Annotated in this window: 81 protein-coding genes, 2 tRNA genes and 1 other RNA gene; 37 read left to right on the top strand and 47 right to left on the bottom strand. The window is 69.8% G+C overall.

Going from position 1 to position 86,345, the window contains the following annotated elements:
* Positions 1 to 349 precede the first annotated feature (349 nt).
* Positions 350 to 1,603 (top strand): Na+/H+ antiporter NhaA, encoded by a 1,254-nt coding sequence (gene nhaA / locus KBO27_RS31865; RefSeq protein ID WP_307870733.1) that lies wholly within the window; start codon positions 350 to 352, stop codon positions 1,601 to 1,603.
* 44 nt (positions 1,604 to 1,647) lie between these two features.
* Entirely contained in the window at positions 1,648 to 2,148 is a 501-nt protein-coding gene (locus tag KBO27_RS31860; protein ID WP_210973561.1) for a phage holin family protein, read from the top strand.
* Between the two features lie 164 nt (positions 2,149 to 2,312).
* Here KBO27_RS31860 and KBO27_RS31855 read toward each other — a convergent pair whose 3' ends face one another.
* The 4 genes from KBO27_RS31855 to nth form a co-directional block, all read right to left on the bottom strand.
* Positions 2,313 to 3,497 carry a MarP family serine protease gene (locus tag KBO27_RS31855; RefSeq protein ID WP_210973560.1) on the bottom strand — a complete coding sequence of 395 codons (1,185 nt, stop codon included), beginning with the start codon at positions 3,495 to 3,497 and terminating at the stop codon, positions 2,313 to 2,315.
* Positions 3,498 to 3,595: 98 nt separating this feature from the next.
* A complete protein-coding gene (locus KBO27_RS31850; RefSeq protein WP_210973570.1) occupies positions 3,596 to 4,252 on the bottom strand; it encodes an NUDIX hydrolase in 657 nt (218 codons plus the stop codon).
* A gap of 44 nt (positions 4,253 to 4,296) precedes the next feature.
* Positions 4,297 to 4,923, bottom strand: coding sequence for a TlpA family protein disulfide reductase (locus KBO27_RS31845; RefSeq protein WP_210973559.1), 627 nt, complete (start codon positions 4,921 to 4,923; stop codon positions 4,297 to 4,299).
* Positions 4,920 to 5,657, bottom strand: coding sequence for an endonuclease III (gene nth, locus KBO27_RS31840; protein ID WP_210973569.1), 738 nt, complete (start codon positions 5,655 to 5,657; stop codon positions 4,920 to 4,922). Before nth ends, KBO27_RS31845 begins: the two co-directional genes overlap by 4 nt.
* Positions 5,658 to 5,891: 234 nt before the next feature.
* On the opposite strand from nth, the gene KBO27_RS31835 reads away from it, so the two are divergent.
* From KBO27_RS31835 to KBO27_RS31820, 4 genes are all read left to right on the top strand, one after another.
* Entirely contained in the window at positions 5,892 to 6,146 is a 255-nt protein-coding gene (locus KBO27_RS31835) for a hypothetical protein (protein ID WP_029535541.1), read from the top strand.
* Positions 6,147 to 6,239: 93 nt separating this feature from the next.
* Positions 6,240 to 6,914, top strand: a complete 675-nt coding sequence (locus tag KBO27_RS31830) for a Crp/Fnr family transcriptional regulator (protein WP_093422841.1) — start codon at positions 6,240 to 6,242, stop codon at positions 6,912 to 6,914.
* 196 nt (positions 6,915 to 7,110) lie between these two features.
* Positions 7,111 to 7,362 (top strand): hypothetical protein, encoded by a 252-nt coding sequence (locus tag KBO27_RS31825; RefSeq protein ID WP_210973558.1) that lies wholly within the window; start codon positions 7,111 to 7,113, stop codon positions 7,360 to 7,362.
* 364 nt (positions 7,363 to 7,726) lie between these two features.
* Positions 7,727 to 8,956 (top strand): MFS transporter, encoded by a 1,230-nt coding sequence (locus KBO27_RS31820; protein WP_210973557.1) that lies wholly within the window; start codon positions 7,727 to 7,729, stop codon positions 8,954 to 8,956.
* Positions 8,957 to 8,969: 13 nt separating this feature from the next.
* On the opposite strand, the gene KBO27_RS31815 is transcribed toward KBO27_RS31820, so the two are convergent.
* From KBO27_RS31815 to sp36, 6 genes are all read right to left on the bottom strand, one after another.
* Complete coding sequence (locus KBO27_RS31815; RefSeq protein WP_210973556.1) at positions 8,970 to 9,761, bottom strand: MBL fold metallo-hydrolase; 792 nt, start codon at positions 9,759 to 9,761, stop codon at positions 8,970 to 8,972.
* Positions 9,761 to 10,573 (bottom strand): NUDIX hydrolase, encoded by an 813-nt coding sequence (locus tag KBO27_RS31810; protein WP_210973555.1) that lies wholly within the window; start codon positions 10,571 to 10,573, stop codon positions 9,761 to 9,763. Before KBO27_RS31810 ends, KBO27_RS31815 begins: the two co-directional genes overlap by 1 nt.
* A 48-nt stretch (positions 10,574 to 10,621) precedes the next feature.
* On the bottom strand, positions 10,622 to 11,680 hold the full coding sequence (locus tag KBO27_RS31805; RefSeq protein ID WP_307870731.1) for a hypothetical protein: 1,059 nt from the start codon (positions 11,678 to 11,680) through the stop codon (positions 10,622 to 10,624).
* Between the two features lie 26 nt (positions 11,681 to 11,706).
* Entirely contained in the window at positions 11,707 to 12,321 is a 615-nt protein-coding gene (locus tag KBO27_RS31800; RefSeq protein WP_210973554.1) for a hypothetical protein, read from the bottom strand.
* Between the two features lie 344 nt (positions 12,322 to 12,665).
* On the bottom strand, positions 12,666 to 13,124 hold the full coding sequence (locus KBO27_RS31795; RefSeq protein ID WP_132678161.1) for a RidA family protein: 459 nt from the start codon (positions 13,122 to 13,124) through the stop codon (positions 12,666 to 12,668).
* A gap of 1 nt (position 13,125) precedes the next feature.
* Positions 13,126 to 13,284 carry a Sp36 family protein gene (gene sp36 / locus KBO27_RS31790; RefSeq protein WP_179717060.1) on the bottom strand — a complete coding sequence of 53 codons (159 nt, stop codon included), beginning with the start codon at positions 13,282 to 13,284 and terminating at the stop codon, positions 13,126 to 13,128.
* Positions 13,285 to 13,659: 375 nt separating this feature from the next.
* On the opposite strand from sp36, the gene bagA reads away from it, so the two are divergent.
* Together bagA and bagB are read left to right on the top strand one after the other, a co-directional pair.
* On the top strand, positions 13,660 to 14,661 hold the full coding sequence (bagA, locus tag KBO27_RS31785) for an ATPase BagA (RefSeq protein WP_210973553.1): 1,002 nt from the start codon (positions 13,660 to 13,662) through the stop codon (positions 14,659 to 14,661).
* Positions 14,658 to 15,797: an ATPase BagB gene (gene bagB / locus KBO27_RS31780; RefSeq protein ID WP_210973552.1), complete on the top strand. Its 1,140-nt coding sequence runs from the start codon at positions 14,658 to 14,660 to the stop codon at positions 15,795 to 15,797. Before bagA ends, bagB begins: the two co-directional genes overlap by 4 nt.
* A gap of 65 nt (positions 15,798 to 15,862) precedes the next feature.
* Here bagB and KBO27_RS31775 read toward each other — a convergent pair whose 3' ends face one another.
* Positions 15,863 to 16,162 carry a WhiB family transcriptional regulator gene (locus tag KBO27_RS31775; RefSeq protein ID WP_145740121.1) on the bottom strand — a complete coding sequence of 100 codons (300 nt, stop codon included), beginning with the start codon at positions 16,160 to 16,162 and terminating at the stop codon, positions 15,863 to 15,865.
* 253 nt (positions 16,163 to 16,415) lie between these two features.
* Here KBO27_RS31775 and KBO27_RS31770 point away from each other — a divergent pair, with 253 nt between their 5' ends.
* A complete protein-coding gene (locus tag KBO27_RS31770) occupies positions 16,416 to 18,836 on the top strand; it encodes a penicillin-binding protein (protein WP_210973551.1) in 2,421 nt (806 codons plus the stop codon).
* Between the two features lie 33 nt (positions 18,837 to 18,869).
* Entirely contained in the window at positions 18,870 to 19,655 is a 786-nt protein-coding gene (locus tag KBO27_RS31765) for a siderophore-interacting protein (protein WP_210973550.1), read from the top strand.
* Positions 19,656 to 19,664: 9 nt separating this feature from the next.
* On the opposite strand, the gene KBO27_RS31760 is transcribed toward KBO27_RS31765, so the two are convergent.
* The gene (locus tag KBO27_RS31760; protein ID WP_210973549.1) at positions 19,665 to 20,135 is read right to left on the bottom strand and encodes a GatB/YqeY domain-containing protein; all 471 of its coding nucleotides are present in this window, start codon (positions 20,133 to 20,135) and stop codon (positions 19,665 to 19,667) included.
* 69 nt (positions 20,136 to 20,204) lie between these two features.
* Between KBO27_RS31760 and KBO27_RS31755 the strand changes: the two genes are divergently transcribed.
* The gene (locus KBO27_RS31755) at positions 20,205 to 21,167 is read left to right on the top strand and encodes a metallophosphoesterase (protein WP_210973548.1); all 963 of its coding nucleotides are present in this window, start codon (positions 20,205 to 20,207) and stop codon (positions 21,165 to 21,167) included.
* Between the two features lie 50 nt (positions 21,168 to 21,217).
* Positions 21,218 to 21,291 (top strand) — tRNA-Pro (locus tag KBO27_RS31750).
* Between the two features lie 123 nt (positions 21,292 to 21,414).
* Here the strand turns inward: KBO27_RS31750 and KBO27_RS31745 are convergent.
* From KBO27_RS31745 to KBO27_RS31710, 8 genes are all read right to left on the bottom strand, one after another.
* A complete protein-coding gene (locus tag KBO27_RS31745; RefSeq protein WP_210973547.1) occupies positions 21,415 to 22,923 on the bottom strand; it encodes a tyrosine-type recombinase/integrase in 1,509 nt (502 codons plus the stop codon).
* Positions 22,924 to 23,643: 720 nt separating this feature from the next.
* A complete protein-coding gene (locus tag KBO27_RS31740) occupies positions 23,644 to 25,029 on the bottom strand; it encodes a YfjI family protein (RefSeq protein ID WP_210973546.1) in 1,386 nt (461 codons plus the stop codon).
* Complete coding sequence (locus KBO27_RS31735; protein WP_210973545.1) at positions 25,026 to 25,598, bottom strand: hypothetical protein; 573 nt, start codon at positions 25,596 to 25,598, stop codon at positions 25,026 to 25,028. Before KBO27_RS31735 ends, KBO27_RS31740 begins: the two co-directional genes overlap by 4 nt.
* Before the next feature lie 412 nt (positions 25,599 to 26,010).
* A complete protein-coding gene (locus KBO27_RS31730; protein WP_210973544.1) occupies positions 26,011 to 28,215 on the bottom strand; it encodes an FtsK/SpoIIIE domain-containing protein in 2,205 nt (734 codons plus the stop codon).
* A complete protein-coding gene (locus tag KBO27_RS31725; RefSeq protein WP_210973543.1) occupies positions 28,212 to 29,069 on the bottom strand; it encodes an ABC transporter permease in 858 nt (285 codons plus the stop codon). Before KBO27_RS31725 ends, KBO27_RS31730 begins: the two co-directional genes overlap by 4 nt.
* Entirely contained in the window at positions 29,066 to 29,350 is a 285-nt protein-coding gene (locus KBO27_RS31720; protein ID WP_210973542.1) for a hypothetical protein, read from the bottom strand. Before KBO27_RS31720 ends, KBO27_RS31725 begins: the two co-directional genes overlap by 4 nt.
* A 126-nt stretch (positions 29,351 to 29,476) precedes the next feature.
* A complete protein-coding gene (locus KBO27_RS31715) occupies positions 29,477 to 30,007 on the bottom strand; it encodes a hypothetical protein (RefSeq protein WP_210973541.1) in 531 nt (176 codons plus the stop codon).
* Positions 30,004 to 30,264 carry a hypothetical protein gene (locus KBO27_RS31710; protein WP_210973540.1) on the bottom strand — a complete coding sequence of 87 codons (261 nt, stop codon included), beginning with the start codon at positions 30,262 to 30,264 and terminating at the stop codon, positions 30,004 to 30,006. The genes KBO27_RS31715 and KBO27_RS31710 overlap by 4 nt, the downstream gene beginning before the upstream one ends.
* A gap of 103 nt (positions 30,265 to 30,367) precedes the next feature.
* Between KBO27_RS31710 and KBO27_RS31705 the strand changes: the two genes are divergently transcribed.
* Positions 30,368 to 30,754 (top strand): winged helix-turn-helix domain-containing protein, encoded by a 387-nt coding sequence (locus KBO27_RS31705; protein WP_210973539.1) that lies wholly within the window; start codon positions 30,368 to 30,370, stop codon positions 30,752 to 30,754.
* A gap of 23 nt (positions 30,755 to 30,777) precedes the next feature.
* On the opposite strand, the gene KBO27_RS31700 is transcribed toward KBO27_RS31705, so the two are convergent.
* Positions 30,778 to 30,978 (bottom strand): hypothetical protein, encoded by a 201-nt coding sequence (locus KBO27_RS31700; RefSeq protein WP_210973538.1) that lies wholly within the window; start codon positions 30,976 to 30,978, stop codon positions 30,778 to 30,780.
* A 210-nt stretch (positions 30,979 to 31,188) separates the two neighbouring features.
* Here KBO27_RS31700 and KBO27_RS31695 point away from each other — a divergent pair, with 210 nt between their 5' ends.
* Positions 31,189 to 32,556: an NsdA family TPR-like regulatory protein gene (locus KBO27_RS31695; protein ID WP_246538656.1), complete on the top strand. Its 1,368-nt coding sequence runs from the start codon at positions 31,189 to 31,191 to the stop codon at positions 32,554 to 32,556.
* A 255-nt stretch (positions 32,557 to 32,811) separates the two neighbouring features.
* Positions 32,812 to 33,075, top strand: coding sequence for a hypothetical protein (locus tag KBO27_RS31690; RefSeq protein ID WP_210973537.1), 264 nt, complete (start codon positions 32,812 to 32,814; stop codon positions 33,073 to 33,075).
* A gap of 303 nt (positions 33,076 to 33,378) precedes the next feature.
* Here the strand turns inward: KBO27_RS31690 and KBO27_RS31685 are convergent, their stop codons facing one another.
* Positions 33,379 to 34,272, bottom strand: a complete 894-nt coding sequence (locus KBO27_RS31685; protein WP_210973536.1) for a phosphotransferase enzyme family protein — start codon at positions 34,270 to 34,272, stop codon at positions 33,379 to 33,381.
* Between the two features lie 584 nt (positions 34,273 to 34,856).
* Here KBO27_RS31685 and KBO27_RS31680 point away from each other — a divergent pair.
* The 4 genes from KBO27_RS31680 to KBO27_RS31665 all read left to right on the top strand — a co-directional run bounded on the left by KBO27_RS31680 (position 34,857) and on the right by KBO27_RS31665 (position 37,507).
* The gene (locus KBO27_RS31680; protein WP_307870730.1) at positions 34,857 to 35,039 is read left to right on the top strand and encodes a MerR family DNA-binding transcriptional regulator; all 183 of its coding nucleotides are present in this window, start codon (positions 34,857 to 34,859) and stop codon (positions 35,037 to 35,039) included.
* Positions 35,040 to 35,140: 101 nt separating this feature from the next.
* Positions 35,141 to 35,917 (top strand): hypothetical protein, encoded by a 777-nt coding sequence (locus KBO27_RS31675; RefSeq protein WP_210973534.1) that lies wholly within the window; start codon positions 35,141 to 35,143, stop codon positions 35,915 to 35,917.
* A 593-nt stretch (positions 35,918 to 36,510) separates the two neighbouring features.
* Positions 36,511 to 36,969 (top strand): TspO/MBR family protein, encoded by a 459-nt coding sequence (locus KBO27_RS31670; protein WP_210973533.1) that lies wholly within the window; start codon positions 36,511 to 36,513, stop codon positions 36,967 to 36,969.
* A 58-nt stretch (positions 36,970 to 37,027) separates the two neighbouring features.
* Positions 37,028 to 37,507: a DUF1203 domain-containing protein gene (locus KBO27_RS31665; protein ID WP_210973532.1), complete on the top strand. Its 480-nt coding sequence runs from the start codon at positions 37,028 to 37,030 to the stop codon at positions 37,505 to 37,507.
* Here the strand turns inward: KBO27_RS31665 and KBO27_RS31660 are convergent, their stop codons facing one another.
* Positions 37,508 to 38,455: an EamA family transporter gene (locus KBO27_RS31660; RefSeq protein WP_210973531.1), complete on the bottom strand. Its 948-nt coding sequence runs from the start codon at positions 38,453 to 38,455 to the stop codon at positions 37,508 to 37,510.
* A gap of 38 nt (positions 38,456 to 38,493) precedes the next feature.
* Between KBO27_RS31660 and KBO27_RS31655 the strand changes: the two genes are divergently transcribed.
* From KBO27_RS31655 to KBO27_RS31645, 3 genes are all read left to right on the top strand, one after another.
* Positions 38,494 to 39,030 carry a CGNR zinc finger domain-containing protein gene (locus tag KBO27_RS31655; protein ID WP_210973530.1) on the top strand — a complete coding sequence of 179 codons (537 nt, stop codon included), beginning with the start codon at positions 38,494 to 38,496 and terminating at the stop codon, positions 39,028 to 39,030.
* Between the two features lie 46 nt (positions 39,031 to 39,076).
* On the top strand, positions 39,077 to 40,912 hold the full coding sequence (locus KBO27_RS31650; protein WP_210973529.1) for a S9 family peptidase: 1,836 nt from the start codon (positions 39,077 to 39,079) through the stop codon (positions 40,910 to 40,912).
* 159 nt (positions 40,913 to 41,071) lie between these two features.
* Positions 41,072 to 42,139, top strand: a complete 1,068-nt coding sequence (locus tag KBO27_RS31645; protein ID WP_210973528.1) for an NADH:flavin oxidoreductase/NADH oxidase — start codon at positions 41,072 to 41,074, stop codon at positions 42,137 to 42,139.
* Positions 42,140 to 42,184: 45 nt separating this feature from the next.
* On the opposite strand, the gene KBO27_RS31640 is transcribed toward KBO27_RS31645, so the two are convergent.
* Positions 42,185 to 42,724 carry a Dps family protein gene (locus KBO27_RS31640; protein ID WP_210973527.1) on the bottom strand — a complete coding sequence of 180 codons (540 nt, stop codon included), beginning with the start codon at positions 42,722 to 42,724 and terminating at the stop codon, positions 42,185 to 42,187.
* An 81-nt stretch (positions 42,725 to 42,805) separates the two neighbouring features.
* Positions 42,806 to 43,363, bottom strand: a complete 558-nt coding sequence (locus tag KBO27_RS31635; protein WP_210973526.1) for an NADPH-dependent FMN reductase — start codon at positions 43,361 to 43,363, stop codon at positions 42,806 to 42,808.
* Between the two features lie 171 nt (positions 43,364 to 43,534).
* Between KBO27_RS31635 and KBO27_RS31630 the strand changes: the two genes are divergently transcribed.
* Positions 43,535 to 44,602, top strand: a complete 1,068-nt coding sequence (locus KBO27_RS31630) for an alpha/beta hydrolase (protein WP_210973525.1) — start codon at positions 43,535 to 43,537, stop codon at positions 44,600 to 44,602.
* Positions 44,603 to 44,731: 129 nt separating this feature from the next.
* Here the strand turns inward: KBO27_RS31630 and KBO27_RS31625 are convergent, their stop codons facing one another.
* Both KBO27_RS31625 and KBO27_RS31620 read right to left on the bottom strand, forming a co-directional pair.
* Positions 44,732 to 47,191 (bottom strand): helix-turn-helix transcriptional regulator, encoded by a 2,460-nt coding sequence (locus KBO27_RS31625; protein ID WP_210973524.1) that lies wholly within the window; start codon positions 47,189 to 47,191, stop codon positions 44,732 to 44,734.
* Between the two features lie 121 nt (positions 47,192 to 47,312).
* Complete coding sequence (locus tag KBO27_RS31620; protein WP_210973523.1) at positions 47,313 to 48,668, bottom strand: Hsp70 family protein; 1,356 nt, start codon at positions 48,666 to 48,668, stop codon at positions 47,313 to 47,315.
* Between the two features lie 300 nt (positions 48,669 to 48,968).
* On the opposite strand from KBO27_RS31620, the gene KBO27_RS31615 reads away from it, so the two are divergent.
* From KBO27_RS31615 to KBO27_RS31605, 3 genes are all read left to right on the top strand, one after another.
* Complete coding sequence (locus tag KBO27_RS31615; protein ID WP_210973522.1) at positions 48,969 to 50,627, top strand: IniB N-terminal domain-containing protein; 1,659 nt, start codon at positions 48,969 to 48,971, stop codon at positions 50,625 to 50,627.
* Positions 50,628 to 50,801: 174 nt separating this feature from the next.
* Complete coding sequence (locus KBO27_RS31610) at positions 50,802 to 52,613, top strand: dynamin family protein (RefSeq protein ID WP_132673347.1); 1,812 nt, start codon at positions 50,802 to 50,804, stop codon at positions 52,611 to 52,613.
* Positions 52,610 to 54,706: a dynamin family protein gene (locus KBO27_RS31605; RefSeq protein ID WP_210973521.1), complete on the top strand. Its 2,097-nt coding sequence runs from the start codon at positions 52,610 to 52,612 to the stop codon at positions 54,704 to 54,706. Before KBO27_RS31610 ends, KBO27_RS31605 begins: the two co-directional genes overlap by 4 nt.
* A gap of 23 nt (positions 54,707 to 54,729) precedes the next feature.
* Here the strand turns inward: KBO27_RS31605 and KBO27_RS31600 are convergent, their stop codons facing one another.
* From KBO27_RS31600 to KBO27_RS31585, 4 genes are all read right to left on the bottom strand, one after another.
* Complete coding sequence (locus tag KBO27_RS31600) at positions 54,730 to 56,202, bottom strand: gluconokinase (protein ID WP_210973520.1); 1,473 nt, start codon at positions 56,200 to 56,202, stop codon at positions 54,730 to 54,732.
* Positions 56,203 to 56,258: 56 nt separating this feature from the next.
* On the bottom strand, positions 56,259 to 56,828 hold the full coding sequence (locus tag KBO27_RS31595) for a Uma2 family endonuclease (RefSeq protein ID WP_246538654.1): 570 nt from the start codon (positions 56,826 to 56,828) through the stop codon (positions 56,259 to 56,261).
* Positions 56,829 to 56,990: 162 nt separating this feature from the next.
* The gene (locus tag KBO27_RS31590; RefSeq protein WP_210973519.1) at positions 56,991 to 58,043 is read right to left on the bottom strand and encodes an aspartate-semialdehyde dehydrogenase; all 1,053 of its coding nucleotides are present in this window, start codon (positions 58,041 to 58,043) and stop codon (positions 56,991 to 56,993) included.
* Entirely contained in the window at positions 58,043 to 59,308 is a 1,266-nt protein-coding gene (locus KBO27_RS31585; protein ID WP_132673341.1) for an aspartate kinase, read from the bottom strand. The genes KBO27_RS31590 and KBO27_RS31585 overlap by 1 nt, the downstream gene beginning before the upstream one ends.
* A 405-nt stretch (positions 59,309 to 59,713) precedes the next feature.
* On the opposite strand from KBO27_RS31585, the gene KBO27_RS31580 reads away from it, so the two are divergent.
* The gene (locus KBO27_RS31580) at positions 59,714 to 60,826 is read left to right on the top strand and encodes a putative hexosyltransferase (protein ID WP_246538650.1); all 1,113 of its coding nucleotides are present in this window, start codon (positions 59,714 to 59,716) and stop codon (positions 60,824 to 60,826) included.
* Positions 60,827 to 60,935: 109 nt separating this feature from the next.
* Positions 60,936 to 61,526, top strand: a complete 591-nt coding sequence (locus KBO27_RS31575; RefSeq protein WP_210973565.1) for a nitroreductase family protein — start codon at positions 60,936 to 60,938, stop codon at positions 61,524 to 61,526.
* Positions 61,527 to 61,613: 87 nt separating this feature from the next.
* Here the strand turns inward: KBO27_RS31575 and KBO27_RS31570 are convergent, their stop codons facing one another.
* Both KBO27_RS31570 and KBO27_RS31565 read right to left on the bottom strand, forming a co-directional pair.
* The gene (locus KBO27_RS31570; protein WP_210973517.1) at positions 61,614 to 61,850 is read right to left on the bottom strand and encodes a hypothetical protein; all 237 of its coding nucleotides are present in this window, start codon (positions 61,848 to 61,850) and stop codon (positions 61,614 to 61,616) included.
* 3 nt (positions 61,851 to 61,853) lie between these two features.
* Positions 61,854 to 62,279, bottom strand: coding sequence for a DUF2269 family protein (locus KBO27_RS31565; protein ID WP_210973516.1), 426 nt, complete (start codon positions 62,277 to 62,279; stop codon positions 61,854 to 61,856).
* Between the two features lie 85 nt (positions 62,280 to 62,364).
* Here KBO27_RS31565 and KBO27_RS31560 point away from each other — a divergent pair, with 85 nt between their 5' ends.
* The 3 genes from KBO27_RS31560 (at position 62,365) to KBO27_RS31550 (ending at position 64,633) form a co-directional block, all read left to right on the top strand.
* Positions 62,365 to 62,694, top strand: a complete 330-nt coding sequence (locus KBO27_RS31560; RefSeq protein WP_210973515.1) for a PadR family transcriptional regulator — start codon at positions 62,365 to 62,367, stop codon at positions 62,692 to 62,694.
* Positions 62,691 to 63,314, top strand: coding sequence for a permease prefix domain 1-containing protein (locus tag KBO27_RS31555; RefSeq protein WP_210973514.1), 624 nt, complete (start codon positions 62,691 to 62,693; stop codon positions 63,312 to 63,314). Before KBO27_RS31560 ends, KBO27_RS31555 begins: the two co-directional genes overlap by 4 nt.
* Before the next feature lie 224 nt (positions 63,315 to 63,538).
* A complete protein-coding gene (locus KBO27_RS31550) occupies positions 63,539 to 64,633 on the top strand; it encodes an aminotransferase class V-fold PLP-dependent enzyme (protein ID WP_307870729.1) in 1,095 nt (364 codons plus the stop codon).
* A gap of 6 nt (positions 64,634 to 64,639) precedes the next feature.
* Here the strand turns inward: KBO27_RS31550 and KBO27_RS31545 are convergent, their stop codons facing one another.
* Positions 64,640 to 66,499, bottom strand: a complete 1,860-nt coding sequence (locus KBO27_RS31545; protein WP_307870728.1) for an FUSC family protein — start codon at positions 66,497 to 66,499, stop codon at positions 64,640 to 64,642.
* An 85-nt stretch (positions 66,500 to 66,584) separates the two neighbouring features.
* Positions 66,585 to 66,935 carry a hypothetical protein gene (locus tag KBO27_RS31540; RefSeq protein ID WP_210973513.1) on the bottom strand — a complete coding sequence of 117 codons (351 nt, stop codon included), beginning with the start codon at positions 66,933 to 66,935 and terminating at the stop codon, positions 66,585 to 66,587.
* A gap of 251 nt (positions 66,936 to 67,186) precedes the next feature.
* On the opposite strand from KBO27_RS31540, the gene leuA reads away from it, so the two are divergent.
* Entirely contained in the window at positions 67,187 to 68,980 is a 1,794-nt protein-coding gene (gene leuA, locus KBO27_RS31535; protein ID WP_210973512.1) for a 2-isopropylmalate synthase, read from the top strand.
* Positions 68,981 to 69,188: 208 nt separating this feature from the next.
* Here leuA and KBO27_RS31530 read toward each other — a convergent pair whose 3' ends face one another.
* On the bottom strand, positions 69,189 to 69,818 hold the full coding sequence (locus KBO27_RS31530) for a DedA family protein (protein ID WP_210973511.1): 630 nt from the start codon (positions 69,816 to 69,818) through the stop codon (positions 69,189 to 69,191).
* A gap of 439 nt (positions 69,819 to 70,257) precedes the next feature.
* Between KBO27_RS31530 and KBO27_RS31525 the strand changes: the two genes are divergently transcribed.
* Together KBO27_RS31525 and KBO27_RS31520 are read left to right on the top strand one after the other, a co-directional pair.
* The gene (locus KBO27_RS31525) at positions 70,258 to 70,470 is read left to right on the top strand and encodes a hypothetical protein (protein ID WP_246538646.1); all 213 of its coding nucleotides are present in this window, start codon (positions 70,258 to 70,260) and stop codon (positions 70,468 to 70,470) included.
* Positions 70,467 to 72,083, top strand: a complete 1,617-nt coding sequence (locus KBO27_RS31520) for an alpha-amylase family protein (protein WP_210973510.1) — start codon at positions 70,467 to 70,469, stop codon at positions 72,081 to 72,083. The genes KBO27_RS31525 and KBO27_RS31520 overlap by 4 nt, the downstream gene beginning before the upstream one ends.
* Here KBO27_RS31520 and KBO27_RS31515 read toward each other — a convergent pair.
* On the bottom strand, positions 72,072 to 72,983 hold the full coding sequence (locus KBO27_RS31515) for a LysR family transcriptional regulator (RefSeq protein ID WP_210973509.1): 912 nt from the start codon (positions 72,981 to 72,983) through the stop codon (positions 72,072 to 72,074). The genes KBO27_RS31520 and KBO27_RS31515 overlap by 12 nt on opposite strands.
* Before the next feature lie 72 nt (positions 72,984 to 73,055).
* On the opposite strand from KBO27_RS31515, the gene KBO27_RS31510 reads away from it, so the two are divergent.
* Entirely contained in the window at positions 73,056 to 73,955 is a 900-nt protein-coding gene (locus KBO27_RS31510; protein WP_210973508.1) for an EamA family transporter, read from the top strand.
* 55 nt (positions 73,956 to 74,010) lie between these two features.
* Here the strand turns inward: KBO27_RS31510 and KBO27_RS31505 are convergent, their stop codons facing one another.
* The 8 genes from KBO27_RS31505 to KBO27_RS31470 all read right to left on the bottom strand — a co-directional run bounded on the left by KBO27_RS31505 (position 74,011) and on the right by KBO27_RS31470 (position 81,714).
* Positions 74,011 to 74,187: a hypothetical protein gene (locus KBO27_RS31505; protein WP_210973507.1), complete on the bottom strand. Its 177-nt coding sequence runs from the start codon at positions 74,185 to 74,187 to the stop codon at positions 74,011 to 74,013.
* 79 nt (positions 74,188 to 74,266) lie between these two features.
* Positions 74,267 to 75,352 carry an ABC transporter ATP-binding protein gene (locus KBO27_RS31500; protein WP_210973506.1) on the bottom strand — a complete coding sequence of 362 codons (1,086 nt, stop codon included), beginning with the start codon at positions 75,350 to 75,352 and terminating at the stop codon, positions 74,267 to 74,269.
* A 144-nt stretch (positions 75,353 to 75,496) separates the two neighbouring features.
* Positions 75,497 to 76,495, bottom strand: a complete 999-nt coding sequence (locus KBO27_RS31495; protein ID WP_210973505.1) for an ABC transporter ATP-binding protein — start codon at positions 76,493 to 76,495, stop codon at positions 75,497 to 75,499.
* A 12-nt stretch (positions 76,496 to 76,507) separates the two neighbouring features.
* Positions 76,508 to 77,440: an ABC transporter permease gene (locus tag KBO27_RS31490; RefSeq protein ID WP_210973504.1), complete on the bottom strand. Its 933-nt coding sequence runs from the start codon at positions 77,438 to 77,440 to the stop codon at positions 76,508 to 76,510.
* A 6-nt stretch (positions 77,441 to 77,446) separates the two neighbouring features.
* Positions 77,447 to 78,460, bottom strand: coding sequence for an ABC transporter permease (locus KBO27_RS31485; protein WP_210973503.1), 1,014 nt, complete (start codon positions 78,458 to 78,460; stop codon positions 77,447 to 77,449).
* Between the two features lie 84 nt (positions 78,461 to 78,544).
* The gene (locus KBO27_RS31480; RefSeq protein ID WP_210973502.1) at positions 78,545 to 80,239 is read right to left on the bottom strand and encodes an ABC transporter substrate-binding protein; all 1,695 of its coding nucleotides are present in this window, start codon (positions 80,237 to 80,239) and stop codon (positions 78,545 to 78,547) included.
* Between the two features lie 327 nt (positions 80,240 to 80,566).
* Positions 80,567 to 81,163, bottom strand: a complete 597-nt coding sequence (gene recR, locus KBO27_RS31475) for a recombination mediator RecR (protein ID WP_132673322.1) — start codon at positions 81,161 to 81,163, stop codon at positions 80,567 to 80,569.
* A 230-nt stretch (positions 81,164 to 81,393) separates the two neighbouring features.
* Positions 81,394 to 81,714 carry a YbaB/EbfC family nucleoid-associated protein gene (locus KBO27_RS31470; RefSeq protein ID WP_235877941.1) on the bottom strand — a complete coding sequence of 107 codons (321 nt, stop codon included), beginning with the start codon at positions 81,712 to 81,714 and terminating at the stop codon, positions 81,394 to 81,396.
* A gap of 160 nt (positions 81,715 to 81,874) precedes the next feature.
* On the opposite strand from KBO27_RS31470, the gene KBO27_RS31465 reads away from it, so the two are divergent.
* Positions 81,875 to 83,677 carry a S9 family peptidase gene (locus KBO27_RS31465; protein ID WP_210973501.1) on the top strand — a complete coding sequence of 601 codons (1,803 nt, stop codon included), beginning with the start codon at positions 81,875 to 81,877 and terminating at the stop codon, positions 83,675 to 83,677.
* Positions 83,678 to 83,683: 6 nt separating this feature from the next.
* On the opposite strand, the gene KBO27_RS31460 is transcribed toward KBO27_RS31465, so the two are convergent.
* Together KBO27_RS31460 and ffs are read right to left on the bottom strand one after the other, a co-directional pair.
* A complete protein-coding gene (locus KBO27_RS31460) occupies positions 83,684 to 85,912 on the bottom strand; it encodes a DNA polymerase III subunit gamma and tau (RefSeq protein ID WP_210973500.1) in 2,229 nt (742 codons plus the stop codon).
* 58 nt (positions 85,913 to 85,970) lie between these two features.
* Positions 85,971 to 86,065: signal recognition particle sRNA small type (ffs, locus tag KBO27_RS31455), an RNA gene on the bottom strand.
* A gap of 122 nt (positions 86,066 to 86,187) precedes the next feature.
* Between ffs and KBO27_RS31450 the strand changes: the two genes are divergently transcribed.
* Positions 86,188 to 86,273 (top strand) — tRNA-Ser (locus KBO27_RS31450).
* The last annotated feature ends 72 nt before the right edge of the window (positions 86,274 to 86,345 follow it).

Here is an 86,345-nt window from a genome sequence, read left to right as displayed (position 1 = left end):
AACCCCGGCAGATCATGGTCGTGCCCGAACTCCCCAAGACCCGCTCCGGCAAGATCATGCGCCGCCTCCTGCGCGACGTCGCCGAAAACCGCGAAGTCGGCGACGTCTCCACACTCGCCGACTCCTCGGTCATGGACCTCATCTCCAAGGGTCTCAAGTCCGGCGAAGACTGATCGCCAACGCAGTTCACGGGAGGGCGTCCGCATCGCGCGGGCGCCCTCCCATTTTTTTGCGCACCCGCTCTGAGCTGCACGAACAGCACCCCGACGATGCTTGAGCGGGCAAATGATCCGCCAGACGGATGTTAGGGTCGACTACAGGTGTGCCGGGAAGTCTGGTCGGCGACGAAATCGTGCTGTCCACGAACGGAGCCGCTGTGTCCGACGCCCGCAACCGCGCCCGCGCCTTCGACTTCGGGGCCTACCTGCGCACCGAGACCGTCGGCGGCATGGTGCTGCTCGCCGCCGCGGCCCTCGCGCTGCTGCTGGCCAACTCCCCCGCGAGCGCCTTCTACACCGCGATCCGCGACTTCGAGGTCGGACCGCACCTGCTGCACCTCGACCTCAGCATCGGCGAGTGGGCCAAGGACGGCCTGCTCGCGATCTTCTTCTTCGTCGCCGGCCTGGAGCTCAAGCGCGAGCTGGTGATCGGCGAGCTGTCCAACATCCGCAGCGCGCTGCTGCCGGTGATCGCCGCGGTCGGCGGGATGGTCGTGCCCGCCGGGTTGGCGTTCGCGGTGAGCGTCGGCGCCCCCGGTCACGAGACCGCGTGGGCGATCCCGGTGGCCACCGACATCGCCTTCGCGCTCGGCGTCCTCGCGCTGACCGGCTCCTGGATGCCGACCGCCGCCCGGGTGTTCCTGCTCAGCCTCGCCGTGGTCGACGACCTCGGCGGCATCATCGTGATCGCGGTCGTGTTCACCTCCGGCCTCAACCTGCTGGCGCTGCTGGCCGCCGTCGCGCTGTGCGCGCTGTACTGGTTCCTGCAGCACAAGCGCATCCGCTCGCCGTGGATCTACGTCCCGCTGGCCATCGCCACTTGGATCGCGGTGCACAGCTGCGGCATCCACGCCACGATCGCCGGCGTCGCGCTGGGCCTGCTCACCCGCGTCCGCACCGACCCCGACGAGGGCGCGTCCCCGGCGATGCGGCTGGAGCACCGGTTGCAGCCGTGGTCGGCGGGACTGGTGGTGCCGGTGTTCGCGTTCTTCGCGGCCGGTGTCCCCGTCGACGGCGAAGCGCTGACCTCGATGTTCGAGGACCGGGTGGCGATCGGCGTGATGGTCGGCCTGGTGGTCGGCAAGTTCGTCGGCATCTTCGTCACGTCGTTCATCGCGGTGAAGCTGCGCATCGGCGACAAACCGAGCTCGGTGTCCTGGGTGGACATGGGCGCGCTGGCGATGCTCGGCGGCGTCGGGTTCACGGTCAGCCTCCTCATCACCGAACTAGCGCTGGAGGGCGCGGCCGCCGAGCGCGCCAAGGCCGCGGTGCTCATCGCCTCCGCGATCGCCTCGCTGCTGGCCGCTGCGGTACTGCTCCGCAGGGGGCGCAAACTCAACGGCGAAGCCGCTGATGAGCCCGGTGGGAATGTCACTCACGGGTAACGCATCGCGAGTCGCTGGGCGAGGGTGTGATCTCCCGTGGCACGATGGTTCGCGTGAACAGCGCCCAGAAGAGCACCAACGGCAGCCGCGAAGGTGCGGAGTGGAGTTCGGTCAACTCCATCCCGTTGTCCGAGGAGGGCACAGCTCCCGACGGGCAGTCCATCGGCGCGTTGGTCAAAGACGCAACGACGCACCTGTCCACGCTGGTCCGCTCCGAGGTGGAGCTCGCCAAGTCCGAGATCGCCGGTGAGGTCAAGAAGGCCCTCAAGGGCAGCGTCTTCTTCATCCTGGCGCTGTGCGTGCTGGGCTTCAGCCTGTTCTTCCTGTTCTTCACCGCCGCGGAGGGCCTGCACGCGCTCGGCCTGTGGCGCTGGGCCGCGTTCGGCATCGTCTTCCTGGCGATGCTGCTGGTCGCCGGCCTCTTCGGGCTGCTCGGCTACCTGAAGGTCCGCAAGCTCAGCGCGCCGAAGCGCACGATGGCCTCCCTCAAGGAGACCAAGAACATCACCAAGCGCCGCCAGTCCGAGGAGCCTGCACAAGGCTGACGGATCGGGCGCTCACACCCACGTCGAGAACCGCGGCGGACCCCAGGTCCGCCGCGGTTTTCGCGCCTCAGGGCCGTGATCGGGAGTGCGGGAACCTCGCCGGCGGGCGGCTTTGGTCCGAATTGTCCGGACTAAGAGGACATCGATCGTGGACGGACCCGGGATCAGTTCGTGCAGTTGCCCGTGGAGACCGGGGTGCTCAGCTGCGGAGCCGCCTCCACCTCGTCGGCGACCTCGTCGGCCGTGAGGGCGAAGCCCGTCTCCGGGTCGTCGACGGCGGCGCCGAAGACGACACCGACCACGTCCCCCTCGGGGTTGATCAGCGGTCCGCCGGAGTTGCCGCTCTGCACCCGCCCGCGGACCGTGTAGACATCGCGGACCACGGTCGCGTTGTCGTAGATGTCCGGACCGCGCAACCGGATGCGCTCCCGGATGCGACCGGCCGACGCCGTGTAGGGCCCGTCGAGCGGGTAGCCGAGGGCGATCGTGTCGTCACCGGGGTGAGCCGACTGCGACGCGAACGTCATCGCCTCGGCGTCGAGGTCCGGGACCTCCAGGATCGCCAGGTCGACGTCCGGCTTGTACATCACGACCTCGGCGTCGAAGTCGCCGCGACCGATCTCGATGACCACCCGGTCGGTGCCCGCCACGACGTGCGCGTTGGTCATCACCCGGTTCGGCGCCACGACGAAGCCGGTGCCCTCCAGCGCGCGGGCGCACGAAGTCGCCCTGCCGCGGATCTTGACCACGCTGAGCTGCGCGTTGCGCACGACGTCGCTGCCGGCCAACGCCGGGTCGGGCGGTGCGATCTCGGCGACCGGGGTCTCCGAGAAGGGCTCCAGGGCCTCTGGGAATCCGGACATGCCGAGCATCTTGCGCAGGTCGTTGGGCAGCGCCCTGGCCTGCGGGGGCATCACCGAGTTGACCGCGCCGAGCACCTGCGAACGGCTCAGCGCCGCCGCCAGACCGGGCAGCGCGGTCGCCGAGGTGAACGGCAGCGCCACCAACCAGGCCACCACCAGCACCGCGATGAACTGCAGCACCGAGCCCAGCGCGTTGTCGACCCCTGCGATCCGGGGCGAGGTGATCCGGTCCCGCAGCTCGCGGCCGGCCCACATCCCGAAGGTCTCACCGAAGGCGACCAGCAGGACCACGATGCCGACGCCGAAGGCCAGCCGGGCGACCGGGCTGTCCAGGGTGTCCAGCAGCAGCGGCGCCACCTTCAGCCCCACCACGGCTCCGACGAACACGCCCACGAAGGACAGCAACGCGGTGACCAGACCGCTCCGAGCCCCGGAGACCGCGGCGAGCAGTGCCAGCAGCACCACCAGCAGGTCGACCCAGTTCACCCACTCACCCCTCGCGATGGACGATCAGCCGCACCACCGTCTCATGGTTCGACAACAGAACGGCCAAGCCGGGCTTCCAAGGAGGTCTTCGCCACCCCTCAGGAACGCCCCAGCCCGATGTCGTCGGCCTCCTCCGCCGCCCGCCAGGCTTCGTCCAGCTCGCGCACGTCCGCCCGGTTCCAGCTGCGCGACCAACCGGCCAGTTCCAGCAGACCGGCCAGCAGCCCGCCGGTGAAGCCCCAGACGAGCATGCCGGGAACCAGGAACGCCGGACCGGCCATTCCGCTGGTCAGCCGCACCCTCACCCGGTTCTCCGGGTCGGTGAGCCAGGAGATCGGCACCCGGGCCACAGCCGCTGTCTCACCCGGGTCGACCGCCGCGACCGGCGACGGCTCGACCCAGTGCGCGAGCACCGGGGTCACCCGGAAACCGCTGTGCGGAACGTGCAGTTCCGGCAAGGTCGCGACGGGCCGGACGCCCTCGACCCGCACCCCCACCTCCTCGACGGCCTCACGCAGCGCGGCGTCCACCGGGCCGGAATCGACATCGTCGAGCGCGCCTCCCGGGAAGGCAACCTGACCGGGGTGCGAGTTGAGCCCGTCGGCGCGGCGCAGCAGCAGCACCTCGGGCCCCTGCTCGCCTTCGCCGAGCAGGATCAGCACCGCGGCGGCGCGGGCGGAGGACGGCGGCGCGCCCTTCGGCCAGCCGAAGTGCCCGGGGTCGAGGTCGGCGGTGCGCTTGACCAGCGTCCGCATCCATTCGGGCAGGTCAGCAGGATCGACCAGCGGTCCGTTGTCGCTCACTGACCCCCCAGGGTTCGTTCGACGGCGGCCCGAACCTCGTGCGGGGATTCGAACGCGACCGGTGGATCGATGCGCCGGACCTCGCCGGAGGCGGTCACCACGTAGCTGACCGGCAGCACGTTGGGAGCTCGCAGCGCGGCCCGCGCGCGGTTGTCGCCGTCATGCACGTTCGGGAAGTGAACGCCGAGCGCGCGCAGTAGGTCAAGACCTTCCGAGGCGCCGCTGTCGACCTGCACTCCCAGCACCCGGACGGCTCCGGGCTCGGTGCTGTAGGCCTGCAGCGCGGGCAGCTCGGTGCGGCACGGAACGCACCAGGTGGCCCAGAGGTTGATCAGAGTCGGTCCACCCGAGGCGGCCCCGGCCAGGTCGACGGGCTGCCCGTCGGCCAGGCACTGCAGCGTCGTGCCCGCCAGCTCGGCGGGTCCGCCGGCTCCGGCCGGGCACGGCTGCAGCGCGGCGGCCGCGCGCTGCTGCGGATCGATCCGCTCCGCCGGTGGTGGCGCCGCGGTGGGCCCTCGCTGCTGCTCGTGGTCGCGCGGCCAGAGCGCGACCGCTGCGAGGACCGCGAGCACGACGACCACGACGGTCCACTGGATCTCGGACCGGTAGGCACGGAGGTTCACGCCACCGGCTCCTTGGCCGCCTGGCTCTCGATGGTCTTGTCCGGGACCTCGTCGACGATGCCCGCCAGTTCCAGCAGTCGCGGCGTCTCCGGACCCCTGACCAGCTTCGCGGCCTCCACGTGATCGGTCGGCCCGGCGCCGTAGGAGGGGCAGTCCTTGGCCAGCAGGCACGCGCCGCAGGCCGGTTTGCGGGAGTGGCAGACCCGGCGGCCGTGGAAGATCACCCGGTGCGACAGCATCGTCCACTCCTTGCGGGGGATCAGCTCGCCGATCGCGTGCTCGACCTTGACCGCGTCCTCCAGCTCGGTCCAGCCCCACCGGCGCACGAGGCGTCCGAAGTGGGTGTCCACCGTGATGCCCGGGACGTCGAAGGCGTTGCCGAGGATCACGTTGGCCGTCTTGCGGCCGATGCCGGGCAGCTTGACCAGCTGGTCGAGCTTCCCGGGAACCTCACCGCCGTGCTTGTCCACCAGCGCGGCGCCCAACCCCATCAGCGACGCCGCCTTGTTCCGGTAGAAGCCGGTGGACCGGATCATCTCCTCCAGCTCGGTCCGCTCGGCCCCGGCGTAGGCCTCGGCCGTCGGGTACCGGCGGAACAGCGCGGGCGTGACCTCGTTGACCCGCTTGTCGGTGCACTGGGCGGACAGGATGGTCGCGACCGCCAGCTCCAGGGGCGTGTTGAAATCGAGCTCGCAATGCGCGTCCGGATAGGCTTCGTCGAGGGCGCGCAGCATGCGCCTCGCTCGCCGGACGAGCCCCAACCGGGTCTCCTCCTTCTTCCTGGACCGGGATACGACCTGGTCAGAAGACGGTCCAGCGGACTTGGCGCGGGTGTTTCGGGAAGGCTCCGGCACCCCACCAGACTACGGAGGAGCACGGACACGGAAAGTGGCGGTACTGTCACCGGCCCTGCGAATCGACCCCCGGTTGAACCGGCGTCGAAGGTATGAGCGAGGATTCACACCATGATGGCTGCCTGGTTCGTCATCGTCGTACCGCTCGTGATCATGTTCTTCACGCTCTTCATGGAGCGCGTGGAAGCCCGCCTGCGGCATGTGGCGGTGCAAGAGAACGAGGTGGAGGAGTTGCTGGAGAACGCCCGGCCTGATGAGGTGCGGGCGCTGTTCCGGCAAGGTATTGGACGTGCGCTGGAGCTTTTCCAGCTACGCAGGGTGGGACGCGCCGGTAGGCTGCGTACTCGCCGTTCGCGCGACCAGTCTTAGAATCACTGGTAGTGATCGGCGGCACATCGCCAGACACGCTGACGCGGGTCCGGCACCACAGACAGCCGCCGCGTCTCAACATGGAGGGACGAGGTGGACGAGACCCTGGCCCGAGCCGGCATCTTCCAAGGCGTGGAGCCGGCCGCGGCGGAGGCACTGGCACAGTCGCTGGAACCGATCGAGTTCCCGCGCGGACACGTGATTTTCGCCGAGGGCGAGCCGGGTGACCGGCTCTACATCATTCAGTCCGGCAAGGTGAAGCTCGGACGCAAATCCCCGGACGGCAGGGAGAACCTGCTGGCGATCATGGGGCCGTCGGACATGTTCGGCGAGCTGTCCATCTTCGACCCCGGGCCGCGGACTTCGACCGCGACCACGGTCACCGAGGTGCGCGCGTTGAGCATGGACCGCGGCGCTCTGCGGCAGTGGATCGCCACTCGCCCGGAGATCGCCGAGCAGCTGCTGCGCGTGGTGGCTCGCCGCCTGCGCCGCACGAACGGCATGCTCGCCGACCTGATCTTCACCGACGTCCCGGGACGCGTCGCCAAGGCGCTGCTGCAGCTCGCTCAGCGCTTCGGCAGCCAGGAAGCGGGTCTGCTGCGGGTCACCCACGACCTGACGCAGGAAGAGATCGCGCAGTACGTCGGCGCCTCGCGGGAGACCGTGAACAAGGCGCTCGCGGACTTCGCGCACCGCGGCTGGCTGCGTCTCGAGGGCAAGAGCGTGCTGATCCTGGATCCGGAGCGCTTGGCCCGCCGCGCTCGCTGAGCGGCGACGTCACACATATCGCGGAGCTGACGCGCGTCGGCCGAAGAGTCCGGGGCTCATTCCCGGGTTCTTCAGCCGACGCGCGTCCTTTGCGTGCGCGCGGCCGGTCCGTGAATTTCACGTTGGGCCTCGAACGCAACGCACGTCACCCCCGCCACGTCCCACGGCCGGACGCAGCGGCGAAAGGGGTCTGTGGATGAATTCCGCGATGGTGATCGTGGCGGTGCTCGCGGTGATCGTTTTCCTGGTGGCGGTTCGGACGGGGATGAGCCAGTCCAAGCGGACCGACGGTCGTCGCCGCAAGCGGGCCGGCAGCTCGTTCGTCGGCACCAGCGGGGCCGGCAGCAACCACGACGGCGGCTGGAGCGGCTTCGACGGCGGCGGCTTCGGGGGCGACGGCGGCGGAGGCTCCGGAGGGGGCGACGGCGGAGGCGGCGGAGGCTGCTGACCGCTCCTGCGCACCGCGCGACGAGCTGGTGCATGTGAAGGGGCTGGGCGCCACCCCCGACGTGGCGCTCCAGCCCCTTCACATTCGCGTGGTTCGTCCCCCGACGACTAACCACGCTTCCCCGGTCCTCCGATGCTTCGGCCCCGAATCCTCGGCACCGGAGGCGTCTGTGTGGAGTTGCCTCCCCTTCGAAGATGCTGGAAGTCCGTGCCGTCCAGCAACCCCCTTTCACCAACCAAGACGTCCGTCCCGAGGGGACGGTTGCACACATCACCCGTTCTGAGTAACGAACGTCACTCACCCAGCTCCTAGCGCGTGAAAAACACCTTGGTACCGGCGTACCACAATCGGCATACTGGTACGCGTGTCCACATCCACGTCGCTGGCCGACTACCGCGCCGCCCTGACCACCCCCGGAGCCCGCACCCCCGTCGTCACCTCGCTGCTGGGCCGACTGCCGATCGCGATGATCGGCATGGCCCTGCTGCTGTACATGCAGCGGGAGAGCTCGTCGTTCGCGGTCGCCGGAGCGGTCTCGGCCGCCGAGCTGATCGGCGTGGCGATGGGCTCGGTCGTGCAGGGCAGGATCGTCGACCGCATCGGCCCGTCGAAGCCGCTGTACATCACCTCAGCGCTGTTCACGGCCTCCGTGGTGGCGACGCTGGCCGCGATCGAGCTGGACGCCTCGACACCGCTGGTGGTGGCGGGCGCGTTCGCGATGGGCCTGCTCCAGCCCAACATCGGTTCGGCCTCGCGCGCCCTGTGGGGGCACCTGCTGCCGGCCGGCCGCGTCCGCGAGGCGGCGTTCTCCTACGAGGCGATCAGCCTCGAGGTCTTCTTCATCCTCGGACCGGGCCTGGCGGGCCTGCTCGTGGCGATGCCGTGGGCGGGCACCGGCGTCGTGGTCGGCTCGGCCTGCATGGTGGTGGGCAGCGTCGGCTTCGCCTCGACGCGCGCGGCCCGCACGCAGCGCCCGGACCCGGGCGAGCACGCGGGCGCCATGCTGGGAGCGATCGCGGCCCCGGGCATGCGCACGGTCGCGCTGGCCGCGCTGGGCTTCGGCGTGGTGATCGGCTTCATCGAGGTCGCGGTCCCGGCCGCCGCCGTCGACGCGGGCCGGCCCACGATGGGAGGGCTGCTGATGAGCCTGGCCTCGGTCAGTTCCGTCGCGGTCGGCGTGGTCTACGGCGTGCACCCCTGGCCACGTCCGATGCACCTGCGGCTGCCCGCGCTGCTGCTGGGCTTCGCGGGCCTGGTCGCGCTGCTCGCGCTCCCGACGACGCTGCTGGGCCTGGCGCTGATGCTGCTGGTCGCGGGCTGCCTGATCACACCGCAGTCGACGGCCCACTCGGTCGCGGTCGAGTTCGCGGCCCCGCCCGGCACGGCAGCGGAGGCGTTCGGCTGGGTGGTCACGTCGGTGACGCTGGGCTCGGCCATCGGCCAGTCCGTCAGCGGTCAGCTCGTCGAACTCGCCGGACCCCCGACGGCGTTCCTGGTCGCCGGAGCAGCAGGGGCCTCCCTCGCCGCCGTCCTCTACCTCCGCCGCAACACCCTCCTGCCCACCCGGACCAACCTCACCCTCGCCGGCAGCTGATCGGGCGAGGCCTTCAGAGGTCGTCGTGGTCGCGGAGGTAGGTGAGTTGGGCTTGGACCGTGAGGTCCGCTGCGGGCCAGACGGCGGGGTCGACGTCGGCGTAGACGAGTTCGACCACCTGGCGCGGGGTGGCTCCGGGACCGAGGTCGCCGAGGGCCTGGCGAACTTGGGCGAGGCGTTGCCTGCGGTGATCGAGGTAGTGCTCGGCCGCCGCGCGGGCATCGTCGAGTTCCGGGCCGTGGCCCGGCAGCGCGCGGACGCCTGGCGGCAGGGACGCGATCTTGCGCAGCGAGTCCAGGTAGGAGCCCAGGTGGCCGTCGGGGTGGGCGACGACCGTGGTGCCTCGGCCGAGGATGCTGTCGCCGGTGAACACCGCCGGTTCGTCGTGCTCGGCGACGAAGCAGACCGAGTCGGCCGTGTGGCCCGCCGTGGTCAGCACCCGCAGTCGCAGGCCTGCCGCGTCGATCGGCTCGCCGTCGGCGATCGGCTCCGCGTCGTGGCACAGCTTCGGGTCGAGCGCGCGCACGGTAGCCCCGGTGCGCTGCACGAAATCCGCCACACCGGCGGTGTGGTCCTCGTGGTGGTGGGTGAGCAGCACCAGCGACACCGGCCCGTGGCCGGCGACCCGGCTCAGGTGCACGGCGTCGTCCGGACCCGGGTCGATGACCACGCACTCGCGCGAATCCGGGTCGCGCAGCACCCACGTGTTCGTGCCGTCGAGCGTCATCGGGTTCGGGTTGTCGGCCAGCAGCACCGACGCGTAGGAGGTGACCGGGCGGAGCTCGCCGTAGGCGGGGTGCTGCATCACGCCTCCTCGAATCCGGGCTCGCCGGGCAGCACCGCGTGCCAGCGACCGTTCCGCTCGATCAGCTTCGGCATGATCTTGTTCAGCGTCCGCTCCGCGTTCAGCGCGGACGCGAGGTCGTCTGCCTCGGCGAGCTCGGTCAGCGTGACCTCGGTCGGCGGGAGCAGGTGGCAGCGGCCCTCGCGGAAGTCGGTCAGCGCCTGCTGCGGAGTCGCCCAGTAGGCCTCGGCGGCCTCGGTGGTGATGGCGTCCGCGCGCTGTCCGGCCGGCATCGCGGCCAGGAAGAACCTGGTGTCGTAGCGGCGCGGCTCCTGCTCGGGCGTCAGCCAGTTGGCCCACGGGCGCAGCAGATCGGCGCGCAGCGCCAGGCCTTCCTCGGCGAGGAAGCCTGCGAGCGAGACGTCCCTGGTCACCAGGGCCTGGCGGGCTGCGGAATAGCCGCCGGTGTCCTCGACGACCGTCGACGAATCGGGTCCGGCCAGCAGCACGCCCGACTCCTCGAACGTCTCCCGGACCGCCGCGCACACCAGCGCGCGGGCCACCTCCGGCGTGCAGCCGAAGCGCTGCGCCCACCACTCGGGTCCCGGTCCGCTCCAGCCGACCGAGGCGTCCGCGTCGCGCTGGTCGACACCGCCTCCGGGGAACACCGTCATCCCGCCCGCGAAGGCCATGCCCTTCACCCTGCGCTGCAGGAACACCTCGGGCCCCGAGGGGCCGTCGCGCAGCAGCATCACGGTTGCCGCGTCCTTGGGGCGCACGGGCTTGTCCGGCCGGTCCTCTGGCACGAATCCCGTTGGCAGCGAACGATCCATGCCCGCCACCCTATGTCGGCGACCGGCGGTCGAACACCGTCTGAGGGATCAGCGCTGCTGCTGCGAGGTGTACACCTGCTGGTTCGCCGAGATCGGCGGGAACCCGCCGGTGCCGCCGGGCATCGTGGAGGTCCGGCCGTCCTCGGCCTTGGGCTGGCGCTTGGCCGGCCCGTCCTGCTCGCGGTGCGCGAGCTCCTCGTGCAGCTTGCGCAGCAGGTTGCGCTCCCGATCGGTCAACTTGGCGTCGACCGCGGCGGGGACGCGCATCATCACACCCGTCTGCTCGGCCGCTGTCTCGGGGTGTGCGTCCTCGGGTGGCTCACCGGGAAACTCGTGCTGCGGCTCGGCCACAGCGTGCGACACCCCCTCCGGCCGGGGTTCTTCCACCGGGGCCGGCTGCGCGGGCGGTGGTGGAGCCGGAGGCTCTTCGGCTTGTCTGCGCTCGACGACCTGCTCGGGGCGCGGAACAGCCGGAGGAGCCGCCCTCTCCACGGGCGCTACCTCTAACCGCACCCGCCGGGCCGTCGACAGCGCGTCGCGGTGGTACTCGGGCAGGTCGGCGCCGGTGGCGAAGACGTCGACCGCGTAGCGCAGACCGGCTCGGCGCAGGGCCGAGACGAGCTGGAAGGCGACAGCGGGACCGGAACCGTCGGGACCGACCTCGGCCAGCAGCACGCCCTGCGGCACCGCGCCGTAGCTGGTGCCCGCGGGCGTGGTCCGGCTGGTGATCCACATGCCGCGCAGACCCGCGAGACGTCCGCCGATCTGCTTGAGCGCCAGCTCGAGATCGGTGTCGTCGGTGTGCGGGGCGCTGAACTTGTGGTTCTCCGGCAGCAGCGACTCGACCACCTTGAGCCGGTCGGCGAGCTGGCGGTTGGACCGCGTCTCGTCGAGCACCCGGCGCAGGTGGTACTGCTCCGCAGCGGTCACCTCGATCTGCCCGGCCAGCAGGCACCCGGCCAGGTACTCCGCCCCGGCATCGGGCAAGCCCATGCCGAGCAGCTCGCGAGCGCCGTCGATGCCGTCGTCATCGACGCGCCCGGTCATGGCCAGCAAGAGGCTGTGCAGCCGGTCGACCGGTCCGGCGGCCTCTGCAACGTCCACCACGAATGCCTCCTTCAGATGCCGCCCGCTCAGCCGCGGCGACCGGCGAATTCTTCAGCTCCCACGCACACCAGCGCCGACTCCTCAATCGCCATCCGGTGGTACGGGGTGGGTTCCAGGTCCTTGGGCACGACCTCGACGCAGGGCGCGGAGTCGCCCAGCGCCCGCAGCACCCGCTGGATCTCCCCTGCGAGCTCGACGCAGTCGTCCGACGCGGACACCAGCACGACGAGCTTCGGGGAACCCGAGTCGCGGCGCCGCCAGGTGTTGCGCACCTCGCGCACACCGGCGCGACCGCGCAGCGTCGCGCCGAGCACCAGCACCGCCGAGTCGCCGACGTTCTCGGCCGGACGTTCGGTGGTGAACGAGTAGTGCGGCGTGGTGTCCACGACCGCAGGGAGGATCGCGTTGACCATCGCCGGGTCGGCACCCAGCGGCAGCAGCGCGTCCGACAGCAGCCGGTGCTCGTCGTCGTCGAGCGCGATGCGCTCGCGGACCAGCGTTCCCGGCAGAAGCCTCGCCACGACCTCGGCGGCACCCCCGGCCAGCCAGTCGCGGTATCGCCACAGGTGCCGGTCGGGCAACCTGCCGGCCAACCGAAGCAACAGTTCGTGGCACAGCAGATCGGTTTCACGCACTGCCACGGCGCCCCTCCATGCCTAGTACTCCGGTTCCGGACGCAGCCGCCGCTCCCCCGAACGCAGCTGCACCCTTCCAGGTGAACTTTGGTGCTACTGACCGGGTCGAACAATCCCCTGAACGACCCAAACGCAACGCGTTGGAATCAACATCCCCCATCTGGGCTACACCGAATCTGGCGAACGAAGATCGGGGATGGTCGCAGCGTACTTGCCGTAGTCGGCCTCCGGATGCCCACCACCGAAAAAATCACGACTCCGCTCCGGGCGAACACGTCGCGCTCACGGAACGAGAACGCGGCGTCACCCCGAGTAGGGCGACGCCGCGCATCAGGTCCGAAATGCCGATTTCACTCGACCTCGACGACCAGCTCGACCTCAACCGGCACGCCGAGCGGCAGCTCCGCGACACCCACGGCCGAGCGAGCGTGCTGCCCCGCCTCGCCGAAGACCTCGCCCAGCAGCTCCGAAGCACCGTTGACCACACCCGGCTGCCCCGTGAAGCCCTCGGCCGAGGCCACGAAACCGACGACCTTGACCACGCGGACGATCGAGTCCAGGCCGACCAGAGAATCGACCGCGGCCAGCGCGTTCAGCGCGCAGATCCGGGCGTGCTGCTGCGCCTCCTCGGCGCTGACCTCAGCACCGACCTTGCCCAGGCCCGCCGGCGAACCGGCCACCATCGGGATCTGGCCGGCGGTGAACACCAGCGAACCCGTCCGCACCGCAGGCACGTAAGCCGCCACGGGCTTGACGACCTCGGGCAGCGGAATGCCCAGCTCCGCCAGGCGATCCGTCCACCGACCCATGTCAGGCCTCCTTCGGCCGCTTCATGTAAGCCACCATCTGCTCACCGGTGGGACCCGGCAGCACGGCGACGAGCTCCCAGCCGTCCTCGCCCCACTGGTCGAGGATTTGCTTGGTCGCGTGACTCAACAACGGAACGGTGGCGTACTCCCACTTCTGCATGGGGTTGAGCCTAATTCCTTTGGTGGTGGTCGTCTTGGGTGGCAGTCGTGTCCGCCTGGGTCGTAGTGACAAGGATCTGCGGTCAGCCTGCTCGGCGGTGCGGGTGGCGGAACCTGAGCGGCGCTGTGGACTCCGCGCGCCCCGACTGATGTACGTCCACTAGTTCCTGAACGGCGTAGCCGTGGCCCACCTGCGCACCTCGCACCGCCGGGGGTCTGAGGAGCTTCGTGGCGAGGACGCCGCGACGCCGTGTATTGGCATACATCAGGAGTGGCGCCCGGAGTCCACGGAGCTCCTCAGGTCCCTACCCGCACCGCTACGCAGAACGACCACCGTCACTCTCCAATTCTGGAAACGGGGACTTACGCTGATCGCGTGACCTCATGGGACGGGGAGCTGAACCAGGCGCGGTTGCACGTGGTCAGCGGCAAGGGCGGGACCGGGAAGACGACGGTCGCCGCCGCGCTCGCGCTGGCCCTGGCCACCGGCGGCAAGAAGGTGCTGCTCATCGAGGTCGAGGGGCGGCAGGGCATCGCGCAGCTCTTCGACAGCGCGCCGCTGCCCTACTCCGAGGAGTGGATCGCCGCGGCTCCCGGGGGCGGTGAGCTGCGGGCGCTGGCCATCGACGCCGAGCCGGCGCTGCTGGAGTACCTGTCGATGTTCTACAACCTCGGGTTCGCCGGCCGGACGCTGCGCAAGATGGGCGCCATCGAGTTCGCCACCACGCTCGCGCCCGGGCTCCGGGACGTGCTGTTCACCGGCAAGATCAAGGAGTGCGTCGGACGCACCGACGAGCGCGGTCGCTACGTCTACGACGCCGTCGTGGTGGACGCCCCGCCGACCGGGCGGGTGGTGAAGTTCCTCGACGTCACCCGCGCCATGGCCGACCTCGCCAAGGTCGGGCCCATCCGCGACCACAGCGACGGCGTGGTGCGCCTGGTGCACTCCGCCGACACCGTGGTCCACGTCGTCACGCTGCTCGAAGAGCTCCCGGTGCGCGAAACCCTCGAAGCCGTCGAAGAGCTCGACGCCGCCGACCTGCGGCCCGGAGCGGTCGTGCTCAACCGGGTCCGCCCGGGCAGGCTGCCCGCGCGATCGGTGTCGGCCGCCGCCGACGGCCGCGTCGACGCCGACCGGGTGCGCGCCGGCCTCGAATCCGCCGGCCTGAAGGTCGACGACGACACCCTCGACGGGCTGGTCCACGAGACGATCGAGCACGCCATCCGGCACCGGGCCGAGGACGCCGCGCGCGACCAGCTCGCCGCCACCGACCTGCCCACCGTCTCGCTGCCGGACCTCACCGCAGGGATCGACGTCGCCGAGCTGTACGAGCTCGCCGAGATATTCACCGAACACGGCATCCGGAGCCACCGATGAGCGAACCGCTGCGGCCGTCCCAGGTCGACGTCGACGCGCTGCTGGACGACCCAGACACCCACGTCGTCGTCTGCTGCGGCTCCGGCGGCGTCGGCAAGACGACCACTGCGGCGGCGCTGGCCGTGCGGGCCGCCGAGCGCGGGCGCAAGACGGTCGTGCTCACCATCGACCCCGCCCGGCGACTCGCCCAGGCACTGGGCCTGCGGGAACTCGGCAACACGCCCAAGCAGGTGTCGCTGGAGGGCTTCGAGCCCGCGGGCGACCTGAACGCGATGATGCTGGACATGCGCCGCACCTTCGACGACATGGTGCAGATGCACGCCGGCCCCGAACGGGCCGAGCAGATCCTGAACAACCCCTTCTACCAGACCATTTCGACCTCGTTCTCCGGAACGCAGGAGTACATGGCGATGGAGAAGCTCGGGCAGCTCGCCGCCTCCGGCGAATGGGACCTCATCGTCGTCGACACCCCGCCCAGTCGCTCCGCGCTGGACTTCCTGGATGCGCCGCAGCGGCTGTCGACCGTGCTGGACGGGCGGCTCATCAAGATGCTGTCCAGTCCCGCGCGCGCGGGCGGGCGCGGGCTGCGCAAGATCGTCGGGGCCTCGTTCAGCGTGTTCGCCAAGGCCGTGTCGACGATCATCGGCGGGCAGCTGCTCAACGACGCCGCGAACTTCGTGCAGGCCTTCGACTCGACCTTCGGCGGGTTCCGGCAGCGCGCCGAGCAGACCTACCGGCTGCTGCGCTCGCCGGGAACGGCGTTCCTGGTGGTCGCCGCGCCGGAGCCGGACGCGCTGCGGGAGGCGTCCTACTTCGTGGAGCGGTTGGCCGGGGAATCGATGCCGCTGGTCGGGCTGGTCGCCAACCGGACGCACCCGGTGGTCGCCGAGCTGGCGGGCAACCGCGCCGCGGCGGTGGCCGACGAGATCGAGGCCGCCGGTTCGGCTCCGCTGGCGGCGGCGGTGCTGCGGGTCCACGCGGACCGGGTGGCGATCGCCGACCGGGAGAAGCGGATGCTCGCACGGTTCACCCGAGCGCACCCGGAGGTGTCACTCGTCGGTGTACCGGCCTTGCCGTCCGATGTGCACGATCTGGCCGGTTTGCGGGAGATCGGCCGGCGGCTCGCCGGGGAATAATCCAAAAATCAGGCCGGGCATTAACGTTTTCAACGTTCACGCCCGGCCTGATCATTTCTCGGGGATCAGCTCACCTGAAACTCGGCGATATCGGAGTAATCCTGACGCGCTGCCTCGAGCAATTCGCGCCAGTTACGAACATCCGGACGACGGCGCAGCAGCGCCCGGCGTTCGCGTTCGGTCATTCCACCCCACACACCGAATTCGATCTTGTTGTCTAGCGCCTCGCTGAGGCACTCCGTCCGCACTGGGCAGCCAAAACAAACCATTCGTGCTTTGCGCTGCTCAGCCCCGCGGACGAACAATTGATCCGGGTTCTGGTCTCGACATGCGGCGGTTACCCGCCAGTCCCCCTGCTCGAACATAGAGTTCCCCCAGCTCCTCACTGGATCGTCGGCGACTGTATTTCGTCCGGAGCCCCCCGGCACCGGATGCCGTGGTTCGGAAGTCGGGAGCCGAACCACAACAGTGCTGTCGCTGGACGTAGACGGACTGTAGAGCCCAGCGGTTCCACAACCAACCGACGGTTGTCGTCCCGTTATCTTTCACACTCACTACATCGGATGGACTTCGGGCGTAACGCTCCGTCACGGCGCGTGCGCGATTTACGGTGGGTGCGTGCGTGCCCGAGACGGCTTGTTGAAGCTTTTCGGTCTGTGTGTGCTGGCTGGCGTGTTGGTCGCGGGGTTGCTCTTCCCGGCTGCGGGGTCACTCGGAGTGGTCTCCAACCGTGCTGGAGACGCCGTCAACAGCATTTCCACGGACATGATGACCAAGGAACCGCCACTTGTGACGACGATCACAGACAAGGATCGGAGGCCGATCGCCTACCTGTTCAACCAAGATCGGACGCCGGCCGCTCCTGACCAGATCGCCGACACCATGAAGGCGGCGATCGTGGCCATCGAGGACCGGCGGTTCTTCGACCACCACGGGGTGGACTGGGCCGGTACCGCGCGCGCCGCGGTCACCAACCAGATGTCCGGCGAGATCGCGCAGGGCGGTTCCACCCTCACCCAGCAGTACGTGAAGAACTACCTGGTGCACGTGGTGGCCGCCGACGACCCGGTCAAGCAGGCCAAGGCGATCGAGCAGACCCCCGGCCGCAAGCTGCGGGAGATCCGCATCGCGCTGCAGGTGGAGAAGCAGATCAGCAAGGAGCAGATCCTCGCCCGCTACCTCAACGTCGTGCCCTACGGCAACCAGGCGCACGGGATCGCCGCCGCGGCGCGCACCTACTTCGGCACCACGCCGGACAAGCTGACGATCGCCCAGTCGGCGCTGCTGGCGGGCATGGTCAACAGCCCCAGCGCGCTGAACCCGGAGAGCAACCCCGAGGAGGCGCTCAACCGGCGCAACCTGGTGATCAAGGCGATGGAGGACCAGCGCCGGATCACCCCGGAAGCCGCCGACGAGGCCCGCAACGCGCCGCTCGGCCTGGTCACGCCGCTGCAGAACATCCCCAACGGCTGCGTCGGAGCCGGCCCGTCCGACGGGTTCTTCTGCCGCTACGTCATCGACTACCTGGAGCGCGCCGGGTTCACCGAGGAGCAGCTCAAGACCGGCGGTTACACGATCCACACGTCGATGGACAAGCGCGCCACCGACGCCGCCAAGGCCGCGGCCGAGCGCGGCGTGCCGAAGACGACCAAGGGCATCGCGAACGTGATGAGCGTCGTCGAACCCGGCAAGGAGAAGCACAAGGTGCGCGCGCTGGTCGCCAACCGCGACTTCGGCATCGACGCGTCGAAGGGCCAGACCTCCTACGCGCTGCCCAGCGGCGTGGCGAAGTTCGGCGCCGGGTCGATCTACAAGGTGTTCACCGCGGCGGCGGCGCTGGAGAAGGGGATGGGGATCTACAACACCATCCAGTCGCCCGGGTCCTACACCTCGCAGGTCTACAAGAACGGTTCCCGGCCCTACACGGTCGGCAACGCCGAAGGCGTCGCGCCAGGCCCTCGCACGCTGCAGATGGCGCTGGCGACCTCGCCGAACACCGCGTTCGTCGCGCTGCAGGAGCGGGTCGGGCTGGAGCCCACGGTGGACATGGCGGTCCGGCTGGGCATGCGGCAGACGCTGCTGCACAACACCTCGGCGGGAAACCCGGTCACGCCCAACGGCTCCGGGGGTCTGTCGCAGGCCGAGGACGTCAAGCAGAAGAACATCGGCGCGTTCACGCTCGGGTTCGCCCCGACGAGTCCGCTGGAGCTCAGCAACGTCGGCGCGACGATCATGAGCGGCGGCACCTGGTGCCCGCCGACGCCCATCGAGCAGATCCAGGATCGCAACGGCAACCCGGTGTCGATCACCGAGGACCCGTGCGAGCAGGCCGTCGACGAGAAGATGGCCAACGCGTTGGCCGTCGGCATGAGCAAGGACGACACCGGCGGCGGCACGGCCGCAGCGGCCGCCAGCGGCGCGGGCTGGACCCGTCCGGTGGCGTCCAAGACCGGTACCACCGAGGCCCACCAGTCGGCCGGGTTCCTCGGCGCGACACCGCAGTACGCGGGTTCGGTGCTGACCTTCAGCGACGGCACCTCGCCGCAGGGCATCTGCGACAGCGATCCGCCGCGGCTCTGCGGCGCCAACGGCGGCAACATCTACGGCGGCAAGGTTCCGGCTCGGACCTGGTTCGACGCGATGAAGGTGGTCCACGAAGGGCTGCCGGTGGCCCCGCTGCCGCCGACCACCGATCGCTACGAGAACGGCGGCGACGAGTTCCACGTGCCCAACGTGGTCGGCCTGACCGATGAGCGCGCCAAGGAAAACCTGGAGAAGGCCGGTTACAAGGTCTCGGAGCGCTCGGTGAACAGCCAGCGCAAGAAGGGCACGGTGACCAGCCAGACGCCGCGCGGCTTCGCGCTGCCCGGCGAGACGGTGACGTTGTCGGTGAGCACCGGTTACGTGCCGCCGCCGTCGACGGAGCGGCCGGCGCCGCCGGAGGCCCCGCCGCCGGTGGCGGGTCAGCCACCGGCGCCACCGGTGCTCCCGCCGGGGCAGCGGCCGGGTGGCCCACCGGGTTCACCGCCGGGCCGGTGACCGGGTGAATCGGGTTTTCGTAAACTCGCCTGCGTGACGAGAGAGCAGGCGAGCACCCGACGTGCCCGGTCCCGCTACCGCCTGGTGGAGGTGCGGTCGACCGAGCGGATCACGCCGCGCGTGGTGCGGCTGGTCCTCGGCGGGGACGAGCTGGCCGACTTCGTCAGCAACGGCAGCGACCAGCGGATCAAGCTCTGCCTGCCGCAGCCGGGCAAGCCGATGCCGCTGGGCCGCACCCGCGAGGAGGTCTTCGCCCTCCCCCGCGACGAGCAGCCCCGGCAGCGCACCTACACGGTCCGCAGCTTCGACGCCGAGCGCTTGGAGCTGGCGATCGACTTCGTGATCCACGACCACGACGGCCCGGGCAGCAAGTGGGCGTCCGAGGCCGAACCGGGCGACCAGATCGTCACGGTCGGCCCCAGCCCGGCCTACCAGCCGAATCCCGATGCGGATCCGCTGGTGCTGATCGGCGACGAGACGGCGCTGCCGGCCATCGCCGCGATCCTCGAAGAACTCCCCGCCGGAGCCCGCGCGCGGGTCTTCGCCGAGGTCGCCGACGAATCCGAGGAGCAGCGGATCGACTCGGCGGCCGAGGTCACCTGGCGCTGGCTCCACCGCGACGGCACCCCGGCGGGCGAGGGCACCCTGCTCCTCGACGCCGTCCGCGACACCGACCTGGGCGCGGACCCCTACGTGTGGATCGGCGCGGAGGCCGAGGCGGTCCACCAGCTGCGCGAGCACTGCCAGCGCGAGCTCGGCCTGGACCGCCGCCACCTCTACGCCCTCGCCTACTGGCGCCAGAACACCTCCGACGACTGAGCCGGTGGCTCAGCCCTGGAGCTGGGCCTTGACGATCCCGGCGACCTTGCCGCCCTCGGCGCGTCCCGCGGCCTTGGCGTTGGCGGCCTTCATGACCTGGCCCATCTGCTTCATGCCCGGGCGCTCGCCCAACTCGGCCTCGACCTCGGCGATGGCCTCGGTGACCAGCGAGGACAGCTCGTCGTCGGAGAGCTGCTGGGGCAGGTAGCGGCGCAGGACCTCGGCCTCGGAGGCTTCGGAGTCGGCCTGCTCGGCACGACCGGCCGAGCGGAACGCCTCCGACGCCTCGTCGCGCTTCTTGGCCTCCTTCGACAGCACCTTGAGCACCTCGTCGTCGGAGAGCTCCCGCTGCTGCTTGCCGGACACCTCCTCCTTGCCCACGGCGGCCAGCGCCATGCGCAGGACTCCGGTGACGGCGGTGTCGCGTTGCTTCATCGCGGCGGACAGGTCCGCGCGCAGCTTTTCCTTGAGCTCTGCCATGCGCCGATTATCGCGCCAGGCACGCGGGCGGCGGGCCGCCGACCCCTGTCGAGACGTAGGCTTGTGAGGGTGAACAAGTTCGGGCGGATTCTGCTCAGCGCGGGCGCGGTCGGCGCCGCGACGCTCACCTACTCGGCGGCCATCGAACGGCGGCACTGGACGTTGCGCCAGGCCACGGTTCCGGTCCTGACCGAGGGCACACCCCCGCTGCGGGTGCTGCACATCTCTGACCTGCACATGACGCCGAACCAGCGGTCGAAGCAGCGCTGGGTCGCCGAGCTCGCCGACCTCGACCCCGACTTCGTGGTCAACACCGGCGACAACCTCGCGCATCCGCAGGCCGTTCCGGCGGCGCTGCGCGCGATGGGGCCGCTGCTGTCCAAGCCCGGGGTGTTCATCTTCGGCAGCAACGACTACTACGGCCCGAAGCCGAAGAACCCGGCCCGCTACCTGCTCCCGTCGGCGAAGACCAAGCGCATCCACGGCGAGCCGCTGCCGTGGCGGGACCTGCGCGCGGCGATGACCGAGCACGGCTGGCTCGACGCCACCCACCGCCGCCACGACATCGACGTCAACGGCACGAAGATCCACGTCGCCGGCCTGGACGACCCGCACCTGCATTTGGACCGCTACGAGGAGATCGCGGGCCGGCCCCCGGCCGACGCGGGCCTCAAGCTCGGCATCACCCACTCGCCCGAGCCCCGGGTGCTCGACAGCTTCGCCGAGGACGGCTACGACCTGGTGATGGCCGGGCACACCCACGGCGGCCAGCTCCGCGTGCCGGGCTACGGCGCCCTGACGACCAACTGCGACATCGACCGCACCCGCGCCCGCGGCGCCTCCACGTGGGGCGAGCGGATGCACCTGCACGTCTCGGCCGGCCTGGGCACGTCGCCGTACGCCCCGGTCCGCTTCGCGTGCCCGCCGGAGGCGACGCTGCTGACCTTGTTGCCTCGCACCGAAAACCCGGCCGCGACCAGGGAGAACGCCGAAAGCAGGACCCCGTACGGAGCGGGCGAGAGCATCCGCTAAGCTATATCCAGCGCTGAGGCGAGCACCCGAGATGCCTCAGAGCTGGAGATCGGGGTGTGGCGCAGCTTGGGAGCGCGCTTCGTTCGGGTCGAAGAGGTCGTGGGTTCAAATCCCGCCACCCCGACAGGGCAAAGGGCCTGGTCAGGACTCCACAAGGAGTTCCAGCCAGGCCCTTTTTCTATGCCCCAAACCCCGTTTGGGAGTCATTCTGGGAGTCAAGCTCGTGTTCGTCGTCCTCGGAAGCCGGCTACCGGTCCTTCAGCAGCCGGTCCAAGGCAGCGACCGGCGAGCCCTGGGACATCGCGTGGCGGGCGTCCAGCGCTTGCTCCCAAGAGGCTGTCAGAGCGTCCACTAGGCCCTTCCTCATTTCCGCCGTCACGTGCGTGTAGCGCCGCTGGACCGATGTGTCCGTGTGGCCCATCCGCTCGTCAGCGAGCACGGCTGGCACCCCGAGTTGTTCCATGAGCGTGCGGTGGGAATGGCGCAGACCGTGCGGAGACAACCCAGGAGCAACAGCCACCCAGCTCGCATCGGCCCGCGCCCGCGCACCGCGACCACGCGCCGGCACCCCCGGCCAAGGCTCGGCCATGACCGGTACCGGGCGGGCCGGTTGCGGGCTCTTCTTCGGATACCAACCGGTAGCAGCAGGCTGGAACAACCACGTCGCGAAGCCGTTGCGCCGCCAATGATCAGCTGCCCCCACCGGGCCACCTGTCCCTCGAACGTATCCGAGTGCGGCGATCGCCTTCTCGACACGCGTGCGCGTCTTCTCTGCGACCCCATCAGGCCGATTGAGCACGTTCGACACCGTCCCGGTCGACACCTCCGCGCGCCGGGCTACATCCGTCAAACGGGCACCAGACCGGCTTCCGACTGTCGTCGTCCTCAAGCCCCGGAACACATAGGTCCGCCCGTGACACTCACACGGCGCGGGTGCGGTCCTAGCGATGTGCTCCGTCAGCATTCGCGACAGCCAGTCGGGAAGGTCGATCGTTCGATATGAGTCGTCCTTCGGCGGGCACCGGAACAGCTCCCCGGTATCCAACTCGTAGAGCTGCCATTCGACCCTGACCTCGCCTCGCCGTACGAACTTCGTTTCCAGGCCGACGAGTTCGCCCCACCGGAGACCGGTGAAGCCCGCGAGCACGATGGCGACGAACTCGTCATCCCTCCCCGACAACAGGGATGCCCGTTCCGCGATCATGAGGATTCCGAGCGGGTCTGTGATGACCTTCTCCGGGCCCCTCCCATGCGAACGCCCCGCACGCTTTCCCCTCCCCCGGCGCTTGGCCGCTGGATTCCCGCCGATCAAGCCTTCCTCGACCGCGTCGGCCAGTACCAGGTGGAGAGTCCCCCGCCACGTTGCGATGCTGGAGTCCGCGTAACCACGTTCCCGTTCCTTGCGCGCCCACGAGTCCACGTCGGCAGCTGTCAGGTCGGCAAGAGGAGAGTTCTCGAACTCAGGAAGCAGGTGCTCCTCAAGATGCCTGCGGTAGTTCTGCATCGTCGATGCGGCGAGATCCTGTGCCGCGTACCAACTTGATGCGTAGGTACCGAACAGCATCCGCCCACGCTGAGGGTCATGCCAAGTGCCGGCGCGAGCCTTTGTCTCTTCGGCCCTCGCAGCCCTCTCCGCCTCGCGCTTGGTGCGGAACTTGGCTACACGGCCGTTCGAGTCACACACGCTGCGCAAGCGCCGACCCTCGATATAGAACCTGCCACGGAAGTAGTTCCCGCGCTTCTCCGCGAAACCCACTGCGATTCTTCCTTTCCTAGGACCGTGCTTGCTCAGGCCGCATGTCTTGCGGCATCGCTTGATGAGGCGGGGCGGGGCTTGCGCGGTGGACGAGCCCGAAGCTGGGAGGAGGGAGCCTGATCTCGCGCGGTAGGCCTACTGCTGGTCCGACGCGCGGTTCGACCAGACGTCGTCGCCACCACATCCGGCCGGCGTTCAAGGATTCGAAGCAGCTCCTCAAACTGTTGATGGGTGAATCGGATCGCTCCCCCGGCCCGTGTGTGGGGGAAGCGATCGCGTCGACACTGTTCGCGAACCCACCAACCGGACCGCCCGAGCTGCTTCGCAATTTCTTCCGGCGTGAACAGAACAGGCAGAGCGGCGGAGCCATCATTTGCGGTCATGCGATCCCCCTGTGGTCCGTGTGTGGGGCAGTCGTCTCGATACGGGTCGTCAGCGGCGGTCATGGCTGCGCGGGGCGTATCCATGTCCTGGGTTCCTCCCCTGGTCGGGCACATGCGTGCCCCGCCCGCGCTATGCGGGCTGCTGGATGTGGTGGGTCTACGGAAGAAACGGAAGACCGGAAGAAGTCCGTGGATTCGGTGTGTGACCTGCGGTTTTGGCGGGTCGACTTCTTCCGGGGTGGCTACGGAAGAACTACGGAAGAAGTCGGGTGCGGGGACTTTTTCCGTACTTCTTCCGTACGGGGCGCGGAAGAACTCGCGGGTTTGTCTGTGCTGGTCAGGGGGGTTCGGCTGGGGGTTGTTCCGTTTTTCCGTTTGTTCCGTAGGACTGGCGGGCCTGGGGGCGGAGGGTGAAGCGGGTTCCGGGTCGGCCTCGGCCGCTGGCGGTGCGGATTTCTTGGGTGACGATGCCGTCGCGGATGAGCAGTGCGAGGGTGTCGAAGGTCTGATCGGCGGTCTTCTTGTTGCGTTTGGCGAAGAGGTTGTAGACGTCGGACTTGCTGCGGCCGGTCTCTCCGGCTTCGGCGAGCCAGGCCATGAGGCGTTCGACTTCTTCCTGGTCGTCGAGTTGGCCGTAGAGCCAGTGGATGGATTCCTCGGTGTAGGCCCACAACGCCCGCGCGGCTTGCAGGTGCTCGGCGTCCACGGCCTGGCTGCCGTCGATGAGGGCGTAGACCAGTGCCAGGCGCGGGATCATGGGCCGCCCACGGGCCAGTAGTGCGGTGACCGGGCCGTCGGGGCGTGGGCGGGCGAGTTCGCGGTAGATCGGTTCCCACGCCTCGATCGCGGCCGGGGTGAACGGCACCTCGCCGAGCCCGGAAAGCTTCCGCAGACGGTCGGCGAGTTGGCCGGCGATGTCGGTGACCATGCCGTCGGGGAGGTTGCCGCCTTCTGGGAGCAGCTGGGTGCGGCGGCTGGCCACGATGAGCATCCGGTTGAGCCCACCGCCGAACACCTCGGCGCTGGTCATCCGCTCGCGCAGTTCGCGCGGGGTGACGTGGCCGATGACGGTGATGCTGGGGTCGGTGGCGGTGACGGGGTTGGAGCGGGTGACGCTCTGGAGGCTCTTGCCGTCCCAGGCTTCCCGCAGGGTCATCGACAGTGTGTTGCCCGAGCGCTCGAACTGGGCCAGCACCTTCGCGTACTCCTCCTCCACGACCAGTAGCCGGCGGTCGGCGCGCGGGGTGATGTCTCCGGTGTCGTCGTCCTTCTCGTCGGCGACCTGCTCGATCAGCCCTTCACCCGAGGACAGGCCCCGGACTGTCTTGAGCGGCCACTCGGAGGTTTTGGCGACCTCGCGGAACAACCGCTCGATGACCGCCTGCGCGGTGCCCTTCGCTCCGTCCGAGGTGCGGCCGGTGATCAGCGGCCACACCCGTCCGGGATGGACGCTGTTGGCGCGGTAGAGGTAGGAGCCGGTGCCTACCCACGCGCCGAAGCTGGACAGCAGGATCGCCAGCAGCGCCGCCGGGTGGGCCTCGGTCGTCGGGGCGACCTCGCGGACGATGCGGCCCGCGGTTCCCTGCAACGCCGCAGGCGCGAGGTTGGGAAACCCGACCACCTGCAGCGGTGTTTCGTCCTCACCGGCCGGGGTCGGGAACGGCACCACCCGGCCACCCTCATCCGCTCCGGCCTCCTGGTGGAGGTGTTCTGCGTGTGTCATGCGGCCCTCCGGTGCTCAATCACGTCCGAGCTGACGTCGCGCTGCCAGCGGGCCAGGTCGGCGGCCAAGCGCTGCCACAGGTCCACCAGCTCATCGCTGGGCTCGACCAGACCGGGCAGTTGTTCGACCGGGGCGGTTGCGGCAGCGTGGACCACGCGCTGGGCGTGCTCGCCGACCGCACGGCGATAGGCGGCTTCGAGGACGGCGGTGCGCAGGAACCAGCCGGCCTCGGGCCACGGCGCACGCTGGTAGGTCTCAAACACCCACATCGCCACGCTCTGCGCCCTGTCCGCCGTGGCCAGCAGGCCACGACGGCGAGCCTCGGCAACCAACACCTGTGGATCCGGCGCGATCCCCGCTGCGGTGACCCGCACGGCCAGCTCGAACACAACCTCCCGCACGCCATGACCGGCATCCGTGGGGCGCATCCCGGCCAGCAACTCACGAGCACGCTCGGCGGAGCAGCACATCAGGCATCCCAGAAACGCCCGCACCGGGTCGAACTCGGTGTCGCCGTATGGGTTCTCCAGCTTCGGCACGATCGCTCCTCCTTCGCTCGGGTTCGTCATGTCGGGCACCTCGTCAGTTGCGGTGGTGGTTGGCGCGGTGGATACGGCGCGCGGCGTTGATGACGCGGCGGCCAGCACGGAGGCGGAGGCCGGTGCCACCGCAGGGCCGGCAGAGGCGGATGGCTCGCAGGAACGGGGAGCGCAACTTGCCGGTGCCTCGGCAGGTACGGCAGGCCTTGAAGGGCCAGAACCAGCACGTCACGCCGTAACCGAATGTGACCAACACGATGGAGAGGAGTAGGGCGGTGCTAGCGGGGTCGGTGGGGGTCACAGATGGCCTCCAGGGCTGATTTTGGGCGCACTGGCCCACGCGCCTCTAGGCGCTAGGTCGCTGGTGAGGACAGGAGTGGGGTTCTAGCGGGGTCTCTAGACCTAGAAGGGCTGTCGTCTAGGTCTAGAGACCCGCAGGGGGCTAGCCAGACCCCTCGCGGCGATTACGCTGCGCGACTTCGTCGGCGATGTCGGTGCGGGTGATGCCGATGCGGCTGGCTCCCTTGCCTTCGCTGGTGCCCCACACCTGAGCCGTCCGGACGCCGTGCCGCTTGAGCGCAGCGGTCAGATCGGCCGACTCCCGGTAGGTGCCGTACACCTCCGGCTTGAGCTCGTAGAGCCGAGCGATGACGCGTTCGTTCCAGACCTTCTTCTCGGTCTCGCCCACGACGGCGAGGATGTCTTCGAGCAATGTGTCCTTCTTGGACGCCGTCTCGTCGACCTCGGGGGTTTCGCCGATGGCGTGGCCGGTGAGGGTGCCGGCTTGCTCGCGGAGGGTGCGGGCGTAGGCGGCGACCTTCTCCGATGCCGGACCATCCAGGCCGGCGACGGTGCGCACGATCTGAGCATCCGAGCCTTCGCCAACGAGGTAGCCGATGCCCTTGTCCGCCCAGGCGAACGTCGTCGCGCGCACGCCCTGCTTGTACTTGCTGGTGCCCAGGACCATGTCGTTTTCGGTCTGGCCCTGCACCTTCAGGCAAAACCGCGTGGACACGTTCGCGGAGATGCCGGTGGGCAGGCTCTTGGCGTCCGGGCGCTGGGTGGCCAGCATGATGATGATCCCGAGCGCCGGGCCTCGTTTGACGAGGTCGGTGCAGATGGCTTCGAACTCCTCGCCGACCTCGGGGTGCTCGAACCACACCTGGCACTCATCCACCCCGATCACGATCGGATGCAGACCCAAGCTCTTCTTGCCCGCCAGCTCCGGGGTGACCTTGTTCTCCGGCGCCAGGCCCTGCTTCGCGAGATCCCGGATGAGCTTGGCTCGGCGGCGGAGCTCGTCGCGGAGTTTGCGCAGGTCACTAATAGCCTTTTCGATCTCTTCGTCGTCGTCTCCGACGCCGTGGGCGTGGGTGACCTTTTCCAGGGGGTCGAGGTCACCGGTGCCCTTGAGGTCGTAGGTGTGCAACTCCGCACGCGGGTCCAACGCCGCGATTAGCAGCAACTCGCGCAGGGCGAAGGTCTTACCCATACGCGGGATCGCACCGATCGCCACCGAGGTGAACATCAGTCGCAGGTCGACCCAGCGGCCGCGCTGGTCGGTGCCGAAGGGCTGGGGCTGGAACAGGTCCACGCGCACGCCCTTGCGCAGTGCCCAGGCGGGTTGCTTGGCCTTGCGCATGTCCTGATCCCCCACCCAGAGGATCAACCGGCCGGCGTGCTCGCCGTTGTCGGCCTCGGGCCACACGCACCCGAGTGGCCGGCGGAGACCGGAGGCGAGCTTTTCGCGGCGGTCCATGATGTCCCCGACCGTCACCCCATGCGGGAGGTCGACGTCGGCCCGCCACCCCTTGCCATCACGCGAGATCGGCTTGGGGAACCCGATCCCCTCGCCGCCCTTGCCCATGGCCTGGTTGATCCCCGAGATGCCCAGGGCGTTCAACGCGATTTCGACGGCGTTGCTGGTCAGCTTCGGCACCTTCGTCGCCTCCACCGCACGGGAAGCGATCGGCTGATCCGCCGGCGCACCCAACCAACCCACGCCACCGAGAGCGCCGGCCACGATCGCGTACTGGACCAGCTCCGGGAGGAACGCCCGTCCGAGGAAGAACGCCGCCAACGCGGCCGCGCCCAGACCCACTGTCGTGTAGACCCGTCCCCGGACCCGGCTATCACGCTGGCTCGACAACCGGAGGTATTCCGCTGCGTCGGCGCGGTCAGCGGCAGCATGGCGAACAGTCCGGCCCTCGGCGTCGGTCACCCACCGCAGAAACCCAGCCAGCAGCCGCAGCGTCCCTTGTGGAACCCGGATCAGAATGCGGCCCAGATAGACCGGGCAGCGCACAGCGTGGAAGGCGAAGGTGTGGCCCGCATACCCGACCGCCCACCTCGCGGCCTCCCGAAACTCCTCCACGCTGCTCGCCCAGCCAGGCAGGACCGGTTCCCGCTTCTCGCGCCGGACCAAGCTCGACCCCGCCTCGGCGGCCTGGGACTGGTCGACCTGCTGCGCCTGGTCCTCGTCGACCAGCTCGCCATCGATGACCTGGTTCTCCGACTCGCCCTCATCGCGGGTCTGGTCGGGGTTGAGGCGTTCGGAGGGGAAGCGCAGCACCCGCGCCTGCTCGCCGTCCTCGTGCGCCTGGTGCTCGTTGCCCTCGGGCCTGTGGTTCTGGGGCTGTTCGGTCATTGCTGCACCTCCCGGTGGTTGTCGGTGTCTTTGATCAGGTGGGCCAGGCCCGCGCCCATGCCGAGCACGGCGACGGGCAGACAGGCCACAGCGGCGGTGATCAGCCAAGGCGCCGAGGTCATGCCGGCGGCCTTCATCAGGTGGAAAGCGATCTGGCCCAGTGCTCCGAGAGCGAGCGAGCCGAGCGCGGAGTACTTCGCGAACCGGCGCGCGCGGGATGGGACTTGGCCGGAGAGCCAGACCCGCAGGGCGTAGGCGGCGTAGGTCTCCACCCCGATCGGGAGCGTGATCGCGGTGTTGATCGCGAACCCATCCGCGATCCCCGGAAGCGGGTGCACGATCCCGAACCCGGTCAGTTGACCGAGTCCGACCCACCCGGACCAGATGGCCACAAAGGCAGGCAGGGCCAGCAGCATCACCGGCCACACCGCCACCGGCTTCACCGGCTGCTCGTCGGTGGGTTTGGCCGGGTCTGCGACGGGTGTGATCGGCTCAGACGGGTCCTTGCGCTCGGGCTCCGGCTGCTCCGCCGAGACCCGCTCGGGCTCGGCGACCGGTTCCACCTCGGTGGACTCGCTTTCGGTCGTGGTGGGTTCGGCGTCGTAGGTCTCGGTGGGTTCGTCGGTGGTCGGGGTGGGTTCGGTGACGACGTGCAAGTGCGCCGAGTTGGCAGTCTTGCCGTGGGTCTCCTCGGCAAGGCGAGACAGGATCTCGCGGGCCTTCGGGGCCCCGATCCGCATCTCGGCCATGAGCTGGTTGCGGCTCGGCGTCTGGCCCAGGTCTTGGACCATCTGGCGGGCCTGCGGCAGCAGCTCGGCAACGGGCACGGGGTAGGAGCTTTTCGCGGTGGTCATCGGGCCACCCCCAGCGGAAGCCGCGGAGCAGGCACCCGAGCACCCAGCCCCTCAACAGCGGCCATGACCAGCCGCAGCACCACACCGAGGCCGAACAGTCCGAGACCAACGGTGCGGGCGATCCCGGAGGCCACCGCCAGGGCGAAAAGCACGACCAGCGGCAGGACGGTCACGACGGTCAACCGCAGCAGCCCGGCGGCCGCCAGCAGCGCCAGCGGCAAGACCACGAGGACGGTGAGCTCGATCAGCAGATACAGCAGTCCGAGGATCAGGGTCTTCATCGCACACCCCCAGCGGGGTTGGTGGCGATCCGTAGCATCAGAGATCTCCTAACGGTTTCGTGATCGGTGGGAGACCCCGGCCCAGCAGGTGGTTCTTGGCGGAATTTGGCTGCTGGGTCGGGTGCCTCAAAAAGGCCAACTGGTGTTGCCGTCGTCGGCGCGCTCGGCAGCCCTGAACAGGGCTTCGGCCAACCAGAGGTCGTGACGGTGATCCGCCCGCTCGCCCTCATCTCGCACCGCATACGGCCCGAACCGCTCGACGTACTCCTCGGCCCGCCGGGCGTACATCCGCTCGCACGGCGCCGTAGCTCCCGGCTCGGCCGTCTCGGCGGCCGGTGCGGTGCGGTTGACGGGCAGGGGCTTGCCGGTGATCTGGGAACGCCACGGACCCTTCTGCCCGCGAAGGCCCCGGCGTTCCATCTCCAGATAGGCCGCCGTCGGAACCTCGTGAACGAGCGGCTCAGGTGCGTCGATCTCGAAGCGGAACGCACCGCACTCGCAGGTCCACCGAACCGAGATCGCCGAGACCTGCTCACCACTACTGGGCTTGTGCTCCGGGCAGGTCAACTCACGCCGCCTCCGAGCACCCCGAGAGCCGTCCTCGATCGACCACGACATCCGCCGCTTGGACAACAGCCAATTCATCAGCCCGTTCACGCCGCCTCCCCGGAATCCGCCTCGGTCGTGATCAGCCGCAGCGCGGCGCCGGCCTCGCGACGCTCGTAGCGACGCAGCCGCGTGCGCTCCCCGGCGCCCAGCTCCGACCACGCGAACGGCGTGACCGGCAGCTCACCCAGCTCCTCGGCGATGACCTGATCCCAGTAGCTCTTCACCGCCTGCTGCCCAACCTCGTCGAGCTCTGCCTCGCAGAACGCGAGCTCACGCCCGAGCGAGTTGACGTTGGGGTAGTTCATCTCGACCTCCAGATGTTCTATAACTTCGCTGATGTTCTGTAACGTAAGGGCTGAGCGTTCCACTGTCAACCGGATGTGTCAGAACATCGAGTACGCTGACCGCATGCCTGCCAACGACGCTCGCGAGGACAAGCGCCCAGCTAGCCGGCGCGTCGCTGACGCCCTACGAGGGCGGATCGACGCCGGCGAATTCGCCCCGAAGGAGCAGCTGCCGCCCTACCGAACCCTGGCGGCGGAATACAGCGTCGCCCTGGGCACTGCCATCAATGCGGTGAAGCTCCTCCGCGACGCCGGCATTGTGAAGATCCGCCCTAATGCCGGCGCCTACGTCCCGGACGCTTCGGAACAGATGGACGTCGTTGCGGAGCTCAAGCGGACTCGTTCGCAGCTGGCGAGTCTCGGTGAGGCTGCGCAGGAGATGAGCTCGACGATCAGGACCCTCGAAGCGCGCCTGGCGGACATCACCGATCAGCTGGACGAGGCTCAGTAGCCGCCGGCGCCTGCGCTCGCCAGTCATGCCATCAGCCCCTGGAAGAACTGAGCCAGGCCGTTGACCAGGGCCAAGAAGAGTTCGAACGCGCCCTTTACCCAGACCGCCGAATCAGCCGGGTGCTTCACGATCAGGACCAGCACCGCGAACGTGATCGCAGCACCGATGAGCTTCGGCATGAAGCCGCCGCCGGCCTGGACTCCGGGGATCGTCTGCTTAGCCATGACTTCCTCCTACGTGGAACCGGCATTCAGAGAACTCTGCTGTTCCCTGCCGCCGTTTGCGTTGTCATGACTCAAGAATCGCCGCCCCGAAGCTGACACATCAGTGCACAAGTACGGGCGCATTTGCGCACTGGGGGCACATGCTGTGTGCCTCGTGTGCCCCCTACCTGCCCGCTCGCATGTTTTACTACCTGGCGGGGAGGCATGATCATGGCCGCGAAGGAACCAAACCGTCGACTAGCTGCGCTGATGCGCGAGTCTGGCCTGACCAACAAGGGCCTGGCCAAGCGCATGACCGACCTCAGCAGCATCGATGGCGGCGACCCGATTGCGCCTACGCACACGAACGTCGACAAGTGGCTGCGTGGCGAGACGCGTCGCCCGAAGGCCCGCACGTGTCACGTGCTGGTCAGAGTGCTCTCCAACGCGCTCGGACGGCCGGTCACCGTGGACGACGTCGGGTACGGGGAAGTGCCGGCGGAAAACGTCGACGACACGCTTGAGTACCCGGAAACCCTGTCCGACTCGGTGACCACGCTGACGCGTCTTGCGGAGTTCGACCTCCGGCCGAACGGGCAGGCGGACAAGCTGCTCGTCGTCCCGGCAGCCTGGAGCAATCTCCTGGTCAAGTGGATGTTCGGCAGCGATGGCGAGAAGTCAAAGCCTGTAGAACCGCGCCCCATCAGCGAGTTCGACGTCCAGGCCGTCAAGGACGCGACCGCGATGTTCGCTAACTACGACTACCGCTACGGAGGCGGCCGTCCCAAGCCCCTGGTCGCGCAGTACCTGGAAAGCGAAGTGCTCCCGTTGCTGCCGCACGTCCAACCGGACACTGAGCTGGGACGACGGTACTTCCAGGAAGTCGCAGCGCTTACCCGGTTGGCGGGATGGACCTGCTACGACACCGGTCAGCACGCCCTCGCGCAGCGGTACCTTCACCAAGCTTTCCGCCTTGCCAAGGCTGCCGGTGACCGAGCCTTGGCCGGCCGCATTCTCGCGGGCATGAGCCACCAAGCCAACTTCCTCGGCTACTACGAACAGGCGGTACACCTCGCTCGCGGTGCAGCTCAGGGCGCACGCGGGCAGGCCACCCCTACGGCGATGGCGCTCTTCCATTCGATGGAGGCTCGCGCGCTCTCTTCACAGGGCAACGAGCAAGAAGCGACCGCAGCGATGCTGGAAGCCGAGAAGTGGCTCAGCTCCAGCAACCCCGACGATGACCCGGAGTGGATCAAGTACTTCGACCTCGCCGAACTCAACGCCGAGTTTGCTCATTGCTTCCGCGACCTCGACAAACCCGACCTCGCAACCGAGCACGCGGCCAAGTCCATTGAAGTCTCCGAAAGCTTGTACGTACGCAGCCTGTCCTTCTGCCGCACCGTGCTCGCCACGTCATACCTCCAGGCCAACGAGGTCGAGCAGGCCGTCACCGTCGCCCGCGAAGTCGTCAACACCGCCGCCGGCCTGAAGTCCTACCGCGTCAACTCCTACCTCGACGAATTCCGCCAGCGCCTACGCCAGCACTCCGACGCACCGGTCGTCGCGGATTTCGAGTCGTACGCCAACACACAGGGGTAATGGTCCGGATGGTGAAACGGTTTCGTGATCAGCGGCAAAATCAGTCAGGCACGGGACGTGAGACAGGCCATACTCACCATGACGTGGTGTTGCTGCTGGTGTTCGGCTGGGTGCTCTTGGTGACCGTGGCGGTGGTGGACTTCAGGGACACGACGGCGTCGACGCCGTTGAGTTGCTTGGCGGAAAGTGGTGGCGGTGGGCAGCCGTTATCGCAGGTCAGCGGCGCATGTCGCGGCGTGCGCCTAGGCTCCAGCCATGACGCGGGGAGAGACCAAGCGGGACCGCCGGTTGCGTGAGGCGGGCAAGCTTATGAACGAGGCTGCCGCGTCGCTGCGGCGCCGCACGGGCCAGGCCATCGCCGCCGGGGGCGAGACGGTGCCACCCATGAGCCGCTACACGATGGCGTCGCTGCTAGAAGCGCTGGCGCATGAGGTGGCCCGGGGCAAGGTCTCGGACTGGACGATCACCGAGGCGGTCAAGCTGGCCCGATCGATCGTGGTGGAAGACCAGGGAGAGTGACTGCGCACCTGGCTTGCATGGGCTAGCCCCGGCTCGGCTGCCAGCTGGTCACCAGCGAAAAGGCAACGGGCTCACCGAGTCCGGGAGCTAGCTATTACTGCGCGCACGTGCTGCCTGCAAGAGCACCCGCAGCGCAGGTATCCGACGGTACGTATTCACACTGCGTGATCACAAGTAACGTTACGTGTCCATAAGCTTACGGGTGAGGGGAGGTGCCGTGATGGCCGGTCCCGGTATGGCACCGAAGGCCCGGAGGGCGGACCCGTCCGCCGACCGGAAGCGGCAGGCCGAGTTCCGGAGAAACTAGAAGGTCCGCCACTGTCGTGGACGTTCAATGTCACGGAGATCTGCGATCCGTTTGTGTACCTCGTCATCGACTTCGGGAGACTGGCCGAGCTGTTGGGCGAGCCAGGTCGTCATGTTGAGCTCTCTGATCGCCCGAATTACCGGAAACCCTTCCCACTCCAGCGGGTCGAAGCCGTACGCCTTGACGTATGCGGCGTATTCGTCGTCGCTGACCCAACCCAGAGCGCGATAGCGGACGGCCTCCACGCTCGCGTCCCACTCGCGCGGACCCCAGCAGAAGTCCTCGAAGTCGATGACCTTGACGGTGCCGCTTCGGTCGCGCATCAGGTTGGCCTTGTGGAAGTCGCCGTGCACCGGCCCGAACCCGAGTCGGAAGTTCAGGCCGGCGAACTGCTCGTCGAGCTCGTCCTTCCGACCGCTGAGAAAGGCCCGCTCGTCCTCAGAGAGAGCGCCACCGATTGCCTTGAGGCGGGTGCCGACCTTGGGCATGGGCTCGAAGAATGGCAATGCAAGGTCGGAGGGCTCAGGTATGGAGTGCAAGCGCCGCAGCACCTCCCCCAGCTCGCCGGAGCTGACCGGCTCGTCGCTCTCTTCGATGAACTCCCAGAAGGTCACGACCAGATCCCCGACGGTCACGAACTCGCGGCTGGTCGGGGCAAGTTGAGCTGCGGGGAACTGGTGAGAGGCGAGCCAGGTAGCGATGCGCGCCTCTTTGCGGCCAGCCGTGATCGACCGGCCCACACGCGCAATGATCGGCGCGGAGGCGAGGCGGAACATCGCGTTCTCGCCCATCCGCACGAGCTCAGCGCCAGTGCAGTCGACGCCGGCGTCTTCGCAGGCGGTCTCCAGAACTTGGCGGGTGGTCTGCGGCGTGAACGTCGCGTTCTCCATCAAGCGCTGCTCCTCCTCGGCTCGCCCAGCAGGCTACGGGCCGGTCGTGTGGCTGCCTAGGCGACATACGAGGCTTCCACATGCCAGGAAGCCATCGTGCTCTTACAAGCGTTCTCATGGACGGCTGAGAGCTTCGTGGACGGCTTAGAACCAGCTTCGCCGCATTGGGCTCCGCTTTCACGTGAGGCGATGCAGTTCGGCGGAACCCCCGAAGTAGATCCTCGGCTACCCGCTCGCAACCTTCTCGCTTGCGGCCAGGGCCGACGGCTTAGCCCCCTCCGCGCAGGCCGATGCCTGGTGTATCGGGAGCGCCAGACGGTGCGCGCTGCGCACGTGCCAATCGAGCGCGTCCAAGCCCATCGAACCGAGACTCACCAAGACTCGTCCACACCGCTCCCCTCTGACTGGGCAGACGTACCACTCCCGCTGGTCGATCAGAACGACTTCGAGCTCCACCTCGTCCACCTCAAATCGGACAACTGTGGCAATCGCGTTATTCGTGGTGAACGCGAGTATAGAGCTTGATCCCTGCATACATGGCAGATGGCGAGCGTTCACTCGAAGGGACGCATACGGTCCGATTCGTGGCGGACGAGCTACTCACGTCAGGTCAGGTCGCGAAGCGTCTCGGAATCAACCCGAGCACGCTCGCCCGCTATGTCCGCGAAGGAAAGCTCAAACCGGCCGTGACGCTGCCGAGCGGTCACCACCGTTGGACCTGGGATGACGTGCTCGAACAGCTGAGATCCCAGCAAGGCGAGAGCTAACGCCTGATCAGCCGAGCAATCGAGGGCTCACGGCCTGCGTCGGCACCCACCACAAGTGCCACAAGCCGCGTAGGCTTGCGGTCTGCGTTACTTAGTCCCTGTTGCGCATTCGTGCATACGATCAACAGCGTGGGGACGGCAAGAACGCGATGGCTGGTCTGAAGAGGGGCAGCGAGGACAGGATGTCGCTCGTCGAAGTCCTCAGCGCGATCGCTGCGGCAGGACATCACGATGCCCCTTTGCGGGTTTGTCAGGCCGCTGTGCATGCGTTGCCCTTCGACGGCGCGTCCATCACGGTCATGTCAGATGCTGATCATCAGGAACCACTCTGTGCCACCAACCAGGCGGCCCGCCGCATCGATGAGCTGCAATTCGAGCTCGGGGAGGGGCCTGGCATCGAGGCGCACGCATCCGGACGATCAGTGCTTGTCTACGACCTCGCCGAGCCGGTCGAGGACCAGTGGCCCGTGTTCGCGCGCGCTGTCAGTGGCTCGCTGGCACGGAGGATGTACGCGATCCCGCTGGAAGCGGGGCGGGCGAGGATCGGGACGCTGTGTTTTCACGGCCTCACGCTGGAACGTATGGGGGTTAATGACGCTGCCAACGCGTTGCTTTCCGCGGACGTCGCGGCCTGGGCGGTAGTCGGTGTCATGACAAGAGGGACAGCGCAGGACGCGAATGACTGGCTGGAAGGTTCTTCCCTGCGCTGGGCGGACGTTCATCACGCGACCGGGATCATCGGGTGCCAGATGCAAGTGCCAGTAGGGACGGCGCTGACATGCCTGCGGGCGCATGCGTTCGCCCATGACCGGTCACTCAGCGACGTGGCGCACGACGTGGTCAAAGGAACGCTGCGATTCGACCAGGGTAGGCGTTGACACGCGACAAGATCACGGCGCTGGGCTGGCGTCGTCGGCTCGCGCTCTCATGAGACGTCAATCAGCAGCAGCAGGCGGAACTCTGCGCCAAGGGTCGGGAGTCAGTTTGGGAGTCAACCTCGCGAGCGGGAGCAAATGACACCTATGGATACCAACGCAGCCCGAAGTGCTGACCTGCACCTTTCTTAGAATTCGCTGGTACAGATCATCGCGAACCTTCATTCGGGTCGAAGAGGTCGTGGGTTCAAATCCCGCCACCCCGACAAGGCAAAGGGCCTGGTCAGGACTCCGCAAGGAGTTCAGACCAGGCCCTTTCCCTATGCCCGGAAGCGCCGCTGGGAGAGATTGGGGAGAAGATCTCACCCTCCGCCTGACGTTCAAAAGTCCACGGCGCCGCAGCGATTTCGGCCTACAGGAGCCGGTGGCTGCGCTTGTCGCACTTGCCCCCGCCGGTGGCCACGACGCACCGGCGGTTGTTGCTGGTGATCGCCTGACATTGCACCGCCGGGTCGTGGTCTCACTGCGGCGCCCGCCCCAGACCGGTGGCCGGTTGTGGCGAAGCGGGTTTGTGGTTGTTGGGTGAGGATTGTTGGATGCGGTGGCGTGTGCTGGCGGGGAGCGGGGTTGCGGTCCTGGCGACGGCGGTCGTCGGGGCGAGTGCTGTGGATGCCGATGGGGTGTGGTTCCGGGAGTTGCGGAAGCCTCCGTGGCAGCCGCCCCCTCAGGTGTTCGGGCCGGTGTGGACCGCGTTGTACGCCGACATCGCCGTGTCCTCGGCCGTCGCGCTGTCCGAGCTCCCGCGGCGTTCTGGTTTCGTGCCCGCCCTGACCGCGAACCTGCTGCTCAACGCCGGGTGGACCTGGGTCTTCTGGGGCGCGCGGCGTCCCTCCTGGGCGGCGGTGGAGGCCGCTGCGCTGACCGCGAGCTCGGTCGACCTGCTCGCGCGGGCAGCGCGGGCCGATGCGCGGGCCGGAGCCGCCCTGGCGCCCTACGTGGCGTGGTGCGCCTTCGCCACCGCGCTGTCGACGGCGATCGCCCGCCGCAACCCCTGAACGGCGCGATGGCCGATTCCCGCCGGATTCGGATGCCTCCGGCGACGACGATCGGAGCATGGATCTTCGAGTGCTGCCGATCGCCGAGGGAGTCCTGGCGGAGCTGCGAACGGTCGACGACGCCGGTCGTGGGATCGAGCCGTTCGTCGATGAGGCCGGAGGCGCGCCGCTGCGGTGCTGCCTGCGGCGGGTGCGCGCGGGCGAGCGGGTGGCTCTGGTGAGCTACGCGCCGCTGCGGCGGTGGGCCGCCGAGAGCGGGGTCGCGCCCGGGGCTTACGACGAGGTCGGGCCGGTGTTCATCCACGCGGACACCTGCGCCGGGCCGGACGATCCGGGCTGGCCGGAGGAGATCCGCGGGTCGCGGCGGGTTCTGCGCGCCTACTCCGCCGAGGGCCGGATCCTCGGTGGCTGCCTGCTCGACGGTAGGACCGGGCTCTCCGAGCAGACCGCTTCCGACCTGCTGATGGATCCGGCCGTGGCGTTCGTGCACGTCCGAGCGGTGGAGTTCGGGTGCTTCCTGTTCGAGGTGCGGCGGTGATCAGGCCGCGTCTCGGTCTCCGAGGCGGACTAGGACGACTCCGGTGATGATCAGCAGGCCGCCGACGATCACCGCTGGGCCCGGTCGCTGGTCGAGGAGCAGCCAGGCGAACAGGGCGCTGGCGACGACCTCGATGAGGGCGACGAAGGAGGCCAGGCGGGAACCGAGACGTCGGGTGGCCGCCGTTCCCGTCGTGTAGGCGATGGCGGCGGCGATCACACCGAGCGCCACGAGCGGTGCCCACCAGGGGGTTTCGCCGATCGCGTAGACGGCCGGGTCGAAGTTCGCGCGCATGGGCAGGATCCCGATGACGCCGAGGACCGCGAGGATGACCGCGGACAGGACCAGGCCCGCGCCGGCGAGGGCGATCGGCGGGAGGACGCCGTCGGTCTCGCCCGAGACCAGGAAGTACGCGGCGTTGCCGATCATCGCCGCGAACGCCCACGCCGCGCCCGTCCACGCGATGTCCGCGCCCGAGGCCAGGTCCAGCGCGAACACCAGTCCGGCGATGGCCGAGCACGCGCCCAGGACCGTCAGCCGTCGCGGACGCTGGCCTCGCCGCAGCCACAACCAGCCCACGATCGCCACCGGTGCCGCGAACTCGATGAGCAGCGCGGGAGCCACGTCCATCGTGCTCACCGCGGAGAAGTAGCAGAACTGCGTGCCCGCCATGCCGAGCGCGCCGTAGATCAGCACCGGTCGGACCTGCGCGCGCAGCAGCCACCACCTGCCGCGCAGCGCGATCAGCGCGAACGGGGCCAGCGCGAGCGCGCCGACGCTCAGCCGCGCCAGCACCACCGCGCCCGGGCTCCACCCGGCTTCGAGCAGACCGCGCGCCAGCGCACCCGCCATGCCGAACGAGGCCGCCGAGAGCAGTGCGAGCAGCAGCCCGCTGCCGAGCCTAGAAGGAGCGCGCACACCAGCGCTGTCATCTGCTAACCGGGTCATGGCAAATGACGTTATGGACGAGGGTGTAATATGTCAACATGATTTTTGGCCATGACACGGAGGCGGCTCTGCAGGCTGCGGTCTCACTGGTCAACAGCGCCGAGGAGCCCGACTCGCTGACCACCGTGCAGGCCGTCGACGCCTGGTTCGCCGAACACCGCTACACCGGGCGCCACGACCGCGACGAGGCCGAGCTCGACGAGCTCCGCGCGCTGCGACCGGTCCTGCGCGACCTGCTCACCACCGACCGCGACCGGGCGGCGGAGCTGGTCAACGGCATGCTCGCCGAGGCGGGAGCGCTCCCCCAGCTCGTGCGGCACGGCGACGAGGACTGGCACCTGCACGCGATCGACACCGACGCCCCGCTGTCCCGCCGGGTGATCGTGGAGGTCGCGATGGCGATGGTCGACGTCGTGCGGCTCGACGAGCTGTCCCGGCTGTCGCTGTGCGCCGACCAGAACTGCCGGGGCGTGGTCATCGACCTCACCCGCAACCGCTCCCGCCGCTTCTGCACCACCGCCTGCGCCAACCGCAACGCCGTCGCCGCCTACCGGGCCCGGAGCAAGAACCGCTGAGACCGGGTGCACGCACCCGCGGAGCCGATCGGGCAGTATCGGGGACGTGAGCACCTATCCCGAGGCGAAGATCCCCAGCGCGCTGTTCGACGACCCGGAGCGCGAGGCCAGGTGGCGGACGCGGTTCACCGCTCCGCGCGTGTCCCTGCCCGACTGGGCCCGGGACGCGCCGCAGCGCAGCCTGTACGTGTCGAACTTCAGCGGCACCTGGGAGATCTACGCCTGGGACCGCGACTCCGACGAGCACCGCCAGGTCACCGACCGTCCACAAGGGACGTTCCACGGGACGCTGTCGGTCGACGGTGGCGAGATCTGGTGGTTCGACGACACCGACGGCGACGAGTTCGGAACCTGGAAGGTCCAGCCGTTCGAGACCGGTGACCCCGAGCCCGCCGTTCCCGGAACCCACCCCGGCTACCCGGCCGGGCTGGAGCTGGGCAGCTCGGTGACCGGGCTCGGCATGTCCACCGATGACGGCGTCACCGTGTGGGTGGTGCGCGACGGCGGCGCGCCCGAGGTGCTCTACGAGCACGAGCAGGACGGCGGCCTGTCGGCGATGTCCTGGGACGAGACCATGCTCGTCATCTCGCACTCCGAGCACGGCGACTCCCGGCACCCCGCGCTGCGGGTGCTGCGCACCGACGGCTCCGAGGTCGCCGAGAAGTGGGACGGACCGGGCAAGTCGCTGGACGCGCTGGAGTTCGCGCCGGTCACCGGCGACCCGAGGCTGCTGGTGCTGCACGAGCGCCGCGGCAAGGAAGAGCTGCTGATCTGGGACGTCGTCACCGACACCGAGACCGAGATCGAGCTGGACCTGCCCGGCGAGGTCTCCGCCGACTGGTACCCCGACGGCAAGGCGCTGCTGATCGCGCACACCCAGCACGCGCGCACCACCATGCACCGCTACGACCTGGACTCCGGTGAGCTCACCGAGCTCGCCACTCCCCCCGGCACCGTCGCGGGCGCTTCGGTGCGGCCCGACCACGCCGTGGAGTACGTGTGGTCCTCGGCGGCGACCCCGTCGCTGGTGCGCACGGTGTCGTCCACCGGCGACGACCGGGTGCTGCTGACGCCGCCCGGCGAGCGGCCGCCGGGCACCGCACCCGTGACCGACGTGTTCGTCGAGGTCCCGCACGGCCCGAACGACGCGGTGCACGCGCTGGTCGCGCGGCCGGAGGGCGCCGGGGACGGACCCATCCCGACGGTGTTCAGCCTGCACGGTGGCCCGCACGCGGCCGACGAGGACCGGTTCTCCGCCTACCGCGCGGCCTGGCTGGACGCCGGGTTCGCCGTCGTGGAGATCAACTACCGGGGCTCCACCGGCTACGGCTCCGCCTGGCGGGACGCCATCGAGGGCAGGCCCGGCACGACCGAGCTCGAAGACGTGGCGCTGGTGCACGACTGGGCGATCAAGTCCGGGCTGACCACGCCGGCGCTGAGCGTCGTCGCGGGTGCCTCGTGGGGCGGTTACCTCACGCTGCTGGCCCTGGGCACCCAGCCGGAGCGCTGGGCGGGCGGTGTCGCGGGCGTGCCGGTGGCCGACTACGTCTCGGCGTTCGCCGACGAGATGGAGCCGCTGCGCGCCTACGACCGCGCCCTGTTCGGCGGTTCCCCGGAGGAGATCCCGGAGGTCTACGAGACGGCCTCGCCGATCACCTACATCGACCAGGTGCGCGCGCCGGTCCTGGTGCTGGCCGGCGACAACGACCCGCGCTGCCCGATCCAGCAGATCCTCAACTACTTGGACCGGCTGGGCGAGCGGGAGATCCCGTTCGAGTTCTACCGCTACGACGCCGGGCACGGCTCGCTGGTCGTCGCGGAGACGTTGCGGCAGGTCGCGACCGAGATCCACTTCGCCCAGCGGGCGGTCGGCCTCGCCTGAGGCCCGCGACCGTTCGAATTTCGCGCGAAATTCGAGTGCCGAAGTTCGGGCTCGAATTTCGCGCGAAATTCGAATCCCCCTGCCTGGGGGCGCGGTGTCGGGTCGGGTTGTGAGGTAGGCCCTCGTCCGGGCCGGAATATCTCGTTCCGCGCGGTCGTCATGCTCGGTGTGAGCCATCTGTTTGAACCGATCAAGCTGCGTGATCTGACCGTCCGCAACCGCGCGTGGGTCTCGCCCATGTGCCAGTACTCGGCCACCGACGGCGTCCCCAACGACTGGCACCTGGTCCACTTGGGCCAGTTCGCCATCGGCGGCGCCGGCCTGGTCATCGCCGAAGCCTCGGGCGTCGTGCCGGAAGGCCGCATCACCCCGCACGACACCGGCATCTACAACGACGAGCAGGTCGCGGCGTGGCGCCGGATCAACGACTTCGTGCACGCGCAGGGCGCCGCCACCGGCATCCAGCTCGCGCACGCGGGCCGCAAGGCGTCCACCGGTCAGCCGTGGGCCGGCGGCGCCACCGTCGACGAGTCCGAGGGCGGCTGGCAGACGGTCAGCTCCACCGGCAACGCCTTCGGCGACCTGGCCGCTCCGCGAGCCCTGACCGCGCAGGAGGTCGCCGAGCTGCCGGAGAAGTTCGCCGCGGCCGCGCGTCGCGCCGACGAGGCCGACTTCGACGTCGTCGAGCTGCACTTCGCGCACGGCTACCTGGCGCACCAGTTCTACTCGCCGCTGGTCAACGACCGCACCGATTCCTACGGCGGCAGCTTCGAGAACCGGGTCCGGGTGCTGCTGGAGATCACCGACGCGGTGCGCGCGGCCTGGCCGGAGGGCAAGCCGCTGTTCGCCCGCCTGTCGGCGACCGACTGGGCCGAGGGCGGCTGGACCGGCGACGACTCGGTGCGCCTGTCCAAGCTGCTCGCCGAGCGCGGGGTCGACCTGATCGACGCCTCGACCGGCGGTGCGATCCCGGACGCGACGATCCCGGTGCGCTCCGGCTACCAGGTCCCGTTCGCCCGGCAGATCAAGCTGGAGGCCGAGGTCCCGACCGCCTCGGTCGGCCTGATCACCGCTGCCGAGCAGGCGGAGGAGATCGTCGCCTCGGGTTCGGCCGACGCGGTGCTGCTCGGCCGCGAGCTGCTGCGCGACCCGCACTGGCCGCTGCACGCGGCGGACCGGCTGCGCGCCGACAACATCTGGCCCGTCCAGTACGAACGCGCCCGCTGACGCAGGCGGGTGGGGAAGCTCCGCCGAACTTCCCCACCCGCTCGTTCAGGCGAGCTGGGCCTGCCACATCCAGTGCGACTTCTCCAGGTCGCTGGAGATGGCGATCAGCAGGTCCTGGCTGACCAGGTCGGTCTTGTCGGTTTCGTCGATGCGCTTGCGCAAGCGCGCCACGACCTCGCTCAGGGTGTCCACGATCGCCTCGATCACCTGCCCGTCGGTGCGCCAGTCCGCGGGGAAGTCCGGCAGCCCGGAGCCCTTGGCGACGGTCGAGGCGCGACCGTCCGGGGAGACGCCGATGGTCACCGCGCGCTCGGCGACGTCGTCGGCGAACCCCCGCGCCGAGGTGACCAGCTCGTCGAGCTGGAGGTGCACGTCGCGGAAGAACTTGCCGACGACGTTCCAGTGAGCCTGCTTGGCGACCAGGTGCAGGTCGATCAGGTCCAGCAGCGTGTCCTGCAGCACCCGACCGGTGATGTCGCGGTCGGAGTTGCTGAGCGGACTGGTGATCGGCGCCGCGCTCTTCGCGGAGCTCTTCTTCGGCGCGCTCTTCTTCGGAGCGGCCTTGGGTGCACTCTTCTGAGCCATGGGTTCGCACAACCTCCTCGACGAGAACGTGCAGACCGGAATCAGGGTGCTGCCCAGGAGGTACCCGCGCACTTCGGGCGACTACACCCGCTGCTCGGCGAACTCCACCACTTGTCGCCCGATGGTGCGCAACGTGGCGCCGACCTTCTCGTCGTCGCACGCGCCGCCCGGGCCGAAGCGGGTCTCGGCCGAGTTCACCGCGCCGCCCAACGGGGTCGGCCAGCCGCGCAGCGCGTGCACGACCGAGCGCAGCGCCTGCAGCGTGGTGACGGTGGCCTGCCAGCCGTAGGCGACGCCGATGCAGCCGACGGCTCGTCCGTCGAAGTAGGGGCGGAAGTCGCCGCGCAGGTCCTCTACGTAGTCGAGGGCGTTCTTGACCAGGCCCGACACCGTTCCGTGGTAGCCGGGCGAGGAGATCAGCACCCCGTCGGCGCCGCGCAGCGCTTCGACCAGCTCGGTGGCCAGCGGCGAGCGGTCGGTCACGTGCGGGTCGTAGAACGGCAGGGCCAGGTCGGCACCGGTGATCGCCCGGACCTTCGCCCCCGACTCCCTGGCGCCCTCCAGCGCGGCGTGCAGCACGCGCTCGGACTGCGAGTCGGGGCGGACCGAGCCACCGATCCCCACCACGGTCACCGTCATGTGCCGATCCTTTCACCCGAACCTGGGAACTGTCGCCCCCGATGTGCCTGTGCGGGTCACGCTAGAACCTCCAGTCCGCTGGAGGTCAAGATCGGCGAACTGACGCCGAGATCTTGGCTACTTGCGGGTAACCTACTAGCCGTCCACCACCTTCGCGGGAAGGTCACGCCCATGCCCAACGTCATCGAAGCGCTGCAACCGACGCTCGAAGGCGCCGCGATGCGCGCCGTTTTCGCACTGCCCCAGCCCCTTCGCCGCCTCATCGCAGGCGCGCCGATCCGGATCGACGGACAGGAACTCGCGCTCGACGCGCAGCTGCTGCTGAAGCTGCAGAAGCTGACCGGCCAGACCGGTCTGGCCGCCTCGACGGCGGAGAAGGCCCGCGCCGGCATGGCGCACGCGACGAAGCTCACCTCGGTGGCTCCGCTGGGCGGCGTGGTCGTCGCCGAACGGACCATCCCGACCGACAACGGCGACCTGCCCGCGCGGCTCTACCGGCCCCAGGACCTCACCGAAACGGGTCCGCTGCTGGTCTACTACCACGGCGGCGGCTGGGTGATCGGCGACCTCGACAGCCACGACGACCTGTGCCGATTCCTCGCCAAGCACGCCGGGATCCGCGTGCTGTCGGTGGACTACCGGCTGGCACCGGAGTACCCGTTCCCCGCCGCTCTGGACGACGCGCTGGCGGCCTACTCCTACGCCGTGAACAACGCCGCGGACCTCGGCTCCTCCAGCGACGCGATCGCCGTCGGCGGCGACTCGGCAGGCGGCAACCTCGCCGCCGCGGTCGCTCTGCAGACGACCCGATCGGGTGAGCAGAATCCGGTGATGCAGCTGCTGCTCTACCCGGCGGTGGACGCGACCCGGCGCCGCCGCTCGCGGGAGCTGTTCGGCAACGGGTTCCTGCTCACCGATCACGACATGACCTGGTTCATGGACCAGTACTCGCCCGTCGAGTCCGAGCGCGGCGACCCGAGGCTGTCGGTGCTGCTGGCCGACGACCTCACCGAGCTGCCCACGGCCTACGTCGTGACCTGCGGGTTCGACCCGCTGCGCGATGAAGGCGAGGCGTACGCCAAGGCGCTGTCCGACGCGGGCGTGCCTGTGGTGGCGCGGCGCTTCCCGGACCTCATCCACGGGTTCGCCAACATCCGCCCGGTGGGTCACCGCTTCGAGGAAGCGCTCTTCGAGATCGTCGGCACGGTCCGGGCGGCCCTGGACCTCCGCAAGGTCTGATCCGGGGAGCGCCTCGTCACCGCGGGGCGGTTCTGGTCCGAACCGTCCATGATCGACGTCTGCTGCGTCCGGTCAGTTCGGACCAGAACCGCTGGTGAACGCTCCACCCCACTGGGACCCCCGAACGGGTCATTCAGGTTTGCCGAGGAGCTCTCGGAGGCGGGTGAGGAGCTCTTCGCGGTTCGCCGAGCCGAGCCGCTGCTTGATCCGGCTGATGTGGTGCTCGACCGTCTTCGCCGAGATGAACAGGCGCTTGCCCACCTGCTTGTAGGTCAGGCCCGCGACCACCAGCTCGGCCACTTCCTTCTCCCGCTCGGAGAGCAGTTCCGAATCCGCGCCTCCGGCGTTCACGGCCCGGGGGCGCGGCGGCTTGCCCTGCAGCGCCCGGGCGCACTCCAGGAGCGCGAGCATCGCGCGGCGGTCGTGCGTCCGGATGGCGGCCTGCCCGGCGAGGCGGGCGCCGTCCCAGGCCAGACCCGCGCCGTGCAGGCCGCGAGCGATGCGCTCGACCTCGTCCTGATCGACCTCACCGCCGAGGACCCGCAGCCACATCCGGGCGGCCTCGGCCATCGCGGCCGCCAGCGCGTTGTGGTGGGCGAGGGCGTCGAGCTGGTCGGCGAAGCGGGCCGCGGAGTCGTTCTCCTCCAGGACGATGGCCGCCTGCAAGCGCTTCCACAGCAGCATCGACGTCCACAGCGGAGGGTTGCCGAGCCGCTCCAGCAGCGCCTTCGCCTCGTTCAGGTACGGGGCGATCCACTCCTGGTCGCGCAACCGGGCCGCGGCCACCACCAGCTCGCCCAGCGGTAACAGCGAGAACAGGTCCACCGAGTGCTCCGCGGCGACCTGCCTGGCCTGCGCGCGAGCCGTGGCCAGGGCGGTCATGTCGTTGTCCCGGCTGGCGATCCCGGCTTCGATCGCGGTGGCCATCAGCCGGTCGCGGGCCGCCATCTCGCTCGCCTCGGGCAGTTTCGCGCGTGCGGTAACGGTGTCGCCCTTGACCAGCGGCAACCAGGCGGCGAGCAGCCGGTGCCGGTTGTGCAGCAGGGCGCCGCCCGCGCCGGTCTCCACCGCGCGGTCCAACGTGGACTGCGCGACGTCGAGCTCACCGCAGTGCAGCGCGACCAGCGCGGCCACCGCCGCCGGGGTGTCGGGCACGAACACGCCGCGCCCCAGCGGTTCCGACAGCGAGGCGGCGCGCACCAGCGTGGACAGCGCGGTCGTGGCCGATCCGACGACGGATTCGCGCACACCGGCGGCCATCTGGGCCGCCGCACCGGTCATCGAGGTCGGCGGTCCCGCGTCGTCACCGGTCTTGAGCAGCTCTTCGGCATCGGCCAGCCGGCCGGCTCCGATCAGACCGACGGCCGCGAACGCCCTGTCCCCCGGCCAGCGCAGCTTCGCCGCCGACCAGCGGCACAGCTCCGCCGAGCGCTCCAGCAGTCCGCGGTGCGCCAGCACGCCCGCCGCGACCTGGACGCCGAGTTCGCGATCCGGCGCGTTCTCGTCGACGATCACCCGGTCGGCCAGCCGCAGCGCCTCGTCGAGGTTCCCGGCCACCGCGGCCGCCCGGGCTTGGCGCGCGATCACCGAGCCCGCGGGCACGCCGGCCGACACCGCTGCGGCGAGCATCCGCCCGGCCAGGTGCGGGGCGACCTGCACGGCCTCCTCACCGGCGCGCTCGAAGGCCGTGGCCAGCGTCGCTTCCGGCAGCAGCGCCATCGGCGCCTCCAGCAGCGGCGCGACCAGCGGCAGCACCGGGCCGCCGCGGGAGAGCTGGAGTTCCACCAGTTTTCGCGTGATGCGCAGCCGGAGTTCCCACGACGTCAACCTCAGGACCGCGGCGCGCACGATCGGCAGCAGCACGTCCTCGGAGCCGAGCATCGCGCCGGAGCGCATGGCCGCCAGCACGGCGCCGACCGCCGACCTGTCGGTGCCGACGACGACGGCGAGCAGGTCCGGGTGCGGGGTGGCGCCGATGGCCATCGCCGTCGCGCACCCCCAGCCGATCTCGCCTAGCTGGTCCAGGTCGTGCTGGAAGTGGTCGAGCGCGCGGGCGGGCAGCTCGGCGCGTCCGGGAACGGCCTCGGCCAGCAACCGGGAGACGTAGCGCGGGACCCCGCCGGTCTGGGTCTGCACCCAGCCGACCCAGTCCAGCGCGCTGCCCTCGGTCCGCTCGGCGATCTCGTCCAGCCCGAGCGCCGCGAGCAGCACGGGAGCGCCGAGTTCGGCGATCAGCTCGCCGAGCGCCGCGCTGCGCGGGCCGGGCCGGTAGGCGACCAGCAGCCGGATGCCCGGGCGGCGGGCGATCTCGCTGAGCCGGACCAGCAGTTCGTCGTCGAGCCGGTGCGCGTCGTCGACCAGCAGCGCTCCGTGCTCGGCGCGGTCGAGGTCCCGGACGCCGAGCACCGGCACGTCGGCCTCGCGGTAGGCGGTGGCGATGGCGTCGAGCAGCGTGGTCTTGCCGAACCCGCCTGCGCCCTGGATGCCGGCCACGATCGGCGAGCCCGGGGAGGCCTCGACGGCCGACCGCAATCCGGCCGCGTGCCCGTCCGTGACCAGGGCGGCGCGGGATGTCGTCGGGTGATTCACGCCTGCCTTCCTTGTCGTCCGGTCACCTGGGTCGAGCGGTCCTGATCAGTTGGCTGACGGTGGTGGGGGCGGATCCAGTTGCGCGGTATGCCGTTCCGTTAACGAAATCGCGATCGCGGAGCTACTTGAGGAGGTCCATCACACCCGTGATCGAGTGGTCCTTGGTCATGAAGGTGATCACGATGCCCACGGCGATCAGCAGTGCCGCGACCACGAGCTTGATGATCTTCATGCGCTTCGCCCGCGCTTCGTCGGGGGGCTCGATCGGCATCGGCTCGACGTCGATCGGCGGGCGCTCGACGGGTTCGGGCTCGTCGTCGACGTCGTCGTCGGTGTCGAAGCCCTCGACGCGCATCAGCACGCTGGTCTCGGCGACCGAACCCCGGTCGGTGTCGGTGGACAGCACCTTCTGCGCCGCCAGCGCGGCTCCGCTGGCCGCGGTGAGCTCGGGTGCCACGTCGACCAACGGCGGCGTCTGCAACCGCTCGGAGACCAGCTGCTTGAGCATCGGGGTGCGCGCGGTCCCGCCCGCCAACACCACGGTCTCGACGTCGTCGGGGCGCAGCGACGCCGACTGCACGGCCTGCGAGATCAGGTCGGGCACCCGCTCCAGGTGCGGGCGCGCCAACTGCTCGTAGCGGGCGCGGGAGATGCCGAACTCGGTGCGCACGCCGGGCAGGTCGACCCACATCGACACACCGGCCTGGTGCGACAGCGCCTCCTTGGCCCGCACGCACTCGCCGCGCAGCTTGGCCAGCGCCGCCCGGTGGTTGACGTCGGAGGGGTCGAGCTCGCCGATCTGCGCCGGGAACTGCTCGCCGATCAGCCCGAACAGCGCGTCGTCGAGGTCCTGGCCGGAGGGGTGGTCGGTGCTCAGCGGCGAGCCGACGACGTCGAAGGTGGGGTGGCGGCGGCGCAGCACGGTGGCGTCGAAGCCGCTGCCGCCGACGTTGGCGACCACAAGCGGATGCTGTTCCTCCACCCGCTGCTTGCTCGCGTAGTCGAGGGCGACGGCGGTCGGCTCGGGGATCAGGGTGACCTCGCTGATCCCGAGCTGGGCCAGCGCCTGCTGGACCAGGTGCACCCGGTGCGGGCCCCAGCTGGAGCTGTGGGCCACGGCGATGTGCTCGGGTGGGTGCCCCTGCCGCTGGGTGACCGCGTCGGAGACCCACTCGATCATCGCGGCGACCAGGCGCTGCGCCGGGACGAACTCGCTGCCGACCACCAGCGGCAGGTCGTCGCCGAGCCTGCTGGTGAAGCCGCGAGCGACCCACTCGTGGTGGCTGATCTCCTGGCGGGCGGCGGCCTCCCCGGCCACGAAAGATCCGTCCTGGACCTTGCACAGCACCGTCGGCACCACCGGGCCGTTGGTCGCCAAGGGCACGGGAACGGTCGCCGTCCAGCGGCCACCGTCGCGCCTGGCCGTGGCGGCGGTCGTCACCGTCGCGCCCAGGTGAACGCCCAGGACGTAAGGCATGCAATCCCTTCGTGTCACCGACTCGCGTGTGCCTGCCAGGTTCCCCGATCGAGGGTCTTGCGCGCGGCCGGGGTGCCCACAATTTAGCGGCATTCGATTACGGAGCGGTTCCGGACTCCCCTAGCTACCCCCCAACGGCCTACCTAACCGATCCCCTAATAGAGATCTCGATAACTAGGAGTCGTACCCGATGGCTGGGGGGTGCCCCATCCCTACTGTGATCAACACAGGAGTGAGGGAACGGCACGACCTCACTCGGTCCACCTAGCCGAGTACCGCTGAGCATCGGGAGGTCCGACGATGGCGAACCCTCAGCACCCCTCTGGTCAGGCCGAGTCCCCCATCTCCGACCCCGGGACGAACTCCAACTCCGGCCTGTCCGCGGAACCGACGCTGCACGAGTTCCTCACGCGCCTCGTCAGCGATCCGGCCGCACGGTCGGCCTTCGACGCTGATCCGCAAGCCACGCTGGATCAGGTCGGACTCGGGGAAATGAGCGCGACAGACGTGCTGCAAGCCACGTCGCTGGTCCTCGACTACGCGCCGGTCGAGGTGGTCAACGCGTACGACCGCTCGCTTTCGAGCAGCGTCGAGAAGTACGCCGCGAGCAACCAGCATGTCGCGATCAGCGAACTGCATCCCGCACATCCACACGAGCAGGAAGAACTCAGCATGCTGCAGAACACCCCCTCTGACGACTTCGGCCCCGGCGGCGACGTCGACGCTCAGCTGCCCACCCCGGCTCCTGCCCCGAGCGGCGACACCAACGTCGACATCGAGCACAACGACGTCGACTCGCACAACGTCGTCAACGTGCACGACGTGTTCTCGGGCAACCAGATCCTGTCGGGCAACACCGTCAACATCGGTGACAACCTCGACCTGTCCTCCACCGTCGGTTCGGTCACCAGCACCGCCACCCACGTGTTCGACAGCTCGCTGAACGTCGCGTCGGCCGCCGGTTCGCTGGTGCACGGCGACGTCACCAACGTGGTCGGCGACGTGGCCTCGGGCAACGTCACCGACGTGGTCACCAACGCCCCGGTCGTGGGCGACGTGGCCGCCAACGTCACCCAGGTCGTGGGCGACGCCCCGGTCGTGGGCGACGTCGTCGGCGACGTGACCTCGGGCGACGTGACCGGCATCGCCGGTGACCTGACCGCCAAGGTCTCCGAGGCCCCGGTCGTCGGCGACATCGCCGGCACCGTTGCCGGTGGCGACGTGACCGGCATCGCCGGTGACCTCACCTCCACCGTCTCCGGCGGAGACGCGCTGGGCGTCGTGGCCGGCCTCCCGGTCGTGGGCGACATCGCCTCCACCGCCACCAGCACCATCGGCTCCGTGCCGGTCGTGGGCGACGTGGCCGCCAGCGTGACCTCGGGCGACGTGACCGGTGTGGCCGGCACGCTGACCGACGCCGGCGCGAACGTGCCGGTCGTGGGCGACGCCCTGGGCGACGTGACCTCGGGTGACGTCACCGGCGCCGTCTCCAACGTCCCGGTCGTCGGCGAGGTCGCCGACACCGCCACCGGCGCGCTGAGCAACGTCCCGGTCGTGGGCGACGTGACCGCGGGTGCCGCTGGCGGCGACCTGGTCAACAACGTCCCGGTCGGCACCGAGGCCCTCGGCGACGTCACCGGCACGGTCACCGACGCCGTTGCCAACGTCCCGGTCGCCGGCGACCTCGCCAGCTCCGTGACCGACACCGTTGCCGGTGGCGACGTCACCGCGCTGCCGGTCGACGACCTGTCCTCCGCGCTGCCCACCGACGCGCTGCCGGTCGAGGACGTCACCTCGGCGCTGCCGCTGGACGCCGCTCCGCTGGCCCCGGTCGGCGACGTGGCCTCGCACCTGCCGGCCCCGAGCGACCTGCCGGTCGCGGGCCCGATCGTCGGCGAGCCGCTGGAGGACCTGACCAGCACCGCCACGGACGCGCTGCCGCTGGACGGCCTGCTCTGATCGCTCTCCGCGACTGAGCTTTGAAGGTGCCGGGATCCGCCCCTGAGCGGATCCCGGCATTTTTCACATTCCGGAAAATTTCACGCGCCTCATCAACACAGCGAGTGCGCGCCAGCGATGTGAGTTCAACCGATTGGGTTTCTCTAACCGCCGCGGCACGACACAATGGCCGCCGTGATCGAGACGGCGTTGGTGGAACTGATCGATCGCGCTACTGCCGAGTGCGCCGAGCAGCAGCGCGCCGATCTGCATGGCCGCCTGCGCCAGATCAGGACCAGAGTCCTCGACCCGACCCAGCTCGTGCTGGTCGTCGGGGAGTCGAAGCAGGGAAAGTCCGCCCTGGTCAACGCCATCGTGAACGCTCCCGTGTGCCCGTCCGGCGACGACGTCACCACGACCGTGCCGACCCTCGTGCGCTACGCCGACGAGCCCACCGCGCTGCTGATCGAGCAGGAACCCGCGCGCGGGCCGATCGCGCTGGACCGCACTCCGGTGCCGATCGACCAGGTCCGCGAGCACATGGAGCGCGCCGTCGCCAACGGCCGTCCGGTGACCCGGGGTGAGATCGGCATCCCCCGAGCGGTGCTGCAGAACGGTCTGGCTCTCATGGACACCCCCGGTGTGGGAAGCGTCTCATCTTTCCTCACCAGCACGACACTCTCCGTGGTCGCCGAAGCCGACGCGCTGCTGATGGTGTCCGATTCGACCCAGGAACTGACCACCAACGAACTCGCGTTCCTCAAGCAGGCCACCGCGCTGTGCCCGAACATCGCGCTGGTGATGCCCAAGATCGACCGGACCCCGCACTGGCGGAAGGTCCTGGAGGTCAACCGCAAGCACCTGAGCAACGCGGGCGTCTCGGCGAAGCTGTTCCCGGTCTCGGCCGACATCCGGATGCGCGCCATGCAGTCGCGCAACACCAACCTCAACGCCGAGTCGGGATTCCCGCAGCTGCTGGAGTTCCTGCAGACCGAGCTCGCCGGCCAGCACGAGCAGTTCACACGAAGGCTGGTGGCGCACAACGTCTCCGAGGCGCTGACCCAGATCAACGACTCGCTGCGCGCCGAGCTCGCCGCGCAGAACCCGCGCACCGCCGCCGAAACTCTGGTCGAGCTGGAGACCGCGCAGCGCCGGGCCGAGGACCTGCGCCGCATCTCGCAGCACTGGCAGAAGACGCTCAACGACGGCATCTCCGAGCTGTTCACCGACATCGAGTACGACTTCCGGGAACGCACCTGGGCGGTGCTGCACGAGGTCAACGAGATCTTCGAGGTCGCCGACCCGCTGATGATCTGGGACGACTTCATCCGGTGGATGCAGGCCCGGCTCACCGATGCGATCAACGAGACCTTCGGCTGGCTGGAGCAGCGCCAGCAGCGGCTCGCCGAGATGGTCGCCGAGCAGATGCCGCCGCAGCAGCTCAGCCGCCCGCCCGAGCTGAACCCGGTGCTGGCACCGGACCCCCTCGACGAGGTCCCCGGCCCGAAGCTGCCGACCGGCGCCGACTACAAGAACTCCGACAAGGTCCTCACCGGCCTGCGCGGTTCCTACGGCGGCGTGCTGATGTTCGGCCTGATCACCACGATGGCCGGGCTGCCGCTGATGAACGTCGTGTCGATCTCGGCCGGTGTGCTGCTGGGTTCCAAGAGCCTCAAGGAAGAGAAGGACATGCGGCTGCGCCGCCGCCAGACCGAGGCCAAGAGCAACGTGCAGCGGCACATCGAGCAGGTGATCTTCCAGGTCAACAAGGACTCGAAGGACACCATCCGCGCGATCCACAAGGCGCTGCACAAGCACTTCACCCGGATCACCGAGGACGCCCAGATGGAGATCAGCCAGTCCATCCAGGCGATCAAGCGCTCCGCGGAGCGCAGCGCGGTGGACCGCGACCAGCGGGCGCGGGAGATCAAGCAGAAGCTGGAGGAGATCACCGTGCTCCGACGGCGGGTCACCCAGCTCACGCAGAACCGGATCACCGCCGCATGAGCACCGAAGCACTGCTGGAGCGGGCCAAGGGCCTGCTGATGCGGACGATGACGTTCTACCGCGACGACCCGCGCACGTCGACGTGGCTGCGCGACCGCCTGGAACGGCTCGACCAACCCCTGCGGATCGCGGTCAGCGGGCGGGTGAAGTCGGGCAAGTCGACGCTGATCAACGCGCTGATCGGCACCGACCTGGCGCCCACCGACGCCGAGGAGCGCACCCAGGTCACGACGTTCTACCAGTACGGGCCGGAACCGAAGATCCTGGTGCACACCCCGCACGGCGCGGTGCAGAACGTCCCGGTGTCCACATTGGACTCGGCAACGATCCGGGACCTGCAGCACTGGCGCCCGGACGAGGTCTCCCGGCTGGTCATCGAATCCCCGACACCGGGCCTGCAGGCCATCACGCTGATCGAGACGCCCGGCGTGGCCTCGGCGGCCGTGCAGGAGACCGGCCGCTCCGCGCTCGCGCAGATCCTCTCCGAGTCCGACGCGGTGCTCTACCTGACCCGCTACCCGCGCCAGACCGACCTGCAGTTCCTGCAGTCGGTCAACGAGCTGCAGACCGCGCGCTCCGTGCCGATCAACACCATCGTCGCGTTCTCCCGCGCCGACGAGACCGGCGACGGCGGCGCCGATGCGCTGGCCGCCGCCGAGCGGATCGCCGACCGCTACCGCGCCGACCCGACGCTGAGCGCGTTCGCCCAGCACTTCATCCCGGTCGTCGGCCTGCTCGGGCAGGCGTCGTCGACGATGACCGAGGACGACTTCAAGATCCTCGCCTACCTGGCGCGGCTCTCCGACACCGACCGGGACACGCTGCTGCTGTCCGCGGAGCGGTTCATCAAGGCGGGCCTGGAGGCCGTGCCGTCGGAGATCCGGCAGCGGCTGCTGGAGCGCTTCGGCCACTACGGCATCGCGCGCTCGCTGGACCTGCTGCGCGGCGGGGTCGGCACGGCCCAGCAGCTGCAGCAGGAGCTGCTGGAGGCCAGCGGGCTCACGACCCTGCAGGAGACGCTGCACTCGCAGTTCGTGGAACGCCAGGACGCGCTGCGCGCCCGTTCCGCGCTGCTGGCGGTGGACATGGTGCTGCGCGCCAACCCGCGTCCCGGGGTGCAGCAGCTGCTCGGCGAGTTCGAGCGGGTGCTCACCAACGCCCACGAGTGGGACGAGCTGCGCGCTCTGTCCGCATTGGACTCCGGGCAGATCCGCTTCGCCCGCCCGCTGCAGGCCGAGGCCAAGCGGCTGCTCGGCGCCTCCGGGCACTCACCGCACGCGCGGCTGGGCCTGGACGAGACGGCGATGATCGCCGACGTCGCCGACGAGGCCACCGCCACGCTCTCCCGCTGGCGCGAGCAGGCCGTCAACCCGATGCTCGACCGCGCTCACCGCGACGCCGTCCGGACCGTCCTGCGCAGCGCGGAACGCGTGATCCTGCACCAGATCCAGAACCAGGGGAATCCGCAGCAGGCCGCCCAGGCCCAGCAACAAGCCCGCGCCGCCCAGGCGCAAGCCCAGGCGCAGGCCCAGGCCCAGGCGCAGGCGCAGGCGCAGCAGGCCGAGCGTGCCCGGCAAGCCGCCGAGGCCGAGCAGGCCAGGCGTGCGGCCGAAGCCGAGCAGGCCAGGCAAGCCGCTGAAGCGGAACAGGCCCGCCAGGCCGCGGAGGCCGAGCGGGCCCGGCAGGCAGCCGAGGCCGAACGCGCCCGGCAGGCCGCTGAAGCCGAGCAGGCCAGGCGCGCGGCAGAAGCCGAGCAGGCCCGCCAGGCCGCCGAGGCGGAACGAGCCCGTCAGGAGCAGGCCGCCGCCCAAGCCCGGCAGGGCGAGTGGTCGACCTCGGCGCGCAGCACGGACACCCCGGGCAAGACCCCTGCCACCCAGTTCTTGCAGCAGAACGACCACCCGACCGGGCGCCGAGCGCTCCGCGACGTGGGCACCAGCACGGGCCGCCGGCGGCGGGCCGAGCCGGAGCAGGGCGAGTCCCGCTCCCGCTCCGCGGTCAACCAGCCGACCGGCAGCCACGCGAAGCCGGACCCCGAGGAGTCCTCCCACTACGTCGATCCGACCCCCTCGGGCCGCCACTCCCGAGGCTGATCCGCCTCAGGACCGGTCCGAAGTCAGAGGGACAGGTCGCGGAGGGTGTGATGGAGCTGGTCGATGAGGGGCCGGCGGCGCGCCAGGAGGTCCGCTGCGGCCGGGTCCGGGGCGACCTGGGACTCGACGGCGACGAGCTCCGCTGCGTGGGCCAGCGAGTCGATCTCACCCAGGGCCCGCCAGGCCAGCAGCACCGCGCCCAGACCCGATCCGCCGCTGCCCTCGGCCAGGTCGAGGTTCATGTTCAGGGCGGAGGCGATGGTCTCGGCCCAGATGCGGCTGCGGAAACCCCCGCCGGTGGCGCGCACCGCGCGGACCTCGGCGCCGGATTCGGTGACCGCGTCGCGGACCAGGGCGAGCTGCTGGGCGACGCCCTCGATGACGGCGCGGGTCATCTCGGCGCGGCCGTGCGAGCGGCGCAAGCCGAGGAAGGCCCCGGTCAAGCCCGGTTCCCACCAAGGCGCGCGCTCGCCGAGCAGGTATGGCAGGGCCATCAGGCCATCGGCCCCGGCCGGGACCTGGGCGGCCTCGTCGAGCAGGTCGGCGACGTCCACGCCGAACGCCTCCGCGGCCCACTGGCCGGCGACGCCGCCGTTGCTCACCGCGCCGCCGATCACCCACAGGCCGTCGGCGATCGCGTAGCTGAAGGTGCGGCAGCGGTCGTCCACGCCGGGCTTGTCCCGGGTCACCCGCAGCGCGCCGCTGGTGCCCAGCGACAGCGCCGCCACACCGGGAGCCACCGCGCCCACACCGAGGTTGGCCAGCGGCCCGTCACCGCCGCCGAGCACGACCGGCAGCCCGGCCGGGAGCCCGACGGCCTCGGCGACCTGCGGCGCGAGCGGGACCGAGGCGGTCGGCTCGCGGAGTTCGGGCAGCTGCTCGGCGCGGATGCCCGCGACCTCCAGCGCGGGTTCGTGCCAGGTCAGCGAGTGCATGTCCTGCAGGCCGCTGCCGGAGCTCAGCGAGTGCTCGGTGACGAACTCGCCGGTGAAGGCGGTGACGACGAAATCCTTGAGCGCGCACCAGCGTTCGACCTCGCCGATGTCGGCTCCGCCCGAGGTCAGCCAGGCCAGCTTCACCATGACCGACTGGGTGTGCACGGGAGTTCCGGTCGCCCGGTGCAGCGCCGAGGACGTCTCCGGCTCGGCGCGCAGTCGCGCGGCGACATCGGCGGCCCGCGTGTCGGCCCAGTTGAACGCGCGCGTGGCGGGTTCGCCTCGGGAGTCCAGCCCGACCAGGGTGTGCATCGCGCTGCTGAACGACAGCCCGGCGACCTCGTGCCCCTGCTCCCGCGCCCACGCCGCGCAGTCGGCCAGCGCCTCGATCGCGGCCCGCAGCACCTCCGCGGCGTCCTGGGTGGCCTCACCCGACTCGTCGGTGCGCAGCGGGTAGCCGCGCTCGGTGGTGTGCAGCACCCGCGCATCGGTGCCTGCGGCGACGACCTTGGTGGCGGTGGTGCCGAGATCGACACCCAGAACGACCGGGACAGAGCTCATGCCCCGAACCTATCCGCCCGATTCGCACCCGTTCGGCCCAGGCGGCGTGCCCAGGATCACTCCCGCTTCGACGACCCGGTCCGCTTCCGGAGCACATCGAGATCGATCCGCAGGTCGAAGGGCTGCTCTGTCAGGAACACACCCGCCCCGTTGAAGATCTCCTTGTACACACCGTCGACGAGTACGTTCGCCGCCAGTTTCGGACGCGACTCGACGTCGAGGATCCAGTACGCCGGGATTCCGGCCTCGGCGTACTCGGCACGTTTGATCAGATTGTCGGAACGCTGCGATCCGGGCGAAAGCACCTCCACGGCCAGCGCCACATCCTGGCCGTACAGCTTGGTTCCGTCCTCCGCCCGATCCTCGCTCAAGACGACCACATCCGGAATCCGCACGGTCGGCGGATACCTCTCGGCGAGCACGATTTCCGACTCGGGAAGGGACGTCCAGCCCTCTGGCAAGACCTTGTCGAGGGCATGGGTGAGGCGTTTGATGACGAGTTGGTGGTAGCTGATGGCCTTCGGGGTCGCTTGGAGGACGCCTTCCTGGAGCTCGTAGCGCCGCGAGTTGTCCTCGGGGAGTTGCTCGAACTCCTCCAAGGTCATCAGGTGGTCGGGCCAGGTCATCACGGACATGCCTCCACTAATAGCCGCGCCGATCACGCGCTCCAAGCTCCACTGAGGACAAACCCACGTTCGAGTGCTCTTTGAATCCACCGCACAGCAACAATAAGGGCGCCCACCCCCTGTGGCCAGGAGGAAGGCGCCCTTGTCGTGCCGGTGATCAGGTCACTTGGCGAGGGTTTCGGCGATCTCGTAGGTGTTGAGGGCCGCACCCTTGCGGAGGTTGTCGCCGCAGACGAAGAAGTCCAGCGTGTTCGGGAAGTCCAGCGCCTGGCGGACGCGACCGACGTGGGTCGGGTCGCTGCCGACGACGGCCGCCGGGGTCGGGAACACGCCGTTGTCGTGGTCGTCGTCCAGCACGATCGTCGGCTGGTCGGAGAAGAGCTTGTGCGCCTGCTCCACCGACACCTCGCGCTCGAAGGTGGCGTGCACCGCCAGCGAGTGCGTGGTCAGCACCGGGACGCGGACGCAGGTCGCGGAGACCTTCAGCTCCGGGATCCCCAGGATCTTGCGGGACTCGTTGCGGACCTTGAGCTCCTCGGAGGTCCAGCCGTCGTCCTTGCGGGAACCCGCCCACGGGACCACGTTGAGCGCCAGCGGCGCCTTGAACGGGGTCTCGGCGGACAGACCGGCCGCGGCCAGGGCCTCGGCGACGTCACCGGCGCGGACGCCGAGCTGCTTGCCGGCCACCGCCTCCAGCTCCGCGTAGAGCCGGTCGATGCCGTCCTGACCAGCACCGGAAGCGGCCTGGTAGGAGGAGACGACCAGTTCGCGCAGACCGAACTCGCGGTGCAGCGCACCCAGCGCCGCCATCATCGACAGCGTCGTGCAGTTCGGGTTGGCGATGATGCCCTTGGGGCGCTCGTGCACCTTCTCCGGGTTGACCTCGGGCACCACCAGCGGCACCTCGGGGTCCATCCGGAAGGCGCCGGAGTTGTCGACCGCGACGGCACCGCGCGAAGCCGCCACCGGGGCCCACTCGGCGGAGATCTCGTCCGGCACGTCGAACAGCGCGATGTCCACGCCGTCGAACGCCTCGGGGGCCAGCGCGACCACGGTGTTGTCCTCGCCGCGGACGGTGATCTTCTTGCCCGCCGAGCGCTGCGAGGCGATCAGCCGGATCTCACCCCACGGCACCGAGTCGCGGTTGTTGATGATGTCGATCATGACCGTGCCGACGGCGCCCGTAGCGCCGACGATGGCGAGCGTAGGTGCCATCAGCGACCACTCCCCGCGTACACGACCGCTTCCTCGTCGCCACCGAGCTCGAAGGCCGCGTGCAGGGCCTGCACGGCGGTGTCGAGCTGGGTGTCCTGGATCAGCACCGAGATGCGGATCTCCGAGGTGTTGATGATGTCGATGTTCACGCCCGCGTTGGACAGCGCCTCGCAGAACGTGGCCGTCACGCCGGGGTGCGAGCGCATGCCCGCGCCGACCAGCGAGACCTTGCCGACCTGGTCGTCGTAGACGACCTCCTCGAAGCCGACCTCACCGGAGATCTTCTCCAGCTCCGCCACGGCGACCGCACCGTTGCTGCGGGCCACCGTGAAGGTGATGTCGGTCTTGCCGGACGCGGTGCCGGAGATGTTCTGCAGCACCATGTCGATGTCGATCTCGGCGTCGGCGACCACGCGGAAGATGCGGCCCGCGACGCCCGGGTTGTCCGGCACACCGCGCACGGTGACCTTGGCCTCCGACCGGTCGTGCGAGACGCCGGTGATCATCGCCTGTTCCACGGAAAGGTCCTCCACTGAACCGGACACTGTCGTGCCGGGCTTGGGCGAGTAAGACGAGCGGACGTGCAGCGGCACGCCGTAGCGGCGGGCGTACTCCACCGCGCGCAGGTGCAGCACCTTCGCGCCGGTCGCCGCCATCTCCAGCATCTCCTCGTAGGTGATGTGGTCGAGGTGCTTCGCGTCGGGCACGATGCGCGGATCGGCCGTGTAGATGCCGTCCACGTCGGTGTAGATCTCGCACACGTCGGCGTTCATGGCAGCCGCCACCGCGACCGCGGTGGTGTCCGAGCCGCCACGTCCGAGCGTCGTGATGTCCTTGGTGTCCTGCGAAACGCCCTGGAACCCGGCGACGAGCGCGACCTGGCCCTCGGCCAGCGCCTCCTGGACGCGGCCCGGCGTGACGTCGACGATCCGCGCGTTCTGGTGCGCCGAGGTGGTGATCATGCCGGCCTGCGAGCCGGTGAACGACTGGGCTTCCACGCCGAGCGACTCGACGGCCATCGCGACCAGCGCGTTGGAGATCCTCTCCCCGGCGGTCAGCAGCATGTCGAGTTCCCGCTCCGGCGGTGCCGGGTTGACCTGTTTGGCGAGGTCGAGCAGCTCGTCAGTGGTGTCACCCATCGCGGAGCAGACGACCACGACGTCGTTGCCCGCTTTGCGGGTCTCGACGATGCGTTCGGCGACCCGTTTGATGCGATCAGCACTCTCGAGTGAGGAACCGCCGTACTTCTGGACGACGAGCGCCACGTGAAACAAACCTCCTCGACCGCTGCGGCCGTCCCGGGCACGGGTTGTCCCCGTGCTGACACCGGGTGGACGAAGAGCAGTGGGACATCCGCTGGTGGGATGCGCCCTCCGCCCCGCGACCGGCGGGAGACAGCGTCGGTCGATCACGACCGAAACGGCCTTCTACCAGGTCGCTCCGCTGCCGGACTAGCCTACCGACCACTGGGGGTGAACCCCAATCACGAACGTCACGTCTACCCTGTTGGACGCGATTGTCGACAAGAGCGGAGCGTAGGGTTGTCCACCACGCAGGGCGCGCTGGAACCACCCCTGGGGGATACCGGAAACACTGCGGCTACGCAGCGGAAACAGCAGACGTCGCGAGTGAGCGGCGGCACGCGACCGGGTACACCGCAACAGCGTCGGATGATCATCGCGCTGACCCCGGCTGTGGTCTACCTCGCAATTCGGCTGGTGGGACTGCTCGTACTAGCTTGGCTCTCCGCAGTCAACGACGAATCTCTGCTGGACAACCTCAACGCCTGGGACGGGCAGTGGTACACCGAGATCGCCGCCCACGGCTACGGCGGCGTGAACCCGAGCATGGTGGACGGCTTCGGGCACCGGTACCCGGAGACCCCGCTGGCGTTCTTCCCCGGTTACCCGCTGCTGATCATGGCGATCGCGCTGATCCCGGGCGTGAGCACGATCGGCGCGGCGATCACCGCGAGCCTCATCTGCGGCGTCGTCGCCGCCTACGGACTGGCGCGGCTGGGTGAGCGGCTCGGCGGCACCCGCCGGGTCGGGCTGCTGCTGGTGGTGCTGTTCGCCGCGGCACCCATGTCGGTGGTGCTGTCGATGGCCTACTCGGAGGCGCTGTTCTGCGCGCTGTCGATCTGGGCGCTGATCGGCGTCGTCGAGCGCAACTGGCCGCTGGCCGGGCTGTGCTGCGCGGCCGCCGGGCTGATCAGGCCGACCGCCGCCGCCCTGGTCGGGGTGATCGGGCTGGCCGCGGTGATCGCGATCGTCCAGCGCCGGGACTCCTGGCGGCCGTGGCTGGCCGTGCTGCTCGCACCGCTGGGGATGATCGCCTACATCGGCTGGGTGGGGCTGCAGACCGGCAAGATCAACGGTTACTTCGAGCTGCAGGCCCGCGGCTGGTCGTCGGCGTTCGACGGTGGCGCGAAGACCGCGCAGTTCGTGGTCGAGGCGCTGACCGAGGACAAGTCGGTCTTCGAGACCTTCACGGTCTGGGTGGTGCTGGCGGCGATCGTGCTGCTGGCGCTGTGCGTCTGGCACCGGCTGCCGTGGCCGCTGGTCCTGTTCGCCGCCGCCGTGCTGGTGCTGGACCTGGGCTCGGACGGCCTGATGTACTCCAAGGTGCGGTTGATGTTGCCCGCGTTCCCGCTGCTCATCCCGGTCGCCATCGGTCTGAGCAAGCGCACTCCGGCCACGGCCGTCACCACAGCGGTGCTGCTGGTGTTCTTCGGCTCCTGGCTCGGTGCTTACTCGCTGACGGCGTGGCAGTACGCCATCTGACCCGTCCCGCCCGGCGTGCGGGTGGTGGAACCTCGGCGGCTGAGCTGCGAGGGTGGTCAACGCGGCTCCAAGTGCGAACTCCGCTGTCGGGAGGTTTTCGGTGACCGAACTGGACAAGACCGCGGACACCTCGGTTCCGCTGCACCCGCTGCTGGCGAAGCGCTGGAGCCCACGTGCGCTGGACCCCGCGGCGACGATCGACGACGAGCAGTTCACGGCGCTGTTCGAGGCCGCCCGGTGGGCTCCGTCATGGGGCAACACGCAGCCCGCGCGGTTCATCGCCGCCCGCCGCGGTGAGTCGACCTTCGACCGCATCCACGGCACGCTCTCGCGCGGCAACAAGAGCTGGGCCGGTGACGCGGCCGCGCTGGCGATCGGCGTCGCGCAGTCGATCAACTCCGACGGCGAACCGATGCCCTACGGCGAGTACGGGCTCGCGCTGGCCGCCCAGAACCTGGTCCTGCAGGCCGTGGCGGTGGGCTTGCACGCGCACCAGATGGCCGGGTTCGACCGCGACGCGGCCCGCGTGGAGTTCTCGGTCCCGGACGACTTCGAACCCATGGTGGCGATCGCGGTCGGCGACCTCGGCAACCTCGACGACATGCCGGAGCGCCTCGTGGAGAAGGAGCTCCGCCCCCGAGTCCGCAAGCCGCTCACCGACCTCGTCTTCACCGACTCCTGGGGCACATCCCTCTTCTGACCTGCGGTTTCGAGACACCTTTTCGAATTTCGCGCGAAATTCGAGTCCAGAACTTTCGACTCGAATTTCGCGCGAAATTCGAATTCCTCACCCGGCCGGGTGGCGCGAGAGGGCTAGGAGGCCTCCGACTCCTGGGATGACGGAGAGCCAGCGGGCTCGGGTCGGGATGGTCGTGAGGGCCATCGCGATGGTGATCAGGTAGGCCGTGCCGTGCAGCGGGCCGACCAGCGAGCTGACGCCCGGCGCGTGGATCGTGGCGAGGTTGAGCAGGAGGAGAGCCAGGGTCAGGACCTCGGCGGCCGCGGCGATCTTGAGCGCGCGCACGTCTCAGGCTCCCGTCGACGAGCCGGGGCGGATGATCATGAGCACGACCACGGCCGCCCACAGCAGGTTGAAGACGCCGGTGGTCGCGGTCAGGCGCTTGGCGAGAGAGGCGACCGGTTCGGTGAGCATCGCGGCCTGCGCGGGCAGGATCACCAGCGCCAGCAGGGCCGCCGCGATCACCGTCAGGACGATCGAGATCAGCAGCCACGGGTCTCCCAGGACGCCCATCTGCAGGCCGGTGGCCAGGCCGAACACCGGGACCGCGATGCCGGCCATCGCGTAGCCGCGGCAGATCCGGTGCAGCAGCCGGGCAACTCCGGAGTCCGGTTCGGCGCGGGCGTGACGGGGGAACAGCGAGGCGGCGACGGCGATCGGGCCGATCAGCACGATCGCCGCCAGGACGTGCACGGACAGCAGCAGCGCGGTCATCGCAGGACCTCCGGGGGTCATCGCGCACCAATAAGTAGCCAGACAATATATACCCTGCCTACCTTCACCCGATATGATGAGACGCATGAAGGCGGACGCGGTTCGAGGGCACCTGGACGGATTGCTGCTCGCCGTGCTCGAACCAGGACCGCTGCACGGCTACGCGATCATCACCGCGGTCATGAACCGCAGCGGCGGTGCGCTCGAACTGCGCACCGGGACCATCTACCCCGCCCTCAAGCGCCTCGAACGACTCGGCCTGCTGACCAGCAGCTGGGAATCGATCGGGGAACGGCGTCGGCGTTGCTACCGGCTCACCGACGACGGCAGGCGCAGCCTGGCCGGGGAGCGGGCCGACTGGCGGCGGTTCACCGCCACGATCGGCGCCGTGCTCAACCCCGGGAGCAACGCGTGAACGCGATCGAGAGCTACGTCGAGGAGCTCGCCGCCGAACTGCGCGGGCCCGCGCGCGTCAAGGCGCGCATGGTGCAGGAGATCCGCGACGGCCTGGCCGACACCGCGGCGGCGCGCGTCGAAGCCGGACTGCCTCCCGAGGAAGCCGTGCGGGACGCGGTGCGCGAGTTCGGCACGCCCGCCGAGGTCGCGCCCAGCTGCCAGCGGGAGCTCACCCTCGCCCAGACCCGGCACACCGCGTTCGCGCTGCTGGCGACCGTGCCGGCGCTGCTCGGCTGCTGGCACCTGGCGTGGACGGTCGGCCGCGATCAGGGCATCCCGCCGTCGCAGACCGCGCAGCTGCTGGCCACCATCGCCGGCACCGCCGCGGTCGTCGGCTTCGCCGCGCTGCTGATCACCCGGCGGCTCTCGGTGCCGGACCGGCTACCGCTGATCATGGCCTGGACCGGCACCGCCGCCAGCATCGCGATGCCGCTGACCACGATCGCCCTGGCCACCGCACTGCCGCTGGCGGACAACTGGCCGCTGCTGCTGATCATCGCCGCGGGCACCGCAGCCGCGCACTCGGCGCTGGCGAACTCGGCGAAGACGTGCCGGGAGTGCGCGGAACAAGCGCGCTGAACCGGTGGCGAAATCCCGGAATCGGCGGGAGTTCACCGGGAATACCCCCCACGGCATCCGACCGGAGCTGAACGGACCACAACGATGGTCCGGTCGCATTACGCCCACTTCCAATTTTCGGCAATTGATCACCGCTTCGGTTACATGTGGTTCTCTGATGCGGTATGACTTCACTCGTGTGGACGAGTATCAGAACGACCGCGGAAGCGCTTGATGACGCCGACGTGCTCGCTGGACTGCGCCTGCGCTACGACCTCGTCCCGGGAGTCATCCGCCTCGACGGCCACAGCGGTGGCCCGATGCCCCGCACCTCGCCCGCGCGACTGCGCCGGTTCGTCCAGCACCGCTGGGAACCGCGCAGCGGCCGCACCTCCGGTGAACCGGAGTGGCGCCGCGAGGCGCGGCTCGCGGCGGACGCCCTGGCCCCGCTGGTCGGCTCGGCCGCCGGCGAGCTCACCGTCGCCGAATCGACCTCGATCAACCTGTTCAAGGCCCTGGTCGCGGCCGCCGAGCTCCGCCCCGGACGGCCGGTGCTCGCCGTCGGACGCGACTGCTTCGGCATCGACCGCTGCCTCGCCCAGTCCGCCGCCGACCACATCGGCGGTCGGTTGCAGCTGATCGACGGCGTCGAGGACCTCGCCTCGCTGCCGCTGGAGACGATCGCGGTGGTCGCGCTGTCGCACGTGGACCTGCGCACCGGCGCCGTGCGCGACGCTGAACCGATCACCGCCCGGATCCACGGTGGCGGAGCGCTGACGTTGTGGGACCTCAGCCACTCGGCCGGAGCGCTGGACGTCGACCTGCACAGGTGGCGCGCGGACTTCGCGATCGGGTGCGGGCACAAGTTCCTGGGTGGGAGCACGACCGCGCCGTCCTTCGGCTTCGTCGCCGAAGGGCACATGGCGTCCTCCCCGACCGGCGGCCTGCGGCACCCGCTCGCCGACGGCTTCGCCGGGCCGGCCGCGACCCTCTCGGCGGCCGAACTCCGGGACGTGCTGGCCAACCTCGACGGTGTCCCGGTCGGAGCGCTCGCGGCGAAGACGTCGAGCCTGGTGGAACTGTTCCTGGAGCGCATCGGCGAGTTCTGCCCGGAGGCCGCGATCGAGGTGCGCACCGCCGGTTCCCCGCGCGGCGCCCAGGTCTGCCTGCGGCACGAGCAGGCGCAGCGCATCGCCGACCTGCTGTCGGACCGCAGCGTGCTGGTCGAGTTCGCCGAGCCCGACCTGATCCGCTTCAACTTCGCCCCGGCTTGGCTCTCCCACGTCGACGTCTGGCAGGCCGCGGAACGGCTGCACGCCACCCTCCACGAGATCGCCTGACTCCGATCACCTCGCCGCCATGTGGTGGTAGATCGCGTCGATCTCGGCGTGCAGGGAGTCCGGGCGGACCTCGGGATCAGCGCGCAGGCGGCGGTTGACCATGCGCATCGTGGAGACCAGGCGCTGCGCCTGCTGCAGGTCGGTGTCGCCGGCCCTGACGGCCTGCTCGGTGGCCGCGTCGACGACCCGCTCCAGCACGGCGATCGTCGGCCACCACGCCTCGGCCTCGTTGTGGCGGTCCGGGCTCATCAGCAGCTGCTGCAGCCGGGAGCGCAGGTCGGCGAGCTGCCGGTAGGTGCGGCGGCGCAACGCCGGACGCCCGTGCTCGGCGCCGGACAACGACCGGGAGAGGTAGTCGGCCACCGACTCGACGGCGTCGGCGACACCGTCCCGCAGCGACGGCCCGCCCCGCACGCCGCGCAGCAGGAACCCGACCACCAGCACGATCGCGCAGCCGACGAAGGTGTCCACCAGCCGGGCCGCGGGGTAGAACTGCGCTTGCTGGCTCATCTGCAGCAGCACCAGCGCCGTCACCACCGCGCTGAACAACCCGTAGTGCCTGCTCAGCGCTACCGGAAGCTTCCCGGCCAAGGCGACGATGAACGGCACCAGCCACCACCCGGCCGGCAGCAGCGCCAGCAGCGCCCACGCCACCAGCACACCCAGGATCGTGCCCAGCGCGCGCAGCACGGTCCGGGCGAACACCGATCCCGAGTTGGGGCGCAGCACCAGCGCGACCGTCAGAGCGATCCAGTAGCCCTGCTCGAAGCCCGCGAGCACGGCGAACCCCTCGGCCAACGCCAGGCACAGCAGCATCCGCAGCACCTGCCGCCAGGTCGTGGCACCGATGCTCAGCCGCTCCCGCTGCCTGCCCGGGGCCGGGGAGCGCTTGGCGTCGCGGAACGCGTCGACGAGCTCGGCGATCCCCTCGTCCAGCGCCCCGACCAGCGCGGATTCGGTCGGGCCCGGCTGGAATCGGGGCGGGATCTCGCCGGTGCGGACGCAGCGGGCCAGTCCTGCCAGCGCCTCACGGGTGCGCAGCGGCGGGGTGATCCCGGCGTGCGCGACCGACACCGCCGCCTCCACCACCGGGGTCGCGCGCAGGTAGATCAGGTGCAGCCGGTCGCGGACCCGGCTGCGCGACATCGAAGCGCCACCGATGAGCACGTCGTGCGCGGTGTCGAGCGCCTTGGTCAGCCGCTGCCGGGCGGTGATCGTCTCGCCGGGCCCGAACATCCGCAGGATCGCGGTGAAGATCTCCGCGACCGCGTCCCTGGCCGGGGCCGTTCCGCGCACCGGCCAGGTCGCCGCCGCCAGCGCCAGGACCAGCAGTTCACCGGCCAGGAACCAGGCGACCTGCTCGTGCAGCGCGAGCACCGGGGAGCGCTGGCCGGTCGCCACCACGCAGAAGGTCAGCATGTGCGCGCCGCCGGAGGACCACAGCTCCCCCAGCCTGCTGGCCAGCACCGACGGGACGGACACCGCCAGCACGGCCACCACCGCCCACAGCGGGTCGGGGGCGGCGGCGCCGGCGGCGAAGCCGATCGCGCCGAGCACCACGGCGATCGCCAGGCGCCGCAGCCGGAACCGGTAGGAGCCGGTGACGTCGGAGAAGCTCGCGCACAGCGCGCCGACCGAGGCCAGCACGGCTTCGTCGGTGCTTCCGGTGAGCAGGCCGACGACCTGCGGGACCCCGACGCCGACGGCGGCCGCGACGACGCGGGTCCAGTCGGTCGGGATGGCGATCGGGCGCAGCATCCGCCGCAGCCAGGGAGGTGCTTCGAGTCTCGGGAGCGCGCCGCTGGTCAACCGCAATCCCTTCGGGTCGCCGGGGCCTGCGCTCCACGCCGAGCGACCGGGGGTCACCCCGATCCTGCCAAGCAGGGCTGCCGCGGCGGTCTCCGCGAAGACGGGATCACACGACGGTGTGCGTCACACCGCCAACGCCGATTCAGCGCAGGGCGGCGAGGATCCGCCGGGCGATCGAGGTGATGACCAGCCAGAACAAGGCTGCGATGCCGTAGTTGAGCAGGACCGCCAGCTGCGGGTCGGCCGGGGTGAACAGGTCCTGGAAGCCGAGGGCCAGCGGATCGGCGACGGAGGCCACGAACCGGGTGATGCCGTTGTCCGGATTCGCGCTGCCGATGGTGAGGATCACATGGATCGCCAGCAGCGAGGCGCACACCAACCCCGCCCAGCGCACCACCAGGATCAGCGCGTCGACGAAACGGCTCCATCCGCGTCGCAGGTCAGCGCGTCGCACGCCGCTCTCGCGGGCCCCGGTACGAACTTCCTCGGTCACGATCACAGTGTTGCACGAGAACCGGCGAAATCGGGAGGCTCGTTCGCCCGCGAACGGCCGTCCGGTCCCACGATCTGGAAAGGCCGCTTGCGTTGCGGGCCCTTGTTGCGGTTAGCCTTGCTCCGTGGCTCGCGTTCTCCTGCTTCGCCGCCGCGACGGGGTCTCCTAGACCGGCCCCTCGTCGCGGGGTACGAACGCGCCGGTCTCCCATGCAGTCCGAGAACCGGTAAGCGACCAGGAGAACGCCTCTCATGAGCAGCAACAACCCCGACGCGCAGGCCCCGTTCACCGGCCGTGTGCGCAAGCCGTCCAAGCCCGCGCCCGCCGGTCAGCCGTCGTGGAACCCCCAGCGGGGCAGCTCGATGCCCTTCCACCGGTACAAGCCGTTCCACGAGCTCGTCGAGGACGTGTCGCTGCCCGACCGCACCTGGCCGGACAAGCGGATCACCCAGGCCCCGCTGTGGTGCGCCGTCGACCTGCGCGACGGCAACCAGGCGCTGATCGACCCGATGTCGCCCGCCCGCAAGCGCCGCATGTTCGAGCTGCTCGTGCAGATGGGCTACAAGGAGATCGAGGTCGGGTTCCCGGCGGCCAGCCAGACCGACTTCGACTTCGTCCGCGAGATCATCGAGGACGGCGCCATCCCCTCCGACGTGCGCATCCAGGTGCTGACCCAGTGCCGCCCGGAGCTGATCGAGCGCACCTTCCAGGCCCTGGAGGGCGCGCCGAAGGCCATCGTGCACATCTACAACTCGACGTCGATCCTGCAGCGCCGCGTGGTGTTCCGCGAGGAGCGCGAAGGCATCAAGAAGATCGCCAAGATGGGCGCCGAGCTGGCCCTGGAGCTGGCGGGCAAGTACCCGGACACCGACTTCCGGTTCCAGTACTCGCCCGAGTCCTACACCGGCACCGAGCTGTCCTACGCGGTCGAGGTGTGCGACGCGGTCACCGAGATCTTGCAGCCCACCCCGGAGCGGCCGGTCATCCTGAACCTGCCCGCCACCGTCGAGATGGCCACCCCGAACGTCTACGCGGACTCCATCGAGTGGATGCACCGCAACCTGGCCCGCCGCGACTCGGTGATCCTGTCGCTGCACCCGCACAACGACCGCGGCACCGGCATCGCCGCCGCGGAGCTGGGCTACCAGGCCGGCGCCGACCGCATCGAGGGCTGCCTGTTCGGCAACGGCGAGCGCACCGGCAACGTCGACCTGGTCGCGCTGGGCATGAACCTGTTCAGCCAGGGCATCGACCCGCAGATCGACTTCTCCGACATCGACTACGTCAAGCGCACCGTCGAGCACTGCAACCAGCTGCCGGTCGCCGAGCGGCACCCGTGGGGCGGCGAGCTCGTCTACACCGCGTTCTCCGGCAGCCACCAGGACGCCATCAACAAGGGCCTGAACGCGCTGAGCGCCGAGGCCGAGAAGGCGGGCCGGTCCGTCGACGAGCACCCGTGGGAGGTCCCGTACCTGCCCATCGACCCCAAGGACGTGGGCCGCAGCTACGAGGCCGTCATCCGGGTCAACTCGCAGTCCGGCAAGGGCGGCGTGGCCTACGTGATGAAGACCGAGCACCAGCTGGAGCTGCCGCGCAAGCTGCAGATCGAGTTCTCCAAGGCCGTGCAGGCCCACACCGACGGCGAGGGCGGCGAGGTCAGCCCGGCCGACATGTGGACGGCGTTCTCCGCCGAGTACCTGGAGGCCGACGCTCCGCTGAAGCTGGTCCGGCAGAGCTCGTCGGGTGAGTCCGGCGACGAGACGATCACCGCGTCGGTGGTCGTGGACGGCGAGCAGCGCGAGATCACCGGTCGCGGCAACGGGCCGGTATCGGCGTTCGTGGACGCCTTGAGCACCGTGGGCTACGACATCCGCGTCCTGGACTACCACCAGCACGCGCTCACCTCGGGCGACGACGCGCGCGCCGCGGCCTACCTGGAGTGCGCCGTCGGCGACGACGTCTTCTGGGGCGTCGGCGTGGACACCTCGACGATCGCGGCCATGCTCCGCGCAGTCGTCTCGGCCGCCAACCGGGCCTCCCGCTGACCCGACCCGGCCGTCCCCGGCTCGGCTAACCCGATTACAGCCGTAATCCGGCACCCGAATACGGCGGTGTTCCGGGTCCTGATTACGGCGGTATTCCGTTCACCACCCGGATTACCGCCGTAATCGGGGGACCGATTACCGCCGTATTCCGGTCATCACCGTGCTGGGGTGAGGGGGTTCTGCCGAGGGGTGGTTCTGGCCGGGAGGGTCAGGTGGATTGGGCCGGTTCCGGTTCTTCTGCTGCTTCGGCTCGTTCCACCCGCTTCTGGATGATGCGGGTGCTCCACCAGGCGAAGGCGACGGCGATGACCAGGCCGATCCACGAGAAGCGGTGGAACCACTGCCCCGCGACCAGGCCGAACCCGTAGGACAGGGCGGTCACCAGGCCCGCCCACGCGATGCCGCCGGTCGCGTTGGCCAGCAGGAACTTGCGGTAGGGCATGCCGAGGCTGCCCGCGAGCGGCCCGGCGAGGATGCGCAGGATCGCCACGAACCGGCCGCCGAAGACCGTCCAGGCTCCCCAGCGATCGAAGAGCTTCTCCGCCTGGGCCAGCGGCTTGGGGCCGAAGTGCTTCGGCAGCTTGGTGCCCAGCCAGGTCAGCAGCTTGCGGCCGAAGCGCTTGCCGACGGCGTAGCCGATCGAGTCGCCGACGATCGCCCCGATCGAGGCGAAGGTGGCGAGCAGGATCGGGTTGACCACCCCGTGCGAGGCCGCGACACCGGCGCTGACCAGCAGGATCTCGCCGGGAAGTGGGATTCCCACGCTCTCCAGCCCGATGATCCCCGCGACCACCAGGTAGATCACCCCGGCTGGGATCGTGTTCAGCCACTCGATCATGGGAATCCGTTCTGGTCGGGGGCAAGCGCAGTTCGGCTCCTGCAAGGGTACGGACTGCCGCTCGACCGCCACCGGGCACCGGGTGGCGGGTGGCGGGAAATCGCCGGTCACGGGCACAACTCCGGTAACAGGGCAGAGCGGGCGGGACCCGGGGATCCATTAGCCCGCACGGCCCATCGGCCGAGCACGACCCTCACGCTAAATCGGGGAACGGACTCGACCAAAGTCGGTATTGCCCGGCGCCGCGAACGGGCATCATGGACGCACGTCGCAGGGATGCAGGCACCTCCCCTGGGGGAGAACTAGTTGAGGAGAAGCGGCGCAGACGGGGGAAACGTCGGGGCACGGCCGCTTCTCCTCTTCTACCCCCAGCAGACCATCACTCGAACGGTCTATGAAACTTGATGTTCGAGAGTTCGCACGGTTCAGTGATGTGGCTATGTGGCCGACCGAAGATCCGACGGAGCAGCTGCGGTGGCGCATCGAGTGCGCCACGTCGAACGGCTGCGGGAACGTGACCGTGCTGGTCATGGGTGACCGCGTCGGCGTCGTGCTACCGCCCGGGGACACCCTGATCTTCACCGCGGAGGAAGCCGAGAGCCTCGCCTACCTGGTGGAGAAGGCGATCGGCTACGCATCGGTGCCGAGATGAGCCTGATCGACACCGATCTGAGCTTCGATTCCCGCGATCCGCGCTTCCCCGTGCCGGGCGGCCCGCTGAGCTGGTCGGTGCAGGTGTTCACCACCACCAACGGCTACGGCCTGCGGCCCGCCGAACCGCTCGTCGACGCCGGTCGCGCGCACCTGCGCACCGGCTACGCCGCGCTCGGGCAGCAGCGCACCGTCGACGCCGGTGTCGTCGACGTCGAGGTCGCGCTCCGGGACGGCGTGCTGAGCTGGTCGATCACCGCGGAGCACACCGAGCCGATCAAGGCCGTCAAGCTGCTGCTGCGCGGTCTGCCGGAGCGGCAGCTGAACGCCGGCTGGTGGGCGCCGAACACCGGCCGCTCGCACAGCCACCACGAGCGCTTCCAGCTGGAGTACCCGGGCCCGGACTGGGCGACGCCGTGGGTCGCCGTCGGCGCGGAGACCGACTGCTCGCTGCTGAGCGTCCGGGACCCGTCGGTGCGCAGGCACGTGCTGCACGTCAACACGCCCGCCCACTCCCCCGAGCCGATCGTGGAGCTGCTGCACGTGCCCGCCGCGTCGGCGCGCGGGACGACGTGCCGGGTCCCGGAGGTCCGGCTGCGCCAGGACGCCTCGTCGCCGGACCAGGACCTGGACGAGCACCTGCGGTTCGTCGAGGAGGCGCACGGCCTGCGGCCGTGGGAGTCCCGGCCGGACGTGCCCGGCTGGCTGCGCGACACCGCGCTGGTGGTGACGCTGCACGGCCAGCACTGGACCGGCTACGTGTTCAACACGTTTCCGCAGATGAGCGAGGCCCTTCGCTTCATCGCGCAGCACATCGCCCCGCATCGCGTGCTCGCCTACCTGCCCGGCTGGGAAGGCCGCTACTACTACGCCTACCCGCGCTACCGGCCCGGTGCTGATCTCGGCGGCGACGAGGGGTTCGCCGAGCTCGTCCGCACCGCGCACGAGCTCGGGTTCCGGTTGATGCCGATGTTCGGCGGGCACGGCGCCAACGTCGCGCAGTACCCCGACTGGGAGCGGGCGGTGATGCGCAACGACACCGACCGCTACGCGGAGCTGCTCAACCGCCCCGACTGGGACTCCGACCGCTCCGGCGAGGGCGACCAGGTCTTCCTCAACCCCGCCGAGCCCGGGTTCCGCGCGCACCTGGTGGAGTCGATCTCCGCTCTGGTCGACGAGTTCGGCGTGGACGCGGCGTTCCTGGACACCGTGGGCTACTACTTCAACGACCCCCGCCACGACGTGTTCGACGGGTACCGGCTGCTGGTCGAGGAGCTGCACCAGCGGCATCCGGGGCTGGTGCTGGCCGCCGAGGGCTGGTGGGACGCGCTCAGCGCGCTGTTCCCGTTGAGCCAGCAGTGGTTCGGCACCGACCGCGACCTGCGCCGACCCCGGGTCCTGTCGCGCTACGCCCGCACCACCGGCCACCTCGCCGAGGGCACCCCGGGCCCGGGCAGCACGGGTGTGCACGAGAAGGGCTACATCCCGAGGCCGCCGGACGTGGTGCGCGAAGGCCACCTGCCCGTCGTGGGCGTCGTGGACGGCACGCTCGCCGAGCACGGCGAACAACTCGCCGCGATCTGCCGCTGGGCGGCCGCCCGCTCACCCCGGTGAGTTGGCCTCGGTCCGGGCGCGGGCCTCGGCGGTGAGCGCGTCCAGGGCGACCTGCACGGCCGGGCGTTCGGTGGCGCCCTTGCGGGAGACGACCTCGATGTTGCGGCCCGCGCGGACCCCGGCGAGCGGACGCATGACGAGCTGCGAGCTGTTCACCGTGTACCTGGGCAGCAGCGCGATGCCGTGACCCGCGGCGACGAGCGCTTCGGTGACCCGGAAGTCGTTGATGCGCTGGACGACCGTCGGCCGCACACCGGTGCGCACCGCCAGCGAGCGCAGCACGTCGTCGACCGGGAAGCCGATGTCGACGCTCAGCCAGGGTTCGCCGACCAGCTCGGTGAGCTCGACGCGTTCGCGGCCGGCCAGCGGGTGCCCGAGCGGCATCGCCACGTCCAGCGGCTCGCGCAGCAGCGGCGTGACCGCGACCCGCTCGCCGTCGTGCGGCGCTGCCTGGTCGTCCCGGTGCGTGACGACCAGGTCGAAGTCGGCCGTGAGCCGGGGGACCTCCGACGGCACCATGTCGACGTCGCGAGCCTCCAGCCGGACCGCCGGGTGCTCGGCGATGCGCCGCAGCACGCCCGGGAGCAACAGGAACGCACCGGAGGGGAACAGCGCGACGCGCACCACGCCGCGCGGCGACGAGCGGTAGGTGTCGAGTTCGGCCTCAGCCCGGTCCAGCGCGGCCAGCACCTCATCGGCGCGGGTGGCCAGCGCCCAGCCGGCGTCGGTGAGGCGCAGGCCACGTCCGGCCGGTTCGGTCAGCCGCACCCCGACCTCGGCTTGCAGGGCCCGGATCTGCTGCGACACCGAAGAGGGCGTGTAGGACAGGGCGTGGGCGACCGCGGTGACCGTGCCGCGATCGGCCAGCTCGCGCAGGAGTCTCAGCCTGCGAACGTCCATAGAGGAATATTACACAGTACCTGCACATAGTATTGCTTGTGCTTCACAGATGGCCCCCGCAGGCTGATCGGTATGACCACGAGAGATCGCCTGCTGGCGGTGGTCGTCGCAGTGTTCTGGGGCGGCAACTTCATCGCGTTGGACCAGGGGCTGGGGCACTTCCCGCCGTTCTTCTTCGCCGGGCTGCGCTTCGCCGTGCTGCTGCCGATCCTGTTCTTCGTGCCGTTCCCGCAGGTGAAGTGGCGCTGGCTGATCGGCTACGGCCTGTTCTTCGGGACCTTGCAGTTCGCGTTCCTGTTCGTCGCGATGAAGATCGGCATGCCGACCGGGCTGGCCTCGCTGGTGCAGCAGGGGTCGGCGCCGTTCACCGTGCTGCTGGGCGCGCTGCTGCTGCGCGAGAAGCTCACGCCGGTGCAGGTGCTGGGCATCACCACGGCGGTGCTGGGCATGGTCGCCATCGGGTGGCACCGCGCGCAGACCGCGACGCTGCTGCCGATGCTGATCACGCTGTGCGGCGCGTTCTCCTGGGCGCTGGGCAACCTGTGCAGCCGCAAGGCGGAAGCGCCGAACCCGCTGCACCTCTCGCTGTGGATCGCGATCGTCCCACCGGTGCCGATGTTCGCGGCGTCCGCGGTGTTCGAGGGGCCGACGACCGGCTGGCACGCGGTCGCGACGGTCTTGGACTCCCCGACCGGGACGGCCGCGCTGGCCGGTCTCGCCTACACGTCGCTGCTGGCCACCGTGGTCGGATCCGGGTTGTGGACGACGCTGCTCGGCAGGTACCCGGCGAGCACGGTGGCCCCGTTCTCGCTGCTGGTGCCGGTGGTCGGGTTCAGCACGGCCTGGCTGATCCTCGGCGAGCAGCCGCACCCGTTCGAGCTCGCCGCCGGGGCGGTGGTCGTCGGCGGGGTGCTGCTGGGCAGCATGCGGATCGCCCGGCGCCGACCGGCGCTGGAGCCGACACCCGTGTGACGCCCGGAAGGGCCCGATCGGTCGACCTGGTCAGGATCAACGATCCCTCACCACATCAAGCGATCGGGCCCCTCTCGAAATCCGGATTCCTGACGTGCACGCCGTTTCCCACCGGGCAGTCGTAGAGCACCAGCGCCTGGTTGGTCTCGGCGACAAGCCGGACGGCGACGGTGCGGTCCAGGATCGCCCGGTGCTCGCAGGCCGAGCACCGGAGCGCGCTGCTGTACCTCACGCGCGACCTCCCTCCTCCAGCCGAAGATCCTATGTGGACGTCGGCCGCGACGGAACGGGCTCGCGGGAAACCGCCAGGATCACGCCGTCGGGACGACCGCTTCCGGCGTCACCGAGCGGGGCTGGAGCTCGCCGTCGCGGATCTGCTCGGCGAAGTGGCAGGCGACCCGGTGACCCGATCCGATCTCCCGCAGCACCGGGCGTTCGGTGTCGCAGCGCTCCTCCTGCCGCCACGGGCAGCGGGTGTGGAACCGGCAGCCCGACGGCGGGTTCGCCGGTGAGGGCAGGTCGCCCGTGAGCAGGATCTGCTCGCGGGAGTCCTCGACCTGCGGGTCCGGCACCGGAACCGCCGACAGCAGCGCCTTGGAGTAGGGGTGCAGCGGCTGCTCGTAGAGAGCGTCCGATGTGGACTCCTCGACGATGCCGCCCAGGTACATCACGCCCACCCGGTCGGCGATGTGCCGCACCACGGCGAGGTCGTGCGCGATCACCAGGTAGGTCAGGCCGAACTCCTCCTGCAGGTCCTCCAGCAGGTTGAGCACCTGGGCCTGCACCGAGACGTCCAGCGCCGACACCGGTTCGTCGGCCACCACGAGCTCCGGGCCGACCGACAGCGCGCGGGCGATGCCGACGCGCTGGCGCTGCCCGCCGGAGAACTCGTGCGGGTACTTGCGCAGCGCTGTCGGCGGCAGCCCGACGGCGTCGAGCAGTTCGCGCAGCCGCGCGTCGGTGGACGCCTTGTCCTTGGCCAGGCCGTGCGCCCGCATGCCTTCCACCAGCAGCGATTCCACCGACTGGCGCGGGTCGAGCGAGGACAGCGGGTCCTGGAAGACCATCTGCATCCGCTGCCGCATCGTGCGCAGCTTCTCGCCCTTCATGCCGGACAGGTCGGTGCCGTCGAAGACGACCTCGCCGCCGGTCGGCTTCTCCAACCGCAGGACCGCGCGACCGAGCGTCGACTTGCCGCAACCGGATTCCCCGACGAGACCGTAGGTCTCACCGCGCTTGATGCTCAGCGACACCCCGTCCACGGCGTAGACGTGGCCGACCGTCCGGTCGAGCACCACGCCCTTCTTGATCGGGAAGTGCACCTTCACGTCGTTCAGCTCGACGAGCACGTCCTCGCTCACGCCGTCCTGAGCGCCGGCCACGGAACTTTCGCTCATGACGCCACTCCGTCCTGCGGGACACCCGCACCCGGTCGGCTCACATGAGCGCGAGGGACGAAATTGTCGCTCATGACGCCACTCCGTTCTGCGGGACACCCGCACCCGGTCGGCTTACACGAGCGCGAGGGACGAGATTGTCGCTCATGACGCCTCCATGCTGTTCGAGATCGGCTCGCGAACCGGGTTGTGGCAGCGCAGCAACCGCGCTCCCGCGTCGACGCTGACCTCGGGGGTCTCGCGCTCGCACACCTCGGTGGCGTTCGGGCAGCGCGGGCAGAACGCGCACCCGGTGTCCCACGGGATGTTGTCGGCCACCGAACCCGTGATCGGCGACAGGCGTTGCCCGCGGGGCGAATCCAGTCGCGGGATCGAGGCCAGCAGGCCTGCGGTGTAGGGGTGCTTGGGCCGGGCGAACAGCTCGTGCCGCGCCGCGCGCTCCACCACGCGACCGGCGTAGAGCACGTTCACCTCGTCGCACAGCCCCGCCACCACACCGAGATCGTGGGTGATCATGATCAGCGCGGTGTCGGTCTCGGCGACCAGTTCCGAGAGCAGCTTGAGGATCTGGGCCTGGATCGTCACGTCCAGCGCCGTCGTCGGCTCGTCCGCGATGAGCAGCCGCGGCTTGCAGGCCAGCGCCATCGCGATCAGCGCCCGCTGCCGCATCCCGCCCGAGAGCTGGTGCGGGTACTCCTTGAGCCGCCGGTTCGGGTCCGGGATGCCCACCTTGCGCAGCAGCTCCTCGGCCTCGGGCATCGCCTGCTTGCGGGGCAGACCTCGGTGCCGCTCGATGACCTCGGAGACCTGCAACCCGATGGGAACCACCGGGTTCAGCGAGGTCAGCGGGTCCTGGAACACCATGCTCAGGTCCTTGCCGCGCCGGGCGTCGAGCTCCTTCTTCGGCATCGTCAGCAGATCGGTGCCGTCGAAGGACACCGAGCCCGACACCTCCGCCCCGCGCGGCGGCAGCAAACCCATGATCGCCAGCGAGGTCACCGACTTGCCGCATCCGGACTCGCCGACGAGGCCGACGGTCTTGCCCGGTTCGACGTCGAAGGAGATCCCGTCCACCGCGGTCACCGGCGGCTCGCCCTTGCGGGCGAAGACCACGGAGAGGTCGCGAACTTCCAGCAATGCCATTGCCAACTCCCCTTACCGGCGCCGCTTGGGGTCCAGCGCGTCGCGGAGCGACTCGCCGACCAGCGTGAAACCGAAGGCGACCAGGATGATGCACCCCGCGGGCCAGAACGCCAGCTGCGGGTGCGAGTCGATGATGTCCTGCGCGCCGCCGAGCATCTGGCCCCATTCCGGCACCGAGTCGTCGGCCGCGCCCAGGCCCAGGAAGGACAGCGCCGCCGCGTCGATGATGGCCACCGCCAGCACCAGCGTGGCCTGCACGATCACCGGCCCCAGCGCGTTGGGCAGCATGTGCCGGAACACGATCGCGCTCTCCTTCACGCCGAGAGCCCGCGCCGCCAGCACGTGGTCGCTGCTGCGTTGCGCCAGCATCGTGCCGCGCAGCAGCCGCCCGAAGATCGGCACCTGCACGATCGCCACCGCGAGGATCACGGTGAACTGGGTCTGCTCGGCGAACAGCGCGCCGATCGACACCGCCAGCAGCAGCGACGGCACCGACAGCATCACGTCGGCGATGCGCATGACCAGCGAGTCCACCCAGCCGCCGAAAGCACCGGCGAGCAGGCCGAGCACCAGACCGCCGCCGAGGCCGATGACGGTGGCCAGCACCGCCACCAACAACGTCTGCTGAGAACCCAGCAGCAGCCGGGACAGCAGGTCGCGGCCGTACTGGTCACCGCCGAGCGGGAATCCGGGCTGCGACGGCGGGATCGTGTTCTCCGCGCGGGAGACCTGCGATTCCAGCAGGCGCTGCGCCGGGTCGTGCGGCGCGATCAGCGGCGCCAGCAGGGCCAGCAGCACGAACGCCACGATGACCAGGGCCCCGACGATGAAGACCGGGTTGCGGCGCAACCTCCGCCAGGCCGACGCGGCGAGGCTGACACCGGCGTCGGAGGCCGACTCCGCCAGCGCGTCGAGCTTGTCCTTGCGCTGCGTGTTGAGCACCATCGTCCCTCACCGTGTCCGCAGTCGTGGGTCGATCAACGCGTACGAGAGGTCGACGACGAGGTTGACCAGCACGTAGACCATCGCGGAAGCCAGGATGACCACCTGCAGCACCGGGAAGTCCTTGCGTTCGAAGCCGATCGCGACGGCCTGCCCGATGCCGGCGATGTTGAACACCCGCTCGGTCAGCACCGCGCCCGCCAGCAGCGCACCGGTCTGCAGGCCGATGGTGGTGACCACCGGCAGCATCGCGTTGTGCAGGATGTGCCTGCGCCGGATCACCATCTGCCCCAGGCCCTTCGCGCGCGCGGTGCGCACGTAGTCCTCGTCCATCACGTCGAGCACCGCGGCCCGGGTGATCCGGAAGATCACCGCGAACGGGATGGTCGACAGCGCGATGGCGGGCAGGATGAGGTGCACCAGCGCGTTCCAGGAGGAGGCGTCCCACTCGCGGGTCAGCAACCCGTCGAGGATGTAGAAGCCGGTGACCCGGGTGGCGTTGATCGCCGAGTCCTGCCGCCCGGACGCGGGCAGCGCGCCGAGCTCGATGGCGAAGACGAACTTCAGCAGGAACGCCAGGAAGAACACCGGAACGGCGACGCCCACCAGCGACCAGGTGATGCTCAGGTTGTCCAGCCATCCCCCGCGCTTGCGGGCGGCCAGGTACCCGAGCGGGATGCCGACCACCACGGCCAGGGCCAGCGCCAGGATGGACAGCTCCAGCGTCGCCGGGAAGCGCGTGATGAACACGTCCAGCGCGGAGTCACCGCGCTGCACCCCGGTCGAGGTGCCGAAGTCGCCGGTGATCGCCCGGCCGAGGAACTTGAAGTACTGCACGAAGATCGGCTGGTCGAGCCCGAGAGCCTTCTCGAGCTGCTCCCGCGCCGCCGGTGTGGCGCGGTCTCCCAGCAGTGCCGAGACCGGTCCGCCCGGCAGCATGCGCAGCCAGCCGAACAGCAGCATCGACAGGACGAAGACGACCAGGACCAGCTGTCCCAGTCGTCGAACAGTGAAGCGGAGCACGCGAAAACCCCCGTGTTCAAGTCAGCGAACCGGGTGCTGCGCGCGGAACCGGTGCGAACCGGTCCCGCGCGCAGCACCGCGGGATCACTGCTCCGAGACGCTCACCGAAGCGAACTCTTCGGCGGTCAGCGGTGAGGTCACCAGACCCTGGACTCGGGAGCTCGTCACGATCGCCGGCGGCGAGTGCGACAGCGGGACCGCGGGCAGGTACTCGGACAGCAGCTTGCGGTTGATGTCCTGGTACATCGAGGTGCGCTTGGCCTCGTCCGGCTCGGAGTCGGCCGCCTGCAGCTGCCCCGCCAGGTCCTCGCCCCACGGCGCGCCCGCGGTGTAGAACCGGTTGGTCGGCGTGCCGAAGAACGTGCCGATGAAGTTGTCCGGCGTGTTGTAGTCACCGGTCCAGCCGAGCAGGAAGATGTCGGCCTTGGCGTTGTCGACGTCGTCGATGTAGCCGCCGTTCCACGGCTTGCTCACCGGGTTCACGGTGATGCCCGCTTCGCGCAGGTCCTCGGCGAGGGCGTTGTAGATGCCCTGCGGGTCCGGCATGTAGGGCCGGGTGACCTCGGTCGGCCAGTAGAAGTTCACCGTCAGGTTCGACGCGCCCGCCTCGGCGAGCAGCTGCTTGGCCTTGGCCGGGTCGTGCGGGTACTGCTGCACGTCGGGCGCGTAGCCGTCGACGTTCTGCGGGTAGAACTGGCTGGCCACCGAGGCGCCTTCCGGCAGGTTGGCCTTGACCAGCGTCTCCCGGTCCACCGCGTGGGCCAGGGCCTGCCGGACCTTGAGGTTCTGCAGCGCCGGGTTGTTCTTCTGGGTGATCCCCAGGTACATGATGTTGAACGGGTCGCGGACCTGGACGTTGTGGCCCGCGTCGCGCAGCGCCTTCAGGTCGGCGGCGTTGGGGAAGTCGTAGCCGTCGATCGCGCCCGACTCCAGCTCCTGCTTGCGGACGGTCTCGTCCGGGATGATCCGGAAGATCAGCTCGTTGACCTTGGTCTTGTCACCCCAGTACTGGTCGTTGCGGACCAGCTTGATGGTGCCGTTGGACTGGTCGTAGGAGTCGAACTTGAACGGCCCCGTGCCGGTCGGGTGGGCCTTGGCGTACTCGGGGTAGACGAAGCTGTCGCCCTGCGCCTGCACGTCGTTGGCCTTGTACTTCTCCATCGCCGTCGGCGACTGCATGCTGAACGACGGAAGGCCCAGCAGGTCGGGGAACTTCGAGGTCGCGCGGGTCAGGTGCACGACCGCGGTCGTCGGGTCCGGGTTCTCGCAGTTCTGGAACAGCGAGGGCGCCTTGCCGTCGGCGAAGCCGCCGAAGTTCTCGATCCAGTAGTAGGACAGCGCGTTGTTCTGCCCGGCCCCGGTCTGGTTGTACCAGCGCTGGAAGTTCTTGCAGACCGCGTCGGAGTTGAAGTCCGTGCCGTCGTGGAACTTCACGCCGCTGCGCAGCTTGAACGTCCACGTCTTGCCGTCCGGGGTGTGCTCCCAGCTCTCGGCCAGCGAGGGTTCGACCTCGACCGAGCCGGGCTTGAAGTTGACCAGGCCCTCCATCAGCTGGCGGGTGACGCGGAAGGTCTCCCCGTCGGAGGCGTAGAAGGGGTCGAACAGGTCCGGAGCACCGGCCGCACCGAAGGTGAAGGTGCCGCCCTCTCCGCCACCGGCCCCGCGCTCGGATTGCGCGCAGCCCGCCAGGGACGCAGCAGTGGCGAATGCGATGCCGACCGTGATGATCCGACGCAGAGAGCGGGTTCCGCTTCGCCGCACCGATGGAGCTCTACTCATTGGATTTACCCACCCGTTTGTGTCCAGAGGCAGCAGAGTTCCGTGAGAGTAACCCTCGAAAGGAGGGGAATGGAACAATCAAGGTTACGATCGCGCTACTTAGGCGATCCTTAGCGAACTCGGATCAATCGGGCAAAAGAGGGACCTTGCCAGAACTGCGAGTTCTCCGCTAAACGCGGGCGAATAGAGGAAGGAATCGTCCTAGTCAAGACCCTGGCGACTTGTTTCCTCGGACACGAAGACGGCGCCTGACCTCCCGGGAGTCCGAGAAGAAAGGCGCCGCCGTTCTCGCTATTGATTTGTTCGCGTTTTAAACGTTCGCGCCTACTACATCGAACGCCGACCGGACAGCGCCCGACCGAGCGTCAATTCATCGGCGAACTCGAGGTCGCCACCCATCGGAAGTCCGGAAGCGAGCCGCGTGACGTTCAGACCCGGGAAGTCGCGCAACATCCGCACCAAATATGTCGCGGTCGCCTCGCCCTCGGTGTTCGGGTCCGTCGCGATGATCACCTCGCTGATCTCGTCGGTCCCGATCCGCGCCAGCAGCTCCCGGACCCGGAGCTGATCCGGTCCGACGCCCGACAGCGGATCCAGCGCACCACCGAGCACGTGGTAGCGGCCCTTGAACTCGCGGGTGCGCTCCACCGCGAGCACGTCCTTGGGCTCCTCCACCACGCAGACCAGCGTCTTGTCCCGCCGGGCGTCCCGGCAGATGCGGCAGGTCGTCTCCTCGGAGACGTTGCCGCAGACGTCGCAGAACACCACGCCCTCCTTGACCTGCTGCAGGACCTCCTGCAGCCGGGTCACGTCCGCCGGCTCCGCGGCCAGCAGGTGAAAGGCGATGCGCTGCGCGCTCTTCGGACCGATGCCGGGAAGACGTCCCAGCTCATCGATCAAATCCTGTACCGGACCCTCGTACACGTCGACTCGCTTAGAAGTTGCGGATGTTGTGGTCTTCCAAGCGGCGGAGCCGCTTTCTCGTTCACCAGCCCAGCAGCCGGCACCGCCGCGGGTTCTGAGGTGGTTCTCCTGCGAGGACGCCTCGACGCTGTGTATTGGCATACATGAGTCGGGGCGCCCGGAGCAGGAGGGCCGCCTCAGGTTCCGCTAACCGCACCGCCACGCAAGCAGACCACCAACCTCCTCGCTGATCACAGGCCTGGCAGGCCCAGGTCGCCCAGGCCGCCGCCCAGGCCGCCCGTGAGCGGGCCCATCTTCTGCGCCTGCAACTCCTGCGCGGCCCTGTTGGCGTCGCGAACGGCCGCCACGACCAGGTCCGCCAGCGTCTCGGTGTCCTCGGGATCGGCCGCCTTCGGGTCGATCACCAGTCCCTTGAGCTCCCCGGCACCGGTGACGGTCGCGGTCACCAGCTCGCCACCGGCACTCCCGGTGACCTCCGCATCGGCGAGCTCCTGCTGCGCAGACATCAGCTGCTCCTGCATCTTCTGCGCCTGTTCCATGATCTGCTGCATGTTCGGCTGGCCACCTGGCTGCACCGTTACTCCTCATCGCCCGGGTGAGTACCCCCGCACGGGGCACAAGACCAGCGTAGAGGTTCTGCCGCGACCCGGTTCCGGGGCCGTCTCGTCCGGTCGGCTTGGTCGTCATCACGCGACGTGACAGGGTGATCACGTGACGCTGGACATCACGCGGCTCCTGGAACTGACCACCTGGCGCGCGTTCGACGTGAGTGACGACGGACGGGTGCTCGCGGGCTGCGACGAGTCCGGGTCGGTGCAACTGGTGGAGCTCGCCGACGACCGGCGCACCGAGCTGACCGCGCTGGCCGGTGCCGTCACCGGCCGGTACCTGCCCGGCGAACGCGCCGTGGTGGTGCAGCACGACAGCGACGGCAACGAACGCGGCCAGCTCTCGCTGCTGCGCCTCGACGACCGCCGGCGGCGCCCGGCCCGGCTGTCCGAACTGGAGCCGCTGGTCCGCGACCCCGAGCACGTGCACCGGCTGCTCGACGTGCTGCCCGGCCGCATCGTCTACGCCACCAACCGCCGCAACGGCGTCGACTTCGACGTGGTGATCCGCAGCGTCGTCACCGGCGAGGAGCACGTCCTCTACGACGGCGGCGGCATGGTCGCCGAGGTCTCGGTCTCCCCCGACTCCCGCTACGCGGCCATCACCGTGCCCGCCGCGAAACCCCTGTCGGACCAGGTGATCCTGGCCGACACCATGCCCGAGACCGGAGCCGACCGGCTGCGCGCGCTCACCGGCCGCGACGTCGCCGCGCGCCACCTGAACCCCGGGTGGCAGGCCGGAGGGCTCGTCGTGACCAGCGACGCCGAGCGCGAGCACACCGGCATCGCGCGACTGGACCCGCGCACTGGCGAGCCCCGGTGGCTGGTGACCTCCCCGACGCACGACCTCACCGGCCGGTTGTCGCCGGACGGGCGCACCCTGCTGGTGCTGACCGCCGTCGACGGCGCGCACCGGCCCGCCCTGCACGACGCCGAGACCGGCGAGCACCTGATGGCCATCGCGCTGCCGACCGAGGGCTGGTGCGGATTCCCGCTGCCCGAGCCGGTCTGGTCACCGGACTCCCGGTTCGCCGCGCTCACCTTCAGCTCCCCCACCTCTCCCGGTGACGTGCTGATCGTGGACACCACCGCCCGCACCTGCGCCCCGCTGACGTTCTCGGCGGCGCAGCTGGCCGGGGAAGCCCTCGCCGAGCCGACCACGCACCGGGTTCCCGCTCGCGACGGCCAGGAGATCCCGTGCTTCCGCTACGCCCCGGCGGAGCCGGACGGGTCGGCCGTCCTGCTCATCCACGGCGGCCCGGAGAGCCAGTCGGTGCGCGCGTTCCACCCGCTGGTGCAGGCGATGGTCGCGCGCGGCCACACGGTGCTGGTGCCCAACGTCCGGGGCTCCACCGGCTACGGCAAGAACTGGTACTCGGCCGACGACGCCCGCAACCGGCTCGAATCCGTCGACGACCTCGCCGACCTGCACCGGTGGCTGCCCGAGGTGGGTGTCGACCCCTCCCGCGCCGCGCTGTGGGGCGGTTCCTACGGCGGCTACATGGTGCTCGCGGGACTGGCCTTCCAGCCCGGGCTGTGGGCGGCGGGCGTGGACATCGTCGGCATCTCCTCGCTGGTCACGTTCCTGGAGAACACCGCGCCCTACCGGCGGGCCCACCGGGAACGCGAGTACGGCAGCCTCGCCACCGATGCCGACTTCCTCCGCGAGGCGTCCCCGCTCACCCGCGTCTCCTCCATCGCGGCGCCGCTGTTCGTCCTCCACGGCGCCAACGATCCGCGCGTGCCGCTGACCGAGGCCGAGCAGATCGTGGAAGCGGTGCGCGGCAACGACGTCGCGTGCGAGTTCCACGTGTACCCCGACGAGGGCCACGGTCTCGCCAAGCGCTCCAACCGCCTCGACGCCTACCCGAAGGCCCTCGCCTTCCTGGGCCGGCACCTCGGCTGACCGACGTCAGCCCTCGATGCGGCGAGCGCCCAGCTCCCGTTCGAAGAGCTCGACGGCCGCCGAGTCGGGATCGCGCCCGACGCGCGTTCCGGCCTCCATCGGGGAGGACTCCGCGAGCATCGACTCCGGGTCTTCGTCCTCCGGTTCCGGTGCTGCGGGGCGCTGCGGCTCCGGTGGTGGCGGGATGTCGTCCGGCGGGGGCTCCTCGTCCGGGGGCTCCGGCGGCGGCGGGATGTCATCGGGTTCCGGCGGGCGCGGAACCGAACCACCGCGCGCACCACCGGGATTGCGCTGCTGAGCAGCACCGTTGGGGCCCTGCCCGTTGCCCTGGGAGGGCTTCGGCTCCGGCGGGCGCTGCTCCGCGGGCTGCTGCGGCGGCGCGGCGGCCTGCTGCTGCGACGGGCGCTGCGGTGGCTGCGGGGGCTGCTTCGGCGCGGCAGGCCGGGCGGGCGGGGCCGCCCCGGCTTCGACGCACTGGATGTCCCACTCGCCGCCGACGACCTCGCGCAGCGATTCCCGGACGAAGTCCAGCCGCCGCTGCTGCGCGAGCTGCTTGACCAGCCCGGACGTCGGCATCGACAGCACCAGCACGCCGTCGTTGAGGTCCTGCACGGTGGCGTTGAGCAGCAGCGCCTGCGTCGGCCGGTTGCGCTTGGCGACGCCCTGCAGCACGTCGGTCCACACCCGGCGCACGGCCGCGGCGTCGAACCCGTTCGGCGCGGACGCGGCGGGCTGCGAGGCGGCAGGCGCGGCGGGAGCGGACGCAGCGGGCCGGGCGGGTTCCGGGGCCGGTTCCGGCGGGCGCGGCGGCTCGGCGGGACGCTGCGGCTGCGATGCTGCGGCGGGCGTCTCGGCCTGCGCGGCGGGCCGCTGCGGTGCCGGTTCAGGCGCCGGAGCGGGCGCGGGCTTCTCCTGCGCGGCAGGGGTTTCCGCCGGTTTCGGCGCGGGCGCCTCCTGCGCGGTTTCGGCGGCGGCGCGCTCGTGCGGTCGCTGGAAGACCCGCTTCGGCCTGTCGCCGTCACTCGAAACCGGGGGCGCGGCACCGGGTTCCGCGGCCGGGGCCTCGCCCGGCGCGATGGTCATCCGGCGCTCGACGCGTTCGAGCCGTTGCAGCAGCGCGGTTTCCGAGTCGGACACGGCCGGCAGCAGCATCCGCGCGCACAGCAGTTCCAGCAGCAGGCGCGGCGCCGTGGCTCCGCGCATCTCGGACAGTCCGGTGTGGACGATCTCGGCGAACCTCGACAGCGTCGCCGCGCCCAGCTGCTCGGACTGCTGCTGCATGCGGGTGAGCTCGTCGCCAGTGGTCTCCACCAGACCCCGCTCGCCCGCGTCCGGGACGGAGCTGAGCAGCACCAGGTCGCGCAGCCGGTCCAGCAGGTCGGAACCGAAGCGGCGCGGGTCGTGCCCGGCCTCCACCAGCCGCTCGACCGTGCCGTAGACGGAGGCGGCGTCGCCCGCCGCGAGCGCGTCGACCATGTCGTCGATCAGCGCGACGTCGGTGACCCCGAGCAGCGCGACGGCCCGCTCGTAGGTGACGCCCTCGTCCCCGGCACCGGCCAGCAGCTGGTCGAGCACGCTCAGGGTGTCTCGCGCCGAACCGCCACCAGCCCGGATGACCAGCGGGAACACCGCCGGTTCGACCTTGACGCCCTCATCGGCGCAGATCCGCTCCACCAGCTCGCGCATCACGCCCGGCGGCATCAGCCGGAACGGGTAGTGGTGGGTCCGGGACCGGATGGTGGTCAGCACCTTGTCCGGTTCGGTGGTGGCGAAGACGAAGATCAGGTGTTCCGGAGGCTCCTCGACGATCTTCAGCAGGGCGTTGAAGCCCTGCGTGGTGACCATGTGGGCCTCGTCGATGATGAAGATCCGGTACCGCGACTGGGCCGGCGCGAAGAACGCGCGGTCCCGCAGCTCGCGGGTGTCGTCGACACCACCGTGGCTGGCCGCGTCGAGCTCGACGACGTCGACGCTGCCGCCGCCCTCGGGCGCGAGCGACACGCAGGAGTCGCACTCGCCGCACGGGTCCGCCGTCGGTCCCTGGGCGCAGTTCAGCGACCGCGCCAGGATGCGCGCGCTGGAGGTCTTGCCGCAGCCTCTAGGGCCGGAGAACAGGTACGCGTGGTTGATCCGCCCGGCGGACAGCGCGGTCCGCAACGGCTCGGTGACGTGTTCCTGCCCGGCGACCTCGGCGAAGGTCGACGGACGGTACTTGCGGTAAAGGGCGAGCGCCACGGTCGGAACCCTACGCGGTCGGGCTGACAACTCGGACCAGGGTGAGCTTCCCTGAAAAGTAAGGGGACCCCGTGCACCCGTCAGAGCCCGCTTACCCTTGCTGCCTTCCGGCCCTGGGGGAGTTCACAGGATGGACGCCGCACGAGGTCCACGGACAGTGTACCCAGACGCGGCCCCCGCCCGTAAAACCGGGGCCCGCGACTCGCGCCACCAGTGGTCACCGCAGCTCAGACCCCCTATCCGCTTCGCCGAATCGCCCTGTTAGGCTTCCGCACGGAGGATTGGCCGAGCGGCCTAAGGCGCACGATTGGAAATCGTGTTGGGTTAATAGCCCTCACGGGTTCGAATCCCGTATCCTCCGCAGGTCAGAGGCCCGGAAGCGATCTCGCTTCCGGGCCTCTCGCATGTCCAGTCTCAGTTTTCGTCTCAGTAG

The organism is Saccharopolyspora endophytica (genome assembly GCF_018070075.1).
Classification (GTDB): Bacteria; Actinomycetota; Actinomycetes; order Mycobacteriales; family Pseudonocardiaceae; genus Saccharopolyspora; species Saccharopolyspora endophytica.
This window is presented reverse-complemented; position numbering and strand designations above follow the sequence as displayed.

Coding starts and splice junctions, on each gene's coding strand:
- KBO27_RS31860 (WP_210973561.1), top strand. CDS start 1,648: ATGGTTCGCGTGAACAGCGCCCAGAAGAGCACCAACGGCAGCCGCGAA.
- KBO27_RS31850 (WP_210973570.1), bottom strand. CDS start 4,252: ATGCGGACGCTGGTCAAGCGCACCGCCGACCTCGACCCCGGGCACTTC.
- nth (WP_210973569.1), bottom strand. CDS start 5,657: ATGCTGCGCGCCCTCGACGAAGCCTATCCGGACGCGCATTGCGAGCTC.
- KBO27_RS31835 (WP_029535541.1), top strand. CDS start 5,892: ATGGCTGCCTGGTTCGTCATCGTCGTACCGCTCGTGATCATGTTCTTC.
- KBO27_RS31825 (WP_210973558.1), top strand. CDS start 7,111: ATGAATTCCGCGATGGTGATCGTGGCGGTGCTCGCGGTGATCGTTTTC.
- KBO27_RS31815 (WP_210973556.1), bottom strand. CDS start 9,761: ATGCAGCACCCCGCCTACGGCGAGCTCCGCCCGGTCACCTCCTACGCG.
- KBO27_RS31810 (WP_210973555.1), bottom strand. CDS start 10,573: ATGGATCGTTCGCTGCCAACGGGATTCGTGCCAGAGGACCGGCCGGAC.
- KBO27_RS31795 (WP_132678161.1), bottom strand. CDS start 13,124: ATGGGTCGGTGGACGGATCGCCTGGCGGAGCTGGGCATTCCGCTGCCC.
- sp36 (WP_179717060.1), bottom strand. CDS start 13,284: ATGCAGAAGTGGGAGTACGCCACCGTTCCGTTGTTGAGTCACGCGACC.
- bagB (WP_210973552.1), top strand. CDS start 14,658: ATGAGCGAACCGCTGCGGCCGTCCCAGGTCGACGTCGACGCGCTGCTG.
- KBO27_RS31775 (WP_145740121.1), bottom strand. CDS start 16,162: ATGTTCGAGCAGGGGGACTGGCGGGTAACCGCCGCATGTCGAGACCAG.
- KBO27_RS31760 (WP_210973549.1), bottom strand. CDS start 20,135: ATGGCAGAGCTCAAGGAAAAGCTGCGCGCGGACCTGTCCGCCGCGATG.
- KBO27_RS31740 (WP_210973546.1), bottom strand. CDS start 25,029: ATGACACACGCAGAACACCTCCACCAGGAGGCCGGAGCGGATGAGGGT.
- KBO27_RS31735 (WP_210973545.1), bottom strand. CDS start 25,598: ATGACGAACCCGAGCGAAGGAGGAGCGATCGTGCCGAAGCTGGAGAAC.
- KBO27_RS31730 (WP_210973544.1), bottom strand. CDS start 28,215: ATGACCGAACAGCCCCAGAACCACAGGCCCGAGGGCAACGAGCACCAG.
- KBO27_RS31725 (WP_210973543.1), bottom strand. CDS start 29,069: ATGACCACCGCGAAAAGCTCCTACCCCGTGCCCGTTGCCGAGCTGCTG.
- KBO27_RS31720 (WP_210973542.1), bottom strand. CDS start 29,350: ATGAAGACCCTGATCCTCGGACTGCTGTATCTGCTGATCGAGCTCACC.
- KBO27_RS31710 (WP_210973540.1), bottom strand. CDS start 30,264: ATGAACTACCCCAACGTCAACTCGCTCGGGCGTGAGCTCGCGTTCTGC.
- KBO27_RS31705 (WP_210973539.1), top strand. CDS start 30,368: ATGCCTGCCAACGACGCTCGCGAGGACAAGCGCCCAGCTAGCCGGCGC.
- KBO27_RS31700 (WP_210973538.1), bottom strand. CDS start 30,978: ATGGCTAAGCAGACGATCCCCGGAGTCCAGGCCGGCGGCGGCTTCATG.
- KBO27_RS31695 (WP_246538656.1), top strand. CDS start 31,189: ATGGCCGCGAAGGAACCAAACCGTCGACTAGCTGCGCTGATGCGCGAG.
- KBO27_RS31690 (WP_210973537.1), top strand. CDS start 32,812: ATGACGCGGGGAGAGACCAAGCGGGACCGCCGGTTGCGTGAGGCGGGC.
- KBO27_RS31685 (WP_210973536.1), bottom strand. CDS start 34,272: ATGGAGAACGCGACGTTCACGCCGCAGACCACCCGCCAAGTTCTGGAG.
- KBO27_RS31670 (WP_210973533.1), top strand. CDS start 36,511: ATGCGGTGGCGTGTGCTGGCGGGGAGCGGGGTTGCGGTCCTGGCGACG.
- KBO27_RS31665 (WP_210973532.1), top strand. CDS start 37,028: ATGGATCTTCGAGTGCTGCCGATCGCCGAGGGAGTCCTGGCGGAGCTG.
- KBO27_RS31660 (WP_210973531.1), bottom strand. CDS start 38,455: ATGACCCGGTTAGCAGATGACAGCGCTGGTGTGCGCGCTCCTTCTAGG.
- KBO27_RS31655 (WP_210973530.1), top strand. CDS start 38,494: ATGATTTTTGGCCATGACACGGAGGCGGCTCTGCAGGCTGCGGTCTCA.
- KBO27_RS31645 (WP_210973528.1), top strand. CDS start 41,072: ATGCTCGGTGTGAGCCATCTGTTTGAACCGATCAAGCTGCGTGATCTG.
- KBO27_RS31640 (WP_210973527.1), bottom strand. CDS start 42,724: ATGGCTCAGAAGAGTGCACCCAAGGCCGCTCCGAAGAAGAGCGCGCCG.
- KBO27_RS31635 (WP_210973526.1), bottom strand. CDS start 43,363: ATGACGGTGACCGTGGTGGGGATCGGTGGCTCGGTCCGCCCCGACTCG.
- KBO27_RS31630 (WP_210973525.1), top strand. CDS start 43,535: ATGCCCAACGTCATCGAAGCGCTGCAACCGACGCTCGAAGGCGCCGCG.
- KBO27_RS31620 (WP_210973523.1), bottom strand. CDS start 48,668: ATGCCTTACGTCCTGGGCGTTCACCTGGGCGCGACGGTGACGACCGCC.
- KBO27_RS31615 (WP_210973522.1), top strand. CDS start 48,969: ATGGCGAACCCTCAGCACCCCTCTGGTCAGGCCGAGTCCCCCATCTCC.
- KBO27_RS31605 (WP_210973521.1), top strand. CDS start 52,610: ATGAGCACCGAAGCACTGCTGGAGCGGGCCAAGGGCCTGCTGATGCGG.
- KBO27_RS31600 (WP_210973520.1), bottom strand. CDS start 56,202: ATGAGCTCTGTCCCGGTCGTTCTGGGTGTCGATCTCGGCACCACCGCC.
- KBO27_RS31595 (WP_246538654.1), bottom strand. CDS start 56,828: ATGACCTGGCCCGACCACCTGATGACCTTGGAGGAGTTCGAGCAACTC.
- KBO27_RS31590 (WP_210973519.1), bottom strand. CDS start 58,043: ATGGCACCTACGCTCGCCATCGTCGGCGCTACGGGCGCCGTCGGCACG.
- KBO27_RS31580 (WP_246538650.1), top strand. CDS start 59,714: ATGATCATCGCGCTGACCCCGGCTGTGGTCTACCTCGCAATTCGGCTG.
- KBO27_RS31565 (WP_210973516.1), bottom strand. CDS start 62,279: ATGACCGCGCTGCTGCTGTCCGTGCACGTCCTGGCGGCGATCGTGCTG.
- KBO27_RS31560 (WP_210973515.1), top strand. CDS start 62,365: ATGAAGGCGGACGCGGTTCGAGGGCACCTGGACGGATTGCTGCTCGCC.
- leuA (WP_210973512.1), top strand. CDS start 67,187: ATGAGCAGCAACAACCCCGACGCGCAGGCCCCGTTCACCGGCCGTGTG.
- KBO27_RS31530 (WP_210973511.1), bottom strand. CDS start 69,818: ATGATCGAGTGGCTGAACACGATCCCAGCCGGGGTGATCTACCTGGTG.
- KBO27_RS31525 (WP_246538646.1), top strand. CDS start 70,258: ATGTGGCCGACCGAAGATCCGACGGAGCAGCTGCGGTGGCGCATCGAG.
- KBO27_RS31520 (WP_210973510.1), top strand. CDS start 70,467: ATGAGCCTGATCGACACCGATCTGAGCTTCGATTCCCGCGATCCGCGC.
- KBO27_RS31515 (WP_210973509.1), bottom strand. CDS start 72,983: ATGGACGTTCGCAGGCTGAGACTCCTGCGCGAGCTGGCCGATCGCGGC.
- KBO27_RS31510 (WP_210973508.1), top strand. CDS start 73,056: ATGACCACGAGAGATCGCCTGCTGGCGGTGGTCGTCGCAGTGTTCTGG.
- KBO27_RS31500 (WP_210973506.1), bottom strand. CDS start 75,352: ATGAGCGAAAGTTCCGTGGCCGGCGCTCAGGACGGCGTGAGCGAGGAC.
- KBO27_RS31495 (WP_210973505.1), bottom strand. CDS start 76,495: ATGGCATTGCTGGAAGTTCGCGACCTCTCCGTGGTCTTCGCCCGCAAG.
- KBO27_RS31490 (WP_210973504.1), bottom strand. CDS start 77,440: ATGGTGCTCAACACGCAGCGCAAGGACAAGCTCGACGCGCTGGCGGAG.
- KBO27_RS31480 (WP_210973502.1), bottom strand. CDS start 80,239: ATGAGTAGAGCTCCATCGGTGCGGCGAAGCGGAACCCGCTCTCTGCGT.
- KBO27_RS31470 (WP_235877941.1), bottom strand. CDS start 81,714: ATGCAGCAGATCATGGAACAGGCGCAGAAGATGCAGGAGCAGCTGATG.